The 115,343-nt window shown below is 73.1% G+C and carries 100 protein-coding genes, 1 tRNA gene and 1 pseudogene (1 of these 102 running past the window's edge); 51 read left to right on the top strand and 51 right to left on the bottom strand.

Annotated features, from left to right (window positions below):
* From sufC to PED38_RS12160, 3 genes are all read left to right on the top strand, one after another.
* Positions 1-264: the 3' portion of a Fe-S cluster assembly ATPase SufC gene (gene sufC, locus PED38_RS12170; protein ID WP_063071799.1), read on the top strand. Its footprint begins 507 nt before the window's first position; 264 of the gene's 771 nt are visible here — the last part of the coding sequence; its start codon lies off the left edge, out of view; its stop codon occupies positions 262-264.
* Entirely contained in the window at positions 261-596 is a 336-nt protein-coding gene (locus tag PED38_RS12165) for a metal-sulfur cluster assembly factor (RefSeq protein WP_043669540.1), read from the top strand. The genes sufC and PED38_RS12165 overlap by 4 nt, the downstream gene beginning before the upstream one ends.
* A 233-nt stretch (positions 597-829) precedes the next feature.
* Positions 830-2,428 carry an ABC-F family ATP-binding cassette domain-containing protein gene (locus tag PED38_RS12160; RefSeq protein WP_270981472.1) on the top strand — a complete coding sequence of 533 codons (1,599 nt, stop codon included), beginning with the start codon at positions 830-832 and terminating at the stop codon, positions 2,426-2,428.
* Positions 2,429-2,482: 54 nt separating this feature from the next.
* On the opposite strand, the gene PED38_RS12155 is transcribed toward PED38_RS12160, so the two are convergent.
* The 3 genes from PED38_RS12155 to PED38_RS12145 are packed head-to-tail and all read right to left on the bottom strand — an operon-like array spanning position 2,483 to position 4,064.
* The gene (locus PED38_RS12155; RefSeq protein ID WP_270981471.1) at positions 2,483-3,328 is read right to left on the bottom strand and encodes an SURF1 family cytochrome oxidase biogenesis protein; all 846 of its coding nucleotides are present in this window, start codon (positions 3,326-3,328) and stop codon (positions 2,483-2,485) included.
* Positions 3,325-3,579 (bottom strand): hypothetical protein, encoded by a 255-nt coding sequence (locus PED38_RS12150; RefSeq protein ID WP_063071802.1) that lies wholly within the window; start codon positions 3,577-3,579, stop codon positions 3,325-3,327. The genes PED38_RS12155 and PED38_RS12150 overlap by 4 nt, the downstream gene beginning before the upstream one ends.
* On the bottom strand, positions 3,576-4,064 hold the full coding sequence (locus PED38_RS12145) for a DUF3099 domain-containing protein (RefSeq protein WP_063071803.1): 489 nt from the start codon (positions 4,062-4,064) through the stop codon (positions 3,576-3,578). The genes PED38_RS12150 and PED38_RS12145 overlap by 4 nt, the downstream gene beginning before the upstream one ends.
* A 119-nt stretch (positions 4,065-4,183) precedes the next feature.
* On the opposite strand from PED38_RS12145, the gene fabG reads away from it, so the two are divergent.
* Positions 4,184-4,894: a 3-oxoacyl-ACP reductase FabG gene (fabG, locus tag PED38_RS12140; protein ID WP_063071804.1), complete on the top strand. Its 711-nt coding sequence runs from the start codon at positions 4,184-4,186 to the stop codon at positions 4,892-4,894.
* Between the two features lie 23 nt (positions 4,895-4,917).
* On the top strand, positions 4,918-5,874 hold the full coding sequence (locus PED38_RS12135) for a phosphotransferase enzyme family protein (RefSeq protein WP_063071805.1): 957 nt from the start codon (positions 4,918-4,920) through the stop codon (positions 5,872-5,874).
* An 18-nt stretch (positions 5,875-5,892) separates the two neighbouring features.
* On the opposite strand, the gene serB is transcribed toward PED38_RS12135, so the two are convergent.
* Positions 5,893-6,591, bottom strand: coding sequence for a phosphoserine phosphatase SerB (gene serB / locus PED38_RS12130; protein ID WP_414747915.1), 699 nt, complete (start codon positions 6,589-6,591; stop codon positions 5,893-5,895).
* Positions 6,588-7,829 carry a glucose-1-phosphate adenylyltransferase gene (locus PED38_RS12125; protein ID WP_063071806.1) on the bottom strand — a complete coding sequence of 414 codons (1,242 nt, stop codon included), beginning with the start codon at positions 7,827-7,829 and terminating at the stop codon, positions 6,588-6,590. The genes serB and PED38_RS12125 overlap by 4 nt, the downstream gene beginning before the upstream one ends.
* A 46-nt stretch (positions 7,830-7,875) precedes the next feature.
* Between PED38_RS12125 and glgA the strand changes: the two genes are divergently transcribed.
* The 3 genes from glgA (at position 7,876) to PED38_RS12110 (ending at position 10,302) form a co-directional block, all read left to right on the top strand.
* Positions 7,876-9,060, top strand: coding sequence for a glycogen synthase (glgA, locus tag PED38_RS12120; RefSeq protein WP_063071807.1), 1,185 nt, complete (start codon positions 7,876-7,878; stop codon positions 9,058-9,060).
* 63 nt (positions 9,061-9,123) lie between these two features.
* Positions 9,124-9,912, top strand: a complete 789-nt coding sequence (locus PED38_RS12115) for an ABC transporter ATP-binding protein (RefSeq protein WP_270981468.1) — start codon at positions 9,124-9,126, stop codon at positions 9,910-9,912.
* Between the two features lie 132 nt (positions 9,913-10,044).
* Entirely contained in the window at positions 10,045-10,302 is a 258-nt protein-coding gene (locus PED38_RS12110) for a type B 50S ribosomal protein L31 (protein ID WP_063071809.1), read from the top strand.
* Positions 10,303-10,408: 106 nt separating this feature from the next.
* On the opposite strand, the gene PED38_RS12105 is transcribed toward PED38_RS12110, so the two are convergent.
* Positions 10,409-11,110, bottom strand: coding sequence for a 3'-5' exonuclease (locus PED38_RS12105; protein ID WP_063071810.1), 702 nt, complete (start codon positions 11,108-11,110; stop codon positions 10,409-10,411).
* A 10-nt stretch (positions 11,111-11,120) separates the two neighbouring features.
* Positions 11,121-12,842, bottom strand: coding sequence for a maltose alpha-D-glucosyltransferase (gene treS / locus PED38_RS12100; RefSeq protein ID WP_012038402.1), 1,722 nt, complete (start codon positions 12,840-12,842; stop codon positions 11,121-11,123).
* 138 nt (positions 12,843-12,980) lie between these two features.
* On the opposite strand from treS, the gene PED38_RS12095 reads away from it, so the two are divergent.
* Positions 12,981-13,877, top strand: coding sequence for an alpha/beta fold hydrolase (locus PED38_RS12095; protein ID WP_270981466.1), 897 nt, complete (start codon positions 12,981-12,983; stop codon positions 13,875-13,877).
* The gene (locus PED38_RS12090; RefSeq protein WP_063071812.1) at positions 13,874-14,968 is read left to right on the top strand and encodes a glycosyltransferase family 4 protein; all 1,095 of its coding nucleotides are present in this window, start codon (positions 13,874-13,876) and stop codon (positions 14,966-14,968) included. Before PED38_RS12095 ends, PED38_RS12090 begins: the two co-directional genes overlap by 4 nt.
* Before the next feature lie 22 nt (positions 14,969-14,990).
* Here PED38_RS12090 and PED38_RS12085 read toward each other — a convergent pair whose 3' ends face one another.
* On the bottom strand, positions 14,991-15,626 hold the full coding sequence (locus tag PED38_RS12085) for a histidine phosphatase family protein (RefSeq protein ID WP_063071813.1): 636 nt from the start codon (positions 15,624-15,626) through the stop codon (positions 14,991-14,993).
* On the bottom strand, positions 15,623-16,477 hold the full coding sequence (locus tag PED38_RS12080; RefSeq protein WP_063071814.1) for a Sir2 family NAD-dependent protein deacetylase: 855 nt from the start codon (positions 16,475-16,477) through the stop codon (positions 15,623-15,625). Before PED38_RS12080 ends, PED38_RS12085 begins: the two co-directional genes overlap by 4 nt.
* A 149-nt stretch (positions 16,478-16,626) precedes the next feature.
* On the opposite strand from PED38_RS12080, the gene PED38_RS12075 reads away from it, so the two are divergent.
* Entirely contained in the window at positions 16,627-17,436 is an 810-nt protein-coding gene (locus tag PED38_RS12075; RefSeq protein WP_063071815.1) for a TrmH family RNA methyltransferase, read from the top strand.
* Complete coding sequence (locus PED38_RS12070) at positions 17,433-18,647, top strand: D-alanyl-D-alanine carboxypeptidase family protein (RefSeq protein ID WP_270981464.1); 1,215 nt, start codon at positions 17,433-17,435, stop codon at positions 18,645-18,647. The genes PED38_RS12075 and PED38_RS12070 overlap by 4 nt, the downstream gene beginning before the upstream one ends.
* Before the next feature lie 60 nt (positions 18,648-18,707).
* On the opposite strand, the gene PED38_RS12065 is transcribed toward PED38_RS12070, so the two are convergent.
* Positions 18,708-19,499, bottom strand: a complete 792-nt coding sequence (locus PED38_RS12065; protein ID WP_063071817.1) for an SGNH/GDSL hydrolase family protein — start codon at positions 19,497-19,499, stop codon at positions 18,708-18,710.
* A gap of 141 nt (positions 19,500-19,640) precedes the next feature.
* Between PED38_RS12065 and PED38_RS12060 the strand changes: the two genes are divergently transcribed.
* The 3 genes from PED38_RS12060 to PED38_RS12050 all read left to right on the top strand — a co-directional run bounded on the left by PED38_RS12060 (position 19,641) and on the right by PED38_RS12050 (position 23,734).
* Positions 19,641-20,492, top strand: coding sequence for a VOC family protein (locus PED38_RS12060; protein ID WP_063071818.1), 852 nt, complete (start codon positions 19,641-19,643; stop codon positions 20,490-20,492).
* 52 nt (positions 20,493-20,544) lie between these two features.
* Complete coding sequence (locus tag PED38_RS12055) at positions 20,545-21,726, top strand: acyl-CoA dehydrogenase family protein (RefSeq protein ID WP_270981463.1); 1,182 nt, start codon at positions 20,545-20,547, stop codon at positions 21,724-21,726.
* Positions 21,727-21,925: 199 nt separating this feature from the next.
* Positions 21,926-23,734, top strand: coding sequence for a DEAD/DEAH box helicase (locus PED38_RS12050; protein ID WP_063071820.1), 1,809 nt, complete (start codon positions 21,926-21,928; stop codon positions 23,732-23,734).
* Positions 23,735-23,962: 228 nt separating this feature from the next.
* On the opposite strand, the gene PED38_RS12045 is transcribed toward PED38_RS12050, so the two are convergent.
* The 4 genes from PED38_RS12045 to PED38_RS12030 are packed head-to-tail and all read right to left on the bottom strand — an operon-like array spanning position 23,963 to position 27,654.
* A complete protein-coding gene (locus PED38_RS12045; RefSeq protein WP_063071821.1) occupies positions 23,963-24,970 on the bottom strand; it encodes a glycine betaine ABC transporter substrate-binding protein in 1,008 nt (335 codons plus the stop codon).
* A gap of 2 nt (positions 24,971-24,972) precedes the next feature.
* Positions 24,973-25,737 (bottom strand): ABC transporter permease, encoded by a 765-nt coding sequence (locus tag PED38_RS12040; protein WP_063071822.1) that lies wholly within the window; start codon positions 25,735-25,737, stop codon positions 24,973-24,975.
* The gene (locus tag PED38_RS12035; RefSeq protein ID WP_063071823.1) at positions 25,734-27,020 is read right to left on the bottom strand and encodes an ABC transporter ATP-binding protein; all 1,287 of its coding nucleotides are present in this window, start codon (positions 27,018-27,020) and stop codon (positions 25,734-25,736) included. The genes PED38_RS12040 and PED38_RS12035 overlap by 4 nt, the downstream gene beginning before the upstream one ends.
* A complete protein-coding gene (locus PED38_RS12030) occupies positions 27,013-27,654 on the bottom strand; it encodes an ABC transporter permease (RefSeq protein ID WP_063071824.1) in 642 nt (213 codons plus the stop codon). The genes PED38_RS12035 and PED38_RS12030 overlap by 8 nt, the downstream gene beginning before the upstream one ends.
* Before the next feature lie 247 nt (positions 27,655-27,901).
* On the opposite strand from PED38_RS12030, the gene PED38_RS12025 reads away from it, so the two are divergent.
* Positions 27,902-29,245 (top strand): J domain-containing protein, encoded by a 1,344-nt coding sequence (locus PED38_RS12025; RefSeq protein WP_270981461.1) that lies wholly within the window; start codon positions 27,902-27,904, stop codon positions 29,243-29,245.
* A gap of 54 nt (positions 29,246-29,299) precedes the next feature.
* On the opposite strand, the gene PED38_RS12020 is transcribed toward PED38_RS12025, so the two are convergent.
* The 3 genes from PED38_RS12020 to PED38_RS12010 all read right to left on the bottom strand — a co-directional run bounded on the left by PED38_RS12020 (position 29,300) and on the right by PED38_RS12010 (position 31,540).
* Positions 29,300-30,265 (bottom strand): NAD-dependent epimerase/dehydratase family protein, encoded by a 966-nt coding sequence (locus tag PED38_RS12020; protein ID WP_063071826.1) that lies wholly within the window; start codon positions 30,263-30,265, stop codon positions 29,300-29,302.
* A 44-nt stretch (positions 30,266-30,309) separates the two neighbouring features.
* Positions 30,310-31,326 (bottom strand): magnesium and cobalt transport protein CorA, encoded by a 1,017-nt coding sequence (locus PED38_RS12015; protein WP_063071827.1) that lies wholly within the window; start codon positions 31,324-31,326, stop codon positions 30,310-30,312.
* 128 nt (positions 31,327-31,454) lie between these two features.
* Positions 31,455-31,540: transfer RNA gene (locus PED38_RS12010), tRNA-Leu, on the bottom strand.
* A gap of 115 nt (positions 31,541-31,655) precedes the next feature.
* Between PED38_RS12010 and PED38_RS12005 the strand changes: the two genes are divergently transcribed.
* The 3 genes from PED38_RS12005 to mshC are packed head-to-tail and all read left to right on the top strand — an operon-like array spanning position 31,656 to position 35,115.
* A complete protein-coding gene (locus PED38_RS12005; RefSeq protein WP_063071828.1) occupies positions 31,656-32,966 on the top strand; it encodes a M20/M25/M40 family metallo-hydrolase in 1,311 nt (436 codons plus the stop codon).
* A gap of 42 nt (positions 32,967-33,008) precedes the next feature.
* Positions 33,009-33,827 carry an undecaprenyl-diphosphate phosphatase gene (locus tag PED38_RS12000; protein ID WP_270981460.1) on the top strand — a complete coding sequence of 273 codons (819 nt, stop codon included), beginning with the start codon at positions 33,009-33,011 and terminating at the stop codon, positions 33,825-33,827.
* Positions 33,828-33,831: 4 nt separating this feature from the next.
* Positions 33,832-35,115, top strand: a complete 1,284-nt coding sequence (gene mshC / locus PED38_RS11995) for a cysteine--1-D-myo-inosityl 2-amino-2-deoxy-alpha-D-glucopyranoside ligase (RefSeq protein ID WP_270981459.1) — start codon at positions 33,832-33,834, stop codon at positions 35,113-35,115.
* A gap of 91 nt (positions 35,116-35,206) precedes the next feature.
* On the opposite strand, the gene PED38_RS11990 is transcribed toward mshC, so the two are convergent.
* A complete protein-coding gene (locus PED38_RS11990; RefSeq protein WP_270981458.1) occupies positions 35,207-36,166 on the bottom strand; it encodes a PAC2 family protein in 960 nt (319 codons plus the stop codon).
* An 89-nt stretch (positions 36,167-36,255) separates the two neighbouring features.
* Between PED38_RS11990 and PED38_RS11985 the strand changes: the two genes are divergently transcribed.
* From PED38_RS11985 to lnt, 9 genes are all read left to right on the top strand, one after another.
* Positions 36,256-36,951, top strand: a complete 696-nt coding sequence (locus tag PED38_RS11985) for an HAD family hydrolase (protein ID WP_063071832.1) — start codon at positions 36,256-36,258, stop codon at positions 36,949-36,951.
* Positions 36,948-38,012: a tRNA (adenine-N1)-methyltransferase gene (locus tag PED38_RS11980; protein WP_270981456.1), complete on the top strand. Its 1,065-nt coding sequence runs from the start codon at positions 36,948-36,950 to the stop codon at positions 38,010-38,012. The genes PED38_RS11985 and PED38_RS11980 overlap by 4 nt, the downstream gene beginning before the upstream one ends.
* Before the next feature lie 61 nt (positions 38,013-38,073).
* Positions 38,074-39,117: an FKBP-type peptidyl-prolyl cis-trans isomerase gene (locus tag PED38_RS11975; RefSeq protein ID WP_063071834.1), complete on the top strand. Its 1,044-nt coding sequence runs from the start codon at positions 38,074-38,076 to the stop codon at positions 39,115-39,117.
* Positions 39,118-39,163: 46 nt separating this feature from the next.
* Positions 39,164-40,171 carry a helix-turn-helix transcriptional regulator gene (locus PED38_RS11970; RefSeq protein WP_270981454.1) on the top strand — a complete coding sequence of 336 codons (1,008 nt, stop codon included), beginning with the start codon at positions 39,164-39,166 and terminating at the stop codon, positions 40,169-40,171.
* Positions 40,168-41,157 (top strand): helix-turn-helix transcriptional regulator, encoded by a 990-nt coding sequence (locus tag PED38_RS11965; protein WP_270981452.1) that lies wholly within the window; start codon positions 40,168-40,170, stop codon positions 41,155-41,157. Before PED38_RS11970 ends, PED38_RS11965 begins: the two co-directional genes overlap by 4 nt.
* A 199-nt stretch (positions 41,158-41,356) precedes the next feature.
* Complete coding sequence (gene tatA / locus PED38_RS11960; protein ID WP_063071837.1) at positions 41,357-41,698, top strand: Sec-independent protein translocase subunit TatA; 342 nt, start codon at positions 41,357-41,359, stop codon at positions 41,696-41,698.
* Positions 41,699-41,752: 54 nt separating this feature from the next.
* Positions 41,753-42,505: a twin-arginine translocase subunit TatC gene (gene tatC, locus PED38_RS11955; RefSeq protein ID WP_063071944.1), complete on the top strand. Its 753-nt coding sequence runs from the start codon at positions 41,753-41,755 to the stop codon at positions 42,503-42,505.
* A gap of 103 nt (positions 42,506-42,608) precedes the next feature.
* Complete coding sequence (locus PED38_RS11950; RefSeq protein ID WP_270981450.1) at positions 42,609-45,080, top strand: DEAD/DEAH box helicase; 2,472 nt, start codon at positions 42,609-42,611, stop codon at positions 45,078-45,080.
* Positions 45,077-46,675 (top strand): apolipoprotein N-acyltransferase, encoded by a 1,599-nt coding sequence (lnt, locus tag PED38_RS11945; RefSeq protein WP_270981449.1) that lies wholly within the window; start codon positions 45,077-45,079, stop codon positions 46,673-46,675. Before PED38_RS11950 ends, lnt begins: the two co-directional genes overlap by 4 nt.
* A gap of 87 nt (positions 46,676-46,762) precedes the next feature.
* Here lnt and PED38_RS11940 read toward each other — a convergent pair whose 3' ends face one another.
* Together PED38_RS11940 and PED38_RS11935 are read right to left on the bottom strand one after the other, a co-directional pair.
* Entirely contained in the window at positions 46,763-47,128 is a 366-nt protein-coding gene (locus tag PED38_RS11940; protein WP_063071839.1) for an RNA polymerase-binding protein RbpA, read from the bottom strand.
* Positions 47,129-47,188: 60 nt separating this feature from the next.
* Positions 47,189-48,010: a glycerophosphodiester phosphodiesterase family protein gene (locus tag PED38_RS11935; protein ID WP_270981447.1), complete on the bottom strand. Its 822-nt coding sequence runs from the start codon at positions 48,008-48,010 to the stop codon at positions 47,189-47,191.
* Positions 48,011-48,185: 175 nt separating this feature from the next.
* On the opposite strand from PED38_RS11935, the gene PED38_RS11930 reads away from it, so the two are divergent.
* The 3 genes from PED38_RS11930 to PED38_RS11920 are packed head-to-tail and all read left to right on the top strand — an operon-like array spanning position 48,186 to position 51,574.
* Complete coding sequence (locus PED38_RS11930) at positions 48,186-48,965, top strand: SDR family oxidoreductase (protein WP_270981446.1); 780 nt, start codon at positions 48,186-48,188, stop codon at positions 48,963-48,965.
* A 51-nt stretch (positions 48,966-49,016) separates the two neighbouring features.
* Positions 49,017-51,104, top strand: coding sequence for a S9 family peptidase (locus PED38_RS11925; RefSeq protein ID WP_270981444.1), 2,088 nt, complete (start codon positions 49,017-49,019; stop codon positions 51,102-51,104).
* On the top strand, positions 51,101-51,574 hold the full coding sequence (locus tag PED38_RS11920) for an NUDIX hydrolase (protein WP_063071843.1): 474 nt from the start codon (positions 51,101-51,103) through the stop codon (positions 51,572-51,574). Before PED38_RS11925 ends, PED38_RS11920 begins: the two co-directional genes overlap by 4 nt.
* A gap of 61 nt (positions 51,575-51,635) precedes the next feature.
* Here the strand turns inward: PED38_RS11920 and PED38_RS11915 are convergent, their stop codons facing one another.
* From PED38_RS11915 to PED38_RS11890, 6 genes are all read right to left on the bottom strand, one after another.
* On the bottom strand, positions 51,636-52,652 hold the full coding sequence (locus PED38_RS11915; protein ID WP_063071844.1) for a LacI family DNA-binding transcriptional regulator: 1,017 nt from the start codon (positions 52,650-52,652) through the stop codon (positions 51,636-51,638).
* Positions 52,653-52,687: 35 nt separating this feature from the next.
* Complete coding sequence (locus PED38_RS11910) at positions 52,688-53,473, bottom strand: carbohydrate ABC transporter permease (protein WP_270981442.1); 786 nt, start codon at positions 53,471-53,473, stop codon at positions 52,688-52,690.
* A gap of 140 nt (positions 53,474-53,613) precedes the next feature.
* The gene (locus tag PED38_RS11905; RefSeq protein WP_081235020.1) at positions 53,614-54,576 is read right to left on the bottom strand and encodes a carbohydrate ABC transporter permease; all 963 of its coding nucleotides are present in this window, start codon (positions 54,574-54,576) and stop codon (positions 53,614-53,616) included.
* A gap of 71 nt (positions 54,577-54,647) precedes the next feature.
* Positions 54,648-55,964: an extracellular solute-binding protein gene (locus tag PED38_RS11900; RefSeq protein ID WP_270981441.1), complete on the bottom strand. Its 1,317-nt coding sequence runs from the start codon at positions 55,962-55,964 to the stop codon at positions 54,648-54,650.
* Entirely contained in the window at positions 55,961-58,123 is a 2,163-nt protein-coding gene (locus tag PED38_RS11895; RefSeq protein WP_063071846.1) for a glycoside hydrolase family 36 protein, read from the bottom strand. The genes PED38_RS11900 and PED38_RS11895 overlap by 4 nt, the downstream gene beginning before the upstream one ends.
* 71 nt (positions 58,124-58,194) lie before the next feature.
* Complete coding sequence (locus tag PED38_RS11890) at positions 58,195-60,903, bottom strand: CBM35 domain-containing protein (RefSeq protein ID WP_442870659.1); 2,709 nt, start codon at positions 60,901-60,903, stop codon at positions 58,195-58,197.
* A gap of 484 nt (positions 60,904-61,387) precedes the next feature.
* On the opposite strand from PED38_RS11890, the gene PED38_RS11885 reads away from it, so the two are divergent.
* Positions 61,388-61,594, top strand: coding sequence for a hypothetical protein (locus PED38_RS11885; RefSeq protein ID WP_063071847.1), 207 nt, complete (start codon positions 61,388-61,390; stop codon positions 61,592-61,594).
* Here the strand turns inward: PED38_RS11885 and PED38_RS11880 are convergent.
* From PED38_RS11880 to zapE, 7 genes and pseudogenes are all read right to left on the bottom strand, one after another.
* Positions 61,578-61,784: pseudogene (locus PED38_RS11880) on the bottom strand (universal stress protein); the annotation flags it as partial. The gene PED38_RS11885 and the pseudogene PED38_RS11880 overlap by 17 nt on opposite strands.
* Positions 61,785-62,007: 223 nt before the next feature.
* Positions 62,008-63,315 (bottom strand): endo-1,4-beta-xylanase, encoded by a 1,308-nt coding sequence (locus tag PED38_RS11875; RefSeq protein ID WP_254654530.1) that lies wholly within the window; start codon positions 63,313-63,315, stop codon positions 62,008-62,010.
* Positions 63,316-63,496: 181 nt separating this feature from the next.
* Complete coding sequence (locus tag PED38_RS11870) at positions 63,497-64,294, bottom strand: putative protein N(5)-glutamine methyltransferase (protein WP_081235030.1); 798 nt, start codon at positions 64,292-64,294, stop codon at positions 63,497-63,499.
* Positions 64,295-64,418: 124 nt separating this feature from the next.
* Positions 64,419-64,844 (bottom strand): MarR family winged helix-turn-helix transcriptional regulator, encoded by a 426-nt coding sequence (locus PED38_RS11865; protein ID WP_063071850.1) that lies wholly within the window; start codon positions 64,842-64,844, stop codon positions 64,419-64,421.
* A gap of 208 nt (positions 64,845-65,052) precedes the next feature.
* Positions 65,053-65,892: an aldo/keto reductase gene (locus tag PED38_RS11860; protein WP_063071851.1), complete on the bottom strand. Its 840-nt coding sequence runs from the start codon at positions 65,890-65,892 to the stop codon at positions 65,053-65,055.
* A gap of 222 nt (positions 65,893-66,114) precedes the next feature.
* Positions 66,115-67,401, bottom strand: coding sequence for an ammonium transporter (locus tag PED38_RS11855; protein WP_270981438.1), 1,287 nt, complete (start codon positions 67,399-67,401; stop codon positions 66,115-66,117).
* 251 nt (positions 67,402-67,652) lie between these two features.
* Entirely contained in the window at positions 67,653-68,717 is a 1,065-nt protein-coding gene (gene zapE / locus PED38_RS11850) for a cell division protein ZapE (protein ID WP_270981436.1), read from the bottom strand.
* Between the two features lie 156 nt (positions 68,718-68,873).
* Between zapE and PED38_RS11845 the strand changes: the two genes are divergently transcribed.
* The 7 genes from PED38_RS11845 (at position 68,874) to PED38_RS11815 (ending at position 76,628) form a co-directional block, all read left to right on the top strand.
* Positions 68,874-69,785, top strand: a complete 912-nt coding sequence (locus PED38_RS11845; protein ID WP_063071854.1) for a sulfurtransferase — start codon at positions 68,874-68,876, stop codon at positions 69,783-69,785.
* Positions 69,782-70,222, top strand: a complete 441-nt coding sequence (locus PED38_RS11840; protein WP_063071855.1) for a SufE family protein — start codon at positions 69,782-69,784, stop codon at positions 70,220-70,222. The genes PED38_RS11845 and PED38_RS11840 overlap by 4 nt, the downstream gene beginning before the upstream one ends.
* Positions 70,219-70,965, top strand: a complete 747-nt coding sequence (locus PED38_RS11835; protein ID WP_270981434.1) for a dihydrofolate reductase family protein — start codon at positions 70,219-70,221, stop codon at positions 70,963-70,965. The genes PED38_RS11840 and PED38_RS11835 overlap by 4 nt, the downstream gene beginning before the upstream one ends.
* Positions 70,966-71,045: 80 nt before the next feature.
* On the top strand, positions 71,046-71,642 hold the full coding sequence (locus PED38_RS11830; protein ID WP_270981433.1) for a DUF3000 domain-containing protein: 597 nt from the start codon (positions 71,046-71,048) through the stop codon (positions 71,640-71,642).
* 401 nt (positions 71,643-72,043) lie between these two features.
* On the top strand, positions 72,044-73,222 hold the full coding sequence (locus PED38_RS11825; RefSeq protein WP_270981538.1) for an HRDC domain-containing protein: 1,179 nt from the start codon (positions 72,044-72,046) through the stop codon (positions 73,220-73,222).
* A 71-nt stretch (positions 73,223-73,293) separates the two neighbouring features.
* The gene (locus tag PED38_RS11820; RefSeq protein ID WP_063071858.1) at positions 73,294-74,502 is read left to right on the top strand and encodes a thiolase family protein; all 1,209 of its coding nucleotides are present in this window, start codon (positions 73,294-73,296) and stop codon (positions 74,500-74,502) included.
* Complete coding sequence (locus PED38_RS11815) at positions 74,499-76,628, top strand: 3-hydroxyacyl-CoA dehydrogenase NAD-binding domain-containing protein (protein ID WP_063071859.1); 2,130 nt, start codon at positions 74,499-74,501, stop codon at positions 76,626-76,628. The genes PED38_RS11820 and PED38_RS11815 overlap by 4 nt, the downstream gene beginning before the upstream one ends.
* Before the next feature lie 63 nt (positions 76,629-76,691).
* Here PED38_RS11815 and dxs read toward each other — a convergent pair whose 3' ends face one another.
* The 5 genes from dxs to dut all read right to left on the bottom strand — a co-directional run bounded on the left by dxs (position 76,692) and on the right by dut (position 83,718).
* Positions 76,692-78,644 (bottom strand): 1-deoxy-D-xylulose-5-phosphate synthase, encoded by a 1,953-nt coding sequence (gene dxs / locus PED38_RS11810; protein ID WP_063071860.1) that lies wholly within the window; start codon positions 78,642-78,644, stop codon positions 76,692-76,694.
* Positions 78,645-78,758: 114 nt separating this feature from the next.
* Entirely contained in the window at positions 78,759-81,572 is a 2,814-nt protein-coding gene (gene acnA, locus PED38_RS11805; RefSeq protein ID WP_270981429.1) for an aconitate hydratase AcnA, read from the bottom strand.
* 213 nt (positions 81,573-81,785) lie between these two features.
* On the bottom strand, positions 81,786-82,559 hold the full coding sequence (locus PED38_RS11800; protein ID WP_254654531.1) for a DUF3159 domain-containing protein: 774 nt from the start codon (positions 82,557-82,559) through the stop codon (positions 81,786-81,788).
* Between the two features lie 2 nt (positions 82,560-82,561).
* Positions 82,562-83,251, bottom strand: a complete 690-nt coding sequence (locus PED38_RS11795) for a DUF3710 domain-containing protein (protein ID WP_270981427.1) — start codon at positions 83,249-83,251, stop codon at positions 82,562-82,564.
* On the bottom strand, positions 83,248-83,718 hold the full coding sequence (gene dut / locus PED38_RS11790) for a dUTP diphosphatase (RefSeq protein ID WP_063071864.1): 471 nt from the start codon (positions 83,716-83,718) through the stop codon (positions 83,248-83,250). Before dut ends, PED38_RS11795 begins: the two co-directional genes overlap by 4 nt.
* Positions 83,719-83,756: 38 nt before the next feature.
* On the opposite strand from dut, the gene PED38_RS11785 reads away from it, so the two are divergent.
* Positions 83,757-84,206, top strand: a complete 450-nt coding sequence (locus tag PED38_RS11785) for a DUF3093 domain-containing protein (RefSeq protein WP_063071865.1) — start codon at positions 83,757-83,759, stop codon at positions 84,204-84,206.
* Between the two features lie 47 nt (positions 84,207-84,253).
* On the opposite strand, the gene PED38_RS11780 is transcribed toward PED38_RS11785, so the two are convergent.
* Positions 84,254-84,547 (bottom strand): DUF4193 domain-containing protein, encoded by a 294-nt coding sequence (locus tag PED38_RS11780; RefSeq protein WP_012038342.1) that lies wholly within the window; start codon positions 84,545-84,547, stop codon positions 84,254-84,256.
* Between the two features lie 325 nt (positions 84,548-84,872).
* Between PED38_RS11780 and sepH the strand changes: the two genes are divergently transcribed.
* A complete protein-coding gene (gene sepH / locus PED38_RS11775) occupies positions 84,873-86,072 on the top strand; it encodes a septation protein SepH (RefSeq protein ID WP_270981425.1) in 1,200 nt (399 codons plus the stop codon).
* A 26-nt stretch (positions 86,073-86,098) separates the two neighbouring features.
* Here the strand turns inward: sepH and PED38_RS11770 are convergent, their stop codons facing one another.
* The gene (locus PED38_RS11770) at positions 86,099-87,238 is read right to left on the bottom strand and encodes an alkaline phosphatase family protein (RefSeq protein ID WP_063071867.1); all 1,140 of its coding nucleotides are present in this window, start codon (positions 87,236-87,238) and stop codon (positions 86,099-86,101) included.
* Positions 87,239-87,322: 84 nt separating this feature from the next.
* On the opposite strand from PED38_RS11770, the gene PED38_RS11765 reads away from it, so the two are divergent.
* The gene (locus PED38_RS11765) at positions 87,323-89,869 is read left to right on the top strand and encodes a DNA gyrase/topoisomerase IV subunit A (RefSeq protein ID WP_270981424.1); all 2,547 of its coding nucleotides are present in this window, start codon (positions 87,323-87,325) and stop codon (positions 89,867-89,869) included.
* Positions 89,870-89,947: 78 nt separating this feature from the next.
* Here PED38_RS11765 and PED38_RS11760 read toward each other — a convergent pair whose 3' ends face one another.
* Positions 89,948-92,026, bottom strand: coding sequence for a DNA gyrase/topoisomerase IV subunit B (locus PED38_RS11760; RefSeq protein ID WP_270981422.1), 2,079 nt, complete (start codon positions 92,024-92,026; stop codon positions 89,948-89,950).
* 212 nt (positions 92,027-92,238) lie between these two features.
* Between PED38_RS11760 and PED38_RS11755 the strand changes: the two genes are divergently transcribed.
* Complete coding sequence (locus tag PED38_RS11755; protein WP_012038337.1) at positions 92,239-92,466, top strand: DUF7455 domain-containing protein; 228 nt, start codon at positions 92,239-92,241, stop codon at positions 92,464-92,466.
* Positions 92,467-92,574: 108 nt separating this feature from the next.
* Here the strand turns inward: PED38_RS11755 and PED38_RS11750 are convergent, their stop codons facing one another.
* From PED38_RS11750 to PED38_RS11730, 5 genes are all read right to left on the bottom strand, one after another.
* Positions 92,575-93,303: a type 1 glutamine amidotransferase gene (locus PED38_RS11750; RefSeq protein ID WP_063071870.1), complete on the bottom strand. Its 729-nt coding sequence runs from the start codon at positions 93,301-93,303 to the stop codon at positions 92,575-92,577.
* Positions 93,300-94,580, bottom strand: coding sequence for a Mur ligase family protein (locus PED38_RS11745; protein WP_063071871.1), 1,281 nt, complete (start codon positions 94,578-94,580; stop codon positions 93,300-93,302). Before PED38_RS11745 ends, PED38_RS11750 begins: the two co-directional genes overlap by 4 nt.
* 3 nt (positions 94,581-94,583) lie before the next feature.
* Positions 94,584-96,071, bottom strand: coding sequence for an RNA polymerase sigma factor (locus PED38_RS11740; protein WP_081235024.1), 1,488 nt, complete (start codon positions 96,069-96,071; stop codon positions 94,584-94,586).
* A gap of 212 nt (positions 96,072-96,283) precedes the next feature.
* Complete coding sequence (locus PED38_RS11735; protein ID WP_063071872.1) at positions 96,284-97,606, bottom strand: MFS transporter; 1,323 nt, start codon at positions 97,604-97,606, stop codon at positions 96,284-96,286.
* Between the two features lie 54 nt (positions 97,607-97,660).
* Entirely contained in the window at positions 97,661-98,581 is a 921-nt protein-coding gene (locus PED38_RS11730) for a proteasome assembly chaperone family protein (RefSeq protein WP_063071873.1), read from the bottom strand.
* Positions 98,582-98,718: 137 nt separating this feature from the next.
* Here PED38_RS11730 and PED38_RS11725 point away from each other — a divergent pair, with 137 nt between their 5' ends.
* The 3 genes from PED38_RS11725 (at position 98,719) to sucB (ending at position 103,199) form a co-directional block, all read left to right on the top strand.
* The gene (locus PED38_RS11725) at positions 98,719-100,227 is read left to right on the top strand and encodes a leucyl aminopeptidase (protein ID WP_270981414.1); all 1,509 of its coding nucleotides are present in this window, start codon (positions 98,719-98,721) and stop codon (positions 100,225-100,227) included.
* 91 nt (positions 100,228-100,318) lie between these two features.
* The gene (lpdA, locus tag PED38_RS11720; protein WP_063071875.1) at positions 100,319-101,692 is read left to right on the top strand and encodes a dihydrolipoyl dehydrogenase; all 1,374 of its coding nucleotides are present in this window, start codon (positions 100,319-100,321) and stop codon (positions 101,690-101,692) included.
* Positions 101,693-101,750: 58 nt separating this feature from the next.
* On the top strand, positions 101,751-103,199 hold the full coding sequence (sucB, locus tag PED38_RS11715) for a 2-oxoglutarate dehydrogenase, E2 component, dihydrolipoamide succinyltransferase (RefSeq protein WP_063071876.1): 1,449 nt from the start codon (positions 101,751-101,753) through the stop codon (positions 103,197-103,199).
* 22 nt (positions 103,200-103,221) lie between these two features.
* Here the strand turns inward: sucB and PED38_RS11710 are convergent, their stop codons facing one another.
* Positions 103,222-104,709, bottom strand: coding sequence for a protein kinase domain-containing protein (locus PED38_RS11710; RefSeq protein ID WP_254654532.1), 1,488 nt, complete (start codon positions 104,707-104,709; stop codon positions 103,222-103,224).
* A gap of 348 nt (positions 104,710-105,057) precedes the next feature.
* On the opposite strand from PED38_RS11710, the gene PED38_RS11705 reads away from it, so the two are divergent.
* A complete protein-coding gene (locus PED38_RS11705) occupies positions 105,058-105,768 on the top strand; it encodes a DUF4191 domain-containing protein (RefSeq protein ID WP_063071877.1) in 711 nt (236 codons plus the stop codon).
* 54 nt (positions 105,769-105,822) lie between these two features.
* Positions 105,823-106,539, top strand: a complete 717-nt coding sequence (locus PED38_RS11700) for a J domain-containing protein (protein ID WP_270981412.1) — start codon at positions 105,823-105,825, stop codon at positions 106,537-106,539.
* Positions 106,540-106,576: 37 nt separating this feature from the next.
* On the opposite strand, the gene PED38_RS11695 is transcribed toward PED38_RS11700, so the two are convergent.
* A complete protein-coding gene (locus tag PED38_RS11695; RefSeq protein WP_063071879.1) occupies positions 106,577-107,005 on the bottom strand; it encodes an RDD family protein in 429 nt (142 codons plus the stop codon).
* Between the two features lie 193 nt (positions 107,006-107,198).
* Here PED38_RS11695 and glnA (PED38_RS11690) point away from each other — a divergent pair, with 193 nt between their 5' ends.
* A complete protein-coding gene (gene glnA / locus PED38_RS11690; RefSeq protein ID WP_063071880.1) occupies positions 107,199-108,623 on the top strand; it encodes a type I glutamate--ammonia ligase in 1,425 nt (474 codons plus the stop codon).
* A 123-nt stretch (positions 108,624-108,746) separates the two neighbouring features.
* Here the strand turns inward: glnA (PED38_RS11690) and PED38_RS11685 are convergent, their stop codons facing one another.
* Both PED38_RS11685 and glnA (PED38_RS11680) read right to left on the bottom strand, forming a co-directional pair.
* A complete protein-coding gene (locus tag PED38_RS11685) occupies positions 108,747-111,767 on the bottom strand; it encodes a bifunctional [glutamine synthetase] adenylyltransferase/[glutamine synthetase]-adenylyl-L-tyrosine phosphorylase (protein ID WP_270981408.1) in 3,021 nt (1,006 codons plus the stop codon).
* Between the two features lie 58 nt (positions 111,768-111,825).
* On the bottom strand, positions 111,826-113,163 hold the full coding sequence (glnA, locus tag PED38_RS11680) for a type I glutamate--ammonia ligase (protein ID WP_063071882.1): 1,338 nt from the start codon (positions 113,161-113,163) through the stop codon (positions 111,826-111,828).
* An 85-nt stretch (positions 113,164-113,248) separates the two neighbouring features.
* Between glnA (PED38_RS11680) and panB the strand changes: the two genes are divergently transcribed.
* Positions 113,249-114,118: a 3-methyl-2-oxobutanoate hydroxymethyltransferase gene (panB, locus tag PED38_RS11675; protein ID WP_270981405.1), complete on the top strand. Its 870-nt coding sequence runs from the start codon at positions 113,249-113,251 to the stop codon at positions 114,116-114,118.
* 9 nt (positions 114,119-114,127) lie between these two features.
* On the opposite strand, the gene PED38_RS11670 is transcribed toward panB, so the two are convergent.
* Positions 114,128-114,310 (bottom strand): hypothetical protein, encoded by a 183-nt coding sequence (locus tag PED38_RS11670; RefSeq protein WP_063071884.1) that lies wholly within the window; start codon positions 114,308-114,310, stop codon positions 114,128-114,130.
* A 74-nt stretch (positions 114,311-114,384) separates the two neighbouring features.
* Here PED38_RS11670 and ppgK point away from each other — a divergent pair, with 74 nt between their 5' ends.
* Positions 114,385-115,206 carry a polyphosphate--glucose phosphotransferase gene (gene ppgK, locus PED38_RS11665; protein ID WP_063071885.1) on the top strand — a complete coding sequence of 274 codons (822 nt, stop codon included), beginning with the start codon at positions 114,385-114,387 and terminating at the stop codon, positions 115,204-115,206.
* The last annotated feature ends 137 nt before the right edge of the window (positions 115,207-115,343 follow it).

Below are 115,343 nucleotides of genomic sequence, written 5' to 3'. Positions count from 1 at the left end.
GTGCTCGACGAGACCGACTCCGGCCTCGACGTCGACGCGCTCAAGATCGTCTCCGAGGGCGTCAACCGCGCGAAGGCGAACACGGGCCTCGGGCTCCTGCTCATCACGCACTACACGCGCATCCTCCGCTACATCCAGCCCGACTTCGTGCACGTCTTCGTCGCCGGTCGCGTCGCCGAGCAGGGCGGGCGCGAGCTGGCCGACCGCCTCGAGGACGAGGGCTACGACCGCTTCCTGACGCCCTCGACCACGGTGGACGCGTGAGCACGCAGAGCACGCTGACCCCGCAGAAGTTCGACGAGGTCGAGGAGGCGCTCAAGGACGTCATGGATCCCGAGCTCGGGATCAACGTGGTCGACCTGGGGCTCATCTACGACCTCGCGTGGGACGACGAGAACGACGCCCTCATCATCCACATGACGCTGACATCGGCGGGCTGCCCGCTGACCGACGTGCTCGAGGAGCAGACCGCGGAGGCGCTCGACGGCGTCGTGGCCGCGTTCCGCATCAACTGGGTGTGGATGCCGCCGTGGGGTCCGGAGCGGATCACCGACGACGGCCGCGACATGATGCGGGCCCTCGGCTTCTCCATCTGATCCGCGCCCGCGCCGCGCGACCTCGACGGCCCCTCCCGCACCGGGTGGGGCCGTCGTCGCGTCGGGGCCCGCCTCTCGGCCGCCGTCGGGAGGGGCGGGACGCCGCCGTCTCGTACACTGGACCGGTCGGGTCCGATGGACGCCCTCGACCGACCGGGCTCGACCCCCTCTGCTGCGGGTCGCCCCTCTCCCACGGACCGTGGGACATCCGCTGATCAGAAGGACCTCTCACCGTGCTCGCTGTACACGAACTGGAGCTGCGCGTCGGCGCCCGCGTCCTCATGGAGGACGTCTCGTTCCGGGTGAGCCCGGGGGACAAGATCGGCCTCGTCGGCCGCAACGGCGCCGGCAAGACCACGCTCACCAAGATCCTCGCGGGGGAGGGCCAGCCCACCGGCGGCCGCATCGACCGTTCTGGCGAGATCGGCTACCTCCCACAGGACCCGCGCTCCGGGAACCCTGAGGACCTGGCGCGCACGCGCATCCTCGACGCACGCGGGCTCGGCACGCTGTCGCTCGACATGCAGCGCGCGATGCTCGACATGGCGTCCACCGACGACAAGGTCTCGTCGAAGGCCATGAAGGACTACGGCCGGCTCGAGGAGCGCTTCGTCGCGCTCGGCGGGTACGCGGCCGAGGCGGAGGCCGCGTCCATCGCGAGCAACCTGAGCCTGCCGGACCGGATCCTCGACCAGCCGCTCAGCACCCTCTCCGGCGGTCAGCGCCGGCGCATCGAGCTCGCGCGCATCCTCTTCTCCGGCGCCGACACGATGCTCCTCGACGAGCCCACCAACCACCTCGACGCCGACTCCGTCACCTGGCTCCGCGAGTTCCTCAAGGGCTACCAGGGCGGCCTCATCGTGATCAGCCACGACGTGGAGCTCGTCGGCGACACCGTGAACCGCGTCTTCTACCTCGACGCGAACCGCATGGTCATCGACATCTACAACATGGGCTGGAAGCACTACCAGCGCCAGCGCGCCGCCGACGAGGAGCGCCGCAAGAAGGAGCGCGCCAACGTCGAGAAGAAGGCCGGCGTCCTCCAGCTGCAGGCCGCGAAGTTCGGCGCCAAGGCATCGAAGGCGGCGGCCGCCCACCAGATGGTGCGGCGCGCGGAGAAGATGCTGTCCGGCCTGGAGGAGGTGCGCGCCGTCGACCGCGTCGCCAAGCTGCGCTTCCCCGAGCCCGTCGCCTGCGGGCGCACACCGCTCATGGCGAGCGACCTCAGCAAGAACTACGGCTCGCTCGAGATCTTCACGGCCGTCGACCTCGCCATCGACCGCGGCAGCAAGGTCGTCATCCTCGGCCTCAACGGCGCGGGCAAGACCACGCTGCTGCGGATCCTCGCGGGCGTCGACGAACCCGACACCGGACGCCTCGAGCCCGGACACGGCCTGCGCATCGGCTACTACGCGCAGGAGCACGAGACGATCGACGTCAAGCGGAGCGTGCTGGAGAACATGGTCTCCTCGTCGCCGGACATCTCCGAGATGGAGGCGCGACGCGTCCTCGGCTCGTTCCTGTTCACGGGCGACGACTCGGCCAAGCCCGCGGGCGTCCTCTCCGGCGGCGAGAAGACGCGCCTGGCGCTGGCGATGATCGTCGTGTCGGGCGCCAACGTGCTGCTCCTCGACGAGCCCACCAACAACCTCGACCCCGCGAGCCGTGAGGAGATCCTCGGCGCGCTCAACACCTACTCCGGCGCGGTCGTGCTCGTGAGCCACGACTCCGGCGCGGTCGAGGCGCTCAACCCGGAGCGCGTCCTCATCATGCCGGAGGGCACCGAGGACCACTGGAGCCCCGACTACATGGACCTCATCGAGCTCGCCTGATCCGACTGGGCGCAGCCCGCGGCCTCCCGACGGGAGCGTCGGGGCGGGGTGCGCTCAGCGCGCGTCGTCGAGGATCCGGTCCTCGACGTCGGCGTCCGAGGGCTGCTTCCGCGCCCGCTTCGCCTGGCGGGCACGCTCGCGGTCCTGCTCCTCGGGGTCGTCCTGGTTGATGATGCGGTACTCGTTGCGGATCGCGACGCCCAGCCCCACGAAGGCGATGATCGCGAACACGAGCCACTGGAAGGCGTAGGAGAGGTGCGGGCCCTCGTCCTCCTCCGGACGCGGCGTGGCGAACGGCGCCGCGGCCGCGGGGGCCGGGTCCTCGGACATCAGCAGGCCGTACGCGCCGGTGAACGTGGGCGCCTGGATGCGGTCGGCGATGTCGGGCAGGTTCACGGTGGCGATCTGCCCTTCGGGGGCGGTGCGTCCCGGCAGCTCCGGTTCGCCCGCCTTCAGCCGCGCCGTGACGGTGACCTCGCCCGCGGGCGGCGCCGGCACGGAGTCAGGGGAGTCCTGCGAGTTGCCGATGGGCACCCACCCGCGGTCGACGACGAAGACGCGTCCGTCCTCGAGGCGCAGCGGCGTGAGGACCTCGAAGCCGGGCTGCCCGTTGAAGGGGCGGTTGCGCGCGAGGATCTGCTGGTCGACGAGGTACGTGCCGGTCATGGTGACCGGGGTCCACTTCTGCGTGTCGACGTACGCGGACGTGTCGGCGAGCACCTGGTCGACCGGCTGCGCCGCGCGATCCCAGTTGTCCTCCACCTTGGCGATCTCGGCGAGGGCCTCGTCGCGACGGGCGAACTGCCAGTGGCTGAGCAGCACGCAGGCGATGGAGAAGACCACGGCGACGAGCAGGTAGCCGGCCCAGCGGCGGTTGAGGACGAAGCGCCAGCGGTTCACGCGATCGCCCCCTCGACGGGCGCGTCGACGGCGGCGACCCGCACGGGGAAGTCGCGGCCGGCGAGGAAGTCGCGGAGGAAGCCGACGTGCTCGTCGCACGCCGTCCACGTCTTCACGCGGTCGGCGGTGTGGATCCGCGGGTTCCGCCACTCGACCCGCCAGGCGGCGTCCACCCGGCAGCCGGCGCGCGAGCACTGGACGACGTCGGGGGACGGACCGGAGCCGAGCCCCCAGGAGGCGAGCCCGCTCACGCGTCGGTCGGGGAGTCGGGCACGCCCGGCTCGGCGGCCGATGCGGGGCGGGAGGCGTGCGGACGCGGTTCCGGAGCGCGGCCGGTCTCGTACGTGGTGAAGGGCTCGGGGGTCGTGAAGGCCTCGGAGGAGCGGGACGGCTCGGACGGCGCGTGCGGCTCCGACATCGTGAACGGCTCGGAGGGGACGTACGGCGCGGCCGGCGGAGGGAAGCCCGAGTGCCGCGCGGACACGGCGACGACGCCGCCCGGGCGCTCCACGGCCGTGCCCTGGTTGCCGCCCACGTTCGCGAGGATGACCGCGAAGTAGGGGAGCACGACGGCGCCGACGGCCGCGACGGCCAGCCACCAGCCCTGGAGGAACAGGCAGGACAGGATGCAGACCATCCTGATGCTCATGGCGATGGTGTACTTCACCATGCGCGCGTGACGGTCCTCCTGCGGGGACCGGGGGAGGCTGGTGACCGATTGCTGCGGGGCTGGCATGCGTGGTTGGCGTCCTTCGAGGGCACGTCGCGCGCCCCATCGGGACAAGGGTACGCCGCACCACCGATAGGATCTCCCGAGTCCGCATGCCCCCGCCGAGCCGTAAGGGAAGGTCCCCCATGAGCGCCGCACGCACCGTCCTCGTCACCGGAGGCAACAGGGGGATCGGGTACGCGATCGCGGAGGAGATGCTCCGCCAGGGCCACCGCGTCGCCGTCACCGCCCGCTCGGGCGAGGGTCCCGCGGGCAGCCTCACGGTCCGCGCCGACGTCACCGACGCCGCGTCCGTCGACGCGGCGTTCACCGAGGTCGAGGCCGCGTACGGCCCGGTCGAGGTCGTGGTCGCCAACGCCGGCATCACCCGCGACACCCTGATGATGCGCATGAGCGACGCCGACTTCACCGAGGTGGTCGACACCAACCTGGGCGGCGCCTTCCGCGTGGTCAAGCGCGCGTCCAAGGGCATGCTCAAGGCCCGCTTCGGCCGCATCGTCCTCATCTCGAGCGTCGTCGGCCTCTACGGCTCCGGCGGCCAGGTCAACTACGCGGCGTCCAAGAGCGGGCTCGTCGGCCTCGCCCGCTCGGTCACGCGCGAGCTCGGCGGTCGCGGCATCACGGCCAACGTCGTGGCCCCGGGCTTCATCGAGACCGACATGACCGCCGAGCTGCCCGAGGCGACCGCGGCCGAGTACCGGAAGTCCATCCCGGCCGGCCGCTACGGCACCGCCGCCGAGGTCGCCGGCGTCGTCGCGTGGATCTCCTCCGACGAGGCCGCGTACATCTCGGGCGCCGTCATCCCCGTCGACGGCGGCCTCGGCATGGGCCACTGACGCCGCTCGTCGGGGAGAGGGCCGTGTCCGACCTCCTGGCCGCGTGGGACATCGGTCCCGCCGAGCTCACCGAGCTCGGAGCCACGCACAACCACGCGTACCGCGTGGACGTCGAGGGGGGATCGCGCTATCTGCTCCGCCTGCACGTCGCGCGGCGGAAGCCCCACGAGATCGACCTCGAGCTCGACTGGCTGGCCATGCTGGCCGCGCGCGGCGGGGCCTCGGTGCCCGTGCCGCAGCGCACGCGCGACGCGAACTGGACCGCGACCGTCGAGGCCGCCGTGCCGGACGACGACGAGGTCGGCCTCCGTCGGGCGGTGACGGGCGCGTCGGGGGAGCGGGTCGAGCTGCGGCTCGCGAGCCTCCTCACCTGGCACGACGGCGAGATGCTGAGCAGCCTCCCGGCCACGGCCGACGCCGGGCCGTTCGCGGAGGCGCTCGCGGCGCTGCACGCCGCGGGCGCGGACCCGGCCGCGGTCGCCCTGGCCTCGCGCCGTCGCCGGTACGACGCCGACTACGCCGCCCTGCGGCTGGAGAGGCTGGCGGACGGCTACCCCGGCATCATGGCCGACGGGTCCACCGCCGCCGCGCTCGCGGGCGCCGTCGAGGAGCTGCGGGCCACGCTCGCGGAGGCAGGGCCCCCGATCATGGTGCACGGCGACTACCACCCGGGCAACCTCATCCAGGGGCCCGACAGCGCCTCCGTCATCGACTTCGACCGCTGCGGCCTCGGCCCGGCGGGACTCGACGTCGCCGCCGCGATCATGTACCTCGCGCCCCGGCAGCGCGCGCAGTTCCACCGCGCCTACACCGCGGCGGGCGGAAGCACGGGCGTCCCCGACGAGCGCTTCGGCGCGTTCATCTTCCTGGCGTACCTCGACAACGTCACGCACCTCGCGAGCCTGCCGTCCGAGCGCGAGCGGATGCCCGCGAACATCGCGCAGCTCGTCGCCATCGCCCGGGCGGTCGTCGGCGGCTGAGGCGGCGGCGACGCCGCGTCAGCGGGGGAGGCCGAGGAGCGCGAGCACCTGCGCGAGGTCGCGGCGGTCGATGCAGACGTCGGCGCGCTCCCGGACGGCGGGCTTCGCGTCGAAGGCGACGGAGAGGCCGGCGACCGACATCATCTCGAGGTCGTTGGCACCGTCGCCCACGGCGACGACGCGCGACAGCGGGATGCCCAGCTCCGCGCTCCACTCCTCGACGGCCGCGCGCTTCGCCGCGGCGTCGACGACGGGGCCGGCGACCCGTCCCGTGAGGCACCCGTCGACGGTCTCCAGCCGGTTCGCGCGCCACCGGTCGAGCCCGAGGCGCTCGGCGAGCGGATCCAGCAGCTCGTGGAACCCGCCGGAGACGACGGCGACCACGTGGCCGGCGTCGTGCAGGCCCGCGACGAGCCGCTCGGCGCCCGGGGTGACGCGGATGCGGCGGCCGACGACCGCGTGCACGGAATCCGGCAGGCCGACCAGCGTGAGCACGCGGGAGCGCAGGCTCTCGGCGAAGTCGAGCTCGCCGCGCATGGCCCGCTCGGTGACGGCGGCGACCTCGTGGAGCGAGCCCGCCTCCGCGGCCAGCAGCTCGATCGCCTCGTCCTCGATCAGGGTGGAGTCGACGTCGAGCACGACGAGCATGCGCGGACCCGCGACTCGCGTGTCCGGCGCCGGCACCGCGGGACGCGTCAGGGGGAGGACGGCGCTCACGGGGTGACGCGCACGCCCTTGCCCACGACGGTGATCCCGCCGTCGGTGACCGTGAAGCCGCGCGCGCGGTCGCGGTCGTGGTCGACGCCGACGGTGGCGCCGGGCTCCACCTCGACGTCCTTGTCGAGGATGGCGCGGCTGACGACCGCGCCCGCCCCGATGTGCACCTTGTCGAAGACGATGGAGTCGACGATCCGCGCGCCCGACTCCGCGATGACCCACGGGCCGAGCACGCTGCGCTCGACGTGGGCGCCGCTGATGACGCCGCCGAGCGAGGTGATCGAGTCGATCATCGTTCCCGTGTTGCCCTGCGCGTCGCGGACGAACTTCGCGGGCGGGCTGTTGAGCTGCTGGCTGAAGATCGGCCAGTCCTTGTTGTAGAGGTTGAACACCGGCAGCGCCGAGATGAGGTCCTGGTGCGCGTCGAAGAACGACTCGATGGTGCCGACGTCGCGCCAGTAGTAGCGGTCGCGGTCGTTGGCACCGGGGACCTCGTTGCGGTTGAGGTCGTAGACACCGGCGTTCCCCTGCTCCACGAACCACGGCACGATGTCGCCGCCCATGTCGTGCGCGGACTCGGCGTTCTCGCCGTCGCGGCGCACGGCGTCGATGAGCTGGTCGGTGTCGAAGACGTAGTTGCCCATGGACGCGAGCACCTCGCCGGGGGAGTCGTCGAGGCCCTGCGGGTCCTTCGGCTTCTCGAGGAACGCGCGGATGGCGTAGGGGTTCGCGGGGTCCACGTCGATCACGCCGAACTGGTCGGCCAGCTCGATGGGCTGGCGGATGGCCGCGACCGTCGCGCCGTGGCCGGACGCGATGTGCGCGTCGATCATCTGGCTGAAGTCCATGCGGTACACGTGGTCGGCGCCCACCACCACGACGATGTCGGGCTTCTCGTCGTTGATGAGGTTGAGGCTCTGCAGGATGGCGTCGGCCGACCCGCTGAACCACCGCTTGCCGAGGCGCTGCTGCGCGGGCACGGACGCGATGTAGGAGTTGAGCATCTGGTTGAGGCGCCAGGTCTGCGACACGTGGCGGTCGAGCGAGTGCGACTTGTACTGCGTCAGCACGACGATCTGCGTCAGCCCCGAGTTGATGAGGTTGGAGAGCGCGAAGTCGATGAGCCGGTACTGGCCGCCGAACGGGACGGCGGGCTTGGCGCGGTCCGCGGTGAGCGGCATGAGCCTCTTGCCCTCGCCGCCGGCGAGCACGATTCCAAAGATCTTCTTCGATGCCATTGCACCAGCGTAGATGCACGTCAGGGCATGTACTAGCGTTCGACGAATGCGAGCAGACGTCATCACGAAGGAGTACCCGCCCGAGGTCTACGGGGGTGCGGGCGTGCATGTCACGGAGCTCGTGAAGGCCATGCGGCAGCAGACGGAGGTCGTGGTCCGCGCCTTCGGGGCGCCGCGTGACGAGCCCGGCGTCTTCTCCTACCCCGTCCCCTCGGAGCTCGCCGGCGCCAACGCCACGCTGCAGACGATGGCCGTCGACCTCGCCATCGCGCGCGACGTCGCCGGCGCCGACGTCGTGCACTCCCACACCTGGTACGCCAACCACGCGGGCCACGTCGCGTCGCTGCTGCACGGCATCCCGCACGTGGTCACCGCGCACAGCCTCGAGCCGCTCCGACCCTGGAAGGCCGAGCAGCTGGGCGGCGGCTACCGCGTCTCCAGCTGGATCGAGCGCACGGCGTACGAGGCGGCCGACGCGGTCATCGCGGTGAGCGACGGCATGAAGCGCGACATCCTCCGCTCGTATCCCGCGCTCGACGAGGCGCGCGTGCACACCGTCTACAACGGCATCGACCTCGAGGCGTGGGCGCCCGTGCACGACGAGGACCTCGTGCGCTCCCTCGGCATCGATCCGTCGCGCCCCTCGGTCGTCTTCGTCGGCCGCATCACGCGCCAGAAGGGCCTGCCGTACCTGCTGCGCGCGGCCGCGCTCCTGCCCGCCGACGTGCAGATGGTGCTGTGCGCGGGCGCGCCCGACACCCCGCAGATCATGGAGGAGGTGACGGCCCTCGTGCGCGGCCTCCAGGAGGAGCGCTCCGGCGTCGTCTGGATCGACCGTCTCCTGCCGCGTCGCGAGCTCTCCGCGGTGCTCACCGCCGGCACGGTCTTCGTGTGCCCGTCGGTCTACGAGCCGCTCGGCATCGTGAACCTCGAGGCCATGGCGTGCGGCGCGCCCGTCGTGGGCACCGCCACGGGCGGGATCCCCGAGGTCGTCGACGACGGCGTCACCGGCCGCCTCGTCCCCATCGACCAGGCGACGGACGGCACGGGCACGCCCACCGACCCGGAGCGGTTCGTCCGCGACCTCGCCGCCGCGCTCACCGAGGTCGTGGCGGATCCCGCGGCCGCGCGCCGCATGGGCGAGGCCGGCCGGGTGCGTGCCGAGCGGGAGTTCGGCTGGGACCGCATCGCCCGGCAGACCGAGGCGATCTACGCGTCGATCCTCCGCTGACCGGCCTCGCGGCCCGGGTGGCGGCGGGCCGCGCCCGGGGCCTGGGCGGATAGACTGACGGGCATGAGCCACGTCCTCTCCCTGTCCGGAGTGTCCTTCGTCCGGAACGGGACGACCATCCTCGACCACGTGGACTGGACGGTCGACGGCGACGAGCGCTGGGTCGTGCTCGGCCCCAACGGCGCGGGCAAGACGAGCCTCCTCCAGATCGCCTCGGCGATGGCGCACCCGTCCTCCGGCACCGCCACGGTGCTCGACCACGAGCTCGGCAGGGTCGACGTCTTCGAGCTGCGCTCGCGCATCGGCTTCGCGTCCACCGCCATGGCCCGCCGCATCCCCGCCGACGAGACCGTGCTCGACGTGGTGCTCACGGCGGCGTACTCGGTCACCGGCCGCTGGAACGAGGACTACGAGGACATCGACGTGCGCCGCGCCCAGCGCGTGCTCGCCGAGTGGCGCCTCGACCACCTCGAGCAGCGGAAGTTCGGCACCCTCAGCGACGGCGAGCAGAAGCGCGTGCAGATCGCCCGCTCGATCATGACGGACCCCGAGCTCCTGCTCCTCGACGAGCCCGCCGCGAGCCTCGACCTCGGTGCCCGCGAGGAGCTGCTGCAGCTGCTCGGCGGCTACGCGTCCGCGCCCGAGGCGCCCGGCATCGTCATGGTCACCCACCACGTCGAGGAGATCCCCCGCGGATTCACGCACGGGCTGCTCCTGCGCCAGGGCGCCGTGGTGGCGGCGGGGCCGCTCGCGGACGTCATCACCGCCGACAACCTGGGCCGCGCCTTCGGCCTCGAGCTCGAGGTCACGCAGGACGACGGCCGCTTCACGGCCCGCGCCGTCCGCCGCTGATCCGTCCGCGCCGCTCCTCGGCGCGCCGACCCGATCCGGGCACCCGTCTGGTAGGCTCGTCCACTGGTCCGGTGATCATCCCGGACACCCACGCTTCCCACGCAGACACCAGAAACGACGAAGGACACCCCGATGAAGACCGACATCCACCCCAAGTACGCCCCCGTCGTCTTCCGCGACCTCGCCTCCGGCGCGACCTTCCTCACCCGCTCCACCGTGAGCAGCTCGAAGACCATCGTCTGGGAGGACGGCAAGGAGTACGCCGTCATCGACGTCGAGATCTCGAGCGAGTCGCACCCGTTCTACACGGGCAAGCAGCGCATCATGGACTCCGCCGGCCGCGTCGAGAAGTTCAACTCGCGCTACGCGAACTTCGGCACCAAGAAGTAGCAGCCTCCTGCTGCACCACGAAGGGCGCCCGGCTCCGGCCGGGCGCCCTTCGTCGTCCCCGCACCGCGGCGGCCCGAGGAGCGCGGCGCCGGGGGAGCGGGCCGGATCAGCTGTCGGCGTGGCGCTCGGGCCAGGCGCCCGACGTCGTGAACGCGGGGTCGCGCGTGCGGCGCATGTAGTCCTGGAAGCTCTCCGCCTGCACGCGGGACCAGTCGACCTGGCGGTCGTGCAGATCGAGCACGGGGATGTCGAGCTGGTCCGCGTACCGGCCGGCGATGGCCTGCGCGACCCGCCCGGCGGCGATGGCGTCCGCGCCCGCGTCGTGCGCGTCGTCGAGCCGCACGCCGTAGTGCTCGGCGGCGACGGAGAGCGTGCGCTTGCCGCGGCGGTAGGTGTCCACCGCCTTGTCGATGACGAGGGGGTCGATGACGGGACCGGTGTCGCGGAGCGGCTCGACGCCGTGGCGCACGGCCTCCCGGTTGAGGAGCGTGAGGTCGTAGGGCGCGTTGTAGACCACGAGGGCGAGCCCGCGCGCGAACACCTCGCGGATGGTCGTGACGATCTCGAGCACGACCGCGGCCGCATCGCGTCCCTCGGCGCGGGCGCGCTCCGTGGTGACGCCGTGGATGGCGGCGGCGGCCGCAGGGATCTCGACGCCGGGATCCGCCAGCCAGTCGTGCCGTTCGGTGACCTTCCCGTCGGCGTCGAGCACGACGATGCACGCCGTGACGATGCGCGCGGTCTCGACGTCCACCCCCGTCGTCTCGAGGTCGAAGGAGGCGAGGGAGTGGTGCCAGCGGGAGCTCATCCTGTAGATGCTACGGGCGACCGCCGATGGCGGGCGCACCCATGTGGAGCCAGTAGAAGCTCTGCGTCGCGAGCGTGAGGGTCAGCCGGCCGTCGTCGCCGACCGTCGGGAAGACGCCGCCGCCGAAGAGGTCGTAGAGCTGCGAGCCCGCGAAGTCGGACGCGTCGATCGTGACCGACACCGGGTTGTGCGCGAAGGAGAACACGCAGAGCACGTCCTCGGCGCGGTCGCCGAAGTGGGTGCCGCTGCCCTCGTACGAGCGCACGAACGCGAGGACGCTCTCGTGGTCGGTCGGCAGCACGCGGATGGTGCCCTGGCCGAAGACCGGGTGGGCCTTCCGCACGTGGATGACGTTCCGCACCCAGTGCAGGAGCGACCGCGACTGCGCGAGCTGCGACTCGACGTTGATCTGGGCGTAGTTGTACACGAGGGACTGCACGACCGGGAGGTAGAGCTTGCCCGGGTCGGCCGTGGAGAAGCCGGCGTTGCGGTCGGGCGTCCACTGCATGGGCGTGCGGGACGCGTCGCGGTCCGGCAGCCAGATGTTGTCGCCCATGCCGATCTCGTCGCCGTAGTAGAGGAACGGGCTGCCGGGCAGCGAGAACAGGAGCGCGTGCACGAGCTCGAGCTCGGCGCGCGAGTTGTCGAGCAGCGGCGCGAGGCGGCGGCGGATGCCGATGTTGACGCGCATGCGCGGGTCGTAGGCGTACCAGCCGTACATCGCCTGCCGGTACTCCTCGCTCACCATCTCGAGCGTGAGCTCGTCGTGGTTGCGGAGGAACACGCCCCACGCGGCGGCCTCCGGGATCTCGAACGTCTCGCTCATGATCCGCTTCAGCTCGTCGGCGGTCTGCGAGCGGAGCGAGTAGAAGATGCGCGGCATGATCGGGAAGTCGAACGCCATGTGGCACTCGGGCTCCTCCTCGGTGCCGAGGAACGCGGACACCTCGCGGGGCCACTGGTTGGCCTCGGCGATGAGGATGCGGCCCGGGTACTCCTCGTCGACCATCGCGCGCAGGCGCTTGAGGAACTCGTGCGTGGCCGGCTCGCCCTCGCCGTTGCCCTCCTCGGTCTCGTAGAGGTACGGGATGGCGTCGAGGCGCAGGCCGTCGACGCCCATGTCGAGCCAGTGGCGGATGACGCCGTAGATGGCCTCGTGCACCTTGGGGTTGTCGAAGTTGAGGTCGGGCTGGTGCGAGAAGAAGCGGTGGAAGAAGAACTGGCGGCGCACCGGGTCGAAGGTCCAGTTGGACTCCTCGGTGTCGACGAAGATGACGCGGATGTCCTCGTACTTCTCGTCGGTGTCGCTCCAGACGTAGAAGTCGCCGTAGGGGCCGTCGGGGTCGGACCGGGACTGCTGGAACCACTCGTGCTGGTCGGACGTGTGGTTCATCACGAGGTCGATGACGATGCGCATGTTGCGCTCGTGCGACTTGGTGACGAGCTCCTTGAAGTCGTCGAGCGTGCCGAACTCGGGCAGCACCGACATGTAGTCGCTGATGTCGTAGCCGCCGTCGCGGAGCGGGGACTGGAAGAACGGCGGGATCCAGAGGCCGTCGATGCCGAGCCACTGCAGGTAGTCGAGCTTGGAGATGAGGCCCTGGATGTCGCCCGTGCCGTCGCCGTTCGAGTCGACGAACGACCGGATCATCACCTCGTAGAAGACCGAGCGCTTGTACCACTGCTTGTCGAGGGTGAGGCCGGGCAGGGTGATGGGGGCGGTGAAGCTCACGGTTCTCCTCAGGGGCGCGACGGGTCGTCGACGGCGGGGCGGGAAGGCTCGGGGGCAACTCTAGGCGCGCGCGGCTCGCGGCACGGCCCCCGGCGCGCCCGGGACCGGGGGCGCCCGCCGCTCGTAGACTCGACCCCGATGAACGTCCCCTCGCCCTACGCCGCCCAGCTCGACCGGATCCCCGTCGTCCGGCGCACCGCCGACGTCCTCGGCAGCCCCACCGCGTGGTGGGAGTACGGTCCCGCCGACGCGCGCGAGGTCCTCGTCGTGGTCCACGGGTTCCGCGGCGACCACCACGGGCTGGAGCCGGTGGTGGCGCAGCTGCCCGGCGTGCGCATCATCTCGCCCGACCTGCCGGGGTTCGGCGACTCCGCGCCGCTGGCGGGCGCCGCGCACGACATCCCCGGGTACGCGGCATGGCTCCGCGCGTTCGTCGACGCCACGGGCACGCGCGACGCGACCGTGCTCGGCCATTCGTTCGGATCGATCGTCGTCACGGCCGCGCTCGCGGGCGGCCTCCCGAACCCGCGGGCGATCCTCGTCAACCCGATCGCCGCCCCCGCCCTCGAGGGACCGCGCGGGATCCTCACGCGCCTCGCCGTGCTGTACTACCGCTCCGCCGCCGTCCTCCCCGAGCGCGCGGGCTTCGGCCTGCTGCGCAACCGCGCCATCGTCCGGGTGATGAGCGAGGCCATGGCGAAGACACGCGACCGCGGGCTGCGCCGGTGGATCAACGACCAGCACGACCGCTTCTTCAGCGCGTTCGGCGACCGCCGCGTCGTGCTCGAGGCCTTCCGGGCGTCCGTGTCCTCGGACGTGAGCACCTACGCGCCCCGGGTGCGCGTGCCCGTGCTGCTCGTCGCGGCCGAGCGCGACGACATCACCCGCGTGGCCGCCCAGCACCGGCTGCGCACCCTGTTCGCGGACGCCCGCCTCGAGGTCATCCCGCGCGTCGGGCACCTCATCCACTACGAGACGCCCCGGGAGGCCGCCGGCTTCATCCGCGCGTTCCTCGACCAGGGGAGCGCCTCATGAGGCTCGTGTTCGACTGCCGGTACACGCGCGTCGGCCGCCACGACGGGATCAGCCGCTACGGCGCCGAGCTCGTCGCCCGGCTGGGCGAGCGCTTCGACGTGACCATGCTCATCAGCGACCACCGCCAGCTCGCCCTCCTGCCCGACCTGCCGTGGCAGCTGGTGAGCGCGCCGACCGGCGCCCGGGAGCCGTGGATCGCCCGGCGCATCGCCCGGCTGCGCCCCGACGTGGTCTACAGCCCCATGCAGACGATGGGATCCCGCGGACGCGACTACCCGCTCGTGCTCACGCTGCACGACCTCATCTACTACCGCCACCGGCGTCCACCGCGCGACCTGCCGGCCGGGGTGCGCGCCCTGTGGCGCGCGTTCCACCTCGCCTGGTGGCCGCAGCGGCTGCTGCTCGACCGGGCCGATGCGATCGTGACGGTCAGCGAGACGACGCGCGGGCTGATCCGCCGCCACAAGCTCACCTCCCGTCCCGTGGTCGTCGTGCCCAACGCCGCCGAGCTGGAGCCCGCGCCCGACGGCGCGCCCGACGGCCCCCGTGACGCCCCCGCCGAGCGCACCCTCGTGTACATGGGCTCCTACATGCCGTACAAGAACGTCGACACCCTCGTGCGCGCCGCCGACGACCTGCCCGACCACGAGCTGCACCTGATGAGCCACGTCTCCGCACCCGAGCGCGCGCGCCTGGAGGCGCTCGCCGACGGCGCGCGCCTCGTGTTCCGCGAGGGTCCGAGCGACGAGGAGTACGCCCGGACGCTGCGCCGCGGCACGGCGCTGCTCACGGCATCGCGCGACGAGGGCTTCGGCATCCCCGTCATCGAGGCGATGAGCGTCGGGCTCCCCGTCGTCGTCAGCGACATCCCGATCTTCCGCGAGATCTGCGGGGACGCCGCCGTCTACGTCGACCCGGACGATCCCGAGGGCTTCGCCGCGGCGGTCCGCGCCCTCGAGGACCCCGCGGAGTGGCGCCGTCGGTCCGCCGCGTGCGTCGCCCGGGCCGCCGCCTACGACTGGGACCGCTCCGCCTCCGCGCTCGGGGACCTGCTCGTGCAGGTCGCCCGGCCGAGGACTCCCTCGGCCTGATCCCCCGCGGGGATCCGACGGCTCAGGCGGGCCGGGCCTCCGATGACGGGGCGACGGCGGCGAGCTCCGCGACGCCGCCGAAGCGCAGCAGCGACAGCGTCCCGTCGATCACGCCGAAGGTGTGCGCCGAGCCGTTCTCGATCATGGGGCCCGGCCGACCGAGGAGCGAGGGGTCGAGGCTCCGGGCGAGCGCCGCGATCACGCCGCCGTGCGACACCACGATGAGCGATCCGCCCGGGTGCTCCTCCGCGAGGCGCAGCAACGCTCCGCCGGCCCGCTCGGTGACGGACTCCACGGTCTCGCGGCCGGGGACGTCGCCGTCCGGGAAGCGCGCCTCGATCTCGGAGTGGGTGAGCCCCTCCGCGAGGCCGTAGCGGCGCTCGGCCAGCGCCGGCTCCGGCAGGGGACCGGCGGTGGGGGAGCCGCCGAGCGCGAGGTGCTCGACGATGATCGACGCGGTCTCGAACGCGCGCCCGAGCGGGCTGGCGTGCACGGCATCCCAGCCGGCGCCGCCGTGCGCCGCCTCGGCGAGCAGCGCCCCCGCGGTGGCGGCCTGGGCGCGGCCGGTGTCGTCGAGCGGGATGTCGCTCGATCCCTGCACGCGCCGCTCCACGTTCCACGCGGTGCGGCCGTGGCGGACGAGCACGATGCGCGTCACGACGCGAGCTCCGTCGCGATGGCGCGGAGGGTCTCGCTGGTGCCGCCCTCGAGGCGCACGGTGGCACGCGTGTCGCCCTTGGTGATGCCGCGGTTGAGGATCACGATCGGCATGCGGCTCCTCCGGGCGATCTCGAGCAGTCGGATGCCGGAGTTCACGGCGAGCGAGGAGCCGGCGATGAGGAGCACGTCCGCGTCGGAGACGATGGCGCTCGCCTCCTGGAAGCGCTCGGTGGGCACCAGCTCGCCGAAGAACACCACGTCGGGCTTCAGCATGCCGCCGCAGACGCTGCACACCGGGATCCGGAAGCGGTCGACGTCGTGCACCTGGGCGTCGCCGTCGGGGTTCAGCTCCACCGCGTCGGGCTGGTCGAGCCACGGGTTCTCCGCGCTGATGCGGTCGGCGATCGCCGACCGCGCGTACGCCTGGCCGCAGTCCAGGCAGAGGACCCGGTCGAGCGACCCGTGCAGGTCCACCACGCGGCGCGACCCGGCGCGCTCGTGCAGGCCGTCGACGTTCTGCGTGACGAGGCCCGACACGACGCCGGCGCCCTCGAGGTCGGCGAGCGCGGCGTGCCCGTCGTTGGGGCGCGCGGAGCTGAACGCCTTCCAGCCGAGGTGCCCGCCCGCCCAGTAGCGGCGGCGGAAGTCGTCGCCCTCGCTGCGGAACTGCTGGAACGTCATCGGATTCCGCTTGGGGGCGCCCTCGCCGCGGTAGTCCGGGATGCCCGAGTCGGTGCTGAGGCCCGCGCCCGTGAGGACCGCCGTGCGGCGGCCGCGCATCAGCTCGACGGCCTCGGCCACGGTGGATCCCGCGGGGGGCCGGGGATCGTCGCGGAGAGCGGTGCTCATGGGGCCTCCCGGTGGCGCACGGACACCCCATCCTGTCGGCGGGCGACGACGGGGCAGGGCATCATTGTCCTGCCGAGTCTAGACAGCGCACCCCCGCGATGGCTCCGCGCGAGCAGCACCGCCCCGCCCGGCGGACGGAGAGGATCGGCGTGCACATCCACCGCATCGAGGACCTCGACGCCCCGGGGCTCGAGGACTACTCCCGGCTCACCGACGTGGCGCTCCGCCGCGTGAGCGAGCCGGCGGGAGGCCTCTACATCGCCGAGTCGACCAAGGTCATGGGACGCGCGCTCGCCGCGGGCCACGTGCCCCGCTCCGTGCTGCTGCAGGAGCAGTGGCTCGACGACGTCACGCCGCTCCTCGCGGACTTCCCCGACGTGCCCGTCTTCGTGGGGGAGGCCGCGGTGCTGGAGCGGCTCACCGGGTACAACCTGCATCGGGGAGCGCTCGCCGCCATGCACCGACCGGCGCTCCCCGCGGTCGCCGACGTGCTGCGCGACGCCCGACGGGTGGTGGTGCTCGAGGACGTCGTCGACCACACCAACGTGGGCGCCATCTTCCGCGCCGTCGCCGGCATCGGGGCCGATGCCGTGCTCATCACCCCGCGCTGCGCCGACCCGCTCTACCGCCGGAGCGTCAGGGTCAGCATGGGCACGGTGCTGCAGGTGCCGTGGACCCGGCTGCCCGAGTGGCCCGAGGCCGTCACGCTCCTGCACGAGGCCGGCTTCCACCTCGCCGCGCTCGCGCTGGAGGACGACGCCGTGACGCTCGACGCCTTCGCGGCGGATCCACCCGAGCGCATCGCGCTCGTGCTCGGCACCGAGGGCGACGGCCTCAGCCGCGCCGCGCTCCGCCACGCGGACTCGACGGTCGTCATCCCGATGCTGCACGGCGTGGACTCCCTCAACGTCGCCGCGGCGAGCGCCGTGGCGCTGTACGCGCTGCGGGTGCCCGCGTGAGCCGCGCCCGCCTCCTCGTCCTCACCGGGGTCGCGGCCGCGCTCCTCGTCTCCGGCGGCGTCTACGTCCCGGTCAGCCTGACGGCGGATCCGCCGGCCGCGGTCGCGCAGGTCGAGGCACCCGATCCGATCGTCAACGTCCTCACGCCCGAGGCCTGGCCGGGCGCGGGCGTCTCCGCGGTCGGCGCCGTCGGCTTCGACGGGGTCCTCGCGACCGACGACCCGGCGCCCGTGTCGCACCCCATGGCGAGCATCACCAAGATCGTGACCGCGCTGGTGGTGCTGCAGGCGAAGCCGCTCGCCCCCGGCGAGGACGGTCCGCAGGTGACCTTCACGGCCGAGGACGAGGCCCTGCGCGCCGAGATCCTCAAGCAGGACGGTACCGTCGAGCCGGCCGTGCCGGGCACGAGCCTCGCGCAGCGACACCTCCTCGAGGGCGCGCTGCTCGCGAGCGCGAACAACTACGCGGCGTCGCTGGGCGTCTGGGCGTACGGGTCCAACGACGCGTTCGTCGCCGCGGCGAACGCGTGGCTCGCCGAGCACGGGCTGACCGGCACGCACGTCGCCGACGCCATGGGCCTGTCACCCGAGACGGTGAGCACGACCCCCGACCTCGTGCGCATCGGCGAGATGGCGCTCGCCGACCCCGTGCTCTCCGGGATCGTCAACCAGAGGAGCGCGGACCTCCCGGGCGTGGGCACCATCCAGAACCGCAACATGCTCGCGTCGGTGCCGGGCTTCCGCGGGATCAAGACCGGCACGCTCGAGCAGGCGGGCAAGTGCCTGCTCTGGGCGGTGGACACGCAGGTGGGCGACCGCGACGTGACGATCGTCGGGGTCACGCTCGGTGCCCGCGACCACGCGGAGCTCGCCCGGCAGGTGCTCGCGCTCCTGCCCACCGTGACCGCGAACATGCACGTGGTCCAGGTCGCCACCGCCGGGGAGCCGTTCGCCGACTACGCGACCCCCTGGGGCGCCACGGCGCAGGCCGTCGCCACCGAGGACGAGACGCTGCTGGTGTGGGGCGACACGCCTGTGACCACGACCGTGGCCGCGCGCGGCGCGAGCGAGGGCGACGCGGGGGACCCGGTGGGCACCGCGACCGTCACCGCCGGCGCGCAGAGCGTGCAGGTGCCGCTGGCGCTGGACCGCGCGATCGCCGGACCCGACGGCTGGTGGCGGCTGGGCAACCCGGGGGAGATGCTCGGCTGACGCCGGGCGCCCGCGGCCCGGTCGGCCCGATCGGCCCTGCCGCGCCCGCGGCTGCCGCGGTCAGCCGTCCGCGTCGACGCGCGTCCACGGCGACGCGTCCGGCCGCTTCGCCGTGCGCCCGTCGCCGGAGGACTGGTGACGGAGCCGCCGCAGCACCCACGGCACGAAGTACGAGCGCGCCCAGTCGATGTCGCCCGCGCGCGCCTGCCGCCACGTGCGCGCCGGGAGCGGCTCGGGCTTGCGGGGCTCGAGGTCGTTCTCCACGGCGAGCGCGGCGAGCACCATGCGCGCGACGGTGTGGTGGCCGAGCGGCGCGAGGTGCAGCCGGTCGACGTCCCACATGCGGGGGTCCTGGATCTCGGTGAGCGACCACTGGTCGGCCACGATGCAGTCGTGCCGGGCCGCGATGGCGCGGATGTCCTCGTTGTAGATCGCGACCTTGCCGCGGAGGCGCCCGAACACGGGCGAGAACTTGACGTCGGTGCCCGTGAAGAGCACCACGGTCGCGCCCTCGGAGGAGAGGCGGGCGACCATGCCGTCGAGGCGGTCCGCGAGCCGGTCCGGATCCGCTCCCGGCCGGAGGATGTCGTTGCCGCCCGCGGAGAGGGACACGAGGTCGGGGTGCAGGGCCAGGGCCGGCTCGACCTGCTCGTCGGCGATCTGCGCGAGGAGCCGTCCGCGGATGGCGAGGTTCGCGTAGGAGAAGCCCTCGACCTGATCCGCGAGCACCTCGGCCACGCGGTCCGCCCAGCCCCGGTGCCCGCCCGGGCTGCCCGGCTCGGGATCGCCGATGCCCTCCGTGAAGGAGTCGCCGAGGGCGACGTAGCGGCGCCAGGGGTGGGGCTCGGTCATGCGGTTCCTTCCGGGTGGGGCGCCTCCCATCATAGGAACGGCCTCCCGCCGGGGGTCGCGTCCGCGGCGCGGGAATGACCGCGGCGACGAGTTGGTTGAGCCCTCAAGCAACTGTTCCACACCGAGCGAACCCGAGGACCCATGCCCGACCTGCTCTCCGCCGACACGACCATGGGGCCCGTGACCCTCCTGGTCCGCGACCTCGACGCCATGACCGCCTACTACCGCGACGCCGTCGGCCTCGACCTCGTCGCCGAGGGCCGGGGGTCCGTGATGCTCGGCCGGGGGAGCGCCCCCGCCGTGATCCTGGAGACCGGGCACGGCCTCGACCTGCCGAGCCCCGGGGACGCCGGCCTCTTCCACACGGCCGTGCTCTTCGACACCCCCGCGGCCCTGGCGCGCTCGGTCGCCTCCGTGGCCCGCCGAGCACCGGGCACGTACGCGGGCAGCGCCGACCACCTGGTGAGCCGGGCCTTCTACTTCACCGACCCCGAGGGCAATGGCGTCGAGCTCTACACCGACCGCCCGCGGGACGAGTGGACGTGGGAGGACGGGCACCTCGTCATGGGCACGCTGCACCTCGACCCGAACGCCTACCTGCAGCAGGAGCTCGCGCCCGTCGCGTCGGCCGCCGACGACGCGGCCGGCATCGGGCACGTGCACCTGCAGGTCGGCGACACCGGGACGGCGCACGCGTTCTACGTCGACGCGCTCGGCTTCGAGCTGGTCGCCGGGGCGCACGGCTCCGCGATCTTCGTCTCGGCCGGCGGGTACCACCACCACATGGCCATGAACACCTGGAACAGCCGGGGCGCGGGTCGGCGTCCGGCGACGCTCGGGCTCGGCACCGTCCGCATCGAGGTGCCCACGCGCGACGAGGTCGAGGCCGTCGACGCGCGGCTCCGCCACGCGGGCGTGGCCACGCGGGACGACGGGCGCGCGCTCGCGTTCGAGGACCCGTGGGGCAACGCGCTGGTCCTGTCGGCCGGCTGAGCGGCGGGATCCGGGCCCCCGGGCTCCCGTCCGCGCGGGGGAGGATGGGCGCATGACGCCGGCCGACCCGCTCGATCCGCACGCGCTCCTCGACGACGCCCTGCTCGAGCGGATCCGCTCCCGGGCCGCCGGCTACGACGAGCGCGCCGCCTTCTTCACGGAGGACCTGGCGGAGCTGCGGGAGGCGGGGTACCTGCGCCTCCTCGTGCCGCGCGACCTCGGCGGATCCGGCGCCTCGCTCGCGGACGCCGTGCGCTGCCAGTCGCTCCTCGCGGAGGCCGCTCCCGCGACGGCCCTCGGTGTCGGCATGCACCTCGTCTGGACGGCCGTCGCGCGGATCCTCGCCGACCGCGGCGACGACTCCCTCCGCGGCGTGCTCGAGGACGCCGCCCGCGGCGAGGTGCTCGCCTTCGCCATCAGTGAGCCCGGCAACGACGCCGGCCTCGGCGACGCCCGCACGCGCGCCGTGCCCGACGGCACGGGCGGCTACAACTTCACGGGCACGAAGGCGTCCGCGAGCATGTCTCCCGCGTGGACCCGGCTCGGGCTCTTCGGCCGGGACGACCTCGATCCCGAGCGGCCGCTCCTCGTGCACGCGTTCGTGCGCCGCGACGCGCCCGGCCTCGAGATCGTCCAGGACTGGGACACCCTCGGCATGCGCGCGACGCGCAGCGACAGCGTCGAGCTGCGCGACGTGCACGCGCCCGCCGCCGACGTCGTCCGCCGCCGCGAGCCGGGACGCCGCGACGACCCCTTCGCGCTCGCGGTCCTCCAGGCCTTCGAGCTGCTGATCGCGTCCGTGTACGCGGGGCTCGGCCGGCGCGCGCTCGACCTCGCGGTCGCGTCCGCACGGAGCAGGACCTCCCACGCCGCGGGCGGGGCGTCGCTCGCCGTCGACCCCGCCGTGCGCGCGCTCGTCGCCGAGGCGGCCCTCCAGCAGGACGCCCTGGCCCCGCAGCTGCGGGCGCTCGCCGAGGACGTGGACCGCGGCGTCGACCACGGCGACCGGTGGCCGTCGCTCCTCGTGGGCGCCAAGGCCCGCGCCACGCGCACCGCCGCGGACGTCGTGCGCGCGGCCGTCGGCGTCGTGGGCGGGTCGTCGTTCCGCACGGGCGACGAGCTGGGCCGCCTGCACCGCGACGTCCTCGCCGGCGGCTTCCACCCGCCGAGCGACCGGCAGGCCGCCGAGACGCTCGCGACGGCGCTCCTCGGGCCCGGCACCCGACCCTCCTGACCGCGCGCCGGGCACCCGCTCGACGCGCGCCGACGGCCGTCGGAGGCGACGCGCCCGGCTGTCGGCCGGGCGCCGGATCCGCCGGACGGGGAGCGTCGGGACGCGTCGCCGACGGCCGTGCGGATCCGCTGCCGCCGTCCGCCCCGACGGGGGCGCGGACCGTCGGGTCGATCGCCGCGGGCGGGTATCGTGAGGTCGAGTGAGCACCCTGCCGTCCCCTCCTCCGCACGTCGGATCCGCCGCGGCCGAGCACCTCTCGCCGGCCTTCCCGGAGCGGGCCGCCTGGGGCACCGTCAGCAAGCTGCGCGCGTGGCAGGAGGAGGCCCTCACCGCCTACTTCGAGAACGAGCCGCGCGACTTCCTCGCCAACGCGACGCCGGGCGCCGGCAAGACCACGTTCGCGCTCCGCCTCGCCTCCGAGCTGCTGCACCGCAAGACGATCGACCGGATCACCGTCGTCGCCCCCACCGAGCACCTCAAGAAGCAGTGGGCCGACGCCGCCGCCCGCGCAGGCGTCCGCCTCGACCCGATGTACAGCAACTCCTCCGGCGCCCTCGGCCGGCACTACCACGGGGCCGCCGTCACGTACGCGCAGGTCGCCGCCAACCCGTACCTGCACAAGACCATGACCGAGTCGAGCCGCACGCTCGTGATCCTCGACGAGGTCCACCACGGCGGCGACGCGCTCAGCTGGGGCGACGCGATCCGCGAGGCCTTCGAGCGCGCGACCCGCCGCCTCTCGCTCACGGGGACGCCCTTCCGCTCCGACACGGCGCCCATCCCGTTCGTCAGCTACCTGCGCGACCACCGCGGCGTCCGCCTCTCGCAGACCGACTACGACTACGGCTACGGGCGTGCGCTCGCCGACGGCGTCGTCCGGCCCGTCATCTTCCTCGCGTACGCGGGCAGCATGCGCTGGCGGAACAAGATGGGCGACGAGATGGAGGCGCAGCTCGCCGAGGGCAACACCAAGGACATCACCTCCCAGGCGTGGCGCACGGCCCTCGCACCGGACGGCGAGTGGATCCCGCAGGTGCTCGCGGCCGCCGACCGCCGCCTCACCGAGGTGCGGCAGTCGATCCCCGACGCGGGCGGCCTCGTCATCGCGACCGACCACACCACCGCGCGCGCCTATGCCGCGATCCTGCAGCGGATCAGCGGACAGCCCGTGACCCTCGTCCTCTCCGACGACGTCGAGGCGAGCGCCAACATCGACCGGTTCTCCGCGGGCACCTCCCGGTGGATGGTCGCGGTGCGCATGGTGTCCGAGGGCGTCGACGTGCCGCGGCTCGCCGTCGGCGTGTACGCCACCAGCGCGTCCACCCCGCTGTTCTTCGCGCAGGCCATCGGCCGCTTCGTGCGCGCCCGACGCCGGGGCGAGACGGCGTCGATCTTCCTGCCCAGCGTCCCCAACCTCCTCGTGCTCGCCAACGAGCTCGAGCGCCAGCGCGACCACGCCCTCGACCGCGACTCCTCGAAGGAGGGCGACCTCTACAACCCCGAGGACGCCATGATGGGCGAGGCCAACCGCAGCGAGAAGGGGTCCGACTCGCTCCTCAGCGAGTTCTCCTTCGAGGCGATGGGGTCCGAGGCCACCTTCGACAAGGTCCTCTTCGACGGCGCCGAGTTCGGGCAGATGGCCGACGTCGGCAGCCTCGAGGAGGAGGAGTTCATCGGCCTCCCCGGGATCCTCGAACCCGAGCAGGTGCGCGAGCTCCTCGCCCAGCGGCAGCACCGGCAGTCGAAGCACGCCAGCGAGCGCGAGCGCAAGCAGGCCGAGAGCGGCGCGCCCAAGGACCCGGACGACATCCCGCTGTACCGCACGCTCAAGGAGCAGCGGCAGCTCCTCAACAGCCTCGTCGGGATGCGCGCCAAGCTCCACGGCGAACCGCACGGGCTCGTGCACGCCGAGCTCCGCCGCGTGTGCGGCGGGCCGGCCGTCGGCCAGTGCAGCGTGACGCAGCTGCAGCAGCGCATCGACCAGCTCCGCCGGTGGATGCGCAGCTGACGCGCCCGATCCGTCGGGGGCAGCTCCGCCGGTGGATGCGCAGCTGACGCGCCCGATCCGTCGGGGGCAGCTCCGCCGGTGGATGCGCAGCTGACGCGCCCGATCGGTCGGGGGCAGCTCCGCCGGTGGATGCGCAGCTGACGCGCCCGATCCGTCGGGGGCAGCTCCGCCGGTGGATGCGCAGCTGACGCGCCCGATCGGTCGGGGGCAGCCCCGCCGGACGCGCGGCTAGGGCTCCGTCACGAAGCCGTGGTCGACCATGAAGCGGTACGCGACGTCCGCGGGCTCCTCGCCCTGGTCGTCCACCTCGAGGTTCATCTCGCGGAGCGCGTCGTCGGTGATCTCGGGGGAGATCCGGTCGAACACGTCCTGCAGGCCCGGGTACTCCGCGAGCGTCGCGCTGTCGAGGACGGGCGCCACGTTGTACGCGGGGAAGAAGCCGAGGTCGTCCTGCAGGATGCGCAGGCCGAGCTTGTCGATGCGCCCGTCCGTCGTGTACACCTCGCCGAACTGGCACGTGCCCCGGTCCGCCGCCGTGTACACCGCGCCGGTGTCGAAGATCGAGACGTTGCCGTCCGGGACGCCGTCCGCGGATCCGCGCGGGATGCCGTACGCATCCAGGAGCGGCGAGAGGCCGTCGCTGCGGGAGTTGAACTCCGCCTCCACGCAGAACGTCCGCTTGTCGACGGGCAGGTCCCGGATCTGCGACAGCTTCGTGATCCCGAGGCGTTCCGCCTCCTCGTCGCGCATGGCGAGCGCGTAGGTGTTGTTGAGCGGCGCGGGCGTCAGCCAGGTGAGGCCGTTCGCGGCGTCGGCGTCACGCACGGCCTCGTACTGGGCGCGCTGGTCGGCGATGCCGGACTTCTGGCCGAGGTAGCTGAGCCACGCCGTGCCCGTGTACTCCCACGTCATGTCGGCGCCGTGGCTCGTCATGAGCTCGCGCGCCGGCACGCTCCCCGGGACGTTCGTCTCGTCCGTCACCCGGAAGCCCGCGGCCCGCGCGGCGATGACCGCGATCTTGCCGAGGATGAGCTGCTCGGTGAAGTTCTTGGACGTGACGGTGAGCGAGGCGCCCGGCGGCAGGTCGAGCGGGCGGATGGAGCCGGGCGCCGCATCCGGCGCGTAGGCGGTGGCGGGCTGCAGGCCGCACCCCGTCAGGGTCGCGAGCGCGGCGACGACGAGCGCGGGGGCGGCAAGCGCCCGGCGACCGCGGGCGGAGCGGGGGAGGAGCGGCACGGTCAGAGTCCCTTCGGGCGGGCGACGTGCTCGACGATGCGGCCGAGCCAGTCGATGGCGAGCGCGAGGAGCGCGATGAGGAGGGCCCCGGAGACGAGGACGGGATACAGATAGAGGCTCACGCCCGTGATGATGAGGACGCCGAGGCCCCCGCCGTTCACGAACGCCGCGAGGGCCGCGGTGCCGACGAGGAGGATGAGCGCCGTGCGGATCCCGGCGAGCATCACGGGCACGGCCAGCGGCAGCTCGATGCGGAACAGCACGGCGACGCGGCTCATGCCCATCCCGCGACCGGCCTCGACGAGCCGCGCGTCGACGCCCCGGATGCCGAGCATGGTGTTCCGGAGCACCGGCAGCGCCGCGTAGAGCACGAGGGCGATGAGGCTCGCCGTGAAGCCGTCGGGCACGGCCATGGCGAGGAGCACCACGAGCCCGATCGCCGGTGCCGCCTGCCCGAGGTTCGCGACCGCGAGCACGGGCGCGGAGAACCGCCGGAAGCGGGGACGGGTGAGGAGGACGCCGAGCGGGATGGCGATCACGAGCACGATCGCGGCCGCGGTGAACGTCAGGACGAGGTGCTCGAGGGTCGCCTTCCCCAGCGCGGCGGGGGCGAGGGTCGTGCGCTCCACGGCGGTGAGCGGTGCCGTCAGCAGCCACGCGACGTAGACGGCGAGGACCGCGGCGATGGCGACGGGCTGCGCGATGAGCCCGCGCCAGGTGCGCGCGCCGCCCGCGGTGCCGGTGCTCGCGTCGAGGGCGATGCTCATGCGTCGCGTCCGTCCGCGGCGTCGGACGCGGCGTCGTCGGGCCGGCCCGCGCGCTCGGCGTCGGCGCCGACCGTGCCGATGGTGCCGGTGTTCGTGCCGACGGGCGCGTCGTCCTGCACGCCGGCGGCCGACGCCCGGGCGCTCGTGATCGCGTCCATCACGGTCTCGACGTCGATCACGCCGAGGAACGCGCCGCCGCGTCCGGTGACGAGCGCCGCGCCGGCGCTCGAGACGAGCATCGTGTCGAGCGCGTCGTTCAGGGTCGCGCGGGCGCCGACGACGGGGAGCTGCGGGTCGGCGTCCGGGCCCACGACGTCGATGCGGCCGAGGGCGCGGCGGGACGGCCAGCGGAGCGGGCGGTCGCGCCCGTTGAGCACGACGGCGTGCTGGTGGCCGACCTCGTCCATGCGGGCGAGCACGTCGCGCGCGGCGTCGCCGGGCCGGGCGATCACGGCGTCGGCGAGCGGCACCTCGTCCACGCGCCGGAGCGTCAGCTGCTTGAGGCCGGCGCCCGAGCCGATGAACTCCTCGACGAACGCGTCGGCGGGCTCCGCGAGGATGCGCTCCGGGGTGTCGTACTGGACGATGCGGGCGCCCTCGGCGAAGACGACGATCCAGTCGCCGAGCTTCACGGCCTCGTCGAAGTCGTGCGTGACGATGACGATCGTCTTCTGCAGCTCGGCCTGGATGCGCAGGAGCTCGTCCTGCAGCCGCTGGCGGGTGATCGGGTCCACGGCGCCGAACGGCTCGTCCATGAGGAGCACGGGCGGGTCGGCGGCGAGCGCGCGGGCCACGCCCACGCGCTGCTGCTGCCCGCCGGACAGCTCCTTCGGGTACCGGTCGCGGTACTGGTCGGGGTCGAGCGAGACGAGCTCGAGCAGCTCGTCGACGCGGGCGCGGATCCGGGCGGCGTCCCAGCCGAGCATCTTCGGCACCACGGCGATGTTCGCGGCCACGGTCATGTGCGGGAAGAGGCCGCCCGCCTGGATCACGTAGCCGATGCGGCGTCGCAGCTCGTCGCCGTCGATGCCCGTGACGTCCTCGTCGCCGAGGACCACGCGGCCCTCGGTGGGCTCGATGAGCCGGTTGATCATCTTGAGCGTCGTGGTCTTGCCGCAGCCGGACGGGCCGACGAGCATCACGATCTTCCCCGCGGGGATCTCGAGCGTGATGCCGTCGACGGCCGGCTTCGCCTGGCCCGGGTAGCGCTTGGTGACGCGGTCGAGCAGGATCGACCGCCCGCTGACGTCGGCGGTCGGGGGAGTGGTGGGGGTCTCAGACACGGATGCCTCTCGGGGTGGTGAGCCGGCCGAGGCCGACGAGGACGAGGTCGAGCAGGAGGGCGAGCAGGACGACGCCGACGACGCCGGTCAGGACGGACTCGGTCGAGTTCGCGCCGCCGAGGCGCGAGAGCCCGGAGAAGATGAATCCGCCGAGCCCCGGCCCCAGCACGTACGCGGCGACCGCGGCGATCCCCATGACCATCTGCGCGGACACGCGGATGCCGCCGAGGATGACGGGCCACGCGAGCGGCAGCTCGACGCGGAGGAGCGTGCGCATCCGTCCCATGCCGATCCCGCGAGCCGACTCGACCACGGCCGGGTCGATGCCCGCGAGCCCCACCACGGCGTTCCGCAGGATCGGGAGCGTCGCGAAGAAGGTGACGACCGCGACCGCGGGGGCCACGCCGAAGCCGAGGGGCGCGATGAGCAGCCCCACCAGCGCGAAGGCGGGGATCGTGAGGCCGATGGCGGACACGCTGTTGGCGAGGGACGTGAGCGGGCGGCTGCGGTACACGGCGGCCGCGATGCCCACGGCGATCAGGGTGGCGAGCGCCAGGCACTGCACCACGAGGCTGAGGTGCTGCCAGGCGGAGAAGGCGATCTGGTCGGCTCGGGCGGACAGGAAGTCCCACATGTCGGTCTCCTCTGCGTCGGTCGGTCACCGGGAGGGGCGTCGGCGGGGGACACCCTACGCAGGCAGGCGGACGGCGAGAAGTTCGCGGGCACAGGGGTCGAGCTGGTATCACGCGCGCGGCGCGGGCGGGCGCGCCCGTGGTCGAGAGGTGCGACGGGGGCGGATGCCGCGCTCGGGCGTCGCCCAGGCGACCTCGCCTACGCTCGTCATCCTGGGAGCCGCCCGACCGGCGCCCGCGAGGAGTCCCATGTCCGTCCCGTCGCGCGACGCCGACGCGTACGCCGTGCTCGGCGTGGATCCCGCCGCGTCCCAGGAGGAGATCCGCCGGGCCTACCGTCGCCGCGTCCGCGCCGCCCACCCGGACATGGGCGGGAGCGCGGACGCGTTCCAGGCGGTGCGCGACGCGTTCGAGGCCGTCGGCGACCCCGAGAGCCGCGCTCGCTACGAACGCGGCCTCCGCGACGCGCCCGCGGCGGAGGAGGACGGCACCGCGGGACGCGCGCACCCCGCGCACCCGGAGTCGACCGCGGGATCCGGTTGGGATCCCGCCTCGCGCCGCGGTCGCCCGGGAGCGCCCCGGGAGAGACCCGCCGCCCGCACCCGCAGCTTCGGCCACCCCGGCGGCTTCGCCCGCCTCCGCTACCTGTCGCTCGTGCGCGAGTGGCTCGCCGATCCGGCCGAGCCCGTCGTGCCCGCGTCGCCCGTCCCGCCCCGGGGCGGCCCGGCGCTCTCGGGCGAGCCCGGTCCGTACGTGCGGCGGACGCGCGTCATCGCCCCGCCCGTGCTGGCCGTGCTCCTCGCCGTCGTGCTCCTCGTCTCGGGACTCGGCGCGACGGGCGCCCTCGGGGGCGCGGTGCTCGGCGCCGCCGCGGGGCTCGCCCTGGCCGGACCCATGGGCCGCGCGTGGTTCCGCTCCGAGGAGCCGCGCCGCGTCGCCGCCCGCCGGCTCCAGGAGGACGTGCTCGCGCACGAGCGGGCCCTCCGCGCCTACCCCGACCTGATGGCGGCCTACAGCGACCGCCTGACGCGCCTCGCGGGGCTCCGCCGCCGCTTCGACGCCGACGCCTACGCGCCCGACCTCGTCGCGGAGGTCCCCGAGGAGGCCGCGGCCGCCCTCCGCGCCGCCGTCGCCCAGGAGGAGACCGCGCGCGAGCTCATGGAGCTCGGGCCCTCCTACGCGTTCTGGAACGGGGTCTCCGTGCCCCGCTCAGGCGATGCCGTCGACCACCTGGTGCTCGGGCCGCAGGGCCTCGTGGCGGTCGAGTCGGTGCCCGCCGGATCCGCGGCGGCGACGGACCCGGCGGCGCGCGCCGACGTCCTCCGGGGGCTGGATGCGCGCGCCCGCGCGCTGGCGCGGGAGATGGACGTGCCCGTCGTCGGACTCGTACTGTCGCTGCCCTCCGGCGTGCTCGGCGCGGCGCCCGTCGTGCTGCACGGCGCCGACGACCCGCACGCGCTCCCGGCCTATGCGGTCGCACGCACGCTCCTGGCCGACCACGTGGCCGCGGGCCTGCCGGGCCTCACGCCCATGGCGCCGGAGCGTCTGCTCGCGGTCCGCACCCGGCTCGTGCTCGACGCCCGCTTCGTCTGACGCGGCGCGGCGGCGCGGGCGCGGGGACGACCGCGCGAGCACGCCGCGAAGCGGTCAGCGGGGGAGCGGCACGTCCAGCTGGCCCGCCCGCACCATCCACTCGACGGCCTCGCGGGCCGCTTCCTCGCTCGTGTACCGCGGCGCGTAGCCGAGCACGTCGCGGGCCTTCTCGATGCTGGCGACGTGGCTGCGGCTGAGGTGCTCCCAGCTCACGTCCGCGTGCTCGGGTGCCGTGCGCGCGCGGAACGCGTCCCAGTCGAGGTGCTCCAGCTCGGCTTCGCGGCCGAACCAGGCCGCGGCGGCGCGCGCGAACCCGCGGACGGACATGGCGCGCTCGGAGACGGCGTGGAAGCTCTCGCCCACGGCGGTCTCCCGGTTCACGACGGCCAGCTGCACGACCTGCGCGACGTCGTCGGCGTGCACGTGGTGCATGGTCTCGCTTCCCGAGCCCGGGACGGCGAGGGGCGCGCCCGTGGCCAGCGCGGTCCAGACGGCGGGGTCGAGGTTGCCGACGGGCGTGATGACCGGCCAGCCGCCGCCGCTGATGTGGCCGGGGTGGACGACCGTCGCCGGCACGCCGCCGGACCGGGACTCGTGGATCAGGTAGCGCTCGATCTCCGCCTTCCGCACCCCGTACTCGCCGAACGGCTCCTTGACGTCGTCCTCGCGGAGCGGGAGCGAGGAGCTCAGCCCGTGCGTCCAGATGCTGCCGACGTGCACGAGGTGGCGGATCCGCCCGCGCAGCCCCTCGACGAGGTGGCGCGCCGACTCCGGCGTGAAGCACACCAGGTCGATGACCACCTCGGGCGCCAGCTGGGCGATGCGCTCCGCGAAGGTGCCCGCCGCGTCCTCGGCCTCGCGGTCCACGGCGACGCGCTCGACGCGGTCCCACAGCGGGGACACGCGGTAGGGCTCGCGGGTGCCGCGGCTGACCGCGACGACGTCGTGGCCGGAGTCCACGAGGCGGGGGACGAGGAAGGTCCCGATGTGGCCGGTGGCTCCGATGACGACGACGCGCATCCCGTCACCCTATCGGCGCGCCGGGCGGCCGACCGGCCCGCGGATCAGATCCAGCCGCGCTTCCGGAACGCCGCGTAGAGGATGCCGCCCATCACGACCATGAGGCCGAGCGCGAGCGGATAGCCGTAGGTCCACTTCAGCTCCGGCATGTTGGTGAAGTTCATGCCGTAGATGGTGCCGACGAGCGTCGGCGCGAAGAGGATGGCCGCCCAGGACGAGATGCGCTTCACCTGGTCGTTCTGCGCGAGGCTCGTCTCGGTGAGCTTCTTCATCTCGTCGTTCTGGCGCTGGCCGACGAGGGTCGTGTGCACCGTCAGCGCGTTCTGCAGCAGCGTGCGGAAGGCGTCCGCCCGCTCGGCGACGCGGATGACGTGGTCGTGGACGTCACGGAAGCCGCGGCGCAGCTCGAGGTCCACGTCGCGCCGCTCGGCGGCGGCGCGGAGGTCGTCGAGCATCGCCCCGAGGGGCGCGGTGGCGCGCTGGAAGGCCGTGACCTCGCGCATGAGCGCGTAGATGCGGCGGGAGACGTCGGGATCGGCGCCGAAGATCTGGTCCTCGATCTCGTCCACGTCGTCCTCGAGGCCCGCGGCGACGGGCCCGTACTCGTCGACGACCTGGTCGAGGATCGCGTAGAGGACGGCGGTGGGGCCGAGCGCGAGCAGCTCGGGGTCGTCCTCGAGGCGGTGGCGGACGGCGGAGAGGTCGGGCGACTCGGCGTGCCGGATGGTGACCACGAAGTCCGGCCCCACGAACACGTGCAGCTCGCCGAACTCGACGCGCTCATCGGCGTCGACATAGCGCGCGGGCCGCAGGACGACGAACCAGGTGTCGCCGTAGCGCTCCATCTTGGACCGCTGGTGGCCGGTGAGGGCGTCCTCGACCGCGAGCGGATGCAGCCCGAACTCGGCGGCGACGTGGTGGAGCTCGTCCGCGTCCGGGCGGTAGAGGCCGATCCACGCGAGGCCCTGGCGCTCGCGCATCACCTCGAACGTCTCGTCGAGGCTCTCCGGATCCGCCGTGCGGACCCCCTGGACGTACACGGCGCTGTCGACGACGGTCATGCGATCTCGCTCTCGGGTCGGAGGCCCGTCGCGCGGGCCGAGAGCGACTGTAGCCGGGCGGTGGCCGAGCCGGCCGGGAACGAGGAAGAGCCGGTCGGATCCTCGTGGATCCGACCGGCTCTCGTGTGTGTCCGAAGGGGGACTTGAACCCCCACGCCCTAATACGGGCACTAGCACCTCAAGCTAGCGCGTCTACCAATTCCGCCATCCGGACAGGATGTGCGGCCCGCCGTCTCCGGCTGCCGAGAGACGACATTAGCACGGCTCGGGAGGCCTCTCGACCACCCGCCGGGCCGGACGCCCGTGCCCGGCCTCGATAGCGTGGACCCATGACCGACACGCTCCCCGACGACCTCGACGCCACCGCGCGGATCGCCCGCGACCTCATCCGGTTCGACACGACCAACCACGGCGAGGGCCGGTCGGAGGGGGAGACGGAGGCCGCCGAGTACGTCGAGCAGCATCTCAAGGACCTGGGGCTCGAGCCCGAGCTGATCGACGCCGCGCCCGGCCGCACGAGCGTCCTCGCCCGCATCCCGGGGCGCAACCGCGACAAGCCCGCGCTCGTCGTGCACGGCCACCTCGACGTGGTCCCCGCCGACCCGGCGAACTGGTCCGTCGACCCGTTCGGCGGCGTCATCAAGGACGGCATGCTCTGGGGCCGCGGCGCCGTGGACATGAAGAACATGGACGCGATGATGATCACCGCGCTCCAGGAGATCATCACCTCCGGTCGCGCCCCCGAGCGCGACCTCATCATGGGCTTCTTCTCCGACGAGGAGGCGGGCGGCGTGCTCGGCTCCGCGTACGTCGTCGAGAACCGCCCCGAGTGGTTCGAGGGGGCCACCGAGGCCATCAGCGAGGTCGGCGGCTACTCCATCGACCTGGCCGGCAAGCGCGCGTACCTGCTGCAGACGGGGGAGAAGGCGCTCATCTGGATCCGCCTGGTCGCCACCGGCACCGCGGGCCACGGCTCGCAGGTCAACCGCGACAACGCCGTCACGCGCCTCGCGGGCGCGGTCGCGCGGATCGGCATGGAGGAGTGGCCCGTCCACCTCACCGACACGACGCGCCAGCTGCTCGACGAGATCGCCCGGATCGTCGGCGCCGACCCGAAGCAGGTGACGCCGGACGACCTGGCCATCGCCACGGGCACGGCCTCGAAGTTCATCGCCGCGACGCTCCGCACCACCACCAACCCGACGCTGCTCACCGCCGGCTACAAGCACAACGTGATCCCCGACACGGCCGAGGCCCTGGTCGACATCCGCGTGCTCCCGGGCGAGGAGGAGGCCGTGCTCGCGCGGGTCCGCGAGCTGGCCGGCGAGGGCGTCGAGGTGCGCATCGTGCACCAGGACGTCGGCCTCGAGAACCCGTTCGACGGTCCGCTCGTGGACGCCATGGTCGCCACCCTCGGCGCGCACGACCCCGAGGCCGAGGTGCTGCCCTACATGCTCTCCGGCGGCACGGACAACAAGGCGCTCAGCCTCCTCGGGATCACCGGCTACGGCTTCGCGCCGCTCAAGCTGCCGGCCTCGATGGACTTCCCGGCGATGTTCCATGGCGTCGACGAGCGCGTCCCGCTCGACGCACTAGTCTTCGGGAGGCAGGTCCTGCGCGACCTCCTCCTGAACTACTAGATCCGAGCCCCAGGTGGGCCACCCGACACTGGGAGCACCCGTTTGAGCTATCTCGAGGCGATCATCCTGGGCCTCGTCCAGGGTCTGACCGAGTTCCTGCCCATCTCCTCGAGCGCGCACCTCCGCATCGCCGGGCTCTTCCTGGGCGGCGACCCGGGCGCGACGTTCACCGCCATCACGCAGCTCGGCACCGAGCTCGCGGTCGTGGTGTTCTTCCGCAAGCGCATCGGCAGGGTCCTGTCGGCCTGGTTCCGCTCGCTCCGCGGCGGCATGCCGAAGAGCGACCCGGACGTGCGCATGGGCTGGCTCGTCATCATCGGCACCATCCCCATCGGCATCGCGGGCTACCTCTTCCAGGACACGATCCGCTCCACGTTCCGCTCGCTCTGGATCGTCGCCATCGTGCTCATCGTCTTCGGCATCCTGCTCGGCCTCGCCGACCGGTACAGCCGCAGCGACCGGCTCGAGAAGGACATGACCTACGGGCACGGCGTGAGCATCGGCATCGCCCAGGCCCTCGCCCTCGTCCCCGGGGTCTCCCGGTCGGGCGCCACCACCACCGCGGCGCGCGCGTTCGGCTACGCCCGCCCGGTCGCCGCCGAGTACTCGTTCCTCCTCGCCGTGCCGGCCGTCTTCGGCAGCGGCCTGTACGAGCTCGTGAAGAGCTTCGACGAGACCGGCCAGGCGGGCGCGGGCCAGACCGCGGTCGCGACGCTCATCGCGTTCGTCGTCGGCCTCGCGGTCATCGCGGGCCTCATGCGGTACATCTCCACGCGCACCTTCATGCCCTTCGTCGTCTACCGCGTCGCCCTCGGCGTCGTGCTGCTCGTGCTGCTCGGCACGGGTGCGATCGCGGCCTGATCCCGTGCGCGCCTGGTCACGTACCGCCGTCCCCGCCGTCGCGGGGGAGCCGCCCGTCCCGCAGCTGCACGACACGAGCAGCGGAACCGTCCGTCCCGCCGAGTGCGCGGGCGACGGCCGCGTGGGCCTCTACGTGTGCGGCATCACGCCGTACGACGCGACGCACATCGGACACGCCTCCACCTACCTCGCCTTCGACACCCTGCAGCGCGTCTGGCTCGACCGCGGCTACGACGTGGCGTACGTGCAGAACGTGACCGACGTCGACGACCCGCTGCTGGAGCGGGCGACCGCCACGGGCGTCGACTGGCGCGATCTCGCCGCCGAGCAGGTCGAGCTGTTCCGCACCGACATGGAGGCGCTGCGGATCCTCCCGCCCGACTCCTACGTCGGCGTGACGGAGGTCGTCGACGAGGTCGCGGCCGCCGTCGCCGAGCTCGTGCGACGCGGCACGGCCTACCCGGTCGACACCCCCGAAGCCGTCGAGCCCGGCGCCCGGGACCTCTACTTCGACGTGGCCCGCGCGGGCGAGGACGGCCCCTGGGCGCTCGGCGACGAGAGCCGCTACGACCGCGACACGATGTCCGCGCTCTCCGCCGAGCGCGGCGGCGACCCCGAGCGGCCCGGCAAGCGCGACCCGCTGGATCCGCTGCTCTGGCGTGCCGAGCGCGCGGGCGAGCCCGCGTGGGACGGCGTCGTCGGCCGCGGACGGCCCGGCTGGCACATCGAGTGCGCCGTCATCGCGCTGCGGAAGCTCGACCGGCCCGTCACGGTGCAGGGCGGCGGATCCGACCTGATCTTCCCCCACCACGAGATGTCCGCCGGCCACGCCTCCGCCCTCACCGGCGAGGACTTCGCGTGCGTGTACGCGCACACCGGGATGGTCGCCTACCAGGGCGAGAAGATGAGCAAGTCGCTCGGCAACCTCGTTCTCGTGTCGCGCCTGCGGGCCGCGGGCGTGGATCCGCGCGCCATCCGCCTCGCGCTCCTGGCCCAGCACTACCGCGCCGACTGGGAGTGGACCGACGCGCTCCTCGCGGAGTCGGTCGCCCGGCTCGCCGCGTGGGACGCGTGGGTCGATGCGGCGACGCCGCCCGTCGACGCCGTCGCGGAGGAGCCCGGCGAGCTCGTGCAGCTGGTGCGCGAGCGGCTGGCCGACGACCTGGACACCCCGGGCGCGCTCCTGCTGCTCGACCTCCGCGTGGCGACGGGCGTGCCCGCGACGCCCGTCGAGGTCGAGGCCGTCGACGCGCTGCTCGGCGTGCGGCTGGGGAGCCCCGCGGCCTGACCTGCCCGGCACGCTGCGGCGTCCGGCGCGACGACGCCGCCCGTCCGCCCGGTGGCCGGGAGGCCCGGGAGGCCTACTGGTCCTTCGGGTCCTACTGGTCCTTCGGGTCCTTCGGGTCCTTCGGACGCCACGGCTCCTCGGGGCGGTCGTCGCCGCGGCCGCGCGGTCCGTCCCCGCGGCGGAGGTACCGCTCGAACTCCTGCGCGATGGCCTCGCCGCTGGCCTCGGGGGAGTCCACCGTGTCGCGCGCCTGCTCGAGCTGCTGGATGTAGGAGGCCATGTCCTCGTCCTCGCCGGCCAGCTGGTCGATGCCCGCCTCCCACGTGGCGGCCTCCTCGATGAGCTCGCCGCGCGGGATCACCACGTCGACCATCTCCTCGAGCTTGTCGATGAGCGCGAGCGTGGCCTTGGGCGACGGTGCGCTGTGCACGTAGTGCGGCACGGACGCCCAGAGGGAGACCGTGGGCATGCCCATCTCCTCGGCGCGCTGGGCGATGATGCTGAGGATCCCGACCGGTCCCTCGTAGGTGCTCCGCTCGATGCCGAGCTCGGCCCGCACCCCGGCGTTCTCGCTCGTGGAGTAGACGGAGATCGGGCGCGTGTGCGGCACGTCCGCCAGGAGCGCGCCGAGCAGCACGACCCCCTCGACCCCGGCGGCGCGCGCGGCGTCGAGCACCTCGGTCGTGAAGGCCGTCCAGTGCCTCGACGGCTCGACGCCGAGGAGGAGGTGGATGCTGCCGCCGTTGTCGCCGCTCACGCCGAGCTGCGCGTCGGCGGCCAGGTCCTGCGCGGGTCGCCGGGGGTCCTTCGGGCCGTAGAGCGTGGCGCCCGGCCACTCGAGCTCGCGGGTGCCGTCCTCCGCGAAGCCGATGGTGGGGCGGTTGAACTGGAAGTCGAAGTAGTCCTCGGGATCCACCGACGACACCGCCTCGAGGTCGAGGAGCTCCTTGAGCGCCCGGACCGCTCCGCTGGCGGCCTCGCCCGCGTCGTTCCAGCCCTCGAAGGCGACGACCAGCAGCCGTCCGCTCACGAACCTCTCGGCATCCGCCACGTGACTCCCGTCCCCTCCGACCCGACCACCCGGCCGGCGGTCGTCGTACGATCCTAGGACGCGGCGGCCCCCCGATAGACTCGCTCCCCGTGATCAGCAACAGACCCGCGGCCGTCCTCTGGGACATGGACGGCACCATCGTGGACACCGAGCCCTACTGGATGGTGGCGGAGGCGGCGCTGGTCGGCTCGTTCGGCGGCACGTGGACGCACGAGGACGGGCTCCGGCTCGTCGGCAACGGGCTGCCCGACTCGGCCCGCATCCTGCAGGAGGCCGGCGTCGACCTGCCCGCGGGCGAGATCATCGACCGCCTCAGCGACCGGGTGATGGAGCAGATCCTCGTCGAGGTGCCGTGGCGTCCCGGCGCGCGCGAGCTCCTCCGCGCGATCCGCGAGGCCGGCATCCCCACCGCTCTCGTCACCATGTCCATCGGCCGCATGGCCCGCCAGGTCGCCGACGCCGTCCCCTTCGACGCGTTCGACCACGTGGTCGCCGGCGACGACGTCTCCCGCAGCAAGCCGCACCCCGAGGCGTACCTGGCCGCGGCCGACCTGCTGGGCGTGGACATCCGCGACTGCGTCGCCATCGAGGACTCGGTGCCCGGGGTCGCCTCCGCCGTGGCCTCGGGCGCCACCGTGATCGCCGTCCCGCACCACGTCCCCCTGCCCGCCGACGACGCCTACGTGCTCTGGGACACGCTCGCCGGCCGCACGCTCGCCGACGTCGAGGCCGCCCACGATGCCCGGCGCGCCGGCGCCCCGACCCGCGACGAGGTGCGCGCATGACCGTCGACACCGCGGCCGCGCGCTTCAGCGGCCCGTTCCGCGCGGGCGACCGCGTGCAGCTGACCGGCCCCAAGGGCCGCCTCAACACGATCCTGCTCGAGCCCGGCAAGGTGTTCCACACCCACCGCGGCATGATCGACCACGACGACCTCATCGGCCTGCCCGACGGCAGCGTCGTGATGAACAGCGCGGGGGTCGAGTGCCTCGCGCTCCGCCCGCTCCTGTCCGACGTCGTCATGTCGATGCCGCGCGGCGCCGCGATCATCTACCCCAAGGACGCCGCGCAGATCCTCGGCCTCGCCGACGTGTTCCCGGGCGCCACCGTCGTGGAGGCGGGCGTCGGATCCGGTGCGCTCTCCATGTGGCTGCTGCGCGCCCTCGGCCCCACCGGCACGCTGCTCTCCTTCGAGCGCCGCGAGGAGTTCGCCGACGTGGCCCGCGGCAACGTCTCCAGCTACTTCGGGCACAGCCCCGAGAACTGGTCCATCACGCTCGGCGACCTCGCCGAGGCGCTGCCGACCGTGACCGAGCCGCACTCCGTCGACCGCGTCATCCTCGACATGCTGGCCCCGTGGGAGTGCGTCGACGCCGTGGCCGAGGCGCTCACGCCCGGCGGCGTCCTGCTCTGCTACGTCGCCACCGTCACGCAGCTCTCGCGCGTCGCCGAGGCGCTGCGCGACACGGGCCTCTTCACGAACCCCGACGCGAGCGAGACGATGATCCGCGGCTGGCACGTGGAGGGCCTCGCGGTCCGCCCCGAGCACCGCATGATCGGGCACACCGGCTTCCTCATCACCGCCCGGCGCCTCGCGCCCGGATCCGTCCTCCCGCAGCTCAAGCGCCGCGCGTCGAAGTCGGACTTCAGCGACGAGGACATGGAGGCCTGGACCCCCGGCTCGCTCGGCGAGCGCCGGGTCAGCGACAAGGTCCTGCGCAAGCGCGTCCGCATCGCGGAGCACGGCGCCGAGCTGGCGGGCGCGCGCGACGCGGCCGAGGCGGGCGGCGCGGCGGATCCCCACGGCGCGGCCGATGCGCCGGAGCCCGCCGACCCCACCGCCTAGGATGACAGGGCCGATCACGCGGGTGCGTGCCGGCCACCCCCACCATCGAAAGAGGAGTCACGTGCGCCGTTCCGCCGCGCTCACCGTCTGCGCAGGGCTCGTCCTGTCGCTCGCCGCCTGCAGCCCCTCGGGCTCCGGATCCGGTTCCGCGGCCGACTGCACGCCCCTCGGGCAGCCCGGCACCTCCTCGAGCGCGGTCCAGGCCACGGGCGACGTGGGCAGCGCCCCCGCCTCCGTGACGTTCCCGACGCCGCTCAAGCCCTCGGGCACCGAGGTCTCCGTCCTCGTCGCGGGCGACGGGGAGCGGGTTCAGCCGCACCAGGGCATCACCGCCGCGGCCTCCATCGTCGACGGCAAGACGGGCGAGACGCTCGCGGAGTACGCGCGCGTCGCCCCGAACTCGCGCACCACCGGGTCGAACGTCTTCACCACGGCGTCGCTGCACGAGGGGCTCCCGTACCTCGAGGACGCGATGACGTGCATGCCGGTCGGCTCGCGCCTCGCCGTCACCGTGCCGGTCTCCACCGTCTTCCCGGGTCAGGACCTCTCCTCCCGCGGGCTCGAGGCCACGGACGGCCTCGTCCTCGTCGTCGACATCATCTCCTCGTTCCCGGAGCGCGCCACCGGCGACCGGCGTCCCGCGCAGGCCGGGTTCCCCTCGGTCGTCACCACCGACGACGGCGTCCCGGGCGTCACGATCCCGCCGAGCACCCCGCCCACGGACTACCGCGACGCGCTGCTGCGCGCCGGCGACGGCGACGAGGTCGCCGAGGGCGACGTCGTCACGATGCAGTACACGGGAGTCGTCTGGGGCACGAGCGCCTCGGCCGAGAAGCAGGCCGTCTTCGGATCCAGCTGGGCCGCCGGCGGTCCCCTGCAGGTCCCCGCCGCCGCGAGCACGGCCGGGTCGGCGTCCGCGCCCTCCGCGGTCGTCGTCACCCCCGGACTCGCGAAGGCCCTGGTCGGCAAGCACGTGGGCGACCAGGTCATCGCGGTCGTCCCGCCGGGCGACGGATTCGGCGACCAGGCGTCCGCCAAGGTCCCCGCGGGTTCCACGCTGGTCTACGTCGTGGATATCCTCGGGACGAGCAAGCCGAGCAAGTAAGCGCATCGCCACCGGCCGGGGGCTGCACCACCGTGAGGACATCCGAGTGCCCGAGTCATCCCCCCGCCCCGCCGTGCCGGTCGAGGAGCGGCTGTTCAGCCTGGTGCTGGCGCTGCTCGCCACCGAGCAGGGCCTGACCAAGAACGAGGTCCTCTCGAGCGTCCAGGGGTACCGCCAGCGGTATCGCGCGGGCGGCGACAACGCGAACCTGGAGCGCCAGTTCGAGCGCGACAAGGACGACATCCGCGACCTCGGCGTGCCGCTCGAGACGGTCGAGTCCCCCGGCCAGGAGGGCAACAACCAGCTCCTGCGGTACCGGATCCCGCGGGGCGCCTACGAGCTGCCCGCGGACCTGTCCTTCACGCCGGAGGAGACGACGCTGCTCAACCTCGCGGCCATGGTCTGGCGCGAGGGGTCGCTGTCGAGGGAGTCGCGCCGCGCGCTCATCAAGCTCCGCTCGCTCGGCGTCGAGTCGGACGACCCGGTCATCGGCTACGCGCCTCGGCTGCGCACGCGCGAGGCGGCGTTCGGGCCGCTCAGCGTCGCGTTGGAGCGTCACGTGCTCGTCACGTTCGGCTACCTCAAGCCCGGGGAGCGCGCCGCGCGGACCCGCACCGTCGCGCCGCTCGCGCTCGTCCAGCACCAGGGGCGCTGGCACCTGCACGGCATCGACCAGGACGCCGACGGCCCGCGCACCTTCCTGCTCTCCCGCATCGTCGACCGCGTCCGCGTCACGAGCCGCGCGTTCACGCCCGAGGGGGAGGACCACGCCGAGCGCGCCCTCGCCGACCTCGACCGGGTGTGGGCGAACGGCGTCGGCGAGGTGTCGGTGGTGCCCGGCAGCGACGCGGAGATCCGCCTCCGCCGCCGCCGCGACACCGAGGACCTCGGCGACGGGCGCCTGCGCGTGCACTACTCCGACACCAACCTGTTCGCGGACGAGGTGGCCGGCTTCGGCCCCGAGGCGCGCGTGATCGCGCCGCCGCGGCTGCGCGACGCCGTGCGCGCCCGCCTCGCCGAGACCGCCGCCGCCCACCGGGAGGACGCATCGTGACCGACCGCGCCGCACCGCTCCAGGCGCAGGACAAGCTCGCCTTCCTGCTGGCCCTCGTGCCGTACCTCACCGACCACGGGCGGGTGAGCGTCGCCCAGGCCGCCGCGCACTTCCGGGTGCCGGCCGAGCAGATCCGCCAGGCCGTGCGCCTCATCGCCGTCTCCGGCGTCCCGGGATCCACCGCGTCGTACCAGCACGGCGACCTGTTCGACATCGCCTGGGACGACTTCGAGGACAACGACCAGATCGTCATCACGCACATGGTCGCCCTCGACGACTCGCCGCGCTTCTCCGCGCGCGAGGCTGCGGCGCTCATCGCGGGCCTCCAGTACGTCTCCTCCCAGGCCGACGCCAGTGACGTCGACCTCGTCGGGCAGCTCATGGCGAAGCTGGCGCGCGGCTCCTCGGCGAGCCCCAGCCAGGTCGCCGTCGCCGCCGGCGCGGGCGACCGCACGCGCGAGGACCTGCGCCGCGCCATCGCCGACGAGCGCCGCGTCGAGTTCGACTACCGCAGCCCCCGCGGCGGCACGGAGCGCCGGGTCGTGGATCCGCTGCGCCTCGAGTCGGTCGACCAGGACTGGTACCTGCGCGGCTGGGATCTGGCGCGCGGCGCCGTCCGCACGTTCCGCCTCGACCGCCTCGACGAGCTCCTCGTCACCGACCTCCCGCCGGAGCACCGCCCCCAGGACGTCGTGCTCGGCGACACCCTGTTCGAGCCGAGCCCCGACGACCTCCGCGTCTCGCTGGAGGTGCCGGAGTCCGCGCTGCCGCTCCTCGGCGACTTCGTGGGGGACGAGCGGCCCGTGCCGATCCCCGGCAGTCCGGGCCGCGTGGGGCTCACGGTGCGCGTGGCGCACTACCAGGGCCTGGTGCGGCTCGTCGCGGGCATGGCCGGCGTCGTCGTGGTCACCGGCCCGCCGGAGGCGCGTGCGGCCGTCGCCGACTGGGCCGCACGCGCCGCGGCCGCCTACGACGCGGAGGGCTGACCGGGCTCCACCTGCCGCGGGCGGGCTCCGCTCCGGTCGCCCGACCCCTCGTCGGCTCCCGCGAACACCGGTAGGCGCGCGAGGCGAACTCCGCGTGAACCGCTCGGCCCTCCCTGCCGTCCCCAGGGTCCCGACGATAGACTCGTCCTCAATCCGACAACGACTGTCCGGCCTTCGTGACCTAAGGAATGTGAACCACATGCTCGGAAACGCCTTCAGCGGCTGGCACCTCGTCATCATCCTCGTCGTCATCGTCCTGCTCTTCGGCTCCACCAAGCTGCCGGCCCTGGCGAAGAGCGTCGGCCAGTCCATGCGCATCTTCAAGGGCGAGGTCAAGACCATGAAAGAGGAGAGCGCGTCCGACCGCCGGGACGACACCCGCGAGGAGAACCGCCGCCGCGACGAGGAGCGCTACCGCTCGGACGACCGCGACGCCCCGCGCGACTTCGTCCGGCCCAGCGACACCCGCGCCGACGAGCCCCGCTACGACGCCCCGCGCTACGACTCCCCGCGTGACGGGGACTCCCGCCCCCGCGCCTGATCCGTGAGCACCACCGAGCGGCCCCGCGCCACGAAGCGGGACGCCGAGGGGCGCATGTCCCTCGTCCAGCACCTGCTGGAGCTGAAGAAGCGCCTGTTCATCGCCGGCGTGGCCATCGTCCTGGCGATGGTCGCGGGCTGGTTCCTGTCGTCGTTCGTGCTCGAGGCGCTGCGCGCGCCCATCGAGGAGATCAACGCCGAGCAGGGGCGGAACGCGAGCCTCAACTTCCCGACCATCACGTCGGCCTTCGACCTGCGACTGCAGATCGCCCTCTACGTGGGCCTCATCATCTCCAGCCCGGTGTGGCTGTACCAGGTCTTCGCCTTCCTGGTCCCCGGCCTCACGAAGACGGAGCGCCGCTACACCTTCGGCTTCTTCTTCTCCGCCGTGCCGCTGTTCCTCGGCGGATGCGCGGCCGGCTGGTTCGTGCTGCCGCACATCGTCGCGCTGCTCACGCAGTTCGCCGGAGCGGGGGACTCCTCGTTCATCACGGCGCGCGAGTACTTCGACTTCGTGCTGAAGCTCGTGTTCGCGGTGGGCATCGCGTTCGTGCTGCCGGTGTTCCTCGTGCTGTTCAACTTCATGGGGATCCTCACCGGCACGGCGATCATCAAGTCGTGGCGCATCGCCATCCTGCTGATCATCCTGTTCTGCGCCATCGCGACGCCGGCGGCCGACGTCATGTCGATGTTCCTGCTGGCCGTGCCGATGACGGTCCTGTACCTGATCGCCGCGGGCATCTCGCTGCTGAACGACAAGCGTCGTGCGCGTCGGGCCGCGACGCTCACGGACGACCTGCTGCCCTGACGCGCGCGGGTCCCGCGCATCCGACGCCCGTCCCGCGAGGGGCGGGCGTCGTCGCGTCCGCGCCCGGCCGACGCCCGGATCCGCCGCCTAGACTGGCGGCATCGTGACAGACCAGCTCTCGCCCGCCGAACGCTACGCCGCCTCCCGGAGCCGCCGCGGCCTGCCGCTCCTGGAGCAGTTCGCCAGCGGCCTGCGCTTCGACCTCGACCCGTTCCAGCGCGCCGCTGCCGCCTCGCTCGAGAACGGCCGCAGCGTGCTCGTCGCCGCGCCCACCGGCGCGGGCAAGACCGTGGTCGCCGAGTTCGCGGTGTTCCTCGCGATGCAGCGTCCGAGCGCCAAGATCTTCTACACGGCGCCGATGAAGGCCCTGAGCAACCAGAAGTACGCCGAGCTCGTCGCGGAGTACGGGCCGGACGAGGTGGGGCTCCTCACGGGCGACACGAACGTCAACAGCCGGGCGCGCATCGTCGTCATGACGACCGAGGTGCTGCGCAACATGCTCTACGCGGACTCCGACCTCCTCCGCGACCTCGCCTTCGTCATCATGGACGAGGTGCACTACCTCGCCGACCGCTTCCGCGGCGCCGTGTGGGAGGAGGTCATCATCCACCTGCCGCAGAGCGTGCGGATGATCTCCCTGAGCGCCACGGTCTCCAACGCGGAGGAGTTCGGCGACTGGCTGCAGGCCGTCCGCGGTGAGACCGACGTCATCGTCTCGGAGGATCGTCCCGTGCCGCTGGAGCAGCACGTCATCGTGCGGCACCGCATGGTCGACCTCTTCGACTCCTCTGGGCTCGCCGCCACGCATCGCGTGAACCCCGAGCTCGTCCGGATGACGCACGGCGGCGGCCGCGAGTCCGCCCGCGTGCGCGCCGGGCAGAGCCAGGGCCGCGGCCGCGGGGGAGCGGGCGGCGGTTCCGGACGACGCGCTCCGGGCCCCTGGGAGCGCGGGCGCATGGACCGGCCCGAGGTGGTCGCCCTCCTCGACGAGCGCAACCTCCTGCCGGCCATCTTCTTCATCTTCAGCCGCGCGGGCTGCGACGCCGCGGTCAAGCAGGTGCTCCGCGCGGGCGTCCGGCTCACGCACGCGGACGAGCGTGACGAGATCCGCGCCGTCGTGGAGGAGCGCTGCCGCACGCTGCGGGACGAGGACCTCGCCGTCCTCGGCTACTGGGAGTGGCTCGAAGGGCTCGAGCGGGGCGTCGCCGCGCACCACGCCGGGATGCTCCCCGCCTTCAAGGAGGTCGTCGAGGAGCTGTTCCAGCGCAAGCTCGTGAAGGCCGTGTTCGCGACGGAGACGCTGGCCCTCGGGATCAACATGCCCGCCCGCACGGTCGTGCTCGAGCAGCTGGAGAAGTTCAACGGCGAGGCGCGCGTGCCGCTGACACCGGGGGAGTACACGCAGCTCACGGGCCGCGCCGGCCGCCGCGGCATCGACGTCGAGGGCCACGCGGTCATCCAGTGGAAGGACGGGCTGGATCCGCAGGCCGTCGCCTCGCTCGCGTCCCGTCGCACGTACCCGCTCAACTCCAGCTTCCGGCCCACCTACAACATGGCCGTCAACCTGATCGACCAGTTCGGCCGCGAGCGCACGCGCGAGGTGCTCGAGTCGTCGTTCGCGCAGTTCCAGGCCGACCGCGCCGTCGTCGACCTCGCCCGCAAGGTCCGCACGCAGGAGGAGTCCCTCGCGGGCTACGAGAAGGCGATGGCCTGCCACCTCGGCGACTTCCGCGAGTACTCGGGCCTCCGCCGCGAGCTCAGCGACCTCGAGCGGGCCACCGCGGCGCGCGCCGACATGCAGCAGCCGGGCCAGCACGGCGAGCGCGACAAGCGCCAGCGCCAGCTCGCCGACCTCCGTCGCCGGATGAAGGCGCACCCCTGCCACGCCTGCAAGGACCGCGAGTCGCACGCGCGCTGGGCGGAGCGCTGGTGGCGGCTCAAGCGGCAGACGGATGCGCTGGGCCAGCAGATCCGCACGCGCACCAACGCCGTCGCGAAGGTCTTCGACCGGGTCACGGAGCTGCTCCTCTCCCTCGGCTACCTGAAGCGCGCCGTCGACGGCCAGGTGGCGCCGACGCCGAACGGGCGGATGCTGAAGCGCATCTACGGCGACCGCGACCTCCTCGTCGCCGAGTGCCTGCGGACGCAGGTGTGGGTCGACCTCGACCCAGCCGGGCTCGCCGCGATGGCCGCGTCGCTCGTCTACCAGCCGCGCCGCGACGAGGGCGACCGCAACGAGCGGAACCTGCCGCGCGGGGCGTTCCGGCCGGCGCTCGAGCGCACGGAGGAGATCTGGTCGCGGCTCGACGACGTGGAGCGCGAGCGCCGCCTCCCGACGACCGAGCCGCTCTCGACGGGCTTGTGCGCGCCCATGCACCGCTGGGCGCGCGGCGGCAGCCTGGACGCCGTGCTCGACGAGGCCGACCTCGCCGCGGGCGACTTCGTCCGCTGGACCAAGCAGACCATCGACCTCCTCGACCAGCTGTCGATCGTCGCCGACGGCCCCGTCTCCCGGAACGCGCGCACGGCCCTCGACAGCATCCGGCGCGGCATCGTCGCGTACTCGTCGGTGTGACCGCGCTCGCCCGCGCGCCCCGACGGGAGCGCGCCGCCCACCCGCTCGTCGACGTCGACGTCGACGAGCCGCGCATCCGCCCGCCGCTGCCGCTCTGGGGTGCGATCCTGGCGGCGGCGCTGTCCGGCCCGGTCCTCGACGCCGCGTTCCCCGACCGGGGTCTGTGGCCGATGGTGTTCCCCGGCATCGCCCTCGTGCTCCTGGCGCTCCGGGGCCGGCGCGCGGGGCCGGCGTTCCTGATCGGGCTCGTGGCCGGACTGGCCTTCTACCTGACCCACATCGAGTGGGCGTCGCTCTACCTGGGACCCGTGCCGTGGATCGCCCTCTCGGCGCTGGAGTCGCTGTTCGTCGCCACGGGCGCCGCGGTCATCGCCACGGCGTACCGCTGGATCCCCCGCGCGTTCCCCAGGGTGGCGGGACGGGTCGTGCTCCTGCCCGTGGCCGTCGCGGGCCTCTGGACGGCGCGCGAGGCGATCTCCGCGGTGTGGCCGTACGGCGGCTTCGCGTGGGGGCGCGTCTCGCTGTCCCAGTCCGAGGGCCCGTTCGCGCACCTCGTCACCTGGCTCGGCCTGTCCGGTCTGTCCTTCGTCCTCGTGCTCCTGGTGGCGCTGCTGCTCGAGCTGGCGGCCGAGGAGCGCGTCCGGCGGTCATCCCGTGCGCTCGTGGCCGGGATCGCCGTCGCTCTCGTGCTGGTCGTGCCCGCGTTCCCGGTGACGACCACCGGGACGACGCGCGTCGCCGCCGTGCAGGGGAACGCGAAGGCCGGGTACTTCGACGGCGCGCGCTACGGCGACATCCTGCGCGCGCACCTCCGGGCGACGGAGGAGATCCCGTCCGACGCGGGCGTCGACATGGTCGTGTGGCCCGAGAACGCGGCCGACGCGGATCCGCTGCGCGACCCCGGATCGGCCGCCGCGCTCGACCGCGTGGTGGCCCGTCTCGGCGCGCCGCTCGTCGTCGGCACCGTGACGGAGCGCGACGGACGCTTCTACAACGAGTCGCTCGTGTGGACGGGGGGTCGGGCGACCGACCACTACGACAAGAAGCACCCCGTGCCGTTCGGCGAGTACGTGCCCGACCGCGCGTTCTGGGAGCCGTTCGCGCCCGACCTCATCGGCCTCATCCAGCGCGAGTACACGCCGGGGACGACCGACCAGGTCATGGACGCCGCGGGCGTGACCGCGGGCATCGCCATCTGCTTCGACATCGTCGACGACCAGCTCACGACCGACATGGTGCACGAGGGCGCGGACCTCATCCTCGCCCAGTCGAACAACGCCGACTTCGGCCGCACCGACGAGAGCGTGCAGCAGCTGGCCATCGCCCGGATGCGCGCGCTCGAGACCGGCCGCAGCGTCGTGAACATCTCGACCGTGGGCACGAGCGCCGTCGTCGGCCCGGACGGCCGCGACCTCGACCGCCTGCCGTGGTTCACCGCCGGCTCGATGGTGGTGGACGTGCCGACCGCGGACGTCGTGACGCCCGCGATCCTCGTGGGCCGCGACATCGAGTGGCTCGTCTCGGGACTCGGCCTCGGAGCCCTCGCGGTCGCCGGTCAGGCGCTCGGGCGCCGCGGGCGACGCGCGGCGCGCTGACCCGGCCGGCGACGACGGCCCGGACGCACGAGAGCCCCCGGCCGAAGCCGGGGGCTCTCATGACGCGCCGCGATCGGAGGGCGCGGGTCAGGCGCCGATGCGCTGCTGTCCGCGCCGGGCGCGCAGGACGGCGAGGCGCTCCTCGAGGAGCTCCTCCAGCTCGGCGCGCGTGCGGCGCTCGAGCAGCATGTCCCAGTGGCTGCGGGGGATCTTCGCCTCGACCTCGTCGTGGGCCACGGGCGCGCCCTCCGAGTCGAGCAGGCGGCCCTCCTGGCCGCTCTTCGGCGACTCCCACACCTCGGGGACCTCGGCGTCCGCCGAGAACACGACCTCGAACGTGGTGCCGTCGGCCGTGCGGTAGGTCTTCCTCTGCCGGGGGGAGAAGCTCACGCCCTCCTCGCTCTGCAGGCTCGTGGAACCGAGCCGCATCCCGCGCAAGCTGCGATCTGCCATGGTGGTCTCCTCTCGCGATGCACTCCCCGTTGTAAACCGCGCGGCTGAGAGGATCCTTTCTCAGGACGTCCGGTTCCCAGGCGAATCCCAGTCCCTGGCGCGCAATTCGGCGACGGCCCGCTCCGGCCTGTCCGTCACGATCCCGTGCACCCCTGCTCTGACCAGGCGGATCATCTCCGCAGGGTCGTCCACCGTCCACACGTGCACCTCGCGGACCACGCGCGCCAGTCCGCGGACCATGGCGGGGGATGTGGTGCGGATCCCCAGGACCGTGCGCGGCATCTGCACGGCGTCGATCCCGCGGAGGGCCGCGCGGACGACGGGGGAGAGGCCGAGCCGCGCTCCGAGCACCGCGATGACGAGGCGCAGGGCGTCGGCCGACGTCGCGACGCCCGGCAGGAGCGCGAGCGCGCGCCTCCGCCGCGATCCCGAGAAGGAGGTGACGAGCACGCGCTCCACGGCGTCGGCCGCGAGGATCTCGCGCGCGACCGCAGCGGGCGCCGAGCGCCCCTTCACGTCGACGTTGACGCGCGCCGACGGCAGCGCGCGGAGGAGCTCCACCAGGGTCGTGACGCGGGCCCCCGACCCGAGGTCGATCCCGCGCAGCTCGGCCAGGGTCATGCGCTCGACGCGGCGCCGGTCGCCCGTGAGCCGACGGAGGTCGGCGTCGTGCCACAGCACGCACGCGCCGTCCGCCGTGACGCGGGCGTCGGTCTCGAGGTGCGTGATCCCGGAGTCCCACGCGGCGCGGAAGGCGCCGAGGGTGTTCTCGACCGTTCCGGGTCGGATGCCGCCGCGGTGGGCGAGCACGCGGGGGAGCGCGTCGTCGAGGTAGCGGACGGGGCGCGCGGCGCCGGGAGCATCGTGGGGGAGGTGCGCCATGGCCCGTGCCGTCCCCCCTCGCCGCCTCACCCGAACCTAGACCCGAGCGCGCGGGCCCGTTGGTAGGCTCTCAGGCGCCGTCGGCGTGGTGCCCAGCCCGCCCGTCGGAGTCCCGGCAGCAGCCGGATGACCCGTCGCGCGCCCACGGGTGCGCACCTTCGAGGAGGAGACCCCTGTGAGCACCGTCGACGAGATCCGTCCGTTCGCCCCCGACGAGCTGCGCGGTCGCCGCGCCCTCGTGACGGGATCCTCCCGCGGCATCGGCGCCGACACGGTCGCCTACCTCGCCGGCGCCGGCGCGGACGTGGTCGTCAACTACCGCAACAAGGCGGCCCGCGCCGAGAAGCTCGTCGCGAAGCTGATCGAGGGCGGGTCGAAGGCCGTCGCGGTCGGGGCCGACCTGACGGACCCGGCGTCGGTGGACGCGCTCATGGCGACGATCCGCACCGAGCTCGGCGGGCTCGACGTGCTCGTGCTCAACGCGTCCGGCGGCATGGAGAGCGGCATGGCCGAGGACTACGCCATGACCCTCAACCGCGACGCGCAGCTGAACGTGCTCCGGAGCGCCCTGCCGCTCCTGACCGACGGCGGCCGGGTCGTATTCGTCACGAGCCACCAGGCCCACTTCATCCGCACCACCGAGACCATGCCCGAGTACGAGGCGGTCGCCCGCAGCAAGCGCGCGGGGGAGGACGCCCTGCGCGAGCTCATCCCCGAGCTCGACGCCCGCGGCATCGGCTTCGTCGTCGTCTCGGGCGACATGATCGAGGGCACCATCACGGCCACGCTCCTCGGCCGCATGAACCCGGAGGCCATCCAGGAGCGCAAGGAGGCATCCGGCGGCCTCTACAACGTCTCGCAGTTCGCGGCCGAGGTCGCGCGCGCGGTGGTCGACCCGATCCCCGCGGACCACCTCCGCCTCGTGGGCGACACGAGCAGCTTCCGTCCCGAGTGAGGCGGCCGCGCGGCCCGTGGCCGGCGGCGGGCGCGGGCTAGGCTCGGGGCGATGAAGACCACGGATCTCGACCTCCTCACCTCCGTCTCCCGCCCCGCCGTCTCGCCCGACGGCCGCCTGGCCATCGCGTCCGTGACGCGGCCGCGGGTGCATGCCGACGCGTACACCGGCCAGCTGTGGGAGGTGGCGACCGACGGATCCGTGCCGCCGCGCCGCATCACGCGCGGGTTCCGGGACACGGCGCCCCGCCTGTCGCCCGACGGCGCCGTGCTGGCGTTCCTGCGCGCGGAGCCGAAGGGCCCGCCGCAGCTGCACGTGGTCCGCGCCTCGGGCGGCGAGCCCGTCGCCGTGACCGACGAGCTGCTCGGGGTCGGCGCGTACGACTGGGCGCCGGACGGGACGCGCATCGTGTACGCGGCACGTGTCGCCGAGCCCGGCCGGTACGGGAGCGTCGAGGGCGTCTCCTCCGCGGCCGAGCCCGCCCGGCGGATCACGACCACGAAGTACCTCGCCAACGGGCTCGGCTGGTCGACCGACCGGCACGTGCAGCTCCACCTCGTGGAGGTCCCGGACCTGGACGCCGAGCCGTTCGCGGCGGCGGTGCCGTCGGGGTACCCGGACGCCGCGGATCCGGCCGTGCGCGGCACGGGCGCGGACGCCACGCCGTCGGCCGCCGAGCGCGCCGGGGTGCCGCCCGTCGTCCGGCTCACCGACGAGCCGGTGGACCACGGATCCCCGCGCTTCTCCGCCGACGGGTCCGAGGTCCTCTTCGTCGCCTCGCGGCACGAGAGCCGCGACGACGACCTGCTCGCCGGCGCCTACGCCGTGGCGGTGCCCGCCCGCGGCGCGGCCCCGTCGGGCGTGGCCGAGGTGCGCACGGTCGTCTCGCACGAGGCCGGGCTGGGCATCGGCGAGGCGGTCGCCGTGGCCGGGGGCCGCGTCTTCCTGCTCGCCCAAGACCTGGGGGAGAGCGGCGTCGACTTCGTCGCGCGCAACACGTCCCTCTACGTGCTCGATCCCGGCGACGCCGCCCCGCGCGTCCTCACGGACGCGGAGACGACCGATCTCGGCGGCAGCGACATCACCGTGCTCGACCGGGACGCCGTGCTCGTCCTCAACGCCTCGCGCGGGACCGTGCAGCTGCTGCGCGTCGACACGGACGGGGCCGTCGAGGCCCTCGTCGACGACCAGGTCGAGGTCACGGGGGTCGGCGTCGGGGGAGCGACCATCGTGGTCTCCCTGACGGATCCGCGCACGCACGGCGACCTCGCGCTCGTCCGCGACGACCGCGCGCCCGACGCGAGCTCGGCCCTCGTCCCGCTCACCGACTTCTCCGCCTCGCTCCGCGAGCGCGGCATCCGTCCGCTGCACGAGCTCGTGGTCGACGGCCGCGACGGATACCCCGTGCACGGCTGGGTCGTGCTGCCGGAGGGGGAGGGGCCGCACCCGGTCCTCCTCGTGATCCACGGCGGACCGTACGCGGCCTACGGCGTGCACCTGTTCGACGAGGCGCAGGTCTACTCCGACGCCGGCTACGCCGTCCTCCTGTGCAACCCGCGCGGCGCCGCCGGGTACGGGCAGGCGCACGGACGCGTCATCAAGGAGCGGATGGGCACGGTCGACATGCACGACGTGCTCGACTTCCTCGACGGCGCGATCGCGGTGCACGAGTCCCTCGACGGATCGCGCACCGGCATCATGGGCGGGTCGTACGGCGGCTACCTCACGGCCTGGACCATCGCGCACGAGCACCGCTTCCAGGGCGCGATCGTGGAGCGCGGCTTCCTCGACCCGGAGCTCTTCACCGGCACGTCCGACATCGGCACGTTCTTCGGCGAGGAGTACACGGGCCATGACGAGGAGACGCGTCGCGCGCAGAGCCCGCAGGCGTCCGCGCCCCAGGTGCGCACGCCCACGCTCGTCGTCCACTCCGAGGACGACCTGCGCTGCCCGCTGTCGCAGGCCGAGCGGTACCACCTCGCGCTGGTGCGCGCGGGCGTCGAGACCGAGATGCTCGTGTTCCCGGGCGAGGACCACGAGCTGAGCCGCTCGGGTCGCCCGCGGCACCGCGTGCAGCGGTTCGAGGCGATCCTCGAGTGGTGGGCGCGGCACCTGCCCGTCGGCGGAGGCACCCGATGAGCGACGGCGAGGTCGTGCGGCACGTCCGCGACACCGCGCGGATCCTGCTCGTCGACGAGCGCGACCGCCTGCTGCTCTTCCTCACGAACTACTCCACGGACGTGGACCTGCCGCCGCGCTGGCTGACGCCCGGCGGCGGGATCGACCCGGGCGAGACGCCGGCCGTCGCGGCGCGCCGGGAGCTGTTCGAGGAGACCGGGATGCGCGTCGACTCCGTGGGCGAACCCGTCTGGGAGCACGACTACGCGCGCAACCGGATCGACGGCGGACTCGACGTCGGCCACTCGACGTTCTACCTGGTGCGGACGGAGGCGTTCGCGCCCGTGTCGGACAACTGGATGCCCGACGAGTTCGACGACATCCACGCGCACCGCTGGTTCACGCTCGACGAGCTGGCGTCGACCGAGGATCCGGTCGAGCCGGCGGAGCTCGTCGAGGTCGCGCGCAAGGTGCTGTCCACCCGGTCGTGATGCGGCCCGGAGGGCGTTCCCTCCGCGCGACGCCGTCGCCTGTCCCGCCCGGCGGGGAGCGCTAGCGACGCCGCGGGGCCGGCCCCGTGCTCTCGCGCGCGACGACGACCGCCTCGTCCGTGGTGAGCGGCGCGGTCGGCTCTCCCGCCATCAGGGACTCCAGCTGCCCGAAGGCGCGGGTGCCGAGGGCGGCGAAGTCCTGGCGTGCGGTCGTGAGGGCAGGCGAGAAGAGCTGGGCGATCGGGTGGTCGTCGAAGCCCGCGACGCTGACGTCGGCTGGGACGGCACGGCCCTCGTCGGCGAGGCCGCGGATGACGCCCATGGCGATCTCGTCGTTGCCGCACAGGACGGCCGTCACGTCCTCGTGGGCGAGCTGTCGGCCGATCGCGCGGCCTGACGCCGGCTCCCACGTGGCGTCGTGGATCGTCGGCTCCTCGATGCCGCTCTCGGCGAGGGTCCGGCGCCACCCGGTCGTGCGGCCGTCCTCCTTGCCGGACGGGGGCACGCGCACGTAGTGGACGGTGCGGTGCCCGAGCTCGAGCAGGTGACGGGTGAGCGCCGCGGATCCCGCGGCCTCGTCGATGACGGCCTGCGGGACGGCGGCGGCGATCTCGCCGGAGATGGCGACGGTGGGCAGGGACGACGGGACGGCGGCGAGGGCGGCGACGCCCTGGGGGTCGAACTTCAGCACGACGACGCCGGCGACCGCCTGCTGGAGCGCGAAGTCGACCGCCGTGCCGACCTCCTCCGGGTCCACCGAGTCGACGACCGTGATGCTCACGAGGTACCCGGACGCGCGTGCGCTCACCTCGATCCCGCGGAGGGTCTCGGCGTAGCCGTAGCGCGAGGTGCCGCCGGACAGCACGGCGATGACCCGGGACCGCCCGTTGGCCAGCGCCCGGGCGGCCGGGTTCGGGCGGTAGCCGAGCTCCTGGATCGCCTTCCGCACCCGCTCCGTCTTCTCGGCGCTCACGCGCGCGGCGCCGGTGATCACCCGGGACACGGTGGGCGCGGAGACGCCGGCGACGCGGGCGACGTCGTCGAGGTTGGCGGGTCGGCCGGCGGGGACGGTGGGCATGATCCCCTCACCATATGGCGGGACGACCGCGGCGGTCACTTGACGGCGCCACTGGTGATGCCCGCGATGATCTTGCGCTGCATGACCATGAAGGTGACGAGCAGCGGCAGGCTCATCACGATGACGTAGGCGAAGATCAGGTGCCAGTTCTGCAGGTAGAGCCCGCTCGAGGCGACCTGGAAGAGGTTGAGCGGGAGGGTGTCGAGACGCCCGCCGACCACGAACAGCGCGTAGAAGACGTCGTTCCAGACGTACAGGCAGATGAGGATCGTCGCGGTGGCCAGGGTCGGACCGAGCAGCGGCAGGATGATGCGGACGAACACGCGCACGGGTCCGGCGCCGTCGACGCGGGCCGCCTCCTCCAACTCGACCGGGATCGTGCGGACGAATCCGGTGACGAAGAAGACGACTGTCGAGAGGTACATGCCCATGTACACGCCGATCATGCCCTCCGGCGTGCCCGCGAGCCCGATCTGGCGCAGCAGCAGCACGATCGTGACGACGGCCGGCGGGAGCACGATGCCGCTGATGGACAGGGCGTAGACGACCGCCATCACGCGGCTCGAGCGGCGGGCGAGGACCCACGAGGCCATGGATCCCAGCAGCAGCACCCCGAGCACCGAGGGGACCATGACGAGCAGGCTGCCGAGGAAGGCCGGGAGCATGCGGCCGTCGGCGACCACGGTGGCGACGTTCTCGAGCAGCTGCCACCGGGAGGGCGGTGCGAGGTCCGGTCGCAGCGCCTCGGCCTGGTCCTTGCCTGCCGTGACGACGACCATCCAGAACGGGATGCCCAGGAGGATCACGACGAGGGCGATCACCGCGAGGGGCTGGAGGATCGGACGTCGAGGCCGCCGGGCGCCCCGCCGTCGCGGAGCGTCCGCGCCCGGCCGCCCGGCGGCCGAGGACGCTCGCGGGTCGGACGGGGCCCCGAGGGTCGGGGAGGCGGCGGCGGAGACGTTCACGAGAGCACGTCCTCTCTCGTGCGCAGGATGCGGATGACCGGGAAGGCGAGCACCGCGACCATGAGGAAGAGCGCGAGGCTCATCGTCGTGGCCTGGGCGAAGAGCCCCTGCCCGAAGGTGCGGAAGATGAAGATGTCCAGGAGCTCCGTGGTGCCGCCCGGGCCGCCCCCCGTGGTGGCCTGCACCACGTCGAAGCCGTTCATGGATCCGAGCAGCGAGGTGGCGACGTTGAACGTGACCGCGGGCGCGAGGAGCGGGAAGCGGATGGTGCGGAAGGTGGCCCACCAGCCGGCGCCGTCGAGGCGGGCGGCCTCGAGGACGTCGCCGCTGATGGTCTTGAGGCCGGCGAGGTAGATGAGCATCGAGAGGCCCATCCACTTCCACGCGTGGATGAGGGCGACGACGACGATGGTCCAGGTGGTGCTGCCGAGCCATGCGGTCGTGACCGGGGTGCCCGTGACGGCGCCGAGGATCGCGTTCACTGCGCCGTCGGGCTTGAGGAGCGCCTGGAAGACGTAGCCGACGGCCAGGGCGGACATGACGACGGGGACGAAGAACGCGACGCGCGCCATGCGGTTCACGCGGGTGTCCGCCTCCAGGACGAGGGCGAGCACCAGCCCGGAGAGGTTCTGGAGGACGGCCACGAGGACGGCGTACACGAGCGTGATCCGGAGGCCTCCGACGAGGCTGCCGTCGGCGAGCAGGGAGGCGAAGTTGTCCGTGCCGACGAACGCGATGCTCGACTTGTAGCTCGACCAGTCCGTGAACGCGTAGACGAAGTCGAAGGCGGTCGGGATGAGGAAGAACACCACGAGCACGACGAGGGCGGGGACGAGGAACCACGCGGGGTGGTCGTGTGACCGGCGGCGGGTCGTCCCGCCGCGTCGGCCGGCGGCGGGCGGAGGGGTGGCCGATGGCCGCGCGGTCGGGGCGCGGAGTGCGGTCGGGGATGCGGTCATGGGGGCTCCTCGAGGATGCGGGGACGAGGCGGCGCGCGGCCGCCCCGGGGACGTGCGGAGGGGAGGGGCGGCTAGAAGCCGGTGGCGCCCTGCGCCTTGGCGAGCGCGGCGAACTGCCGCTGGGTGGCCTCCGCGACCTCCTGGGGCGTCATCGTCCCCTGCAGCATGTCGGCGAGGTCGAGGTAGAGGTCCGGGTTGGCGATGGCGAGCACCTGCATGGATCCCACGGCGTCGGGGACGGACGCGGCCGCGGCCCGGAGCGCCTCGGGTACGTCGGACGGGGTGTCCACCCCCGTGAGGACCGGCACGGTCGACTGGTCCTGGACGAAGGCGGGGTAGCCCTCGCCCATCCAGTAGGAGAGGAACTGGCGCGCGGCGGCCTCCCGCTTCGCGTCGCCGGTGCGGAACGCGACGAGCGCGTCGCTCTGGTCGGGGATGAAGGTGGCGACGTTGCCCGTGGGGGAGATGGGGAAGAAGCCGATCTTCTCGTTCAGCTCCGCGGTGTCGGCCTTGGCCTGGAGCTGCGTGAAGAAACTGTTCACCTGCATGACCATGGCGGCGCGGCCGGACAGGAGGGCGTCGCCCTGGTCCTCGAAGGTGGCCGTCCGGATGTCGGAGTTGAACAGGCCCTCGTCGACGAGCCCCTGGTATCCGTCGATGGCGTCCTGGATGGTGGGATCGGTGAACTTCTCCTTCCCGGAGTCGACGCGGTCCCAGAGGCCGCCCTTCGCCGCGTCGGCGAGGGCGACGGACACCCACCACTGCGTGGCCCACTTGTCGCCGCCCATCTCGAAGAAGGGCGTGACGCCCCTGGCCTTGAGCTCGCGCGCGTCGGCGAGGAACTCGTCCCAGCCGGTCGGGGTCGTGGTGATGCCGGCGTCGGCCAGGACCTGCTTGTTGTAGTAGACGCCCTCGACGGCGGGGGTCGAGACGAGGGCGGCGTAGCGCGTGTCGTCGAGCACGCCGGTGATGCCGGCGTAGTCCGCGGCGTACGAGCCGAGCCACGGGGCGCCGTCGAGGGGCTGGAGGTGCTGCTTCGCGTTCAGCGCCGTGAGGCTCGATGCGGTGGGCTGCCAGAAGGCGAGGTCGGGCTCGTCGCCGGTCGCGACCTTGGTCTGGACCCCCTGCTCGTAGGGATCGGGGATGGTCTGCACCTCGACCTTCGCGCCGGTCGCCGCCTCGAAGCCCGCGACGACGCTGTCGGGGGTCTTCGTGCTGTTCTGCGCGGCCCAGATGGTCAGGGTCGTGCCGGTCAGGTTGGCGTCCTCGGCCGGCCAGGTGACGGGTCCGGCCGCGGGGCCTCCCGCTCCGGGGTCACTGCAGGCGGTGAGCGCGAGGGCGGCGGTGAGGGCGAGTGCCGTCGCGCCGGTCTTCCAGGTGAGCTTCATCGGTCGTCCTTCGAGATGGGGTGATGCGGGGGAAGGGGGGTGAGGGAGAACGTGCGTGCGCCGACGGAGCCGGCGGGGGAGCGGACGGTGAGCGTGCCGACCTCGGCGTCCCACCGGGTTGGCCACCGGGCCAGCCGCCGCGGGAAGACGACGTCGACGTAGACCTCCCGGCCCCGGAGCGCGGGGAGCGCGAGCGCCTGCTCCCCGTCCGCGTCGCCGCGGTCCCAGACCGAGACGAGGGTGACGCGGTCGGTGGAGAGCGCGGCGCTGACTAACCGGTCCTCCCATCCGGGCAGCCCGGTGGGCCAGGAGGGCACGGCGTCGACGAGCTCGGGACGCAGGGACCGCGCGGCGGAGACGGCCTCGCGGACGAGGTCCAGCTGCTCGCCGTCCATCCGGTTGAGGTACCCGGACAGGAAGTAGCGGCCGAGCAGGCTCGTGACGAGGCAGAAAGCCGACTCCTCCTCCGTCATCGACGGCTGGGGGTAGGCCCAGCTCGCCGCCTGCTCGGGGAGCATCGACAGGGGGGCCGCCGCCGCGATGGGCGGATACAGCAGGAAGTCCTGCTGGTCGGAGGTGGATTGCGCCTGGACGCGGGATAGGATCGCCGGGTCGGCGCGCATGGCCCCGGAGGAGCAGGCCTCCAGGACGAGCTCGGGGTGGCGGTCGAGGACGCCGTCGAGCCAGGTCAGCACGGCGCGGGAGTGGCCGAGCAGGCCCGCGCCGGCGCTGGGGGCGTCGACGTCGGTCCCGGCGCCGGGGTCGGTGTTGTAGTCGAGCTTGAAGTAGCCGACCCCGAAGTCGCGCACGAGGCGGTCGACGACCTCGTCGAGGTGGGCGCGCGCTGCGGGGTGGCGGAGATCGAGGTGCAGCCGCTCCTGCTCCTGGATCCGTCGGCCCGCGCGCTGGAGGAACGCGTCGTGGGGGAGGGACGAGGCGACGGGGCTCCGGACCCCGACGGACTCGGGCTCGAGCCACAGGCCCGGGACCATCCCGTGGGAGCGGATCCGGTCGGTGACCTCGGCGAGGCCGCCCGCGAACCGGACGCGCGACGGCTGCCAGGCGCCGACGCTCGGCCACCAGTCGCCTCCGTCGTCGTACCAGCCGGCGTCGATGCAGAACACCTCGGCTCCCACCGCCGCAGCGGCGTCGACGAGCGGGAGCAGCTTCTCGGTCGTGGGATCGCCGTCGAGGGTGTTCATGTAGTCGTTGAAGACGATGGCGGGGCGTGCGTCGTCCGGATGCGCTCGCCGCGTCGCGCGGCGGTGGCGCGTCAGCGCGGCGGCGGCCGCGTCGAGGTCGGCTCCGAGGGCGATGGTGACCGGCACGGTCGTGAAGGCCTCCCCGGGAGCGAGCGGCTGCTGCCACTGGTGGTCGACGTCGGTGGGGCCGGAGAGGGCGACGAACACGTCGTCGACGTGCTCGCCCACCTCCCAGCGCCACGGCCCGTTGTTCTCGACCTGCCACAGCCACGTCATCCCGCCCGCGGCGGAGACGGCGCCGCCGAGGGGGAGCGCGCCGCCGGTCGACCAGGTGCCCTGCGAGGTGCGCCGGACGGCCGATCGCGGGGTGTGGCCGGTCAGGTCCTGGTGGATGGCGGGCAGCTCGTCGCGCAGACGGGTCGTCGTCCACCGCCCTTCGCCCAGCCAGTCGCTGCGGCCCTGGAGGAGCGACCAGGCGTCGGCCGTCGGGAGCGAGCCGTCCCGGGATCCGAGGGCGTGGGCCCAGGAGCTGACGGAGTGGAGCGTGAGCGGCGCGTCTCCCGTGTTCTCGATCGTCGTGGACGCGCTGAACGCCGCGTGCCCCGCGGCGCGGAGGTGGAGGGTGCTCCGGATCCCGTCGGGGGAGTCGGAGACGAGGTCCAGGCCGCCGTCCGGCGTGGTGCGCGCGTGGGCGAGCCGGAGGGTCGTGCCGAGTCGCGACTGCACGAGGCGGGATCCGACGAGGGTGCGCCCATGGCCGGCGGCGAGGACGTCCGTCACCGGGATGGCCCCGGGGATGCGCACCTCCACCCCCGCGGCACGGGCGCCCGCGAGGCGGACGGGCGCGTCCCCGTGCGCGAGCTCGAGGGTGAGGCCGGGGGTGCTCCAGCGGATCTCGCCGGGCGGCTGCGACGTCGTCCGATCGTCCCGGGGGAGCAGGAGGGGGTCGAGGGTCATGGGGTCCTTTCGTCCCGCGTGACGGGAGGGGAGCCGGCTGGCGGCCTCGCGGTCGCCGGCCGGCGCGGGCGTCAGCGGGAGGTGGTGACGGGCGAGCCGACGGCCTGCTTGGCGAGCGTGACCGTGTCGATGTCGGGGGCGTACGCGCTCGCGTTGCCGAGGGTCAGCGCGCCGCCCGCCGTGGTGAGGGTGACCGGCTGCGCGTAGTCCCAGAAGCTGCTCCAGGAGTAGTCGTGCCGTACGGTCACCCGCGCTCGGGCTCCGCCGGCCTCGGAGACGTCGACGAAGCGGCTGATCACCTGCGGGTTGTAGTTGATCGCGGCCGTCTTGTCGGCGTTGGCCGCGGAGAGGGTGAGGACGTAGTCGCCCGCCCCGAGCCCGGACGGGCGGGTCATCGTCGCCGTGTTGCCCGCTCCGCCGCCCAGGCTGCCCAGGACGCCGACCGCGCTCTGCGCGTCGGCCGAGCCGTTCGACCCGCTCGACGCCGGCAGGGTGCGGATCGCCGTGGCCCCGGCGCGGGCGAGCTGCTCGGCCTCGACGCGGACGGCGTTCCCCGGCGCGGTGTCCGCCGCCCGCTGGCTGGAGCCGCGGGTGGTCGTGATGTCGGTGACGGTCACCCCCGTCGACGAGGAGACGCCGATCTCGTTCACGCCCTGGGTCAGCCACACGCGGACCGTGGTGCTCCACGCGCCGGCCCCCGCCACGCTGCCTGCGGGCACCGACCGGTCGCCGACCCTCAGCCCGAGCGAGGACGCGCCCTCGGTCGTGTACCGCACGGCGACGTCGTGGTAGCCGCTCTCGGCCGCGGAGACGAAGAACGAGGCCGATGCCGATCCGCCGAGACGGGCACCGCCGTCCGCCGCGGCGCGGGGCTGCTGGTAGACGAGGCGGGCGCCGGATGCGAGGCGGGCCTCGGTCGCGGGATACGTCGTGGGCTCGCCATCGGTGGCGTCGCGCAGCTCGAAGCGGTCGAGCGTGACGGCGCTCCCCGGGAGCCGGGTCGTCCCGTCGCGGCTCGCCCGGAGCGAGAGCGAGTGGGTGCCGGCGCGGAGCGGGACGAGGACGTCGGTGCTGCCCCGGTACGTGGAGGACAGGTCGGCGGAGTACTTCACGAGCTGACCGAAGGCTCCGTCGACGAAGAGCGCGTGCTGTCCGGGTGCCTGGCCGGCGCCGGCGAGCACGGACAGGCGGTAAGTCCCGTCACGGGGCACGGTGACGTTCCACGTGGCCGAGGATCCGACCTGGTCGAACCCGCCGACGTCGCTCCCGCCGGAGGCCATGAAGGACCACTCGCGCGTGGGATCCTGCGCCTGGACGGTGGCGTCGTGGAGCGCGGTGGCCTCCGCCTCCACGCTGCTGACGAGCGAGGAGTCCACGGCGGGCCGCTGGGCGAGCGGCTTGGTGATCTGCACCTCGTAGGCGGAGTACCTGTCGCTGTTCGGGATGGTGAGGGTGGTCGCGCCGGAGGCGAGCGCGGCGCGGGTCGAGAGGACGACCGGGGGCTGCCGGGAGAGGCCCTCGGCGCCGTTCAGCCGCGCGGCGCGGACGACGACGTCGACGCTCGTGCCGAAGCTCGCCGGATCCAGGCCGGTCAGGTCGAGGCCGATGTCGGACGATCCGCCGCCGACGAGCACGGTCGCCTTGCCATCGGCGTCGTCGCGGGCCCCGATCGCCTGCACCGTGTCGGCGACGTCGGCCTTCGGGGGAGTGACCTTCACCGTGCGGCTGCCGGCGAGGTCGCCGTACCACTTGAACATCCACCAGCCGCCGTTGGCGCCGTTGCTCCGGGCGGAATTGTCGGAGAGGTTGCCGGCGTAGTTCCAGTAGGCGGTCTGCGCGTCGACCTTGCGGTCCTCGAACATCGAGAGCCACTGGACGAGCTGTCCGGGCACGCCCATGTCGCGGAGCATGCCGTACTCGGTGATGTCGACCGGGATGTCCGGCAGGCCGAGGTCGCGGAGGATCCCCTGGTACTGGTCGTCGTGCCCGCGGAATGTGGCGAGGTTCTGGGTCCCGAGCTCGTGCCAGATGAAGACGTCGGGGAGCTCGGACCTCTGCTTCGCGTACGCGAGCAGGTCGCGGCTGCGGTCGGCGCGCCAGACCGAGTCGCCGGGACCGCCGATCCTCGCCTTGCCGAGGCCGTGCGCCGCGTAGATCTGCTGGATCGCGTCGTACGCGGCAGACCAGTCGGCGAGGAACTGCGACTTCTGGTTCGCCCAGTCGGGGTACCAGTTGCCGCCGTCGGGCTCGTTGAACGGGATGAACACGTACTTCTCGGGGTGCTCGGACTTCGTGGCCACGGCCTCCACAGCCTTGCGGAGCAGGGGCAGGTAGTCCCACTCGCCGTCGCCGTTCGCGTCCCCGGGGCGCTTGCCGCCGTTGTAGGCCCAGTCGGGGTACTCGTCCTGGAGGTAGACGTACAGGTCCTTGCCGCCGGCGGAGAAGAAGCCGTGCTCGACGTCGAGGGCGTCGCCATTGGGGTGCTGGGTACCCTGCGGCGGCTTCTGCGACGTGTTGGTGACGTGGGCGCCGGCGAGGACGGCGGGCGACGGGGATCCGTCGTCGCCGAGCCCGTACAGCGTGCCCGTCGCACCGCCGCGGAAGGCGCCGGTGCTGGTGCCGAAGTCGACGGCCACGCGACTGGTCGCGGCGGATGCGGATGTGGGGGATGCGACCAGCGACGCGCCGGACAGCGCGAGCGACAGCGCGCCTGCGGCTGCGGTGCAGCCGAGCAGCGCCCGTCGGAGAGGGGACCGGGTGGACTTCGACAACGTGTGCACTCCTTCGTACTTCCTCTAGGCCATCACGACTCCGTGAAAGCGCTGTCACGGATCATGTCCGATGACGCGGAGGTGCGCAAGCGCTTTCACGGAACTTGCGCCGGTGTTCACCTGGATGGCCGCAGGCCGGCGTCGCACGACGCGGTGTCCCGGCGGGCGGCTCGGCTGGCGACCGCGCGGGGTGGCACACGACGTCCCGACGAACGACGTCCACCAAGCGCGTCGGCCTCGAAGCGATGGCGTGACGCAGGAGCCGTGTGGCCGGGCATCAGGAGTTCACGAGGCAGGCTGGCTCAACCCGCTCTCGCCCTGATCAACACCGCTGATAATGCACATTATGTCATATGAGGCGTAGTCGCGGCTCGGTTGGGGTGACCGGACCGCCCTCCTCGGCCCCAGCGGCCCCAGCGGCCCCAGCAGCCACGGCGCGCTGCGGCCACGGCGCGCTGCGAGGCGACCGGCACCGGATGGTGGCGACCACCTCGTGACGCTGCGTGCACTGCGCTGGCGCTCCCGGCCGGGCCGCTCCGCGATGGACGGCGACGAGAACTTCACGCGCTGCGTCGACGACGTCCGCGACCGCAGGACGGTCATCGCGGTCGCCGGCCTCAGCATGCCCGCGCGCGGCGGGGAGCATCTCGCCCTCCCCCGCCGCGCTCGAGGCGACGCGCGGCTCAGCCCCGGGTGGTGACGAGCGACGGCGCGGGCGCGTCGGATGCGCGGCTCCCGTCGCCGAGGGCTTCCGCGCCGGCGCTGACCGGGTCCTCGTGCTCGACGAGCGGGGCGTGCATGACCAGCACGGGGCAGGCGGCGTGCTCGGCGCAGGCGGAGCTGACGGATCCGAGGAGGAGCCCGACGAAGCCGCCGTGGCCCCGGCTGCCCGCCCGGGGAGGACGGACGTCCGCGAGCGCGGACGCGGTGGTGCGGGGAATGCTCATCGTCGAACACCTTCCATGCGTTCCGACTTCGGTGTCGGATTCTCGCAACGTAGGCCCCCCTCCCCCGGGGGCAAGGTATTCGAAGACCTTCGTCGCATGAGGCGACGAACGCGGAGCGGCCCCCGTCCTCGGCGAGGACGGGGGCCGCTGCGGTGTCGGGCGGTGATCAGCCCTTCGGCAGGGGCGGGCGCGCCGGGAGCAGGCCCGGGTTCACGATGCCCCAGTACGCGGGCATCGCCTCCTGGTTGGTCCCGAACGGGAGCGGCTGCTCCCAGGGCTGGTCGATCGCCGGGCTGTGCAGCCAGGTGTGCGAGTTGTCGGATCCCCAGAAGGTGACCGAGTCGAGGTTCCCGGCCTCCTGCCGGATCATCGTGAACAGGTCCTTGTAGACCCAGCCCACGGCCGCGGCGGTGTCGTCCGGGTTCGAGTAGACCGGCGCCGTGTGGCTCCGATTCTGGCTGTCGCCGGTCGCGGCCGCCTGCGAGGCGCCGACGTCGAGCTCGGAGACGGCCTCGAGGAGCTTCGGGTCGATCGCCTTCACCGCGTGGATAGTGGTGCGGAGCTCCTCGATGTCGCTCCGGAGGCCGATGTGGCTCTGCTGCGACACGCCCTCGACCGGGATGCCGCGCTTCAGGAGGGCGGAGATGAGTCCGAGGTAGTCGGTGCGCTTGCTCGGCGAGTCGGTGTTGTACTCGTTGATGAAGAGCTTGACGCCCGGGAAGTACTTCTTCGCGAGCTGGAAGCCCTCGTCGACGAAGCCCTCGCCCAGCACCTGGAACCAGCGGGTGTCCTTCATGTGGTGCGGGTTGGCGTTGGGGCCGTCGTCGATGACCTCGTTGACGACGTCCATGGCCCAGATGGGGCTGTTCCCGTTCGGGTAGCGGGACGCGATGTGGTCGGAGATCGCCTTGACGTGGGCCTCCATGCGCGCCTTCAGCAGCGCCTGGTCGGCGGGGCTGTTCGTGAGCGGCCGACCGTTGTCGAGGAAGAACCACGCGGGCGTCTGCGGCATCCAGAAGTCGACGTGGAAGTACATCTTCATGCCGTGGGCGTCGGCGAAGTCCAGCAGACGGTCGATGCCGGAGAAGTCGAACTGGCCCTCGACGCGCTGGATGGCGTCGGCCTTGCCCTCGTTCTCCGGGGTCATGGCGTTGAAGTGGCGGGCGATGAGGTCGGACGAGGTGCCCTGCACCTCACCGCTGCCCATGGCCACGCCGACGTGCTCGATGCCGGCGTCGCCGAGGACGTCCTTGAGGGCGGGGACCTGCATGCCGGGGACGGGCGTGCTGGGGGCGGCCGCGGAGGCGGAGGCGACGGGGACGCCGACGGCAGCCGCGGTGAGGACGGCGGCGGCCGCGGCGACGGCGGCGAGGCCGCGGCGGGGTCGGCGGCGGCGGAGCTCGGGATCGGGGTGGGACGGCGTCACGCGGACGGACGCCTCGGAGCGGGTGGAGCGGATGGGACGGGGAGTCACTGGTGCCTCTCGTGCGATGGATGGGACACAGGGACTCTAGGCAGGACCGCCCCGACGCCGCGCGGCTTGTTGACAGGTGCCAACGAGATCGGCGGCGGGTCACGGATGCGGGCGGTCCGTCGCCGTCGCCGTCGCCGTCGCCGTCGCGTGTCGCCGGCGGGTCGGCCGGTCCGCCGCCTGGTCAGCGCGGGCGGCGGCCGGTGACGACCCGGGTGCCGTCGTCCGCGTCGTCCTCGGGCGCGTCGATCCGCTCCACCCGCGCCTCGAGCCCGGCATCGGCGAACGCGGCGACGGCGTCGTCGAGCTGCGCGTCCGCGACCTCGACGAGGAGGATCCCGTCGGGCGCGAGCCAGGGGCCGCTCCCCCGCGCCACGCGTCGCAGCACGTCGAGCCCGTCGGGCCCGCCGTCGCGCGTCGCCTCCGGCTCGTGCAGGCGGGCCTCCGGCGGCATGAGGGCGAGCGCGGCACGCGGCACGTACGGCACGTTCGCGACGAGGACGTCGATCCGGCCCCGCAGGTCGTCCGGCAGGGCGTCCAGCAGGTCGCCGCGGTGCACGGTCGCGCGACGCGGCTCGAGGTTGCGGGCCGCGCAGGCGACCGCGACCGGATCCACGTCGGAGGCGTGGACCACGGCGCCGGGCACGTCGTCGGCGATCACGGCGGCGATGGCGCCGGATCCGCAGCAGAGGTCGACGACGACGGGTCGCCGTCTCCCCCGGGCCGCCGCCGCGGCGGCATGGGCCAGCCGCTCCGTCCGGCGGCGCGGGACGAAGACTCCGCGGTCGACGAGGATCCTCCGCCCGGCGAACTCCGCCCAGCCGATGACGGTCTCGAGCGGCTCGCCGGAGACGCGGGCGGTCGCCATCGCCTCGAGCTCCGCTGCCCGTGCCGCCAGGAGTCCGCGCGTCGCGGGGATCGACGGGGCCGTGGGGTCCGTGGGGCGCGCCGGATCCGGGTGGCGCTCGACGGACGCGGCCATGAGGAGCTCGGCCTCCTCCTCGGCGAAGACGCATCCCGCGGCCCGGAGGCGGAGCACGAGGGAGGCGAGGCCGGGAGCGTCGACGCGGCGGGCGTCGTCCGGCGTCGTCACGGTCGCCGCACGCTCAGGCGTCGCTGCCGAGGTGATCCAGCAGCGCGGCGACCCGGAGGAGCTCCTCGCCGCGCACCGGCGGGTGCGCGTGCTCCGCGGCCTGCACGAGCCACTCGGCGCGGGCGAGGTGCACCTCCGCGAGGAGCTGGCGCCCGCCGTCGGTGAGGCGCAGGAAGGATCCCGCGGCGTCCTGCGACTCGACGACGAAGCCCTTCTGCATGAGGCTCGCGAGGCTCGGGACGGTGGCCGCGCGTGCGGTGCGGGTGTCGAGCGCGAGCGACGTGCGGTCCATGCGCTCGGTGCCGGCCAGGCGGCGCAGGATGAGGATCTGCACGCCGGTGAGGCCGTCCCAGCTGGCGTCGACGGACGTGTCGATGCGCTCGGTCACGGCGCTCAGCGCGTGCGCGAGCCGGGTGTGCGGCTCGGTCGGGTCGGTCACGGGTGCTCCTCGGATGCGTGACCGCTCGCGCGTCGACCCCGCGGCTGCGGGTGGGCGGCGGGTGTCATGTCGTGATGCTCACGGTAGCGCCGGCGGGGGCCCCGCACGAGGGCGGATCCGGAATGCGACGCGGGACGACGACGCCCGCCGCGGCCGGGGCCGGGCGGGCGTCGGGGTGATGGGGCGTCGCCGGGGTCCGGCGGCCGGATCAGGACGGGAACTGCGTGAAGTCCGCGGTGTCCGGGTCGGCGCCGAGTCGCGTGCCCGACTCCAGGGTGTCGATCTCCGCGAGCTCCTCGATCGAGAGCTCGACCTCGATGCTCTCGAAGTTGGCGACGATGCGCTCCGGGGTCACCGACTTCGGGATCACGATGCGGCCCTGCGCGAGGTGCCAGGCGAGCACGATCTGCGCGGGCGTGGCGTCGTGCTCCTTCGCGAGGCGCGTGACGATCTCCGACTCGAGGTCGGCGCCCTGGCCGAGCGGGCTGTACGCCTCGACCTCGATGCCGCGCTCCACCGAGAACGTGGAGAGGTCGTGCTGCTGGAACGTCGGGTGCACCTCGATCTGGTTCACCACGGGCACGACGTCGGTCTCGGCGGCCAGCTGCTCGAGGTGCTTCTCGAGGAAGTTGGAGACGCCGATCGCGCGGATGAGGCCCTCGGCGTGCAGCGCCTCGAAGGTCTTCCACGTCTCGACGAACAGGCCGTGGCGGGCGTAGGGCCAGTGGATGAGGTAGAGGTCGACCGCGTCGACGCCGAGCTTGCGGCGGCTGTCCTCGAAGGCGGTGCGCGCGCTGTCCGCGCCCTGGTCGCCGTTGCGGAGCTTGGTGGTGATGAAGAGCTCTTCGCGCGGGATGCCCGTCGCCTTGATGGCGGCGCCCACGCCCTCCTCGTTGTAGTAGCCGGCGGCGGTGTCGATGTGGCGGTAGCCGGCCTCGAAGGCGCGCTCCACGGCCTGCTGCGTCTCGGCGGGCGGGGTCTGGAAGACGCCGAAGCCCAGCTGCGGGATGGTGACGCCGTTGTTCAGGGTGATGAGGGGGGATGCCATGTGCTCTCGTCTTCTTCGTCTCGATGGTCACGGGGGCGGGGCGCCGTCGTGCTCGGCTCCCCGCGTGCATCCACCGTACGCCCGGCTCGCGTCCCGACGACCGGGGGGACGGCGGGCTCCGCGCTGGCGAACAGGAGACCGCGCGCCCGGCGCGTCCCGAGCACGAGGACGGGCGCCGTCCTCTCGCGAGGAGCGGCGCCCGTCGGGTGGCGCGGAGCGGGATCAGCGGCCGGAGGTCTCCAGCACGTAGCCCTCCTCGCCGTGGACGATCGTGTCGATGCCCGCGATCTCGTCCTCGTTCTTCACCCGGAAGCCCATGGTCTTCTGGATGATCGTGCCGATGACGTACGAGAGCACGAAGGAGTAGATCAGCACCGCGAACGCGGCGAGGGCCTGCTTGCCGAGCTGCTCGAAGGTGCCCGAGTAGATGAGGCCCACGTTCGTGGCGAAGATGCCGATGTAGAGCGTGCCGATGAGGCCGCCGATGAGGTGGATGCCCACCACGTCGAGCGAGTCGTCGAAGCCGAGCTTGAACTTCAGCTCGATCGCGACGGCGCAGACGGCGCCGGCGACCAGGCCCAGCACGATCGCCCAGATGGGCGACAGCGAGGCGCAGGCCGGGGTGATGGCGACGAGGCCGGCGACCGCGCCGGATGCGGCGCCCACCGAGGTCGGCTTGCCGTCGCGGATCTTCTCCACCACGAGCCAGCCGAGGATGGCCGCGGCGGGCGCCGCGATGGTGTTGAGGAACGCGACGGCCGCGAGGCCGTCGGCCGCGAGCTCGGACCCGGCGTTGAAGCCGAACCAGCCGAACCAGAGGAGGCCGGCGCCGAGGAGCACGAACGGCGGGTTGTGCGGCACGTGCATGCCCTTGGCGAACCCGACGCGCTTGCCGAGGACGAGCGAGAGGGCGAGCGCCGCGGCGCCCGCGTTGATGTGCACCGCGGTGCCGCCCGCGAAGTCGATGGCACCGACGTTGTAGGCGATCCACCCGCCGTCGACGACCGAGCCGCCTTCGGACTTGAAGTTGAAGACCCAGCTGGCGACGGGGAAGTAGACGACCGTCGCCCAGACGCCCGCGAAGACCATCCACGCGCCGAACTTGGCGCGGTCCGCGATGGCGCCGGAGATGAGCGCGACGGTGATGATCGCGAAGGTCGCCTGGAAGGCGGCGAAGGCGAGCGTCGGGTAGGCGGTGGTCTGCTCGCCGATGGCCGCGGTGTAGGCGTCGCCGAGGCCGAGCTGGCCGAGGTCGATGCCGAGGACCCCGTCGATCCCGACGAACCGGTCGTTGGCGCTCGGCCCGCCGGGACCGTTGCCGAACGCGATGGCGTAGCCGTACAGGACCCAGAGGAGCCCGATGAGGCCCATGGCCCCGAAGCTCATCATCATCATGCTGATGACGCTCTTGGCCTTGACGAGCCCGCCGTAGAAGAACGCCAGACCCGGCGTCATCAGGAGGACCAGCGCCGCGGCGATCAGGAGGAAGGCGGTGTTGCCTTGATCCATGGTGTTTCACCTCTCGTAGATCGTGCAGGGGGTCGCACCGACGGGAGGCGAGCGGCCGCCCGTGTGGTCGGGGGGTTCGGCGCGAGCCGGGTGCCGGGTACGGCTCCAGTGTCCGGGGGCGAGGTTTCGCGGGCTCGCCGGCCGTGTTTCGGGCGCGTTACACGGGCGGCGGCCGTGTGAACATCGTGTTACCGGGGGCCTCGGAGGCCGTCGCGGGCGTCCCGCACCCAGCTCCGCGGGAGGCGCGTGCGCTAGAGCTCGCGGGCCGAGGCGGTGAGCGAGATGAGCCGGGAGATGGCCCGCAGGTACTTCTTCCGGTACCCGCCCGCGAGCATCTCGGCGGAGAACGCCTCGTCGAACGGCGTCCCCGTCGCCAGCAGCGGGATCTGCGCGTCGTACACGCGGTCGACGAAGGCGACGAAGCGGAGCGCGTCGGTCTGGCCCGTCAGCTGGGCGACGTCACGGAGGGCGATCACGTCGACGCCCTCGATGAGCTTCACGTACTTCGAGGGGTGCAGGCGGGCGAGGTGCCCGACGAGGTCCGCGAAGCCGTCGACCGTGACCGCACGCCCGCCGGAGCCCGCGGCCTCGGCCCGCGCGTCGAGGTCGGCGTCGGCGACCGTCACCGCGTGGCCCTCGAAGGCGCGGCGGCGGTAGTCGAGGCCGTCGATGCGGATCGTGTCGAACCGGTCGCTCATCGCCTGGATCTCGCGGAGGAAGTCGGCCGCGGCGAAGCGCCCCTCCCCCAGCGCGTTCGGCGGGGTGTTGCTCGTCGCGGCGATGCGCGTGCCGTCGGCCACGAGGTCGGAGAGCAGCCGGGTCATCATCATGGTGTCGCCCGGGTCGTCGAGCTCGAACTCGTCGATGGCGACGAGCGTCGCGCCGCGGAGGATCTCCACCGCGCCCTGGTAGCCGAGGGCGCCGACGAGCGCGGTGTACTCGATGAAGGTGCCGAAGTACTTCGGTCCCGGCATGGCGTGCCAGAGGGACGCGAGCAGGTGGGTCTTGCCGACGCCGAAGCCGCCGTCGAGGTAGACCCCGGGCTTCACGGCCGGCGCCTTCCGCCGGGAGAAGAGCCCGCCCCGGGATCCGGCGCGGTCGCCCGAGAAGGCGCGGAGGACCTCGACGGCCTGCGCCTGCGTGTCGTACTCGGGGTCGGGCCGGTACGTGTCGAACCGCGCCTCGTCGAACTGGCGCGGGGGCACCAGGTGCGCGGCGATCTCCTGGCCGGTGATGCTCGGCGACCGGCCGACCAGCGCGCCCGGTCCCGCGCCGCGCTCGTCGTGGTGCCGGGATCCGGTGTCGATGTTCGTCACAGGTGGGTCTCCGGCTGTCATGGGAAGGTCCCGCGCATCGCGAACCGTTACCGTGGATGGTGGTCTACGCGCGCGCCGAGCGCCCGCGGAAGACCCCCAGACTAGACCGCGTCCCACCCAGCGCGGCCCCCGAGGCCGCGAGATCAGGAGAGCCCCATGGCCGTCGAGCCGGACACCACCCCCAGGTTCGCCGAGTACGCGCACCCCGAGCGGCTCGTGAGCGGCGACTGGCTCCAGGAGCGCCTCGCCGACGGCGCGCTCACGCCCGGCCTCGTGGTCGTCGAGTCGGACGAGGACGTGCTGCTCTACGAGACCGGCCACATCCCCGGAGCCGTGAAGCTCGACTGGCACACCGACCTCAACGACCCGGTCCAGCGCGACTACGTCGACGGCGAGCGGTTCGCGCAGCTCATGTCGGAGCGCGGCATCGCCCGCGACAGCACGGTCGTCATCTACGGCGACAAGAGCAACTGGTGGGCCGCGTACGCCCTCTGGGTGTTCACCCTCTTCGGCCACGAGGACGTGCGCCTCCTCGACGGCGGCCGCGACAAGTGGATCGCCGAGGGCCGCCCGGTCACCACCGACCAGCCGGTGGTCGCCCCCGCCGAGTACCCCGTGGTCGAGCGCCGCGACGAGGAGATCCGCGCATTCAAGGACGACGTGCTCGCGCACCTCGGCAACCCGCTCATCGACGTCCGCAGCCCCGAGGAGTACACGGGCCAGCGCACGACCGCGCCCGCCTACCCCGAGGAGGGCTCGCTCCGCGCCGGCCACATCCCCACGTCGCGCAACGTGCCGTGGGCCAAGGCCGCCGCCGAGGACGGCTCCTTCAAGACGCGCGCCGAGCTCGACGCCGTCTACCGCGAGGGCGCGGGCCTCTCCGACGGCGACGACGTCGTGGTGCTCTGCCGCATCGGGGAGCGCTCCAGCCACACGTGGTTCGTCCTCACGCACCTGCTGGGCTTCGAGGGCGTCCGCAACTACGACGGATCCTGGACCGAGTGGGGCTCCGCCGTGCGCGTCCCCATCGTCCAGGGCGCCGAGCCCGGGGAGCTGCCCTCCCGATGACCGGCTCCCCCGTGCTGCCCGCGGCGCTCGCCGAGATCCGCGACGACTTCCTCGCGCTCGGGCAGCGCGACCGGCTCCTGCTGCTGCTCGACTTCAGCAACGAGCTGCCGGAGCTGCCCGCGCGCTACGCCGAGCACCCCGACCTCCTCGAGCGCGTCGAGGAGTGCCAGTCGCCCGTGTTCATGTTCGTGGAGGTAGTCGAGGGCGACGTGCACGTGCACGCGCAGGCGCCGGCCGAGGCGCCCACGAGCCGCGGCTTCGCCTCGATCCTCGCCCAGGGCCTCGACGGGCTCCCGGCCGAGGAGGTGCTCGCGGTGCCCGACGACTACCCGTCCACCATCGGGCTCGACGCGGCCGTCTCCCCGCTGCGCATGCGCGGCATGACGGCCATGCTCGGCCGGGTCAAGCGGCAGGTGCGCGAGCGGCTCGCCGGGTGAGGATCACGCGGGTCCTCCCCGTCGCGGGCGCCGGCGAGGCCGCGGCGTCCCGCGGGCTGGAGGACGACGGCACGCGCGCGTGGCTCGAGGGTCTCTACCGACCCGGATCCCCGGTCCACGTGCGCCTCAACTTCGTGGCCTCCGTCGACGGCAGCGTGATCGGCGCCGACGGGTCGTCCGACAGCCTCAGCAGCGCGGTCGACCGCCGGATCCTCGGCGTGATCCGCGAGGTCGCCGACGTCGTCCTCGTGGGCGCCGGCACCGTGCGCGCCGAGCGGTACGTGCTGCCCCGCCGCACGCCCCTGGCGGTCGCCACGTCCTCGGGAGACCTCACGGGCCACCGCTTCGACGCGGATGCCGCCGCGGGATCGCTCCTCGTCCTGTGCCCGCCCGAGGCGCGCGACCGCGCCGTCGCCACGCTCGCCGGGGTTCCCGCCGAGATCGTCCCGGTCCCGCTGGGCGCCGCGGCCGACGGCCGCCTCTCCGGCGATGACGTCGTCGACGCGCTCGGCCGCCACGGCCTCACCGGCGTGGTGTGCGAGGGCGGGCCGGCGCTCGCCGCGGCGCTCCTCGCAGCGGGCCGGGTCGACGAGCTCTGCCTCACCACCTCCCCCGAGCTCGTCACGTCCCTGACGCCGCTCGTGCCCGCGGGCTCCGGGGTCCGCGCTCCGCTGCGACTCACGCAGCTGCTCCTGGACGACGACCACCGCACGTACGCCCGCTGGGCGGTCGACCGCGGCTGATGCCCTGGTCGCGGGCGCATCGCCGCGGGCCGACCGGCGTGGCTCCCGGCGGGCGCGACGGCGGACCGTAGTCTGCCCACGTGGTAGACACCCGTGACAGTGCCGAGGATCCGCCCGAGTTCCGCGCGGCGCTGGACGCGCTCCGGCGGGCCACCACCCGGTCCGAGCTCGTGCTGACCGAGATCCCGTCGCCGTCGTCGAACCTCGCGCCCTACGCCGTGGCGCTCGCCGCCGACGTGTCGCCGTCCGGCCACGCGTCCGACTCCGAGCTCGGCACGGGCCGCTTCATCCTCCTGCACGACCCCGAGGAGCCCGACGCCTGGGGCGGCGCCTTCCGCATCGTCTGCTTCGCGCAGGCCCCGCTCGAGACCGACATGGGCACCGACCCGTTCCTCGCCGACGTCGCGTGGTCGTGGCTCGTCGACGGCCTGGCCTCCCGCGGCGCGCGCTACACGGCGCCCTCGGGCACGGCCACCCGGATCATCTCCACCGGCTACGGCGAGCTCGCGCGCCAGGGCAGCGGCGCCAAGATCGAGCTGCGCGCCTCGTGGACCCCCGCCGACGCCGACGTGACCGCCCATGTGGAAGGCTGGGGGGAACTACTGTGCATGCTCGCCGGACTCCCTCCCGCGGGCGAAGGAGTGACACTGCTATCAGCGCGACGCACCCGGACGTGAACGCCCCGTCCGACACCCCCGACCCCGCCGACGGACGCCAGGAGGCCACCGGCTCCGCGACCGCGACGCCACTGACCCGGCCGGCCATGGGCGCGTCCCTGTTCTCGGACGTGCCGGGATCCACGGCCACGGACGCCGTGGTCGCGCGCACCCGGACGCGCACCCGCCGGGAGGCACCCGCCGTGGAGCCCGCGGCGGCGCCCGAGGCGGACGCGCCCGACGGGCCGGTCGCGGAGCCCGCCGAGCCCGAGGCCCGATCCCGCTCGTCCCGCGGTCGCGGCCGTCGCGCGTCCTCCGCTCCGGCCAGCGCGGCTCCGGAAGCCGAAGCCGCCGCCGACGCCCCGGATGCCCCCGCGCGCCCCGCCCTCCGCGAGGCCGCGGCGACGGGCGACCTCACGGTCATCGACACGCGCGAGGAGTACCTGCGCGCGGTCGAGGCCATCGCGGCCGGCACCGGACCCATCGCCGTCGACGCCGAGCGCGCCTCCGGCTTCCGCTACAGCCAGCGCGCCTACCTCATCCAGGTGTTCCGCCGCGGCGCCGGCACGTTCCTGTTCGACCCGCCGGCCGTCGGCTCGTTCGCCGAGCTCGACGCCGTGATCCGCGACGTGGAGTGGGTGCTGCACGCCGCCAGCCAGGACCTGGCGTGCCTGCGCGAGGTGGGCCTCGACCCGCGGCGCATCTTCGACACCGAGCTCGCGTCGCGCCTGCTCGGGCTCCCCCGCGTGGGCCTCGGCACGGTGGTGGAGGAGCTTCTCGGGATCCACCTGGCCAAGGAGCACTCGGCGGCGGACTGGTCGACCCGGCCGCTCCCCCGCGCCTGGCTCGTGTACGCGGCGCTCGACGTGGAGCTGCTCGTCGACGTCCGCGACGAGATCGCCCGGCGCCTCGAGGAGCAGGGCAAGACGCGCATCGCCGAGCAGGAGTTCGCCGCGACGATCGCCAAGGAGGCGAAGCCCGCGCGCGTCGAGCCGTGGCGTCGCCTCAGCGGACTGCACGGCGTCCGCGGCGGCCGCAACCTCGCCGTCGCCAAGGAGCTGTGGGAGGCCCGGGACGCGTACGCGCGCGAGGTCGACACGAGCCCCGGCCGCCTCGTCCCCGACGGCTCGCTCGTGGCCGTCGCGCGCGTGCTGCCGCAGTCCAAGCGCGACCTGGCGGCCGTCCGCGAGTTCTCGGGCCGGGCGAGCCGCAGCGAGATCGACCGGTGGTGGGCCGCGGTGGAGCGCGGGCTCGCGGCCACGGAGTTCCCGTCCCTGCGCGGCACCGGCGAGTCGATGCCGCCCGCCAAGGCCTGGGCCGACAAGGACCCCGCCGCCGACCGCCGCCTCAAGCGCGCGCGTGCGGCCGTCCAGGACGTCGCGGACGGGATGTCCCTCCCGCAGGAGAACCTGGTGACGCCCGAGGTCCTCCGCCGCGTGGCCTGGACGCCGCCCGCCGACCTCGCGCCCGAGGCCGTCGGCGAGGCGCTCGCGTCGTGGGGGGCGCGCCCCTGGCAGATCGAGGCGGCTGCGGCTGCGGTGGCCGCGGCCTTTGTCGATGCGGACCAAGAGGACGACGCACCCGACGACGGGGCCTCGTAGGAACAGTCAACGGATTCGGCCCCCGTCCGGCTTCTTCCTAGGGTGGGGGAAATCGATGCGAGGAGGCGTCAGTGGTCGAGAGAGCCGAAGTCCATTTCGTGGACGGGGTCCGCACCCCGTTCGGGCGAGCGGGCGAGAAGGGCATGTACTGGCGGACCCGGGCCGACGACCTCGTCGTCAAGGCCATGATCGGGCTGCTGGAACGGAACCCGCAGGTCCCGAAGGACCGGATCGACGAGGTCGCCATCGCGGCCACGACGCAGACGGGCGACCAGGGCCTCACGCTCGGGCGGACGGCGGCGCTGCTGGCCGGGCTCCCCCGTTCGGTTCCGGGCTTCGCCATCGACCGGATGTGCGCGGGCGCCATGACGAGCGTCACCGCGACGGCCGGCGGCATCGCCTTCGGCGCGTACGACCTCGCGATAGCCGGCGGCGTCGAGCACATGGGCCGCCACCCGATGGGCTTCGACGCGGACCCGAACCCGCGCTTCCTCGCCGAGCGGCTCGTCAGCCAGGACGCCCTCAACATGGGCAACACGGCCGAGCGGATCCACGACCGCTTCCCGGCGCTCACCCGCGAGCGGGCCGACCGCTATGCGCTGGCCAGCCAGCAGAAGACCGCCCTCGCGTACGCGAACGGCGACATCCAGCCGGACCTCGTGCCCGTCGCGACTCGATCCGACCAGGGCTGGGGGCTCGCCACCCGCGACGAGGCGATGCGCCCCGAGACGACGCTCGAGGGCCTCGCCGGGCTCCGCACCCCGTTCCGCCCGCACGGCCGCGTCACGGCCGGCAACTCGTCGGGCCTCAACGACGGCGCGACGGCCGCCCTGCTCGCGAGCGGCGACGCCGTCAAAGAGCTCGGCCTCGCCCCCAAGATGACGCTGGTGTCCTTCGCCTTCGCGGGCGTGGAGCCCGAGATCATGGGCATCGGACCCGTGCCGAGCACGGAGAAGGCGCTCCGCAAGGCCGGCCTCACGATCGACGACATCGGGCTCTTCGAGCTCAACGAGGCGTTCGCCATCCAGGTGCTCAGCCTGCTCGACCACTTCGGGATCGACGACGCCGATCCGCGCGTCAACGAGTACGGCGGCGCCATCGCCGTCGGCCACCCGCTCGCGTCCAGCGGCGTCCGGCTGATGAACCAGCTCGCGCGCCAGTTCGAGCAGCACCCGGAGGTCCGCTACGGCCTCACGGCGATGTGCGTCGGCCTCGGCCAGGGCGGCAGCGTCATCTGGGAGAACCCGCACTTCACCGGCAAGAGGAAGAGGAACAAGTGACCGACACCAGCCGCTTCCGGGAGCTCGTGGCGCTCGATCCCGACGAGGTCGTCACGCACTCGTTCGTCCGCGACGTCCACCTGCCCTCCGGCGGCGTGCTCGCGCTCGTCACGCTCGACAACGGGCGCGACCACACCCGGCCGTCCACGCTCGGGCCGGCCACGCTGCTGGAGCTCGCCGATGTGCTCGACCGCCTCACGGTGCGCGCGGCCGCCGGGGAGATCCGCGGCGTCGCGATCACCGGCAAGCCGTTCATCCTCGCCGCGGGCGCCGACCTCAGCAAGGTCGGCGAGATCCCCAGCCGCGAGGTCGGTCGTCAGATGGCGCAGCTCGGGCACGACACCCTCGGACGGCTGCACCGGCTCGGCGTGCCGTCGTTCACGTTCGTCAACGGTCTCGCGCTCGGCGGCGGGCTCGAGATCGGGCTGAACTCCGACTACCGCACGGTCGACGAGTCGGTGCCGGCGGTCGCGCTGCCCGAGGTGTTCCTCGGCATCATCCCCGGCTGGGGCGGGGCATGGCTGCTGCCGAACCTCATCGGCATCGAGAACGCCCTGAAGGTGATCATCGAGAACCCGCTCAAGAACAACCGCACGCTGAAGGCGGAGGACGTCATGGAGCTCGGCATCGCCGACGCGTCGTTCCCGTCCGCGTCGTTCCTCGAGCAGTCGATCCGCTGGGCCGACGGCGTCATCTCGGGCGCCATCGAGGTGAAGCGCCCGAACGCGCCGGGGCGCCTCGAGCGCATCGCCAAGTGGGACGTCGCCATCGGCATCGCCCGGAAGTCCCTCGAGCAGCGGATCGGCACGGTCGCGCTCTCGCCGTACCGGGCGCTCGACCTGCTCCAGGGGGCGAAGCGCAGCACCCGCGAGGAGGGGTTCGCCGCGGAGGACGAGGCCCTCGCGGACCTCATCTCGGGCGACCAGTTCCGCGCGAGCATCTACGCGTTCGACCTCGTGCAGAAGCGCGCCAAGCGGCCCGCGGGAGCGCCGGACAAGGACCTCGCGCGTCCGGTCACCAAGGTCGGCGTGGTCGGCGCCGGGCTCATGGCCTCGCAGTTCGCCCTCCTGTTCGTGCGTCGGCTGCAGGTCCCCGTCGTGATCACCGACCTCGACCAGGCGCGCGTCGACGCGGGCGTCGCCGGCATCCACGGCGAGATCCGGAAGCTGGCCGAGAAGGGTCGCGTCTCCCCCGACGAGGCCAACCGGCTCACGGCGCTCATCACGGGGACGACCGACAAGGCCGACTTCGCCGACGCGGACTGGGTCATCGAGGCCGTCTTCGAGGAGCTCGGCGTGAAGCAGGCCGTGTTCGCGGAGATCGAGCAGCACGTCTCCGAGACGGCGATCCTCGCGACGAACACGTCGAGCCTCTCGGTGGAGCGCATCGGCGAGCGGCTCGCGCACCCGGAGCGGCTCGTGGGCTTCCACTTCTTCAACCCGGTGGCGGTCATGCCGCTCATCGAGGTCGTGCGGACGCCGCAGACCACGGACGAAGCGCTCTCGACGGCGATGCAGGTCGCGAGGAAGCTCAAGAAGAACGCCGTGATCACCCGCGACACCCCGGGGTTCGTGGTCAACCGGATCCTGGCCAAGGTCCTCGGCGAGGCCATGCACGCGGTGGACACGGGCACGCCGTTCGAGGTCGTCGACCGGTCGCTCGCGCCGTTCGGCCTGCCGATGACGCCCTTCGAGCTGCTCGAGCTCGTGGGCCTCAAGGTCGGCGCGCACGTGCTCGACACGCACCACGCGGCCTTCCCCGACCGGTTCTTCGAGAGCCCGAACCTGCACCGGCTCGCGGACCTCGGCCGCATCTACGCGCGCGACGCGAAGGGACGGCCGACGGGCTTCGACAAGGAGGCGGTGCGGATCGTCAAGGGCGGCAAGTCGCCCATGACGGCCGAGGAGATCCGCGAGCGGGTCGAGACCGGCCTCGCGGACGAGGTGCACCGCATGCTGCAGGACGACGTGGTGCACGCGGCCGAGGACATCGACCTGTGCCTCATCCTGGGCGCCGGCTACCCGTTCCAGATGGGCGGCCTCACGCCCTACCTCGACCGGGTCGGCGCGAGCGAGCGCGCGTTCGGCACGACCTTCCACCAGCCGGCGATCCGCGGCGTCGCGTAGCGCGACACCGCACGACGGAGGGCCCGGCCGCGACGGCCGGGCCCTCCGTCGTCGTGCTGCGGCCTACGGCTGCTCGTCGTCCTCCGGGGCCACGGACACGCGGTCGGCATCCTCGCGCAGGGGCCGGGCGGCCGGCACGCGGCTGCCGAGGACCTGCGCCACCACGTCGCGCGCGATGTGCTGCGGCGTCAGGCCGACGCGCTCGAGGATCTCCGCGCGGCTGGCGTGGTCGAGGAACTCGTCCGGGAGCCCCAGCTCGGTCACGCCCGTGTCGATGCCGGCCTCCCGGAGGTCCTGGCGGATCCGGGTGCCGATGCCGCCGACGACCACGCCGTCCTCGATGGTCACGACCAGGCGGTGGGCGCCGCCGAGCTCGACGACGCTCCGCGGCACCGGGACGACCCAGCGGGGGTCCACGACGGTCGCGCCGATGCCCTGGGCCTGGAGCCGCTCGGCGACCTCGATGCCCATGGCCGCCATCGGACCCACGGTCACGATGAGGACGTCCTTCGCCTCCGACTCGTGCAGCACGTCCACGCCGTCGTCGAGGCGCCGCAGGGCATCGATCTCGTCGCCGACGACGCCCTTGGAGAAGCGCACGACGGTGGGCGCGTCGTCCACCTTCACGGCCTCGCCCAGCTCCTCGCGGAGGCGCGTCGCGTCCCGCGGGGCGCTCAGGCGGATGTGCGGCACGATCTGCAGCAGGGCGAGGTCCCACATGCCGTGGTGGCTGGGTCCGTCCGGACCGGTCACGCCCGCCCGGTCGAGCACGAAGGTCACGCCGGCGCGGTGCAGGGCGACGTCCATGAGGACCTGGTCGAAGGCCCGGTTGACGAAGGTCGCGTAGAGCGCGACGACGGGGTGGAGGCCGCCGAACGCGAGGCCGGCGGCGCTCGTCACCGCGTGCTGCTCGGCGATGCCCACGTCGTGGACGCGGTCGGGGTGCTTCTCGGCGAACTTGTGGAGGCCCACGGGGCGCAGCATGGCGGCCGTGATGCCGACGATGCGCGGGTCCTCGTCGGCGAGGGCGAGGATCTCGTCCGCGAAGACGCTCGTCCAGCTCGCGGCCTGCGCGGCGTCGATCGGCTCCCCCGTCTCGGGGTCGATCTGGCCGACGGCGTGGAACTGGTCGGCCACGTCCCGGCGCGCCGGCTCGTAGCCGCGGCCCTTCTCCGTGATGGCGTGCACGATGACCGGGGCGCCGTAGTCGCGCGCCTGCTGGAGCGCCTCCTCCATGGCCTGCTGGTCGTGCCCGTCGATGGGCCCCAGGTACTTGATGTCGAGGTTGGAGTAGAGCGCCTCGTTGTCCGTGACGCGCGTGAGGAATCCGTGCAGGCCGCCGCGGAGCCCGCGGTAGAGGCTGTCCCCCGGCGCCCCGAAGACCCCGAACACGCGCTGGCTCGTCTCGTAGAGGCCGCGGTAGGTGCGGCGCGTGCGCACCGTGTTGAGGAACCGCGCCATGCCGCCGATCGTCGGGGCGTAGGAGCGGCCGTTGTCGTTGACGACGATGATGAGCTTGCGCGTGTTGTCGTCGGAGATGTTGTTGAGCGCCTCCCACGTCATGCCGCCCGTGAGGGCCCCGTCGCCCACGACCGCGACCACGTGCCGGTCGGTCTGCCCGGTGATCCCGAAGGCCCGGGAGATGCCGTCCGCCCAGCTCAGCGAGCTGGACGCGTGCGAGCTCTCGACGATGTCGTGCTCGGACTCCGACCGCTGCGGGTAGCCGGCGAGGCCCCCGGACGCGCGGAGCCGGCTGAAGTCCTGGCGGCCCGTCACGAGCTTGTGCACGTACGACTGGTGCCCGGTGTCGAAGACGATCGCGTCCTTCGGCGAGTCGAAGACCCGGTGGATCGCGAGGGTCGTCTCCACGACACCGAGGTTCGGGCCCAGGTGACCGCCGGTCTTGGACACCTCCGCGACCAGGAACTGCCGGATCTCCACGGCGAGCTCGAGCATCTGCCCGGGGCTCAGCCGGTCCAGGTCACGGGGTCCCGTGATGGTCTCGAGGATTCCCATGCTGACCGCCTTCCCTCGGACGCCATGTCGCGACGTCCGCCTCATCGAGTGTACGCAGGGCCCTGCATGCACGAAGGAGGCCGGACGTCGCCGCCCGGCCTCCTCAGCCTCCTGTTACGCGACGAGGCTGCGCAGCACGTACTGCAGGATGCCGCCGTTGCGGTAGTAGTCCGCCTCGCCGGGGGTGTCGATGCGCACGACCGCGTCGAACTCCACCGTCTCCTTGCCCGCGGGCGAGTCGGAGGTGGGGGCGGCGACCACGCGCACGGTGCGCGGGGTGGTGCCGGAGTTCAGCGCCTCGAGACCGGTGATGCTGATCTCCTCGGTGCCGTCGAGCCCGAGCGTGTCCCAGGTCTCGCCCGCCGGGAACTGCAGCGGGACGACGCCCATGCCGATGAGGTTGGAGCGGTGGATGCGCTCGAAGCTCTCGGTGATGACCGCCTTGACGCCGAGCAGGCTCGTGCCCTTGGCCGCCCAGTCGCGCGACGAGCCGGAGCCGTACTCCTTGCCCGCGAGGATCACGAGCGGGGTGCCGGCGACCTGGTAGTTCTCCGACGCGTCGTAGATGAAGGACTGCGGGCCGCCCTCCTGCGTGAAGTCGCGCGTGTAGCCGCCCTCGACGCCGTCGAGCAGCTGGTTGCGGAGGCGGATGTTCGCGAACGTGCCGCGGATCATGACCTCGTGGTTGCCGCGACGCGAGCCGTAGGAGTTGTAGTCCTTCCGCCCCACGCCGTGCTCGTCGAGGTAGCGGCCCGCGGGGCTGTCCGCCTTGATGGAGCCGGCCGGGCTGATGTGGTCGGTCGTGACCGAGTCGCCCAGCTTGGCCAGCACCCGCGCGCCCGTGATGTCGGCGACCGGCGTGGTCTCCATCGTGAGGCCCTCGAAGTACGGGGGCTTCCGCACGTAGGTGGACTCCGCGTCCCACTCGAACGTCGCGCCCGTGGGCGTGGGGAGCGAGCGCCAGCGCTCGTCGCCGTCGAAGACGCCGGCGTACTGGTGCGTGAACATGCCCGTGTCGATGGAGCTGTCGATGGTCGACTGGACCTCGTCCGCGTCGGGCCAGATGTCCTTGAGGAACACGTCGTTGCCCTCGGTGTCGGTGCCGAGCGCGTCGGCGTCGAAGTCGAAGTTCATCGATCCGGCCAGCGCGTACGCGATCACGAGCGGCGGGCTCGCGAGGTAGTTCATCTTCACGTCGGGGTTGATGCGGCCCTCGAAGTTGCGGTTGCCCGAGAGGACCGCCGTCACCGCGAGGTCGTTGTCCTGCACCGCGGCGGAGATCTCGTCGAGCAGCGGGCCCGAGTTGCCGATGCAGGTCGTGCAGCCGTAGCCGACGGTGTAGAAGCCGAGGTCCTCGAGGTACGTCGTGAGGCCGGACTTCTCGTAGTAGTCGGTGACGACCTTGGATCCGGGCGCCAGCGTGGTCTTCACCCACGGCTTGGCCTTCAGGCCCTTCTTGCTGGCGTTGCGGGCGAGGAGCCCGGCCGCGAGCATGACCGACGGGTTCGACGTGTTGGTGCACGAGGTGATCGCCGCGATGGCCACCGCGCCGTGGTCGAGGGTGAAGTCGCGCCCGTCCTCGAGGGTGACGCGCGTGGGCTTCGTGACGCTCGTGGGGCTGTTCGACGCGTGGTGCGTCTCGTGCGTGGAGTGCTCGTCCTCCGGCTGCAGCTCGCCCGGGTCGGACGCGGGGAAGCTCATGGCCGACGCGAGGTCGACGATGTCGTGGTCGACCTTCGCGTAGTCGTTGAGGTCGCGCTCGAACTGCGACTTCGCGTCCGTCAGCTCGATGCGGTCCTGCGGGCGCTTCGGGCCGGCGATGGACGGCACCACGGTGGACAGGTCGAGCTCGAGGTACTCGCTGAAGGTGGGCTCCACCGACGCGTCGTGCCAGAGCCCCTGCTCCTTGGCGTAGGCCTCGACGAGCGCGACCTGCTCGTCGCTGCGGCCGGTGAGGCGCAGGTAGTCGAGCGTGACGTCGTCGATGGGGAACACGGCGGCGGTCGAGCCGAACTCGGGGCTCATGTTGCCGATGGTGGCGCGGTTCGCGAGCGGGACGGCGCCGACGCCGGAGCCGTAGAACTCGACGAACTTGCCGACGACGCCGTGCTTGCGCAGCATCTGCGTGATGGTGAGCACGACGTCCGTCGCCGTGACGCCTGTGGGGATCTCGCCGGAGAGCTTGAAGCCGACGACCTTGGGGATGAGCATCGAGACCGGCTGGCCGAGCATGGCCGCCTCCGCCTCGATGCCGCCGACGCCCCAGCCCAGCACGCCCAGGCCGTTGACCATGGTCGTGTGCGAGTCGGTGCCGACGCAGGTGTCGGGGTAGGCCTGGAGGACGCCGCCGACCTCGCGCGTCATGGTGACGCGGGCGAGGTGCTCGATGTTGACCTGATGCACGATGCCGGTGCCGGGCGGGACGACCTTGAAGTCCTCGAACGCCGTCTGGCCCCAGCGGAGGAACTGGTACCGCTCGCCGTTGCGCTCGTACTCGATGTCGACGTTGCGCTCGAGCGCGTCCTCGGAGCCGAAGAGGTCGGCGATGACCGAGTGGTCGATGACGAGCTCGGCGGGCGCGAGCGGGTTGATCCGGGTCGGGTCGCCGCCCAGCTCGCCGACGGCCTCGCGCATGGTGGCCAGGTCGACGATGCAGGGGACGCCGGTGAAGTCCTGCATCACGACGCGGCCCGGGGTGAACTGGATCTCGGTGTCGGGCTCGGACTCGGGCACCCAGTCGCCGAGGGCGCTGATCTGCGACCCCGTGACGTTCTTGCCGTCCTCGGTGCGGAGCAGGTTCTCCAGCAGCACCTTGAGGCTGAACGGGAGCCGCTCGTGGCCCGGCACGGTGTCGATGCGGTAGATCTCGTAGTCGGTGTCCCCGACGCGGAGTGTGTCCTTCGCGCCGAAGCTGTTGATTGCAGACACGTGGCCCTCTTCCCTCGCTGGATGGGCGCGGAACCCGCGTTCCGCCCGTCATCCGATCTTGGTCGCCCGCCGCGGCCGGGTCCAGTAAGGCGACCCTGAGCGGGCGCGCCGACGCGGGCGGGGACAGCGTCGATGTATCTCGACGTCGAGATAAACGTATCACCGCCTTGACCGGTCGTCGCCGCGGCGCGCGCGGGCGGGACGGGTCTCGCGTCAGGCGGCCGGGGAGGCCGAGCGGTCGGCCGCGTACACCGCGCGGACGAAGAGCCACGAGAGCACGAGCAGCACGCCGTAGAGCGGCGTGCCCATCACGAGGCGAGCGACGCCCAGCGCGTCGATCGCGTCGGCGAGGTAGAGCGGGAGCTGCACCGCGAGGCGGAGGCCGAAGAACGCGACCCACACGAGCGTGAGGAGCCGGAGCGCGCGGGACTTCCGCCGGTCGCCTCGCCAGGCGGTGCCGTCCCCCATGAGGAAGCCGACGGCGACGCCGACGAGCGGCCAGCCGACGACGACCGACACGAGCAGCACGGTGAAGTAGGCCCCGTTGGTCCAGAGGCCGAGGGCGTAGAAGTCGCGCCCCTCCCCGGACCGCAGGGCGAGGACGGCGGAGATCACGATGCCGACGAGGCCGCCGACCGCGGGGGCGACGGCCGAGCGCTGGACGAGGCGGGCGATGACCGCCACGACCGCGACGCCGACCGGGACGGCGACCGACAGCACGATGTCGCGCGTGAGCGTGAAGGCGACGAGGAAGAGGAGGCCGGGCACGATCGCCTCGAGGACGCCGCGGACGCCGCCCATCGCGCCGATCAGGGCGGAGGGCGTCATCGGCTCGCCGCGCGCGGCCTGGCCGAGCCCGGCGCGCTCGGCGGCCTGGGCCATGCTCGCGCCGAGCGCCTCGCCCGCAGCCGGAGCGGCGGGACCCTGCTGCTCGGACCCGGCGTCGGCTGGCGCGCCCGGCCGGCGCGGCTCGTCGCCCGCCGTCACGCTCAGGAACCCAGCGCCGGAGCCGCGGGCTCGCCGGCCGGTGCCGCGCCCGACGTGGTGCCGACCTGCGCGGCCGGCATCTTCAGGGGGATGAGGTCGCGCGGGGGCATCGGCGAGGATCCGCGGACCACGACGACGCTGCGGAACAGGTCCTCGACGGCAGCGGCCGCCTCGGGGTCGGACACGGCGCGGCCGGTGATGACGCCGCGCAGGAACCAGCGCGGACCGTCGACGCCGATGAAGCGCGCGTCGCGGGTGGTCGCCGCCGGCTGGCCCGGCTGCGGGACGACGGGGATGACCGCGTGCAGCTCGGGGCCGAACGGACCGTCGGCGAGGCGCGTGGTGCCGCCCTGCTTCTGGATCTGCTCCCCGATCGTCGTGCGGATCTCATGCCACAGGCCGCTCGAGCGCGGCGCCGCGAAGGGCTGCACCTGGAGGCTGGACTCGGCGAAGTCGAGCCCGACGGCGACGACCTGCTGCGTGCCCTCGGCCACCTCCAGACGGAGGTGCAGGCCCTCGCGCGGCAGGATCTTGATGCCGCCGAGGTCGACATAGGGACGGACCGGGTTCGCCTCGGTCTCGTCGAGCGGCCCCTCGTCGGCCCGGTCGTCGGGCGCGGACTTCGCGTCGAGGACGTGCTCGGCCTCGTCCGCGACCGTGTCGTCGGGCTGGTCGGTGGTGTCGTCGGTCATGTTCGGTCTCCTGACTCTCGGGCGGGGAGGGCGCCGGTGCCCGTGGAGCCGAAGCCCCCCGAGCCGCGGTGGCTCCCGGGCAGCTTCTCCACGGGCACGAAGCGCACCCGGCTGACCGGCATGACGACGACCTGCGCGATGCGGTCGCCGACCGCGACATCGTACGCGTGGTCGGCGTCGGTGTTGAGGAGCGTCACCCGGATCTCGCCGCGGTAGCCCGCGTCGACGGTGCCGGGCGCGTTGACGATGGTGATGCCGTGGCGTGCCGCGAGCCCGCTGCGCGGAAGCACGAAGGCGGCGTGGCCGTCCGGCAGGGCGATCGAGACTCCCGTGCCGACGGTGGCCCGCCGACCGGGCTCGAGGCGCACGGCCTCCGCGCTCACGAGGTCGGCACCGGCGTCGCCGGGGTGCGCGTAGGCGGGGATCGGGGCGTCGCCCGCGATGAGGACGTCGACGGGATCGGGCACGGTGAGAGGCTAGTGCAGGAATCTGATCGAATAGGCGCATGCCCCCACCCCCTTACAGAGAGCGGCTCCGGCCGGCTCCCTGGCTCTTCGTCGCCACCGCCCTCGTCATCCCCGCGAGCCTGCTCGTCTTCCTCCCCATCAGCGTCGTCGCCGGGGTGGTGGTCGCGATCGTCCTCTACGCGGGGGTCGTCGCGACGCTCGTGCTCACGAGTCCCGTGATCGAGGTGGTCGACGGGCGGCTGCGGGCCGGCCGCGCCACCATCGACGTGGACCAGCTCGGCGAGCCCGAGGCGTTCCGCGGCGCCGACGCGACGGCCGAGCGCGGCGTGCGGCTGCACGCGCGGGCGTTCCTCGTGATCCGCGGGTGGGTGGATCCGGTGGTCAAGGTGCCGCTCCTGGACGCGGCGGACCCGGCGCCCTACTGGCTGGTGTCCACACGGACGCCGGAACGACTGATCGCCGCGATCCGGGGATCGCGGCGATCATGACGTGCGGTGAGGCGCAGGGCCTCTAGGGGCTCTCGCCCGGCGTCGCCCTAGGCGGCGCACTCCTGGCAGATGGGCCCGAGCTTCTCCTGGTGGTCGATCTGCGAGCGGTGCTTCACGAGGAAGCAGCTCACGCAGGTGAACTCGTCCGCCTGCGGCGGCAGCACCACGGTCTCGAGCTCGAGGTCGGAGAGGTCGGCTCCGGCGAGGTCGAAGCTCCCGGGGTTGTCGGCATCGTCGACGTCCACGACCCCGGACATGCGGTCCGGGACGCGCTCCTTCAGAGCCTCGATCGAGTCGGAGTCGTCCTCCGTCTTGCGCGGGGCGTCGTAATCAGTTGCCATTCCTGTCCACTTCTCGAATAACCGCCGAACGGAATCGGCGGGCACAGTTTGCATGAATCGCATCCGGATAGCAAACCGTCCCAGGGCCCCTCGCGAGGCACCTGATCGGGCGTTCCGATGCGGAGCGCCGGCCCGTGTCCGGGCCTCGGACGCGGACTCACACGGTACACCGTTCGCGCACTAACTGAGTGCCCTCCGGCGCCGCGATCCCGCCTCCCGACGCTCTCGTCCGACACAAGTCGCGGCGCGCCACGCGTATTCCCCGGAAGAGGGGCCGGTTCGTGACATCGTGAATCGTCCAGTGAGCGCGAGAGGCGTGGAACACATGCAGGATCTGAAGATCGTCGGAGTCGAGGACGGCGCCCTCGTCGTCGAGACGGCGGGCGGCGACCGCCACCGCCTCGCCATGGACGACGCGTTCCGCCAGGCGCTGCGCCGTCAGACGGGTGATGGCGGCGCCGTGCGCAAGGCCGCGCCCCGCATCATCCAGTCGTTCATCCGCCAGGGCATGAGCGCGGAGGACGTGGCCCGGGAGACCGGGGCGTCGGTCGAGTACGTGCGCAAGTTCGAGGGACCCGTCGTCGCCGAGCGCGAGCACGTCGTGCGCAGCGCGATGAAGGTCCCCGTCCACACGGCCATCGAGGTCGACCCGATGGGCCAGGGCACGCTCTTCGGCCAGGTCATCGAGGAGCGACTCGAGTCGCTCGGCGCGACCGACGTGCGCTGGAGCAGCTGGAAGGAGCAGCTCGGCGGCTGGGTGGTCAAGGCGTCCTTCACCTCCGAGGAGATCGACCACGACGCGCGCTGGGCCTACGACCCCAAGAAGCACGCCCTCTCCCCCGCCAACAACGAGGCCGTCACGCTCTCGCAGCAGGGCGAGATCCGAGGCGCGCTCATCCCCAGGCTCCGGGCGCTGCCGCCCGAGACGGTGGACACGCACCAGGAGGACGGCGTCACGCGGTTCGACAGCGGGGCGTTCCGGCTCCCGGAGCCGGCCGCATCCGCCACGCAGGACACCGCGCCCCAGCCGTGGGAGGCGCCGCGGCGCGAGGAGGGCGCCGCCGTGACGCACCTGGGACGACAGGGGAACCACCCCGCCGGGAGCCAGCAGCCGGCCCGCGTCGCCCAGGCCGAGCTGAACGAGACCGCCGACCTGCTCGAGGCGCTGCGCCGCCGGCGCGGGGAGCGCGAGTCCGTGCCGCGCGAGGACGAGGGCGACGCGGCGGACGCGTCGCCGGCCGAGTCCCCGTCGCCCGCCGCGCGCGGCGGCGAGCCGCTCACCCGTCCGCGCGGCGGGCAGCGCGGCGCTCCCCCGCTGCGCTCCGCCGTGGTCCCCGGCATCGGCCGCGGGGAGTCGGGACGCGAGCGCTCGCAGGGCGACGCCGAGGACGAGGGCCTGCGGACCCCCGGCGGCGCCGAGTCGCGCGGATCCGGCAAGGCCTCCGGGCGACGCGGACGAACGGCGATGCCGAGCTGGGACGAGATCGTGTTCGGCGCGCGCAGCGACGACGACCACCTGGCCTGACGGCCGCCCGTCGGATCGGTCCCGGGTCAGCCGCGCGCGAAGGCTCCGGCGCGGATGAGCGGGACCAGCCGCTCCTCGTCCGAGAAGGAGCCGTGCTGGCCGACCATCCGGCGCGCGCCCTGGTCCCGCGGGCGTCCGTCGTAGTAGGCGATGAGCGCGCGCGCGGCCACGACCACGTCGCCGATGCGCGGAGCGACCCCGTCGCGGACCTCGCCGTACCAGTCCGCCGCGAGGGCCTCGTCACGCGTGGCGACATGCGCGCGGCCGCCCTCGGACGCGCGCCAGGCGTCGGCCAGCGCGTCGGCGTCGACACCGGGCTCCAGGTGCAGGTGCAGGCAGCGCGGCTCGCCGGCGACGTGCCGGACGCCCGCCACGAGCTCGGGCACGCGGTCGAAGAGCACGTGCGACTCGGCGGGCACGTCGACGATCCCGTGGTCGGCCGTGACGAGCAGGCCCTCGCGCGCGCCGAGCCGGTCGCGGAACGGGCCGAAGGCGGCATCGAGCTCCTCGAGATCCCGGAGCCAGCGGTCGGACTGCCAGCCGTGGGAGTGCGCGGCCTGGTCGAGCTCCGGGACGTAGAGGTAGACGAGCGCGCGTGGCGTGCGGTCCAGGAGGGCGCGGGTGGTCGCGAACCGGTCCGCCATCGACTCGGCGGGGACGTAGGTCGCGCCGCGGAGGGCGGCACGGGAGAAGCCGGACCCGGAGTAGCGCGCCGGGCCGACCGCGAACGCCGGCACGCCCGCCGTGGCCGCGCGCTCGAAGACGGTGGGGACGGGCTGCCACTCCTCGGGGACGCTGCGGGCGTCCCATCCCGAGAGGAGCTTGAGGACGCGGTCGCCCGCGGGGTCGAGCGCGCTGTAGCCCACGAGGCCGTGCTCCCCGGCGCGGACGCCCGTGGTGAACGACGTGATGCTGGCGGCGGTCGTGGTGGGGAACCCCACGTCGACGAGGTCGCGCTTCCGCCAGTCGCGCACGAGGTTCCGCGCGTGTCCGGCCCGCGCGCGGAGGGCGGCGGAGCCGAGCCCGTCGACGAGGACGACCACGGCGCGGTCGACCGGGGGCAGGGACGCCTCGGACCCCTCCCCCGCGAGGGCGGCGAGGCAGCCGGGCAGGACCGCGGTGAGGCTCATCCGGCCGGATCCGGGCGCCGGTAGCATGGGGGCCATCCGGCCCAGTCTGCCACAGCAGCCCGGCGCGCATCCGCGCCGTGACGCCGATCCGACGCAGCGCGATCCCGACCCAGAGAGTCCATGAGTCCCTCCACCACGAACACCACGCCCGACGTGCCCGCCGAGCGGATCGAGGACGTCGACGTCTCCACCGAGATGGAGAACTCGTTCCTCGAGTACGCCTACTCGGTCATCTACTCCCGGGCCCTGCCCGACGCGCGCGACGGCCTCAAGCCCGTGCAGCGCCGCATCCTCTACCAGATGAGCGAGATGGGCCTCCGTCCCGACCGCGGGCACGTGAAGTCAGCGCGCGTCACGGGCGAGGTGATGGGCAAGCTCCATCCCCACGGCGACTCGGCCATCTACGACGCGATGGTGCGCATGGCGCAGCCGTTCACGCTGCGGGTGCCGCTCATCGACGGGCACGGCAACTTCGGCTCGCTCGACGACGGGCCCGCCGCCCCCCGGTACACGGAGGCCCGGCTGGCGGCCTCGGCCCTCGCGATGGTCGAGGGCCTCGACGAGGACGTCGTGGACTTCGTGCCCAACTACGACAACGCCTTCATGCAGCCGGCCGTGCTCCCGGCGGCGTTCCCGAACCTGCTCGTCAACGGCGCCAGCGGCATCGCGGTCGGCATGGCGACCAACATGGTGCCGCACAACCTCATCGAGGTCGTGGGTGCCGCGCGTCACCTCATCGACCACCCCGACGCCTCGCTCGACGACCTCATGGCCTTCGTCCCGGGGCCCGACCTGCCCACCGGGGGCACGATCATCGGCCTGGCTGGTGTCAAGGACGCGTACCTCACCGGCCGCGGCAGCTTCAAGACCCGCGCGCGCGTCTCCGTCGAGAGCCTCACGCCGCGGAAGTCCGGGCTCGTCGTGACCGAGCTGCCGTACCTCGTCGGCCCCGAGAAGGTCATCGAGAAGATCAAGGACGGCGTCCAGAACAAGAAGCTCTCCGGGATCACGAACGTCACGGACCTCACCGACCGCACGCACGGGCTGCGGCTCGTCATCGAGATCAAGACGGGCTTCAACCCGGAGGCGGTGCTCGAGCAGCTGTACCGCTACACGCCGCTCGAGGACGGCTTCAGCATCAACAACGTCGCGCTCGTCGACGGCAGCCCGCAGACGCTGGGCCTGAAGGAGCTGCTGCAGGTCTACGTGGCGCACCGGCTCGACGTGGTCACGCGGCGCACGCGCTACCGGCTCGCCCGCCGGCAGGAGCGGCTGCACCTCGTGCTCGGGCTCCTCATCGCGATCCTCGACATCGACGAGGTCATCCAGGTCATCCGCGGCAGCGACGACACCGACCAGGCGCGCGCGCGGCTGATGGACGTGTTCGACCTGTCGACGCTGCAGGCCGACTACATCCTCGAGCTCCGCCTCCGTCGTCTCACGCGGTTCAGCCGCATCGAGCTGGAGGAGGAGCGCGACCGGCTGCGTGCCGAGATCGCCGAGCTCGAGGCGATCCTCGCGGATCCGCTCCGCCTGCGCGCGCTCGTCTCCAGCGAGCTCCAGGAGGTGGCCGACCGCTTCGGGACGCCCCGGCGCACTCTCCTCACGGAGGCGGCGCCGAGCGTGGCGGGCGCGTCGAGCCGCCGCACGGCGCCCGTGCTCGAGATCGCCGACGTGCCCTGCCGCGTGCTGCTCTCGACGACGGGCCGCGCGGTCCGCGTCGACCTGCCGACGGACGCCCCCGGCACGCCCCTGCAGACAGTGCGCCGCAGCTCGCACGACGCGGTGCTCACGGCGATCGAGACCACGAGCCGCACGCGCATCGGCGCCATCACGAGCACCGGGCGCCTCATCACGATGACGCCCGTCGACCTGCCCGTGGTGCCCGTCGCGAGCGTGCAGCTCGGGGCGGGCGTGCGGATCCGCGACTACCTCGGCCTCACCGACCGGAAGGAGCGGGTCGTCGCTCTCGTCGCGCTCGAGTCCGACGAGGCGATCGCGATCGGCACGCGTCAGGGCGTCGTCAAGCGGGTCGCCCCCTCGTCGCTGCCCGCCAAGCCGGAGTTCGAGGTCATCGCGCTCAAGAAGGGCGACGAGGTCGTCGGCGCGCGCCAGGGCGCCGAGACGGACGAGCTCGTGTTCGTCACCAGCGAGGCGCAGCTGCTGCACTTCCCCGCGGTCTCCGTGCGGCCGCAGGGCGTGCAGGCGGGCGGCGTCGCAGGGGTCAACCTCGCCGCCGGCGCCCGCGTGCTGTTCTTCTCCTCCGTGGCGCCCGAGGGCGCCCAGGTCGTCACCGTCTCCGCGTCGTCGGCGACCATCGCCGGCGTCGACCCCGGGCGGGCCAAGGTGTCCGCCTTCGGGGACTTCCCGCGGAAGGGCCGCGCGACGGGCGGCGTGCGCGCGCACGCGTACCTCAAGGGCGAGGACCACCTGGCCCTCGCCTGGGTGGGCCCCGGCCCGGCGCTCGCGGTCGGCCCCGCCGGCGAGGTGCGGCAGCTCCCGCCCACCGGCATGAAGCGCGACGGCTCGGGCATCCCGCTCGAGAAGGCCATCGGCGGCGTCGGCCAGGCGGTCACCCCCGCCGAGGTCCCGGACGCGGCGTCGGGCGCCGCCGTGGGCGTCGTGGAGCCCGCGGCCGAGGACGGGTCCGCCCCGCTCGAGACGTAGTCCCGGTACGGACGACGACGGCCGCGGATCCCTCGGGGTCCGCGGCCGTCGTCGTGCGCCGGGTGTGGCACCCGCGCGTCACACGTCGATGCGGTCCCGCACGGCGCCGGCTCCGTCGATGATGAACTCCTTGCGCGGCGCCACGTCGTTGCCCATCAGCAGCTCGAACATGCGCGTCGCCGCCTCGGCGTCGTCCACCCGCACACGGCGCAGCGTGCGGTTGCGGCGGTCCATCGTGGTGGTCGCCAGCTGGACGGCGTCCATCTCGCCCAGGCCCTTGTAGCGCTGGATGGGGTCCTGGTAGCGCTTGCCCTGCCGCTTCGCCTGCGCGAGCACGGCTGCGAGCTCGCGCTCCGAGTAGGTGTAGATCACGTCGTTGGGCTTCGACCCCGGGTTCATCACCACGACGCGGTGCAGCGGCGGCACGGCGGCGAACACGCGGCCCTCGTCGATCATCGGCCGCATGTAGCGGAACAGCAGCGTGAGCAGCAGCGTGCGGATGTGGGCGCCGTCGACGTCGGCGTCGCTCATGATGATGATCTTCCCGTAGCGCGCGGCCGACAGGTCGAACGTGCGGCCGGATCCTGCCCCGAGCACCTGGATGATGGACGCGCACTCTGCGTTCGAGAGCATGTCCGGCAGGGAGGCCTTCTGCACGTTGAGGATCTTCCCGCGGATGGGCAGCAGCGCCTGGTACTCGCTGTCGCGGGCGAGCTTCGCCGTGCCGAGGGCCGAGTCGCCCTCCACGATGAACAGCTCGCTGTTCGCGACGTCGTTCGACCGGCAGTCCACGAGCTTCGCCGGCAGGGAGGAGCTCTCCAGCGCGTTCTTGCGACGCTGCGTCTCCTTGTGCGTGCGGGCCGAGATCCGCGACTTCATCTCGCCGACGACCTTCTCGAGGAGCACGGCCGTCTGCGCCTTGTCCTCGCGTCGGGTCGACTCGAAGCGCTCCGCCATGGCCTTCTGCACCACCTGCGACACGATCTGGCGCACGGCCGGCGTGCCGAGCACCTCCTTCGTCTGCCCCTCGAACTGCGGCTCGGGGAACCTCACCGTGAGCACGGCCGTGAGCCCGGCGAGCACGTCGTCCTTCTCGAGCTTGTCGGTGCCGACCTTGAGCTTCCGGGCGTTCGCCTCGACCTGCGCGCGGACGAACTTGAGCAGTCCCGCTTCGAACCCGGCCTGGTGCGTCCCGCCCTTGGGCGTCGCGATGATGTTGACGAACGACTTGAAGCGCGTGTCGTACCCGGTGCCCCAGCGCAGCGCGATGTCGACGGCGCACTCGCGGGTCAGCTCGGTGGGCACCATGGCGCCGCCGTCGGTGAGGACGGGAACCGTCTCCGTGAACGTGCCCGACCCCTCGAGCCGCCAGGTGTCGGTGAGCGGCGCGTCGACGGCGAGGTGGTCGACGAACTCCGCGATGCCGCCGTCGAAGCGGAAGGACTCGCGCACGGGCTGCTCGCCGCGGAGGTCCTCGATGTCGATGCTGAGGCCCGGGACGAGGAACGCCGTCTGCCGCGCTCGGCCGAGCAGCTCCTCGGTGAGGAAGGACGCGCCGCGGGTGAAGATCTGTCGGTCGGCCCAGTAGCGGATCCGCGTGCCGGTGACGCCCTTGCGCACCTTGCCGACGACACGCAGCTCGCTGCCGGACGTGAAGGGGCGGAACGGCGCGTCGGGGCTCGGCTCCCCCTCGTCGTCGAAGATGCCCGGCTCGCCGCGACGGAACGACATGGCGTACGTCTTCCCGCCGCGGTCCACCTCCACGTCGAGCCGCTCCGAGAGGGCGTTGACGACGGACGCGCCGACGCCGTGCAGGCCGCCCGAGGAGGCGTAGGAGCCGGATCCGAACTTGCCGCCGGCGTGCAGTTTGGTGAAGACGACCTCGACGCCGGACAGCCCGGTCTTCGGCTCGATGTCCACGGGGACGCCGCGTGCGGTGTCCCGGACCTCGACGCTCCCGTCGGCGTGCAGCCGGACGTCGATGCGGTCGCCGTGCCCGCCCAGGGCCTCGTCGACGCTGTTGTCGATGATCTCCCAGAGGCAGTGCATGAGGCCGCGCGAGTCGGTGGAGCCGATGTACATGCCGGGCCGCTTGCGGACCGCCTCGAGGCCCTCGAGGACGGAGAGATGGCGGGCGGAATAATCGGATGCTGCCACGTGCTGTCCTCCATGTGCGTCCGGCGTTCGCCGGACGCGAGCCGATGTCGATCTTAACCGCCACCCGGTGCCTCCCCCTCCGACCCGCCGTCCCCGCTCGCGCCTACGCGCAGAGCGAAACGTCGGGCCCGAGGACAGCAGCCACCCGGGAGCACGTGGTCTACTTGACGCATTCGGCTCGACACACGACCCGACCCGGAGGGGAGCATCACATGACACCGACCGCGACCGAGCGTCCCGTCGACGAGCTCGACAACCACCAGCTCACCGCCAACGACCGCTGCGACAGCTGCGGTGCGCAGGCCTACATCCGAGTCGAGGTCAACAGCTCCGAGCTCCTCTTCTGTGCCCACCATGGCAAGAAGTACCAGGAGAAGCTGTCGGCCATCGCCACGAGCTGGCACGACGAGTCGAGCCGCCTGCTCGACGAGCGGGCCTAGGCACGGACTCCGCGTCGGCTCCGGCCGACGCTCGAAGGGCGCATCCTCCTCGGAGGATGCGCCCTTCGTCATGCGGGGGCACCGGGCCGGTCGGCCCGGAGCCCGTCGTCAGTAGTGGGCGGGCCGCGCCATGACGGTGGCGCGCGCCTCGCGCGCCCAGCCGTCGAGCCGGTCGAGCGTGCCCGAGATGTCCGCGGGGAGCTCCCGGCCGTGACGCGCGAGGGCGGCGGCGAGCAGCTCGTCGGCGAGCCGCGGGTTGAGCGCGAGCACCGGTCCGCCGAGGTGCGTGCCGATCGACGATCCGATGCGCACGCCCTCCTGGCCGCCGCCGTTCCCGGATCCCGCCCGCACGGCCCCGAGGGGCGCGTGGGTGCGGATGTCGAGCGTCGACCCGTGGTTCTCGTAGCCGACGAGCTCGCCGTCGGCCGTGTCGACGACGAGGTCGCCCACCTGCCGGGCGGCGGTGAGCTGCGTGCGGATGGGCAGCACGCCCGCGCCCACGAGCTCTCCCCCGTCGACGAGACGGACGGTCTCGCCCAGCAGCTGGAGGCCGCCGCCCACGGCCAGGAGCGGCACTCCGGACGCCTGGAGGGCGACGAGGTGGGCCGCGTGGGACACGAGGTCCGGCAGCACCGTGCGCTGCGCGGACAGCGGCCCGGATCCCGCGAAGACGATGTCGGCGTCGCCCGGGTGCCCGCCGCCCGGTGCGTGCCGGACGACCTCCGTGCGTATGCCGCGGATGCGCGCGCGCTCGACGAGCACCGTCACGTTCCCGCGGTCCCCGTTGATGCCGAGCTCCTCCGGGTAGAGGTGCAGGATGCGCAGGACGTCGCTCACGCCGGTCCCCCTTCGAGATCCGTCCGCCCGAGGATGCGGCGGATCGCCATCATCTGCTCGTAGTTGACGATCATGGTCTTGACCCCGCGGGACGGCTTCTCCAGCGCGAGGAACGCCTGCACGGCACGGCGGAGGTCGGGCTCGACGCGGCCGACCTCCAGTCCCTCGTAGCCGAAGCGCACCGCCAGCTGGTAGCCCTTCGTGCCCGAGACGACGTCGGCGTGCGTGAGCGCCGAGAGGTCGGTGTCGTAGATCCACGACGGGTCCGGCGTGCCGTCGTCGACCGCGAGCAGCACCTGCTCGGGCGGGTCGCCCAGAGCGTCGAGGTTCATCTGCAGGCTCGCCGGGTTCTTCATCATGATGATCTCGATGTCCTCGTCCCCGGCGCGCAGCACCTCCCCACGTCCGTAGACGGCGGCGACCGAGCCGAGGCCCTCGGCGGCGAGGGCCGGGTCGAACCGGTCGCCGAGCACCCGGCGGGCCGTGGCCAGCGCACCGGCGGCGTCGACGGCGTAGTGCAGTCCGCGGGAGGGGAGGCGGGCGGTCAGATCCCCCGAGGCGAGGCGGAAGACGGCGTCGCGACCCTCGAGCGCCACGGCCTCGACCGCGGCCGGCGCCTCGACGGGTGCCGGATCCTCGGATCCGAAGCGCGGTGCGGATGCGAGCCCGTGCTTGCTGTCGCCGAGCAGGCCCGGGGAGACGCCGAACCAGTCCACGGCGACGCGGCCGGACGACGTCGCGTCCGCGGCGATGGCGTTGACGTTGGCGTCGTCGCGGTTCGCGACCACGGCCTCGGTCGCGGTCGCGGCGATGCGCTCGAGCATGCCGACGACCCGGTCCGGCTCGTGGAAGCGGTTGAGCTGGTCGATCTGGATGTTGAGGAGCAGCACCGTGCGCGGGGTCAGCAGGGCCGAGAGCGCCACCCCGTAGGCCTCGTCGATCTCGAGCACCGCGACGTCGGCGTCCAGGCGTCCCGAGGGGTCGGCGTCCGCCAGCACCGCCGAGGCGATCCCCTGGGGCAGGTTGCCGCCGGAGGGGTTCGTGAAGACCCGGAGGCCGTGGGCCCGGAGGACCGCGGTGAGCATGTGCGTGGTGGTCGACTTGCCGTTCGATCCCGTGACGGCGACCACGCCGTGCGGGAGGTCGGCGATGGTGCGCTCGAGGAAGCGAGGCTCGAGGCGGAGGGCGACGACGCCGGGCACGGCGGAACCGCCGCCGCGGAGACGGGCGGCCCAGCGGGCGGCCCGTCCCGCGGCGACGGCGAGGCGCAGCGGCACGGCCTACTCGAGGTAGTCGCGCAGCGACTGCGAGCGCGACGGGTGGCGGAGCTTGGCCATGGTCTTGGACTCGATCTGGCGGATCCGCTCGCGCGTGACGCCGAACGTGTCGCCGATCTGGTCGAGCGTCTTCGGCATGCCGTCGCCCAGGCCGAAGCGCATGCGGATGACGCCCGCCTCGCGCTCGGAGAGGGAGTCGAGGAGCGACTCGAGCTGCTTCTGCAGCATGGTGAAGCCCACCGCGTCGGCCGGGACGACCGCCTCGGTGTCCTCGATGAGGTCGCCGAACTCGCTGTCGCCGTCCTCGCCGAGGGGCGTGTGGAGGGAGATGGGCTCGCGTCCGTACTTCTGGACCTCGATGACCTTCTCGGGCGTCATGTCGAGCTCGCGCGACAGCTCCTCGGGCGTGGGCTCGCGGCCCAGGTCCTGGAGCATCTGGCGCTGCACGCGGGCGAGCTTGTTGATGACCTCGACCATGTGCACCGGGATGCGGATCGTGCGGGCCTGGTCGGCCATGGCGCGCGTGATCGCCTGGCGGATCCACCACGTGGCGTAGGTGGAGAACTTGAAGCCCTTGGTGTAGTCGAACTTCTCGACCGCGCGGATGAGGCCCAGGTTCCCCTCCTGGATGAGGTCGAGGAACTGCATCCCGCGACCCGTGTAGCGCTTCGCGAGGCTGACGACGAGGCGGAGGTTGGCGCCCAGCAGGTGGCTCTTCGCCCGCTGGCCGTCGCGCGCCACCCAGCGCAGCTCGCGCTCGAGCTCCCGCGAGATGCCGGGGGTGTTCGCCAGCTTGTCCTCGGCGAAGAGGCCCGCTTCGATGCGCATGGCGAGCTCCACCTCCTCCGCGGCGTTGAGCAGCGCGACCTTGCCGATCTGCTTGAGGTAGTCCTTGACGGGGTCGGCGGTGGCGCCCGTGATGGTCGTCGAGTAGACGGGGACGTCCTCGTCCTCCTCCTTGTTCGACAGGACCATGGCGCCGGTCGGCAGCGGTTCGAGCGCCACGGGCGGCTTCGGAGCGCCGTCCTCGACGGCCTCGTCCTCCGAATCGTCCTCGACGGCCGGGACCACGACCTCCTCGGCGTCCTCGTCGGATGCGTCGCCCGGGCCGTCCGTCGCGGGCGCGGCCTTCTTCGCGGCGGTCTTGCGAGGCGCCTTCGCCGGAGCGGCGGCATCGTCGCCGCCGGCAGCGGCCTTCTTCGCGGCAGCGGCCTTGGCGCGAGCCGTGGGCGCCTTGGCGGGCGCGGCCGGCGTCGTCTCCGCGGCGGGCTCGTCAGCGGCGGCGGCGGCCTTCGCCGCGGCGGCCTTGCTCGGGGCCTTGGCCGCGGGGGCCTTGGCGGTGGCCTTCGCCGCCGGGCTCTTCGCGGCAGGGGCCTTGCGGGCGGGGGCGCGCTTGGCGGGTGCCGTCGCCTCGCCCGTCGCGGCGTCGTCTGCCGGGCTGGTCGCGGTCGCCGCGTCCAGCGTGGCGGACGGGGTGGAGGGGGTGGCCATGCGAACACCTTTCGTCCCCACGGGCGACCGGTCGCGCGCTCCGCGGTGGCTCTGCGGGGTGACCTGCCGGAGGTGGGTCGGGGTTGTTTTCGGACATTGCTAGGACCCATGTCAAGTCCGCTGCTCGTGCACCACCGGGGCGGCGCGAGATGCGGGACATGAACGGGTCCGTACCTGATTATTGCACGGATGCCGGCGAGGACGAGCCACCGTCACGCGCGGCGCCGACGACGCCTGTCGAGGTAGGCAACCCAGAGCGGCCCCACCCGCATTCCCTCGTCGGCCATGGCGCGACGCGTCCGCCTCCGGGTGCGGACGAGCATGACGACCCCGAACCCCACCACCAGGTACTGGACCGCGAACGCGACCCGGAACGAGTCGAAGGAGTAGAGGTCGCTCGGCGCGCCGCCGGCGACGCGGATGCCGTCCTGCACGTCGAGGGCGATGCCGATGAGCAGCATCGTCGTGAAGCTCGCGGTGAAGCCGCCCACGTTGACCACGCCCGAGGCCGCCCCGAGGCTCCGCGGCGGGTTGAAGGTGCGCGCGAAGTCGAGGCCGACCTGCGATCCCGTCCCCCCGACGCCGATCACGACGACCATCACGAGCACCGCCCACAGCGGCGGGACGCCGGGCCAGAGGAGCACGACCGCCCAGGCAGCCCCCATCATGGCGACGATGCCGAGGACGAGGTTCGAGCGGCGGAACGGGAACCGGCCGGTGAGGATGCCGATGGACGGCCCGACCACCATGCCCGAGGCCACGATCACGATGAGGATGCCGGACGCGAGCGCCGGGCTGTACCCGAGTCCCCCGACGAGGAACGGGAAGCCCCAGAGAAGGCTGAACACGCCGCCCGGGGACTGCGTCACGAAGTGCGACCAGAAGCCGAGGCGCGTCCCGGGCCGCCGCAGGCTCCGCCCCAGCTCGCGCATCGAGTCGCCCCACGACACCCGGGGCGGCGGCGGATCCCCGGCCGGGCGGTCCCGCACGGCGACCGCGACGGCGACCAGCGCCACGACCGCGACGGACGCGGACCCGACGAACGCCGGGGTCCAGCCGGCGGTGTGCAGCACCAGCGAGAGGGGGACGGCCGAGAGCACCTGCCCCAGCTGCCCCACGTTCGCGAACCACTGCGAGAGCACGGGGACGCGCGGGCCGGAGTGCCAGGCGTTGATGAGACGGAGCCCCGACACGAAGGTCATGGCGTCCCCGGCGCCCACGAGCACGCGTCCCGCGACGGCCACCTCGAGGGTGGTGGAGAACGCGAGCGTCAGCTGGCCCGCGACCATGAGGAGCGCGCCGCTCGCCAGCAGCGCGCGCGGGCCGACGCGGTCGATGAGCACGCCGACGGGGATCTGCAGCGCCGCGTACACGACGAGCTGCGTGACGGCGAGCGTGGACAGCAGCGCCGCGGAGACGTGGAACCGGTCGCCGGCCTCGACGGCCGCGACGCCGAGCGACCCCCGCTGCAGGACGGAGGAGAGGTACGCGGCGGTGGCGACGCCGAAGACGATCCGGGCGCGGCGTGTGCTCATCGCCCCGAGACTATCGGCGCGCGACCCGCGTCCCCGGTGCCCTGGGGACGCGGATCAGACCGCTTCGCCGTCCCCCGGACGACGGCGGGCGAGGAATTTCTCGAGCTCCGCGGCGATCTCGTCCGCGGAGGGCAGCGCGCCGTCCTCGTCCGTCAGCGGGGACTTGAGCGGCGTGTCCTCCATGTAGCTGTCGTACCGCTCCTCCAGCGTCGTCACGAGCCGCGCCAGCTCCTGGTTGCCGGCGACCTGCTCGTCGATGCGGCCGACGAAGTCCCGGCCCTCCTCGCGCAGGCGGTCCGTCGGGAAGATGAGCCCCGTGGCGGCGCTGATGCTCTCGAGAGCGGCGACCGCGGCGAGCGGGAACTCGGTGTCGGCGAGGTAGTGCGGCACGAGCAGCACGAACCCGGCGACGGGGTGCCCCGCGTCGTGCAGCCGGTGCTCCACGAGGTGGAGGGCGTTCGCCGGCACCTGCGTGTGCGGCTTCCAGACGGAGAGCGCGTCGATGAGCTCCGTGCGGTTCCCGCTCACGGTGACGTTGATGTCGCGCGTGTGCGGCACGGGCATGGGGATGCTGTGCACCCACGTCGTGGTGGAGACGCGGTAGCGGTCGACGATCCCCAGGACGGCGGCCGTGAACGCCTCCCAGCGGAAGTCGGGCTCGAAGCCCGTCAGCAGGAGGAAGGGCTGGCCGATCTCGTCGTGGGCGAGGTAGAGGGCGAGCCGGGCCGGACGGTAGTCGGCGAGGTGGTCCTGGTCGAAGTAGATGGTGGGGCGGCGGGCGCGGTAGTCGAGCAGCGTGTCGGTGTCGAAGCGGAGGACGTCGCGGTGGCTGAGCGTGTCGAGGAGGTAGGCGCTGACCTGGGAGACGCCGGACCCGGCGTCGGAGAACCCCGTGAGGCCGGCGACCAGGGGCAGGCCGGTCGGGACCTCGCCGATGTCGGTGTCGATCTCGTACAGTCCGTCCGCGTCAGCCATGCGTCAACTCTAGGCCGCGCTCCAGACGGCCTCCCGCGGTCACGGCATGCCGCGGTGGCGCCCACAGCGAACACGCGCAGTGCCCGAGCGGGTGGCCGCGGACGGCGCGCAGGCCTCCGTCGATAGGCTCGTGGCCCATGACCACTCCCCTGCTCTCCGTGTCCTCCGACCGCGCCGTCGCGACCACGGCCGACGTCCTCGTCGTCGCCGTCTCCTCCGAGAGGGAGGGCGTCCGCGTGCATGCCCCGGAGGGCCTCGAGCTCGACGTCGCCGGGCTCGTCGCGGTCGGCGTCACCGGCGGTCGGGACGAGGTCACGCGCATCGCCGGCACCGGCACGGCCGCCCGTGCCGTCGCGCTCGTCGGGGTCGGCTCGGCGCCGCTCGACGCGGTGGCCCTGCGGTACGCCGCCGGGACCGCCACGCGTCAGCTGCGCGGGATCGAGAGCGTCGTCCTGGCGCTGCCGGTGTCCTCCCTCGGGGAGCTCACCGCCGTCCTGGAGGGCGCCGCGCTCGGCGTCTACTCCTTCGACTCCTACCGCCACGACTCCCTCGCGGGCCAGAAGGCGCGCGCCTCCGTCATCACGGTCGCCGCCTCGGGCGACTCCTGGACCGCGGACGACGCGGACGAGGCCGTCGCCCGGGCGGTCGCGGTCGCTAGCGCGGTCGCCGGCACGAAGGACCTGGTCAACACCCCGCCGCTCGACCTCTACCCCGCCACCTTCGTCGACGCCGTGCACGCGCGCACGGCGGACCTGCCCGTCGAGGTCCGCGTCTGGGACGAGGAGGCCCTCGCGTCGGACGGCTTCGGCGGCATCCTCGGGGTCGGCCAGGGCTCCACCCGGCCACCGCGCCTCGTCAAGGTCGCCTACTCCCCCGCCGGCGCCACCCGCCACCTGGCGCTCGTGGGCAAGGGCATCACCTACGACACCGGCGGCATCTCGCTGAAGCCCGCCGTCCCCATGATCGGCATGAAGTACGACATGACCGGAGCGGCCACGATCCTCGAGGTCGTGGTCGCGGCGGCCCGCCTGGAGCTGCCCGTGCGGCTCACGGCATGGCTCTGCATCGCGGAGAACATGCCCTCGGGATCCGCCATCCGTCCCGACGACGTCCTGCGCATGCGCGGCGGCACGACCGTCGAGGTGCTCAACACGGACGCCGAGGGCCGCCTCGTCATGGCGGACGGGCTCGTCGCGGCGAGCGAGGAGCATCCCGACGCGGTCATCGACATCGCGACCCTCACCGGAGCCCAGGTCGTCGCGCTCGGCGAGCGCTACTCGGCGGTGATGGGCGACGACGATCTGGTCGCCCGTCTCCTCGGCGTCGCCCGGGAGCAGGGCGAGCCCATGTGGGGGATGCCGCTGCCGGAGGAGATGCGCGCGCTGCTCAACTCGGACGTGGCGGACATCGCGAACGTCAAGCCGGGGAACCCCGCGGGCGGCATGCTCGTCGCCGGGGTCTTCCTGCAGGAGTTCGTCGGACGCACCAGCGACGCCGAGGACGCACCCCGCATCCCGTGGGCGCACATCGACATCGCCGGTCCGTCGCACAACAAGGGCGGCGGCCACGGCTTCACGGGCAAGGGCCCGACGGGCGTCGGGGTCCGCACGCTCCTCGCTCTGGCCGCCGGTTTTACCCGCGCGTAGTAGGCTCGGAGAGGCCTCCTGAGGGGGTCCCGCGCCTGCCCGGTCGGGCGGTCGCATGAGACGACCTTGATGCATACGAGGGAGATCCTGGGTGTCGGAACAGAACTTTGACGTGGTGGTGCTCGGCGGCGGGAGCGGTGGCTACGCAGCCGCCCTCCGCGCGGTTCAGCTGGGCAAGACCGTGGGCCTCGTGGAGAAGGGCAAGCTGGGCGGCACCTGCCTCCACCGCGGCTGCATCCCCACGAAGGCCCTCCTGCACTCGGCCGAGGTGGCCGACGTGTCGCGGGAGTCGGAGAAGTACGGCGTCAACGTCACGTTCGACGGGGTCGACATCGCGCGCGTCACGGCGTACCGCGAGGCCATCGTCGCCAGCAAGTACAAGGGCCTCCAGGGCCTCATCAAGGCCCGCGGCATCACCGTCATCGAGGGCGAGGGCCGCCTCACGTCCGGCACGACCGTGCAGGTCGGCGACCAGACCATCACCGGGAAGAGCATCGTCCTCGCGACGGGCTCGTACTCGCGCACGCTCCCCGGCCTCGAGATCGGCGGCCGCGTCATCACGAGCGAGCAGGCCCTCGAGCTCGACTACATCCCGAAGAAGGTCGCCATCCTCGGCGGCGGTGTCATCGGCGTGGAGTTCGCGTCGGTCTGGCGCTCCTTCGGCGTCGACGTGCAGATCATCGAGGCCCTCCCCCACCTCGTCCCGAACGAGGAGGAGTCGATCAGCAAGCAGTTCGAGCGCGCCTTCCGCAAGCGCGGCATCGCGTTCTCGCTCGGCGTGCGGTTCAAGTCGGTCACGCAGGACGACCAGGGCGTGCAGGTCACGCTTGAGGACGGCACCGCGTTCGACGCCGACATCCTGCTCGTCGCGGTCGGCCGGGGACCCGCCACCCAGGGCCTCGGCTTCGAGGACGCGGGCGTGAAGACCGACCGCGGGTTCGTCCTGACGGACGAGCGCCTGCAGACCAGCGTCCCCGGCGTCTACGCCGTCGGCGACATCGTCCCCGGCCTCCAGCTCGCGCACCGCGGCTTCCAGCAGGGCATCTTCGTCGCGGAGGAGATCGCGGGCAACAAGCCCGTCGTCGTCGACGACATCAACATCCCCAAGGTCACCTACTCCGACCCCGAGGTCGCGAGCGTCGGCTACAGCGAGGCGAAGGCCGTCGAGAAGTTCGGCGCCGACAAGGTCTCCAGCTACGAGTACAACCTCGGCGGCAACGGCAAGAGCTCGATCATCGGCACGGCCGGCTCCGTGAAGGTCGTGCGGGTGCAGGACGGCCCGGTCGTCGGCATCCACATGATCGGCGCGCGCGTCGGCGAGCTCATCGGCGAGGGCCAGCTCATCGTGAACTGGGAGGCCTACCCCGAGGACGTCGCCAACCTGGTGCACGCCCACCCCACTCAGAACGAGGCGCTCGGAGAGGCCCATCTGGCCCTCGCCGGCACCCCGCTGCACGCCCTCTAGCACCCGCCATCACCGACACACAAGCCGGGTCCGGAGTCGGGCCTGAAGGAGACAACCCATGAGCGAATCCGTCAACCTCCCCGCACTCGGCGAGAGCGTCACCGAGGGCACGGTGACCCGCTGGCTCAAGAACGTCGGCGACCACGTCGAGGTGGACGAGCCCCTCCTCGAGGTCTCGACCGACAAGGTCGACACGGAGATCCCCTCCCCCGTCGCGGGCGTGATCGAGGAGATCCTCGTCCAGGAGGACGAGACCGTCGAGGTCGGTGCCGTCCTCGTGCGCATCGGCGACGGCTCGGGTGGCGGCGACGCCCCCGCCGAGGAGCCCGCGGCCGCGGCCGAGCCCGAGCAGCAGGACGAGCCGGCCGAGGAGGCCGTCGACGACCAGGTGACCCCGTCCACCGAGGCGGATGACGACTCCGAGGCGCCCGCGCCCGTCGAGCCCGAGCCCGCCCCTGCGGCCCCGCAGCCGGCCGCGGCCGAGGAGACCCCGGCCCCCGCGCCGGCGGCTCCCGTCGCTGCCGCTCCCGCGCCGGCCGTGGCTCCCGCGCCCGCCGCGGCTCCGGCTCCGGCCCCCGCCGCGTCCGGCAACGCGGGCTACGTCACCCCGCTGGTGCGCAAGCTCGCCAACGAGCGCGGCGTCGACATCGCGTCGGTCACGGGTACCGGGGTCGGTGGCCGCATCCGCAAGGAGGACGTCCTCGCCGCGGCGGAGGCCGCCGCCTCCGCCGTCCGCTCCACGGCTCCGTCGGCGCCCGCCGCCCCGGCCGCGGCTCCCCTCGAGACGTCGCCGCTGCGCGGCACGACGGCCAAGATGTCGCGCATGCGCAAGCTCATCGCCGACCGCGCGGTGGTCTCCATGCAGTCGACGGCGCAGCTCACCTCCGTGGTCGAGGTGGACGTCACGAAGGTGGCCCGCTTCCGCGACCGTGTGAAGGGCGAGTTCCTCGAGAAGACCGGCGTCAAGCTCTCCTTCCTGCCGTTCTTCGCACTGGCCGCAGCGGAGGCACTGCGCGCCTACCCGGTCGTCAACGCGACCGTCGACGGCGACAGCATCGTCTACCCGGATCACGAGAACATCAGCATCGCGGTCGACACCGAGCGCGGCCTGCTGACCCCCGTGGTCAAGGACGCCGAGGGCAAGAACCTCGCCCAGTTCGCGTCGGAGATCGCCGACCTCGCTGCCCGCACCCGCGACAACAAGCTGTCGCCGGACGAGCTGGCAGGCGGCACGTTCACGCTCACCAACACGGGTTCGCGTGGCGCGCTGTTCGACACCCCGGTGGTCTTCCTGCCGCAGTCCGCAATCCTCGGCACCGGCATCGTCACCAAGCGCCCCGTCGTCATCACGGCCGACGGACAGGACACGATCGCCATCCGCTCCACGGTGTACCTGGCGCTCTCGTACGACCACCGCATCGTCGACGGCGCGGACGCCTCCCGCTTCCTCGTCGCGGTGAAGAACCGCCTCGAGGCGGGCGCCTTCGACGCCGACCTCGGCATCTAGCGCACGCACCTGACGGTCGGCCTCACCGGTCGTCCATCAGGTCGCGGATCCGCCATCCGGCCTCCCCCCTGACCATCAGGAGGGAGGCCGGTCGGCGTTCCGGGGCATCCGCGTCCCCGTGCATCGTGATGAGCGCCGTGTCGCCGAGGCGCTGGGCCGTGTCCAACCGGTCGGACGCGTGCAGCTCGGAGCCCTCCGGCCCTCCCGACCGTGCCCGGGAACGGTCGGCGTCCTCGATCGCGGAGTCCGGCTGATCCACCTCGTGGAGGCATCCGTCCGAGGCGGCGCGCAGGCACGCCGCGCGAAGCCGGAGCAGCGCCGGCGCGGCGACGTCGGGATCCGGGGAGGCCGCCGCATCCGCGTCGGGATGATCCGGCACCACGTCCGTCGGTACCTGCTCCGGCATCCCGTCGGCGGTCCCCGGTCCCGTCGAGGGCGTCGGGCGCCCGACGGCCGTCTGCGGGGCGTCGTGCGCCGCGGCGCCCAGCATCGGCACGACGACAGCGCCGGATGCCGCGACGAGGAGCGCCACGGCGCCGCCCACCCACGCACGCGGACGCACCGCGGCCGTCTCCCGTAGGACGGCGGCGCCGGCGATGCGCAGGCGGGCGGCGCACCGGCGCCCGAGCGTCTCCCGGGGCGCCCGATGGCGGCGAGGCGCGACGCGCGGGAGGACTCCCCTCGACGCCTCGACCCGCCTCTCGCGCCGCCGGGGGACACGCGGCCCGTCGGGGAGCGGCCCGATCGCCGCGGCGCCGGGTACGCCGCCGACGGGCCACCGGTCGTCGTCCGCCGGGTGGAGCGCGATGTCCGCCAGAGGTGCCGCATCCACGGTCTCCAGCAGCCGATCGGCGAGGTCGTGCGCGGTGGCGTCCGATTCGCCGTGGACCGCGTCGTCGAGCCGGGTGAGCCAGTCGTCCCAGCAGGAGTCAGCGGATCGCGGCCCCCCGTCATGGGGCATCCGGAGCGCAGCCGCCATGCGCGCCACCCGGGCCAGGTCGTCCGCCATCGGGTCCGTGCCGTGGCCGGGTCCGGAGGCCGCTCCCTCCTCGTCCGATCCGCCCGGCAGGTGCGCGGATCCGAGCCCGCCGAGCACCGGGCGCCCCGTCCCGTCCAGGAGGACGTGCGTCAGGTCGAGCGCCCCGTGCGCGATGCCGACCTGGTGGAGGTCGCCGAGACCCCGCAGGACGGACGCCAGCAGGGTCGCCACCTCCCCGGGCGTCAGGCCGCCCCTCCTGCCCACGAGCGCCGCCGCGGTGCCGCGGGCGCACAGGGTCTGGACGAGGCACGTGCCGCCGTCCGCGAGCGACGCGACGTCGAGCAGGCGCACGACGTGCTCGGAGTCGACCGCCTGGAGCGCCAGTATCTCGGTGTGGCCACGACTCCGCTGCGTGGCGGGGACGATCTTCACCGCGACGTTGCCCGAGGGGTCCTCGCCGTCGCCCAGGCGCGCCGTGGGTCGACCGAGGAACACCTGCGCGCGCTCGCCCCGGCCGACGAGCCGGACCAACCGGTAGCCGGCGATGTCCGATGCGCCGTCGACGGGTCCCGTGCCCGCACGGCGCCGAGCGGCGGCGGGCGTCCGCCCCGGTGGCGAGGGACGTCGCTCCCCGTCCCGCGCGCGCGTCTCCCGCGATCCCCGCCTTCCCTCACGTGCTCCCTGCACGACCACCGTCCTCCCCGGCTGCCGCTCCCCTGTCGAGGAGGGGCGGCCCCTCGGAGGGGGAGCATGCGCGACGCGTCGTGTCGAGGCGGCTCCGCCGCTGCTGTCGGGGATGGCGTCGCCTTCGCGAGGCTGGGAGGGAGCCAACGTGGCGCGGTGCCGGGACGTGCCCGGGCACCGGGTATCCTGGGCACCATGGCCCGCAAGACAGCCTCTCCGAAGGCGCCCAAGGAACCCGGCCGCATCAAGCAGATGTGGCAGGTCTTCCAGATGACCCGGCGGTACGACAAGAGCTCGGTCTGGTGGATGCTCCTGGCGCTGCTCGGGCCCGTCGTCGTCGGCATCCTGCTCGCCGTCTTCGCGACGGGCGGCAGCTGGCTCACCGCGATCCTCTTCGTGATCGCCGGCGTCTTCGCCGGCATCCTCGCCTTCCTCATCGTCCTCGGGCGCAAGGCCGAGCGCGCCGCGTACCTGCAGATCAAGGGCCAGCCCGGCGCCGTCGGCGTGGTGCTCCGCAGCTCGCTCAAGCGCGGCTGGGTCGGGAGCGAGATGCCGGTCGCCGTCAACGGCAAGTCCCAGGACGCGGTCTACCGTGCCGTCGGGCGTCCCGGGGTCGCGCTGATCGGCGAGGGTCCCAAGAGCCGCACGACGCGCATGCTCGAGGACGAGCGCCGCAAGATCGCGCGCGTCCTCCCCAACGTGCCCGTGCACTTCGTCTTCGTGGGACCCGACGCCGACTCCGTCGAGCTGCACAAGCTCGCCGGCCGGCTGCAGCGCTTCCCACGCACCATCACGAAGGCGGAGGTGCTGGCCGTCAACAACCGGCTCACCTCCCTCGGGCAGAACAGCATGCCGATCCCGAAGGGCGTGGACCCCTTCAAGGTGCGCCCGTCGCGCGCCCGCTGATCCCCCTCTCGTCGCCCGTTTGCGCGGGCATTCGCCCCGGCGCAGACTGAGCCCATGGATCCGGTCTCCGCTGCGGCCCTGCTCGGGGTCGCCGTCGACGCCGACCGGCCCACCATAAGCCGGGCCTACGCGCGCCGTGCCCGGGAGACGCATCCGGATCGGCTGCCGGGCGCGACGCCGCAGCAGCTCCGCACGGCACACGAGCGCTTCGTACAGCTCACCCTCGCGCGCGACGCGCTGCTGCTGCGTCGCGATCCCACGTCGACGCATCCCGGTGCGGTTCCCCGTCCGGGTCCCGCGTCGGCCCCCCGCGACGCGACGCCGCCGGTGACCGCGACACCGGAGCGCCGCCATCCCTACGGACGATCCCGACGCGAGCTCGCACGCAGGGGCCTCGGGCCGTCGATCGCCGCGGTGTGCGGGCTCGCCGGCATCCTGGTGGTCCTGGTGACGTTCCAGGACTCGACGCGGGCGCAGTTCACGACGATCGGCGCCGACCTGACACGGGACGCGGTCGTCGTGCCGGTCCTCGATCCTGCCTCCCGCGCGAGCGAGTGCGTCGACACCACGTCGTGCACGCTCCTGGACATGACGGCCCCCGAGGACTGCAGCGCGGCCCTGGCGCGCTTCGAGGTGACCACGGGGCGCACGGACGACGGCCGCGAGACCGAGAGCCGCGAGCTGGGCGCCGTCCGTGCCGGGTCGCCCGCCCGCGTGGTGCTCGGCGGGGTCGACCCGGAGCTCGTCTACCTCGGGTGCGAGCCCGGCTGACGCCGAGCCGCACCGTCCCCGAGGGGGCGTGCCGCGGTCACGACGTGCGGACGAGGACCGTGCCGGAGAAGACGTCGTGGAGGCCGCGCTGGTCGGCGTTCCAGACCACCGCCGGCACCACCAGGCACAGGAGGACGGTGCGGAGCGCGGGGCGCCAGAGCGACACGTAGCCGCCCGTGAGCGGCCGCACGCGCATGCCGAGGACGACGTGGCCGACGCTGCCGCCCAGCGTGACGACGAGGACGTACTGCATCACGGCGAAGATCGCGAGCGTCGCCGTGGCGTCGTAGGAGAAGAAGGCCCACGACACGACGACCGCGAGGGCCCAGTCGATGCACACGCCGACGATCCGCCGTCCGGCGCGGGCCACGGAGCCCCGCCCCCGCTCCGGGAGGCCGAGGCGCTCCCCCGGCCACCTGTTCCGTCCGGGATCGCCGAGTTCGGGGCTGTACGGGGTGGCGGGCACGCATCGATCCTAGGCGCGCGGGCGGTGGATCCCCTGATCTCCGGGGCATGCGGACAGTCGGCGACGCGCCCGGGACGGCCTGCGTAACATCGCGGAAACACGGCGGTTATGGCGAGGTAACCCCTTCCCCCTAGGGTCGGAGAGGCTGAAACCGTCAGTCTCATCCGCTCCGGCCCCCTTTTGGAGACACCACATGTTCAGAGACTCATCCGAGGTGCTCGCGTTCATCAAGGACACCGACGTCAAGTTCCTCGATATCCGGTTCACCGACCTCCCCGGGGTGCAGCAGCACTTCAACATCCCCGCGTCCACCGTCGACGAGGAGTTCTTCTCCGTCGGCCAGCTGTTCGACGGCTCGTCCATCCGCGGCTTCGCGAGCATCCACGAGTCGGACATGCAGCTCATCCCCGACGTGACGACCGCCTACGTCGACCCGTTCCGCATCGAGCGCACGCTCATCATGGTGTTCGACATCTACAACCCCCGCAACGGCGAGATCTACGCCCGCGACCCGCGCCAGGTGGCCAAGAAGGCCGAGAAGTTCCTCGCCGCGTCCGGCATCGCCGACACCGCGTTCTTCGCCCCCGAGGCCGAGTTCTACATCTTCGACGACGTCCGCTACGAGGTGAACCAGCACACGAGCTTCTACTCGGTGGACTCCGAGGAGGGCGCGTGGAACTCGGGACGCGAGGAGGAGGGCGGCAACCTCGGCAACAAGACGCCGTACAAGGGCGGCTACTTCCCCGTCAGCCCGGTCGACAAGCAGGCCGACCTCCGCGACGACATCAGCCTCAAGCTGATCGACGCAGGACTCATCCTCGAGCGCGCGCACCACGAGGTGGGCACGGGCGGCCAGGCCGAGATCAACTACCGCTTCGACACCATGGTGCACGCAGCGGACGACATCCTGAAGTTCAAGTACATCGTCAAGAACACGGCCGAGCAGTGGGGCAAGACGGCCACGTTCATGCCGAAGCCGCTCTTCGGCGACAACGGCTCGGGCATGCACACGCACCAGTCGCTCTGGAACGACGGCAAGCCGCTGTTCTACGACGAGGCCGGCTACGGCGGCCTGTCGGACGTCGCGCGCTGGTACATCGGCGGCATCCTCAAGCACGCGCCCGCCATCCTCGCGTTCACGAACCCGACGGTGAACTCCTACCACCGCCTCGTGCCCGGCTTCGAGGCACCCGTCAACCTCGTGTACTCGGCGGGCAACCGCTCGGCGTCCATCCGCATCCCGATCACGGGCACCAACCCGAAGGCGAAGCGCATCGAGTTCCGCGCGCCCGACGCGTCGAGCAACCCCTACCTCGCGTTCGCGGCGCAGCTCATGGCCGGCATCGACGGCATCAAGAACCGCATCGAGCCGCACGAGCCCGTCGACAAGGACCTCTACGAGCTCCCGCCCGAGGAGGCGAAGAACATCCCGCAGGTGCCGGCGTCGCTCGGCGCCGCGCTGGACGCGCTGGAGGCCGACCACGACTTCCTCACGGCCGGCAACGTGTTCACGCCCGACCTCATCGAGACGTGGATCGAGTACAAGCGCGAGAAGGAGATCAAGCCCCTCGCGCAGCGCCCGCACCCGTTCGAGTTCGAGCTGTACTACGGCGTCTGATCCCCTCGCCGCCCCGCATCGGGGCGCCTGACGCACGGGCCGTCCTTCTCCGGGAGGGCGGCCCGTCGTCGTGTCCGCGGGAAGCCGATGGGGCGGCTCTCGGATGGGCGAGATGACGCGGGGTCAGGCCCCGAGCGGATCCATGCGGTCGTCGAGCCCGTAGAAGAGCCGCTCGAACACCGCGCGCGACCGGCGCGTCACGCCCAGGTACTCCTCCTCCAGGACCGACGCGGATCCGGGCGGGTACTCCAGCAGGCGCGCGATGGCGTCGAGCGCCGCGCGGTCCGCGGGGAGGACGTCGGCCGTGCGGTTCGTCCAGAGGGTCATGGCCGAGCGCACGCGGGACGCCAGGAGCCAGGCCTCGCGCAGCCGCTCGGCGTCATCCGGCGCGACGAGCCCGGCGTCGACCGCCGCGTCGAGGGCGCCGAGCGTGGTCGGCGTGCGCAACGCCGGATGCGCGTGCGCGTGCTGCAGCTGCAGGAGCTGCACGAGCCACTCGACGTCGCTGAGGGAGCCGCGTCCGAGCTTCAGGTGCCGCGTCGGATCCGCGCCCTGAGGGAGCCGCTCGTTCTCCACGCGCGCCTTGATGCGCTTGATCTCCCGGACGTCGGCCTCGCCGATGGCCGCCGGGTACCGGATCCGGTCCGCCAGCTCCGTGAAGTCCGCGATGAGCCCGCTGTCGCCGACGACGCCACGCGCGCGCAGGAGCGCCTGCGCCTCCCACGTGAGCGACCAGCGCTCGTAGTAGGCCCGGTAGGACGCGAACGAGCGGACGACGGGGCCGTTGCGGCCCTCGGGTCGGAGGCCCGTGTCGAGGTCGAGCGGCAGGCGCGAGTCGTCGGTGAGGCGCGTGAGTTCGGACACGATGAGCTGCGCGCGGCGCTGGGCGAGGTCGGGGTCCATGCCGGCGATCGGGCGGTACACGTGCATCACGTCGGCGTCGGAGCCGAAGCCGAGCTCCGCCCCGCCGTAGCGGCCCATGGCGACCACGGCGTACTCGGGCCACGGCCCGTCCTCGCGGCGGATGGCGCGCATCACCCCGCGCAGGGTGGCCGTGGTGATGTCCGCGAGCGACGGCCCGAGGGTCTCGACGTGCGTGACGCCGACGATGGCGCCGATCGCGAGACGCAGGACCTCGCGGCGCCGCAGGGTCCGGAGCGCCGCGGCCGCCGCGTCGGCCGTGGGGTGGCGGTTCACCGTGGCCACCGCCTCCTCGTCGAGCGATGCCCGGGAGCGGGGCCGCAGATCCTCATCGCGGGCGAGCCACGCGGCCGCCTCGGGAACGCGGTCGAGCAGCTCGGACACGTAGCGGGATCCGGACAGCACCTGCGTCAGCCGCTGCGCCGCGCCCGCGGAGTCGCGCAGCATCCGCAGGAACCACGTCGCCTCGCCCAGCGCCTCGCTGAGCCGGCGGAACGCGAGCAGGCCGTGATCGGGATCCGGTCCATCCGCGAACCACTGCAGGAGCACGGGCAGCAGGTGACGCTGGATGGCGGAGCTCCGGGACACGCCCTGCGAGAGCGCGCGGATGTGCGCGAGGGCACCGCGCGCGTCGACGAAGCCGATGGCCGAGAGGCGCGCCGCGGCCTGGTCGCTCGTGAGGGCGAGCGTCTCCTCGGGGAGGGAGGCGACGGCGGCGAGCAGCGGGCGGTAGAACAGGCGCTCGTGCAGCGTGCGGACCCGGGTCTTGGTGGCGGTCCACCGCGCGACGAGCTCCTCTGCTCGCCCGTCGAGGCCCGTGCTGCGCGCGAGAGCGCGCAACCGCTCCTCGTCGACGGGCATGAGGTGCGTGCGGTGCAGGCGCTCGAGCTGGAGGCGGTGCTCGAGCAGGCGCAGGTAGCGGTAGTCGCGGGCGAAGTCGCCGGCCTCCACGCGCCCGATGTAGCCCGCGTCGGCGAGGGCCACGAGCGCGGGCAGCGTGCCGCGCTGCCGCACCTGCTCGTCCGTCTGGCCGTGGACCAGCTGGAGGAGCTGCACCGTGAACTCGATGTCGCGGATGCCGCCGGGCCCGAGCTTGATCTGCTGGTGCAGCTGCTCGGCGGGGATGTTGTCCGTCACGCGCGTGCGCATCCGCTGGACCTGACCGACGAAGCCCTCGCGGGACGCGCTCGACCAGACGAGGGGAGCCACCGCATCGGCGTACCGCTCCCCCAGCTCGGCGTCGCCGGCCAGCGGCCGGGCCTTGAGGAGCGCCTGGAACTCCCAGTCCTTGGCCCACCGGTCGTAGTACGCCAGGTGCGAGTCGAGTGTGCGGACGAGGGCGCCGGCCTTGCCCTCGGGCCGGAGGTTCGCGTCCACCTCCCAGAGCGCGGGCTCCACCTCGTGCTCGTCGATCCCGCGCATGGTGAGCACGGCCAGCCGCGTCGCGAGCTCGACCGCGCGATGGGGCTCGATCGCGGGCTCGCCGTCGGCGTCCGTCGCGGCCTCGGCCACGAAGATGACGTCGACGTCGCTGACGTAGTTCAGCTCACGGGCCCCCGCCTTGCCCATGCCGATGACGGCGAGGCGGGTCGCCGCGATCTCGTCGGGACGGGCGCGGCCGAAGGTGCCGGGCGCCGACAGCTCGGCGCGGGCGACCGCGAGCGAGGCCTCGAGCGCGGCGCCCGCGAGGTCGGCCAACGCGGCCGTGACCGGTCGGACGGCCACGAGCGGGTCCGGGTGTACGAGGTCCCACGCGGCCACGCGGGCCACGAGGGCGCGGTACCGGATGCGGAGCGCCGCGCGCGCCTCGGCCCCGGTGATCGCGGCGACGCCGTCCACCGCGCCCACGGAGGCGAGCAGCACCTCCCGCACGTCGCCCGGCGCGGGCGAGTGCGCGAGCGGGAGGGCGAAGGCGTCGAGTTCGGCCGGATGCCGCGCCAGGAAGTCGGCGAGTCCGGCGGAGGATCCGAGCACCCGGGCCAGCCGGTGCCGCGCGTCGGCGTCGTCGAGCACGGCGCGCGTCCGCTCCGGGTCGAGCCGCAGCAGCCGGACGAGCGCATCGAGCGCGGCGTCGGGATCCGCGCTGGGCGTCAGCGCCTCGACCAGCTCGGCCTCGGCCCACCCGGAGAGCTCGGCCGCCTCGCCGAGGGTCTCCCCCACCTCGCTCAGCCGGGCGAACCCGGCGCGCGCGAGCGCGCCGGTCAGGGTCTGTCCGCGTCTCATCGGGTGCTCCGGCCTCGTCGTCGGATGTCGGTGCGGGTGCGTCGGGCGCGGATCCGCGTCAGAGCATCTCGAGGTTCGAGCGCAGCTCGTACGGCGTCACCTGTGCGCGGTAGTCACGCCACTCCTGCCGCTTGTTGAGCAGCACGTAGTTGAACACCTGCTCCCCCAGCGTCTCGGCGACGAGCTCGGAGCGCTCCATGAGCTGGATCGCGTGGTCGAGGCTCGACGGCAGCGGCGCGTAGCCGAGGGCGCGCCGCTCGGCGTCGCTCAGGCTCCACACGTTGTCCTCGGCCTCGGCCGGCAGCTCGTAGCCCTCCTCGATGCCCTTGAGGCCGGCGGCCAGCATGAGCGAGAAGGAGAGGTACGGGTTCGCCGCGGAGTCGATGGCGCGGTACTCGACGCGGGAGCTGTTGCCCTTGTTGGGCTTGTACAGCGGCACGCGCACGAGGGCCGAGCGGTTGTTGTGGCCCCACGTGACGAAGCTCGGGGCCTCGCCGCCGCCCCAGAGCCGCTTGTAGGAGTTCACGAACTGGTTCGTCACGGCGGTGATCTCGGGGGCGTGCTTGAGCAGCCCGGCGATGAACTGGCGGCCGATCGTGGAGAGCTGGTACTCGGCGCCGGACGCGTAGAACGCGTTGACGTCGCCCTCGAAGAGCGACATGTGCGTGTGCATGCCGCTCCCGGGCTGGTGCGCGAGGGGCTTGGGCATGAACGTCGCGTAGACGCCCTGCTCGATCGCCACCTCCTTGATGACCGTGCGGAACGTCATGATGTTGTCCGCCGTGGTGAGCGCGTCGGCGTAGCGCAGGTCGATCTCGTTCTGGCCCGGGCCCGCCTCGTGGTGGCTGAACTCCACCGAGATGCCGAGGTCCTCGAGCATGCGGACCGAACGGCGGCGGAAGTCGTGTGCCGTGCCGCCGGGGACGTTGTCGAAGTAGCCCGCCGCGTCGACCGGCTCGGGGCCGTCGACGCCGAACTCGCTCGACTTGAGGAGGTAGAACTCGATCTCGGGGTGCGTGTAGAAGGTGAAGCCGCGGTCGGCCGCCTTCTCCAGCGTGCGCTTGAGGACGTTGCGGGGATCCGCGATGGCCGGCTGCCCGTCGGGCGTGGAGATGTCGCAGAACATGCGCGCGGTGGGGTCGATCTCGCCGCGCCACGGGAGGATCTGGAACGTCGTCGGATCCGGGTGGGCCAGCATGTCGGCCTCGTAGGAGCGGGTGAGCCCCTCGATGGCGGAGCCGTCGAACCCGAGGCCCTCGGCGAACGCACCCTCCACCTCGGCCGGGGCGATCGCCACCGACTTCAGGGTGCCGGTCACGTCGGTGAACCACAGGCGCACGAACTTGATCCCGCGCTCCTCGATCGTCCGCAGGACGAAGTCACGCTGCTTGTCCATCCACCACCCTCTCGTCGGTGTCCAACCTACCGGCTGACCAGGGGCGGCGCGGAGCGCGACGGGGCCCGCCCGTAGACTCGGCCGCATGCAGAGCCCCGACGCTGCCGTCACCCCGCCCGAGCCCGCCCGCCTCCCGTCGGAGCCCGCCGCGCCGCCGAAGCGCGTGCGGATCCGCCACTTCGCCCGGGCCAAGGAGCAGGGACTCAAGATCACCGGGCTCACGAGCTACGACATGCTCACGGCGGGCGTGTTCGACGAGGCCGGGATCGACTTCCTGCTCGTCGGCGACTCGGCCGGCAACACCGTGCTCGGCTACGACACGACCGTCCCGGTGACGGTGGACGAGCTCCTCCCGCTGGCGCGCGCCGTCGCCGCGTCCGCGCAGCGCGCCCTCGTGGTGGCCGACCTGCCGTTCGGCTCCTACGAGTCGGGGCCGGACCAGGCGCTGGCCACGTCGGTGCGCTTCATGAAGGAGGCGCGCGCTCATGCCGTGAAGCTCGAGGGCGGCGTGCGGAGCGCGGAGCAGATCCGGCGGGTGGTCTCCGCCGGCATCCCCGTGATGGGCCACATCGGCTTCACGCCGCAGAGCGAGCACGGCCTGGGCGGGCACATCATCCAGGGGCGCGGGGACGCGGCCGAGTCCCTCCTCGCCGACGCGCGCGCCGTCGAGGACGCCGGCGCGTTCGCCGTCGTGCTGGAGATGGTGCCGCAGGAGATCGCGCGACGCGTCACGGCCGAGCTCCGGATCCCCACCATCGGCATCGGCGCGGGCCCGGGCACCGACGGGCAGATCCTCGTCTGGACGGACTTCGCGGGCCTCACGTCGGGTCGCGTGCCCCGGTTCGTGCGCCGCTACGCGGACATGCGCCAGGTGCTGCTCGACGCGGCCACGCGCTACCGGGACGACGTCGTCGCCGGCGCCTTCCCGTCGGAGGCCGAGAGCTACTCCGACTGAGGCCGGCCGTCAGTCGGCGTCGCGCTCCTCGGCGGCCCACTGCTCCGAACGCTCGCGCAGGCGCTGCGGCGCGGCGGCGGCCTCCTCGGCCGTGGCGAACGGGCCGATGCGGTGGACGCCAGGGGACAGCATCCCCTTCTCCACCTCGCCCGTGCGGTCGTCGTACCAGTACTGCTCGTCGCTGTCGCTCATGCTGCCGATGCTAGGCCCGCCGGGCCCGGTCGGGCGGGCGGGACGCGGTCGGACGAGCCGGTAGGGTCGCTTGCATGAGCGAGGACGCGACGACCGCAATCGGCATCGACATCGGCGGCACGGGGATCAAGGGCGCCATCGTGGATGTCGCGACCGGCGAGCTGAAGAGCGAGCGCGTGAAGCTCCCGACGCCGCAGGGCGGCGAGCCCGAGGACATCGTGGCCACCGTCACGCAGATCATCGAGGCGCTCGGCGAGGTGCCCGCGGGCACGCCGCTCGGCGTGTGCTTCCCGGCCGCGATCGTCCACGGCACGACCATGTCGGCCGCCAACGTCTCCCCCAGCTGGATCGGCCTCGAGGCCGAGAAGCTGTTCGAGGAGCGCCTGGGCCTCGAGATCACCTTCGTGAACGACGCCGATGCGGCCGGCTACGCCGAGGCTCGCTACGGCGCGGCCAAGGACGTGCGCGGCCTCGTGATCATGACGACGCTCGGCACCGGCATCGGCACGGCCCTCATCCACGACGGCGTCCTGATCCCCAACGCGGAGCTCGGCCACATGGACGTGGCCGGCCGGCGCGACTTCGAGCGTCGCGCGTCCTACGCCGCCAAGGAGCGCGCGCACCTCAACTGGAAGCGCTGGGCCGCGCGCCTGCAGGTCTACTACGGCCAGCTCGAGAAGCTGATGTGGCCCGAGCTGTTCATCGTCGGCGGCGGCGTCTCCAAGAACCACAAGCACTTCCTGCCGCTGCTGCGCCTCCGCACGCCCATCGTGCCGGCGGAGCTGCGCAACAACGCCGGGATCATGGGCGCGGCCGCCCTCGCCGCGCACGCGGTCGGCGCGAGCACGCACGCCCCCGCCGCCGAGCTCGTCGACAAGACGAAGCCCGAGGACTGACGCGGACCGCAGCCCCGCACGACGGAAGCGGCCGGACCCCCGAGGGGATCCGGCCGCTTCCGCGTCTGGCGCGGGGTGCGGATGGGCCGGCTGATACGCCGGGGTCTGTCCCGGTGCACAAGGCACCATGGACGGCC

Origin of the sequence: Clavibacter sp. CT19, assembly GCF_027858075.1 — a bacterium.
GTDB lineage: Bacteria > Actinomycetota > Actinomycetes > Actinomycetales > Microbacteriaceae > Clavibacter > Clavibacter tessellarius_A.
The sequence above is the reverse complement of the archived record's forward strand: the minus strand, read 5'-3'. Positions and strand labels throughout refer to the sequence as shown.

Excerpts from the sequence above, each read along its gene's own strand:
- PED38_RS12145 (WP_063071803.1), bottom strand. The coding sequence starts at position 4,064 with ATGCCAGCCCCGCAGCAATCGGTCACCAGCCTCCCCCGGTCCCCGCAG.
- fabG (WP_063071804.1), top strand. The coding sequence starts at position 4,184 with ATGAGCGCCGCACGCACCGTCCTCGTCACCGGAGGCAACAGGGGGATC.
- PED38_RS12125 (WP_063071806.1), bottom strand. The coding sequence starts at position 7,829 with ATGGCATCGAAGAAGATCTTTGGAATCGTGCTCGCCGGCGGCGAGGGC.
- glgA (WP_063071807.1), top strand. The coding sequence starts at position 7,876 with ATGCGAGCAGACGTCATCACGAAGGAGTACCCGCCCGAGGTCTACGGG.
- PED38_RS12115 (WP_270981468.1), top strand. The coding sequence starts at position 9,124 with ATGAGCCACGTCCTCTCCCTGTCCGGAGTGTCCTTCGTCCGGAACGGG.
- PED38_RS12110 (WP_063071809.1), top strand. The coding sequence starts at position 10,045 with ATGAAGACCGACATCCACCCCAAGTACGCCCCCGTCGTCTTCCGCGAC.
- PED38_RS12105 (WP_063071810.1), bottom strand. The coding sequence starts at position 11,110 with ATGAGCTCCCGCTGGCACCACTCCCTCGCCTCCTTCGACCTCGAGACG.
- PED38_RS12095 (WP_270981466.1), top strand. The coding sequence starts at position 12,981 with ATGAACGTCCCCTCGCCCTACGCCGCCCAGCTCGACCGGATCCCCGTC.
- PED38_RS12090 (WP_063071812.1), top strand. The coding sequence starts at position 13,874 with ATGAGGCTCGTGTTCGACTGCCGGTACACGCGCGTCGGCCGCCACGAC.
- PED38_RS12080 (WP_063071814.1), bottom strand. The coding sequence starts at position 16,477 with ATGAGCACCGCTCTCCGCGACGATCCCCGGCCCCCCGCGGGATCCACC.
- PED38_RS12065 (WP_063071817.1), bottom strand. The coding sequence starts at position 19,499 with ATGACCGAGCCCCACCCCTGGCGCCGCTACGTCGCCCTCGGCGACTCC.
- PED38_RS12060 (WP_063071818.1), top strand. The coding sequence starts at position 19,641 with ATGCCCGACCTGCTCTCCGCCGACACGACCATGGGGCCCGTGACCCTC.
- PED38_RS12055 (WP_270981463.1), top strand. The coding sequence starts at position 20,545 with ATGACGCCGGCCGACCCGCTCGATCCGCACGCGCTCCTCGACGACGCC.
- PED38_RS12040 (WP_063071822.1), bottom strand. The coding sequence starts at position 25,737 with ATGAGCATCGCCCTCGACGCGAGCACCGGCACCGCGGGCGGCGCGCGC.
- PED38_RS12030 (WP_063071824.1), bottom strand. The coding sequence starts at position 27,654 with ATGTGGGACTTCCTGTCCGCCCGAGCCGACCAGATCGCCTTCTCCGCC.
- PED38_RS12025 (WP_270981461.1), top strand. The coding sequence starts at position 27,902 with ATGTCCGTCCCGTCGCGCGACGCCGACGCGTACGCCGTGCTCGGCGTG.
- PED38_RS12020 (WP_063071826.1), bottom strand. The coding sequence starts at position 30,265 with ATGCGCGTCGTCGTCATCGGAGCCACCGGCCACATCGGGACCTTCCTC.
- PED38_RS12015 (WP_063071827.1), bottom strand. The coding sequence starts at position 31,326 with ATGACCGTCGTCGACAGCGCCGTGTACGTCCAGGGGGTCCGCACGGCG.
- PED38_RS12005 (WP_063071828.1), top strand. The coding sequence starts at position 31,656 with ATGACCGACACGCTCCCCGACGACCTCGACGCCACCGCGCGGATCGCC.
- PED38_RS11980 (WP_270981456.1), top strand. The coding sequence starts at position 36,948 with ATGACCGTCGACACCGCGGCCGCGCGCTTCAGCGGCCCGTTCCGCGCG.
- tatA (WP_063071837.1), top strand. The coding sequence starts at position 41,357 with ATGCTCGGAAACGCCTTCAGCGGCTGGCACCTCGTCATCATCCTCGTC.
- tatC (WP_063071944.1), top strand. The coding sequence starts at position 41,753 with ATGTCCCTCGTCCAGCACCTGCTGGAGCTGAAGAAGCGCCTGTTCATC.
- PED38_RS11940 (WP_063071839.1), bottom strand. The coding sequence starts at position 47,128 with ATGGCAGATCGCAGCTTGCGCGGGATGCGGCTCGGTTCCACGAGCCTG.
- PED38_RS11935 (WP_270981447.1), bottom strand. The coding sequence starts at position 48,010 with ATGGCGCACCTCCCCCACGATGCTCCCGGCGCCGCGCGCCCCGTCCGC.
- PED38_RS11925 (WP_270981444.1), top strand. The coding sequence starts at position 49,017 with ATGAAGACCACGGATCTCGACCTCCTCACCTCCGTCTCCCGCCCCGCC.
- PED38_RS11920 (WP_063071843.1), top strand. The coding sequence starts at position 51,101 with ATGAGCGACGGCGAGGTCGTGCGGCACGTCCGCGACACCGCGCGGATC.
- PED38_RS11915 (WP_063071844.1), bottom strand. The coding sequence starts at position 52,652 with ATGCCCACCGTCCCCGCCGGCCGACCCGCCAACCTCGACGACGTCGCC.
- PED38_RS11905 (WP_081235020.1), bottom strand. The coding sequence starts at position 54,576 with ATGACCGCATCCCCGACCGCACTCCGCGCCCCGACCGCGCGGCCATCG.
- PED38_RS11900 (WP_270981441.1), bottom strand. The coding sequence starts at position 55,964 with ATGAAGCTCACCTGGAAGACCGGCGCGACGGCACTCGCCCTCACCGCC.
- PED38_RS11895 (WP_063071846.1), bottom strand. The coding sequence starts at position 58,123 with ATGACCCTCGACCCCCTCCTGCTCCCCCGGGACGATCGGACGACGTCG.
- PED38_RS11870 (WP_081235030.1), bottom strand. The coding sequence starts at position 64,294 with ATGGCCGCGTCCGTCGAGCGCCACCCGGATCCGGCGCGCCCCACGGAC.
- PED38_RS11860 (WP_063071851.1), bottom strand. The coding sequence starts at position 65,892 with ATGGCATCCCCCCTCATCACCCTGAACAACGGCGTCACCATCCCGCAG.
- PED38_RS11855 (WP_270981438.1), bottom strand. The coding sequence starts at position 67,401 with ATGGATCAAGGCAACACCGCCTTCCTCCTGATCGCCGCGGCGCTGGTC.
- PED38_RS11845 (WP_063071854.1), top strand. The coding sequence starts at position 68,874 with ATGGCCGTCGAGCCGGACACCACCCCCAGGTTCGCCGAGTACGCGCAC.
- PED38_RS11840 (WP_063071855.1), top strand. The coding sequence starts at position 69,782 with ATGACCGGCTCCCCCGTGCTGCCCGCGGCGCTCGCCGAGATCCGCGAC.
- dxs (WP_063071860.1), bottom strand. The coding sequence starts at position 78,644 with ATGGGAATCCTCGAGACCATCACGGGACCCCGTGACCTGGACCGGCTG.
- PED38_RS11795 (WP_270981427.1), bottom strand. The coding sequence starts at position 83,251 with ATGACCGACGACACCACCGACCAGCCCGACGACACGGTCGCGGACGAG.
- PED38_RS11785 (WP_063071865.1), top strand. The coding sequence starts at position 83,757 with ATGCCCCCACCCCCTTACAGAGAGCGGCTCCGGCCGGCTCCCTGGCTC.
- PED38_RS11780 (WP_012038342.1), bottom strand. The coding sequence starts at position 84,547 with ATGGCAACTGATTACGACGCCCCGCGCAAGACGGAGGACGACTCCGAC.
- sepH (WP_270981425.1), top strand. The coding sequence starts at position 84,873 with ATGCAGGATCTGAAGATCGTCGGAGTCGAGGACGGCGCCCTCGTCGTC.
- PED38_RS11770 (WP_063071867.1), bottom strand. The coding sequence starts at position 87,238 with ATGGCCCCCATGCTACCGGCGCCCGGATCCGGCCGGATGAGCCTCACC.
- PED38_RS11765 (WP_270981424.1), top strand. The coding sequence starts at position 87,323 with ATGAGTCCCTCCACCACGAACACCACGCCCGACGTGCCCGCCGAGCGG.
- PED38_RS11755 (WP_012038337.1), top strand. The coding sequence starts at position 92,239 with ATGACACCGACCGCGACCGAGCGTCCCGTCGACGAGCTCGACAACCAC.
- PED38_RS11740 (WP_081235024.1), bottom strand. The coding sequence starts at position 96,071 with ATGGCCACCCCCTCCACCCCGTCCGCCACGCTGGACGCGGCGACCGCG.
- PED38_RS11735 (WP_063071872.1), bottom strand. The coding sequence starts at position 97,606 with ATGAGCACACGCCGCGCCCGGATCGTCTTCGGCGTCGCCACCGCCGCG.
- PED38_RS11730 (WP_063071873.1), bottom strand. The coding sequence starts at position 98,581 with ATGGCTGACGCGGACGGACTGTACGAGATCGACACCGACATCGGCGAG.
- PED38_RS11725 (WP_270981414.1), top strand. The coding sequence starts at position 98,719 with ATGACCACTCCCCTGCTCTCCGTGTCCTCCGACCGCGCCGTCGCGACC.
- sucB (WP_063071876.1), top strand. The coding sequence starts at position 101,751 with ATGAGCGAATCCGTCAACCTCCCCGCACTCGGCGAGAGCGTCACCGAG.
- PED38_RS11705 (WP_063071877.1), top strand. The coding sequence starts at position 105,058 with ATGGCCCGCAAGACAGCCTCTCCGAAGGCGCCCAAGGAACCCGGCCGC.
- PED38_RS11700 (WP_270981412.1), top strand. The coding sequence starts at position 105,823 with ATGGATCCGGTCTCCGCTGCGGCCCTGCTCGGGGTCGCCGTCGACGCC.
- glnA (WP_063071880.1), top strand. The coding sequence starts at position 107,199 with ATGTTCAGAGACTCATCCGAGGTGCTCGCGTTCATCAAGGACACCGAC.
- PED38_RS11685 (WP_270981408.1), bottom strand. The coding sequence starts at position 111,767 with ATGAGACGCGGACAGACCCTGACCGGCGCGCTCGCGCGCGCCGGGTTC.
- glnA (WP_063071882.1), bottom strand. The coding sequence starts at position 113,163 with ATGGACAAGCAGCGTGACTTCGTCCTGCGGACGATCGAGGAGCGCGGG.
- panB (WP_270981405.1), top strand. The coding sequence starts at position 113,249 with ATGCAGAGCCCCGACGCTGCCGTCACCCCGCCCGAGCCCGCCCGCCTC.
- PED38_RS11670 (WP_063071884.1), bottom strand. The coding sequence starts at position 114,310 with ATGAGCGACAGCGACGAGCAGTACTGGTACGACGACCGCACGGGCGAG.
- ppgK (WP_063071885.1), top strand. The coding sequence starts at position 114,385 with ATGAGCGAGGACGCGACGACCGCAATCGGCATCGACATCGGCGGCACG.